The 109,774-nt window shown below is 68.5% G+C and carries 105 protein-coding genes, 4 tRNA genes and 1 pseudogene; 54 read left to right on the top strand and 56 right to left on the bottom strand.

The window, feature by feature from the left end:
* Nucleotides 1-231: 231 nt before the first annotated feature.
* Nucleotides 232-924, bottom strand: coding sequence for a Coq4 family protein (locus KBZ12_RS09085; protein WP_254957604.1), 693 nt, complete (start codon nt 922-924; stop codon nt 232-234).
* A 59-nt stretch (nt 925-983) separates the two neighbouring features.
* Between KBZ12_RS09085 and KBZ12_RS09080 the strand changes: the two genes are divergently transcribed.
* The 6 genes from KBZ12_RS09080 to KBZ12_RS18660 all read left to right on the top strand — a co-directional run bounded on the left by KBZ12_RS09080 (nt 984) and on the right by KBZ12_RS18660 (nt 5,560).
* Nucleotides 984-1,559, top strand: a complete 576-nt coding sequence (locus tag KBZ12_RS09080; protein WP_254957602.1) for a hypothetical protein — start codon at nt 984-986, stop codon at nt 1,557-1,559.
* A gap of 168 nt (nt 1,560-1,727) precedes the next feature.
* A complete protein-coding gene (locus KBZ12_RS09075) occupies nt 1,728-1,934 on the top strand; it encodes a hypothetical protein (RefSeq protein ID WP_254957601.1) in 207 nt (68 codons plus the stop codon).
* On the top strand, nt 1,935-2,864 hold the full coding sequence (locus tag KBZ12_RS09070; protein ID WP_254957600.1) for a glycerol dehydrogenase: 930 nt from the start codon (nt 1,935-1,937) through the stop codon (nt 2,862-2,864).
* A 150-nt stretch (nt 2,865-3,014) separates the two neighbouring features.
* Complete coding sequence (locus tag KBZ12_RS09065) at nt 3,015-4,676, top strand: thiamine pyrophosphate-binding protein (protein WP_254957598.1); 1,662 nt, start codon at nt 3,015-3,017, stop codon at nt 4,674-4,676.
* A gap of 232 nt (nt 4,677-4,908) precedes the next feature.
* Nucleotides 4,909-5,217, top strand: coding sequence for a nucleotidyltransferase family protein (locus tag KBZ12_RS09060; protein ID WP_254957597.1), 309 nt, complete (start codon nt 4,909-4,911; stop codon nt 5,215-5,217).
* A complete protein-coding gene (locus KBZ12_RS18660; RefSeq protein ID WP_254992626.1) occupies nt 5,207-5,560 on the top strand; it encodes a DUF86 domain-containing protein in 354 nt (117 codons plus the stop codon). The genes KBZ12_RS09060 and KBZ12_RS18660 overlap by 11 nt, the downstream gene beginning before the upstream one ends.
* 283 nt (nt 5,561-5,843) lie before the next feature.
* Here the strand turns inward: KBZ12_RS18660 and KBZ12_RS09055 are convergent, their stop codons facing one another.
* Nucleotides 5,844-7,787 (bottom strand): alpha-amylase family glycosyl hydrolase, encoded by a 1,944-nt coding sequence (locus KBZ12_RS09055; RefSeq protein ID WP_254957596.1) that lies wholly within the window; start codon nt 7,785-7,787, stop codon nt 5,844-5,846.
* Between the two features lie 534 nt (nt 7,788-8,321).
* Here KBZ12_RS09055 and KBZ12_RS09050 point away from each other — a divergent pair.
* Nucleotides 8,322-8,762: a PPC domain-containing DNA-binding protein gene (locus tag KBZ12_RS09050; RefSeq protein ID WP_254957595.1), complete on the top strand. Its 441-nt coding sequence runs from the start codon at nt 8,322-8,324 to the stop codon at nt 8,760-8,762.
* Here the strand turns inward: KBZ12_RS09050 and KBZ12_RS09045 are convergent.
* The 9 genes from KBZ12_RS09045 to KBZ12_RS09005 all read right to left on the bottom strand — a co-directional run bounded on the left by KBZ12_RS09045 (nt 8,713) and on the right by KBZ12_RS09005 (nt 15,880).
* Complete coding sequence (locus KBZ12_RS09045; RefSeq protein ID WP_254957594.1) at nt 8,713-9,663, bottom strand: F0F1 ATP synthase subunit gamma; 951 nt, start codon at nt 9,661-9,663, stop codon at nt 8,713-8,715. The two genes, KBZ12_RS09050 and KBZ12_RS09045, sit on opposite strands and share 50 nt — an antisense overlap.
* A gap of 13 nt (nt 9,664-9,676) precedes the next feature.
* Nucleotides 9,677-11,194: a F0F1 ATP synthase subunit alpha gene (gene atpA / locus KBZ12_RS09040; protein ID WP_254957593.1), complete on the bottom strand. Its 1,518-nt coding sequence runs from the start codon at nt 11,192-11,194 to the stop codon at nt 9,677-9,679.
* 62 nt (nt 11,195-11,256) lie between these two features.
* Nucleotides 11,257-11,805 carry an ATP synthase F1 subunit delta gene (gene atpH, locus KBZ12_RS09035; RefSeq protein ID WP_254957591.1) on the bottom strand — a complete coding sequence of 183 codons (549 nt, stop codon included), beginning with the start codon at nt 11,803-11,805 and terminating at the stop codon, nt 11,257-11,259.
* On the bottom strand, nt 11,805-12,332 hold the full coding sequence (locus KBZ12_RS09030) for a F0F1 ATP synthase subunit B (protein ID WP_254957590.1): 528 nt from the start codon (nt 12,330-12,332) through the stop codon (nt 11,805-11,807). Before KBZ12_RS09030 ends, atpH begins: the two co-directional genes overlap by 1 nt.
* Nucleotides 12,329-12,811, bottom strand: coding sequence for a F0F1 ATP synthase subunit B' (locus tag KBZ12_RS09025; RefSeq protein WP_216906025.1), 483 nt, complete (start codon nt 12,809-12,811; stop codon nt 12,329-12,331). Before KBZ12_RS09025 ends, KBZ12_RS09030 begins: the two co-directional genes overlap by 4 nt.
* 100 nt (nt 12,812-12,911) lie before the next feature.
* Complete coding sequence (atpE, locus tag KBZ12_RS09020) at nt 12,912-13,157, bottom strand: ATP synthase F0 subunit C (protein WP_015110594.1); 246 nt, start codon at nt 13,155-13,157, stop codon at nt 12,912-12,914.
* 154 nt (nt 13,158-13,311) lie between these two features.
* Nucleotides 13,312-14,040 (bottom strand): F0F1 ATP synthase subunit A, encoded by a 729-nt coding sequence (gene atpB / locus KBZ12_RS09015; RefSeq protein WP_094585565.1) that lies wholly within the window; start codon nt 14,038-14,040, stop codon nt 13,312-13,314.
* A 96-nt stretch (nt 14,041-14,136) separates the two neighbouring features.
* Nucleotides 14,137-14,610 (bottom strand): ATP synthase subunit I, encoded by a 474-nt coding sequence (locus KBZ12_RS09010; RefSeq protein ID WP_254957589.1) that lies wholly within the window; start codon nt 14,608-14,610, stop codon nt 14,137-14,139.
* Between the two features lie 46 nt (nt 14,611-14,656).
* The gene (locus KBZ12_RS09005) at nt 14,657-15,880 is read right to left on the bottom strand and encodes a bifunctional 2-polyprenyl-6-hydroxyphenol methylase/3-demethylubiquinol 3-O-methyltransferase UbiG (RefSeq protein WP_254957588.1); all 1,224 of its coding nucleotides are present in this window, start codon (nt 15,878-15,880) and stop codon (nt 14,657-14,659) included.
* 149 nt (nt 15,881-16,029) lie between these two features.
* On the opposite strand from KBZ12_RS09005, the gene KBZ12_RS09000 reads away from it, so the two are divergent.
* The 7 genes from KBZ12_RS09000 (at nt 16,030) to KBZ12_RS08970 (ending at nt 24,131) form a co-directional block, all read left to right on the top strand.
* Complete coding sequence (locus KBZ12_RS09000; protein WP_254957587.1) at nt 16,030-19,056, top strand: phycobilisome rod-core linker polypeptide; 3,027 nt, start codon at nt 16,030-16,032, stop codon at nt 19,054-19,056.
* A gap of 383 nt (nt 19,057-19,439) precedes the next feature.
* Nucleotides 19,440-19,925 carry an allophycocyanin subunit alpha apoprotein gene (locus tag KBZ12_RS08995; protein WP_015110589.1) on the top strand — a complete coding sequence of 162 codons (486 nt, stop codon included), beginning with the start codon at nt 19,440-19,442 and terminating at the stop codon, nt 19,923-19,925.
* A gap of 43 nt (nt 19,926-19,968) precedes the next feature.
* A complete protein-coding gene (gene apcB, locus KBZ12_RS08990; RefSeq protein WP_216906017.1) occupies nt 19,969-20,457 on the top strand; it encodes an allophycocyanin subunit beta in 489 nt (162 codons plus the stop codon).
* A gap of 46 nt (nt 20,458-20,503) precedes the next feature.
* Entirely contained in the window at nt 20,504-20,704 is a 201-nt protein-coding gene (locus KBZ12_RS08985) for a phycobilisome linker polypeptide (protein WP_216906015.1), read from the top strand.
* A gap of 130 nt (nt 20,705-20,834) precedes the next feature.
* Nucleotides 20,835-22,061 (top strand): FtsW/RodA/SpoVE family cell cycle protein, encoded by a 1,227-nt coding sequence (locus KBZ12_RS08980; RefSeq protein WP_396100924.1) that lies wholly within the window; start codon nt 20,835-20,837, stop codon nt 22,059-22,061.
* A gap of 25 nt (nt 22,062-22,086) precedes the next feature.
* On the top strand, nt 22,087-22,815 hold the full coding sequence (locus tag KBZ12_RS08975) for a cytochrome c biogenesis CcdA family protein (RefSeq protein ID WP_254957586.1): 729 nt from the start codon (nt 22,087-22,089) through the stop codon (nt 22,813-22,815).
* Nucleotides 22,812-24,131: a cytochrome c biogenesis protein ResB gene (locus KBZ12_RS08970; RefSeq protein WP_254957585.1), complete on the top strand. Its 1,320-nt coding sequence runs from the start codon at nt 22,812-22,814 to the stop codon at nt 24,129-24,131. The genes KBZ12_RS08975 and KBZ12_RS08970 overlap by 4 nt, the downstream gene beginning before the upstream one ends.
* Nucleotide 24,132: 1 nt before the next feature.
* On the opposite strand, the gene queF is transcribed toward KBZ12_RS08970, so the two are convergent.
* The gene (gene queF / locus KBZ12_RS08965; protein ID WP_254957584.1) at nt 24,133-24,552 is read right to left on the bottom strand and encodes a preQ(1) synthase; all 420 of its coding nucleotides are present in this window, start codon (nt 24,550-24,552) and stop codon (nt 24,133-24,135) included.
* Between the two features lie 196 nt (nt 24,553-24,748).
* Here queF and KBZ12_RS08960 point away from each other — a divergent pair, with 196 nt between their 5' ends.
* Nucleotides 24,749-25,087 carry a P-II family nitrogen regulator gene (locus KBZ12_RS08960; RefSeq protein ID WP_216906005.1) on the top strand — a complete coding sequence of 113 codons (339 nt, stop codon included), beginning with the start codon at nt 24,749-24,751 and terminating at the stop codon, nt 25,085-25,087.
* A gap of 45 nt (nt 25,088-25,132) precedes the next feature.
* Here the strand turns inward: KBZ12_RS08960 and KBZ12_RS08955 are convergent, their stop codons facing one another.
* On the bottom strand, nt 25,133-25,993 hold the full coding sequence (locus tag KBZ12_RS08955) for a TlyA family RNA methyltransferase (protein WP_254957583.1): 861 nt from the start codon (nt 25,991-25,993) through the stop codon (nt 25,133-25,135).
* 141 nt (nt 25,994-26,134) lie between these two features.
* Here KBZ12_RS08955 and KBZ12_RS08950 point away from each other — a divergent pair, with 141 nt between their 5' ends.
* Together KBZ12_RS08950 and purB are read left to right on the top strand one after the other, a co-directional pair.
* Nucleotides 26,135-26,347, top strand: coding sequence for a hypothetical protein (locus KBZ12_RS08950; RefSeq protein ID WP_254957582.1), 213 nt, complete (start codon nt 26,135-26,137; stop codon nt 26,345-26,347).
* A 52-nt stretch (nt 26,348-26,399) separates the two neighbouring features.
* Nucleotides 26,400-27,695: an adenylosuccinate lyase gene (gene purB / locus KBZ12_RS08945; protein ID WP_254957581.1), complete on the top strand. Its 1,296-nt coding sequence runs from the start codon at nt 26,400-26,402 to the stop codon at nt 27,693-27,695.
* A gap of 16 nt (nt 27,696-27,711) precedes the next feature.
* Here the strand turns inward: purB and KBZ12_RS08940 are convergent, their stop codons facing one another.
* Nucleotides 27,712-30,471 (bottom strand): RNA helicase, encoded by a 2,760-nt coding sequence (locus KBZ12_RS08940; protein WP_254957610.1) that lies wholly within the window; start codon nt 30,469-30,471, stop codon nt 27,712-27,714.
* A gap of 782 nt (nt 30,472-31,253) precedes the next feature.
* Between KBZ12_RS08940 and KBZ12_RS08935 the strand changes: the two genes are divergently transcribed.
* Together KBZ12_RS08935 and KBZ12_RS08930 are read left to right on the top strand one after the other, a co-directional pair.
* On the top strand, nt 31,254-34,772 hold the full coding sequence (locus KBZ12_RS08935) for a hypothetical protein (protein ID WP_254957580.1): 3,519 nt from the start codon (nt 31,254-31,256) through the stop codon (nt 34,770-34,772).
* A complete protein-coding gene (locus tag KBZ12_RS08930) occupies nt 34,772-39,094 on the top strand; it encodes a hypothetical protein (RefSeq protein ID WP_254957577.1) in 4,323 nt (1,440 codons plus the stop codon). The genes KBZ12_RS08935 and KBZ12_RS08930 overlap by 1 nt, the downstream gene beginning before the upstream one ends.
* A gap of 174 nt (nt 39,095-39,268) precedes the next feature.
* Here KBZ12_RS08930 and KBZ12_RS08925 read toward each other — a convergent pair whose 3' ends face one another.
* Both KBZ12_RS08925 and KBZ12_RS08920 read right to left on the bottom strand, forming a co-directional pair.
* The gene (locus tag KBZ12_RS08925) at nt 39,269-39,841 is read right to left on the bottom strand and encodes a hypothetical protein (RefSeq protein WP_254957576.1); all 573 of its coding nucleotides are present in this window, start codon (nt 39,839-39,841) and stop codon (nt 39,269-39,271) included.
* A gap of 53 nt (nt 39,842-39,894) precedes the next feature.
* Nucleotides 39,895-41,349: an AAA family ATPase gene (locus KBZ12_RS08920; RefSeq protein ID WP_254957575.1), complete on the bottom strand. Its 1,455-nt coding sequence runs from the start codon at nt 41,347-41,349 to the stop codon at nt 39,895-39,897.
* A 537-nt stretch (nt 41,350-41,886) separates the two neighbouring features.
* On the opposite strand from KBZ12_RS08920, the gene KBZ12_RS08915 reads away from it, so the two are divergent.
* Genes KBZ12_RS08915 through bioA form a run of 6 tightly spaced genes read left to right on the top strand, consistent with a single transcriptional unit; the run spans nt 41,887 to nt 46,578 of the window.
* Nucleotides 41,887-43,035, top strand: a complete 1,149-nt coding sequence (locus KBZ12_RS08915; RefSeq protein ID WP_254957574.1) for a pyridoxal phosphate-dependent aminotransferase family protein — start codon at nt 41,887-41,889, stop codon at nt 43,033-43,035.
* Nucleotides 43,019-43,765, top strand: a complete 747-nt coding sequence (locus KBZ12_RS08910) for an alpha/beta fold hydrolase (RefSeq protein ID WP_254957573.1) — start codon at nt 43,019-43,021, stop codon at nt 43,763-43,765. Before KBZ12_RS08915 ends, KBZ12_RS08910 begins: the two co-directional genes overlap by 17 nt.
* The gene (locus KBZ12_RS08905; RefSeq protein WP_254957572.1) at nt 43,762-44,535 is read left to right on the top strand and encodes a methyltransferase domain-containing protein; all 774 of its coding nucleotides are present in this window, start codon (nt 43,762-43,764) and stop codon (nt 44,533-44,535) included. Before KBZ12_RS08910 ends, KBZ12_RS08905 begins: the two co-directional genes overlap by 4 nt.
* Nucleotides 44,532-45,155 carry a dethiobiotin synthase gene (bioD, locus tag KBZ12_RS08900; protein WP_254957571.1) on the top strand — a complete coding sequence of 208 codons (624 nt, stop codon included), beginning with the start codon at nt 44,532-44,534 and terminating at the stop codon, nt 45,153-45,155. Before KBZ12_RS08905 ends, bioD begins: the two co-directional genes overlap by 4 nt.
* Nucleotides 45,152-45,307: a hypothetical protein gene (locus tag KBZ12_RS08895; RefSeq protein ID WP_254957570.1), complete on the top strand. Its 156-nt coding sequence runs from the start codon at nt 45,152-45,154 to the stop codon at nt 45,305-45,307. The genes bioD and KBZ12_RS08895 overlap by 4 nt, the downstream gene beginning before the upstream one ends.
* A complete protein-coding gene (gene bioA, locus KBZ12_RS08890) occupies nt 45,298-46,578 on the top strand; it encodes an adenosylmethionine--8-amino-7-oxononanoate transaminase (RefSeq protein ID WP_254957569.1) in 1,281 nt (426 codons plus the stop codon). Before KBZ12_RS08895 ends, bioA begins: the two co-directional genes overlap by 10 nt.
* A gap of 21 nt (nt 46,579-46,599) precedes the next feature.
* Here the strand turns inward: bioA and KBZ12_RS08885 are convergent, their stop codons facing one another.
* Both KBZ12_RS08885 and KBZ12_RS08880 read right to left on the bottom strand, forming a co-directional pair.
* Nucleotides 46,600-46,863 carry a DUF3143 domain-containing protein gene (locus KBZ12_RS08885; protein ID WP_254957568.1) on the bottom strand — a complete coding sequence of 88 codons (264 nt, stop codon included), beginning with the start codon at nt 46,861-46,863 and terminating at the stop codon, nt 46,600-46,602.
* Nucleotides 46,860-47,357: a J domain-containing protein gene (locus KBZ12_RS08880; RefSeq protein WP_254957567.1), complete on the bottom strand. Its 498-nt coding sequence runs from the start codon at nt 47,355-47,357 to the stop codon at nt 46,860-46,862. Before KBZ12_RS08880 ends, KBZ12_RS08885 begins: the two co-directional genes overlap by 4 nt.
* 71 nt (nt 47,358-47,428) lie before the next feature.
* Here KBZ12_RS08880 and KBZ12_RS08875 point away from each other — a divergent pair, with 71 nt between their 5' ends.
* Complete coding sequence (locus tag KBZ12_RS08875) at nt 47,429-48,208, top strand: 16S rRNA (guanine(527)-N(7))-methyltransferase RsmG (RefSeq protein ID WP_254957566.1); 780 nt, start codon at nt 47,429-47,431, stop codon at nt 48,206-48,208.
* Here KBZ12_RS08875 and KBZ12_RS08870 read toward each other — a convergent pair.
* The 6 genes from KBZ12_RS08870 to KBZ12_RS08845 form a co-directional block, all read right to left on the bottom strand.
* The gene (locus tag KBZ12_RS08870; RefSeq protein ID WP_254957565.1) at nt 48,205-49,416 is read right to left on the bottom strand and encodes an aldo/keto reductase; all 1,212 of its coding nucleotides are present in this window, start codon (nt 49,414-49,416) and stop codon (nt 48,205-48,207) included. The genes KBZ12_RS08875 and KBZ12_RS08870 overlap by 4 nt on opposite strands.
* The gene (locus tag KBZ12_RS08865) at nt 49,413-49,835 is read right to left on the bottom strand and encodes a ferredoxin (protein WP_254957564.1); all 423 of its coding nucleotides are present in this window, start codon (nt 49,833-49,835) and stop codon (nt 49,413-49,415) included. Before KBZ12_RS08865 ends, KBZ12_RS08870 begins: the two co-directional genes overlap by 4 nt.
* Before the next feature lie 4 nt (nt 49,836-49,839).
* Nucleotides 49,840-50,232: a DUF1257 domain-containing protein gene (locus tag KBZ12_RS08860; protein ID WP_254957563.1), complete on the bottom strand. Its 393-nt coding sequence runs from the start codon at nt 50,230-50,232 to the stop codon at nt 49,840-49,842.
* Nucleotides 50,233-50,260: 28 nt separating this feature from the next.
* Nucleotides 50,261-50,476 carry a DUF2997 domain-containing protein gene (locus tag KBZ12_RS08855; protein ID WP_254957562.1) on the bottom strand — a complete coding sequence of 72 codons (216 nt, stop codon included), beginning with the start codon at nt 50,474-50,476 and terminating at the stop codon, nt 50,261-50,263.
* 88 nt (nt 50,477-50,564) lie between these two features.
* Entirely contained in the window at nt 50,565-51,365 is an 801-nt protein-coding gene (locus tag KBZ12_RS08850) for a HEAT repeat domain-containing protein (RefSeq protein WP_254957561.1), read from the bottom strand.
* A gap of 45 nt (nt 51,366-51,410) precedes the next feature.
* A complete protein-coding gene (locus KBZ12_RS08845; protein WP_254944288.1) occupies nt 51,411-51,536 on the bottom strand; it encodes a hypothetical protein in 126 nt (41 codons plus the stop codon).
* Nucleotides 51,537-51,638: 102 nt separating this feature from the next.
* Here KBZ12_RS08845 and KBZ12_RS08840 point away from each other — a divergent pair, with 102 nt between their 5' ends.
* Nucleotides 51,639-52,946, top strand: coding sequence for an AmpG family muropeptide MFS transporter (locus KBZ12_RS08840; RefSeq protein WP_261359936.1), 1,308 nt, complete (start codon nt 51,639-51,641; stop codon nt 52,944-52,946).
* Here the strand turns inward: KBZ12_RS08840 and KBZ12_RS08835 are convergent.
* The 8 genes from KBZ12_RS08835 to rpsT all read right to left on the bottom strand — a co-directional run bounded on the left by KBZ12_RS08835 (nt 52,898) and on the right by rpsT (nt 65,754).
* Nucleotides 52,898-53,710 carry an alpha/beta fold hydrolase gene (locus tag KBZ12_RS08835; protein ID WP_254957559.1) on the bottom strand — a complete coding sequence of 271 codons (813 nt, stop codon included), beginning with the start codon at nt 53,708-53,710 and terminating at the stop codon, nt 52,898-52,900. The genes KBZ12_RS08840 and KBZ12_RS08835 overlap by 49 nt on opposite strands.
* Nucleotides 53,707-54,765: a 23S rRNA (adenine(2503)-C(2))-methyltransferase RlmN gene (rlmN, locus tag KBZ12_RS08830; RefSeq protein WP_254957558.1), complete on the bottom strand. Its 1,059-nt coding sequence runs from the start codon at nt 54,763-54,765 to the stop codon at nt 53,707-53,709. Before rlmN ends, KBZ12_RS08835 begins: the two co-directional genes overlap by 4 nt.
* Nucleotides 54,765-54,929: a chlorophyll a/b-binding protein gene (locus KBZ12_RS08825; protein ID WP_254957557.1), complete on the bottom strand. Its 165-nt coding sequence runs from the start codon at nt 54,927-54,929 to the stop codon at nt 54,765-54,767. Before KBZ12_RS08825 ends, rlmN begins: the two co-directional genes overlap by 1 nt.
* The gene (locus KBZ12_RS08820; RefSeq protein ID WP_254957556.1) at nt 54,922-59,031 is read right to left on the bottom strand and encodes a DNA-directed RNA polymerase subunit beta'; all 4,110 of its coding nucleotides are present in this window, start codon (nt 59,029-59,031) and stop codon (nt 54,922-54,924) included. The genes KBZ12_RS08825 and KBZ12_RS08820 overlap by 8 nt, the downstream gene beginning before the upstream one ends.
* A 73-nt stretch (nt 59,032-59,104) precedes the next feature.
* A complete protein-coding gene (locus KBZ12_RS08815) occupies nt 59,105-61,009 on the bottom strand; it encodes a DNA-directed RNA polymerase subunit gamma (RefSeq protein WP_254957555.1) in 1,905 nt (634 codons plus the stop codon).
* Between the two features lie 58 nt (nt 61,010-61,067).
* A complete protein-coding gene (rpoB, locus tag KBZ12_RS08810) occupies nt 61,068-64,358 on the bottom strand; it encodes a DNA-directed RNA polymerase subunit beta (protein WP_254957554.1) in 3,291 nt (1,096 codons plus the stop codon).
* A 258-nt stretch (nt 64,359-64,616) separates the two neighbouring features.
* Nucleotides 64,617-65,429: a TatD family hydrolase gene (locus tag KBZ12_RS08805; RefSeq protein WP_254957553.1), complete on the bottom strand. Its 813-nt coding sequence runs from the start codon at nt 65,427-65,429 to the stop codon at nt 64,617-64,619.
* Between the two features lie 10 nt (nt 65,430-65,439).
* Nucleotides 65,440-65,754 carry a 30S ribosomal protein S20 gene (rpsT, locus tag KBZ12_RS08800; RefSeq protein WP_254957552.1) on the bottom strand — a complete coding sequence of 105 codons (315 nt, stop codon included), beginning with the start codon at nt 65,752-65,754 and terminating at the stop codon, nt 65,440-65,442.
* 103 nt (nt 65,755-65,857) lie between these two features.
* Here rpsT and hisD point away from each other — a divergent pair, with 103 nt between their 5' ends.
* Nucleotides 65,858-67,225 carry a histidinol dehydrogenase gene (gene hisD, locus KBZ12_RS08795; RefSeq protein WP_396100911.1) on the top strand — a complete coding sequence of 456 codons (1,368 nt, stop codon included), beginning with the start codon at nt 65,858-65,860 and terminating at the stop codon, nt 67,223-67,225.
* A 28-nt stretch (nt 67,226-67,253) separates the two neighbouring features.
* Here the strand turns inward: hisD and rpiA are convergent, their stop codons facing one another.
* The 3 genes from rpiA to KBZ12_RS08780 all read right to left on the bottom strand — a co-directional run bounded on the left by rpiA (nt 67,254) and on the right by KBZ12_RS08780 (nt 69,977).
* Complete coding sequence (gene rpiA / locus KBZ12_RS08790; protein ID WP_254957551.1) at nt 67,254-67,967, bottom strand: ribose-5-phosphate isomerase RpiA; 714 nt, start codon at nt 67,965-67,967, stop codon at nt 67,254-67,256.
* 64 nt (nt 67,968-68,031) lie between these two features.
* On the bottom strand, nt 68,032-69,180 hold the full coding sequence (locus KBZ12_RS08785) for a trypsin-like peptidase domain-containing protein (protein WP_254957550.1): 1,149 nt from the start codon (nt 69,178-69,180) through the stop codon (nt 68,032-68,034).
* A complete protein-coding gene (locus KBZ12_RS08780; RefSeq protein WP_254957549.1) occupies nt 69,150-69,977 on the bottom strand; it encodes a metallophosphoesterase in 828 nt (275 codons plus the stop codon). The genes KBZ12_RS08785 and KBZ12_RS08780 overlap by 31 nt, the downstream gene beginning before the upstream one ends.
* An 80-nt stretch (nt 69,978-70,057) precedes the next feature.
* On the opposite strand from KBZ12_RS08780, the gene KBZ12_RS08775 reads away from it, so the two are divergent.
* From KBZ12_RS08775 to KBZ12_RS08750, 6 genes and pseudogenes are all read left to right on the top strand, one after another.
* Nucleotides 70,058-70,342: a hypothetical protein gene (locus tag KBZ12_RS08775; RefSeq protein WP_254957548.1), complete on the top strand. Its 285-nt coding sequence runs from the start codon at nt 70,058-70,060 to the stop codon at nt 70,340-70,342.
* Between the two features lie 140 nt (nt 70,343-70,482).
* Nucleotides 70,483-70,956, top strand: a complete 474-nt coding sequence (locus KBZ12_RS08770; protein ID WP_254957547.1) for a ribosome assembly cofactor RimP — start codon at nt 70,483-70,485, stop codon at nt 70,954-70,956.
* A gap of 51 nt (nt 70,957-71,007) precedes the next feature.
* Nucleotides 71,008-72,438, top strand: coding sequence for a transcription termination factor NusA (nusA, locus tag KBZ12_RS08765; RefSeq protein WP_254957546.1), 1,431 nt, complete (start codon nt 71,008-71,010; stop codon nt 72,436-72,438).
* Nucleotides 72,435-72,686, top strand: a pseudogene (locus tag KBZ12_RS08760) (YlxR family protein); the annotation flags it as partial. The gene nusA and the pseudogene KBZ12_RS08760, both read left to right, overlap by 4 nt.
* A 101-nt stretch (nt 72,687-72,787) precedes the next feature.
* Complete coding sequence (gene infB / locus KBZ12_RS08755; protein ID WP_254957544.1) at nt 72,788-76,150, top strand: translation initiation factor IF-2; 3,363 nt, start codon at nt 72,788-72,790, stop codon at nt 76,148-76,150.
* A 4-nt stretch (nt 76,151-76,154) separates the two neighbouring features.
* Nucleotides 76,155-76,832 (top strand): low-complexity tail membrane protein, encoded by a 678-nt coding sequence (locus KBZ12_RS08750; protein WP_254957543.1) that lies wholly within the window; start codon nt 76,155-76,157, stop codon nt 76,830-76,832.
* Here KBZ12_RS08750 and KBZ12_RS08745 read toward each other — a convergent pair.
* Nucleotides 76,749-77,006, bottom strand: a complete 258-nt coding sequence (locus KBZ12_RS08745; protein ID WP_254957542.1) for a DUF3493 domain-containing protein — start codon at nt 77,004-77,006, stop codon at nt 76,749-76,751. The genes KBZ12_RS08750 and KBZ12_RS08745 overlap by 84 nt on opposite strands.
* A 52-nt stretch (nt 77,007-77,058) precedes the next feature.
* On the opposite strand from KBZ12_RS08745, the gene KBZ12_RS08740 reads away from it, so the two are divergent.
* Nucleotides 77,059-77,130: transfer RNA gene (locus KBZ12_RS08740), tRNA-Thr, on the top strand.
* Nucleotides 77,131-77,215: 85 nt separating this feature from the next.
* Nucleotides 77,216-77,704, top strand: coding sequence for a hypothetical protein (locus KBZ12_RS08735; RefSeq protein ID WP_254957541.1), 489 nt, complete (start codon nt 77,216-77,218; stop codon nt 77,702-77,704).
* 50 nt (nt 77,705-77,754) lie between these two features.
* On the opposite strand, the gene KBZ12_RS08730 is transcribed toward KBZ12_RS08735, so the two are convergent.
* The 6 genes from KBZ12_RS08730 to KBZ12_RS08705 form a co-directional block, all read right to left on the bottom strand.
* Nucleotides 77,755-78,123 (bottom strand): AbrB family transcriptional regulator, encoded by a 369-nt coding sequence (locus KBZ12_RS08730; protein WP_254957540.1) that lies wholly within the window; start codon nt 78,121-78,123, stop codon nt 77,755-77,757.
* 145 nt (nt 78,124-78,268) lie between these two features.
* On the bottom strand, nt 78,269-78,523 hold the full coding sequence (locus tag KBZ12_RS08725) for a hypothetical protein (RefSeq protein ID WP_254957538.1): 255 nt from the start codon (nt 78,521-78,523) through the stop codon (nt 78,269-78,271).
* Between the two features lie 96 nt (nt 78,524-78,619).
* Nucleotides 78,620-78,835, bottom strand: coding sequence for a hypothetical protein (locus KBZ12_RS08720; protein ID WP_254957536.1), 216 nt, complete (start codon nt 78,833-78,835; stop codon nt 78,620-78,622).
* A gap of 508 nt (nt 78,836-79,343) precedes the next feature.
* A complete protein-coding gene (gene gluQRS / locus KBZ12_RS08715; RefSeq protein WP_396100932.1) occupies nt 79,344-80,315 on the bottom strand; it encodes a tRNA glutamyl-Q(34) synthetase GluQRS in 972 nt (323 codons plus the stop codon).
* 56 nt (nt 80,316-80,371) lie between these two features.
* The gene (locus KBZ12_RS08710; protein WP_015110525.1) at nt 80,372-80,647 is read right to left on the bottom strand and encodes an HU family DNA-binding protein; all 276 of its coding nucleotides are present in this window, start codon (nt 80,645-80,647) and stop codon (nt 80,372-80,374) included.
* 148 nt (nt 80,648-80,795) lie between these two features.
* Nucleotides 80,796-81,554 (bottom strand): MBL fold metallo-hydrolase, encoded by a 759-nt coding sequence (locus KBZ12_RS08705; RefSeq protein ID WP_254957534.1) that lies wholly within the window; start codon nt 81,552-81,554, stop codon nt 80,796-80,798.
* A 71-nt stretch (nt 81,555-81,625) separates the two neighbouring features.
* Here KBZ12_RS08705 and KBZ12_RS08700 point away from each other — a divergent pair, with 71 nt between their 5' ends.
* Nucleotides 81,626-83,785 (top strand): glycogen-debranching protein, encoded by a 2,160-nt coding sequence (locus KBZ12_RS08700; protein WP_254957607.1) that lies wholly within the window; start codon nt 81,626-81,628, stop codon nt 83,783-83,785.
* Here KBZ12_RS08700 and KBZ12_RS08695 read toward each other — a convergent pair.
* Nucleotides 83,740-83,810, bottom strand: a tRNA-Gly gene (locus tag KBZ12_RS08695). The genes KBZ12_RS08700 and KBZ12_RS08695 overlap by 46 nt on opposite strands.
* 118 nt (nt 83,811-83,928) lie before the next feature.
* On the opposite strand from KBZ12_RS08695, the gene KBZ12_RS08690 reads away from it, so the two are divergent.
* The 5 genes from KBZ12_RS08690 to plsY are packed head-to-tail and all read left to right on the top strand — an operon-like array spanning nt 83,929 to nt 88,189.
* A complete protein-coding gene (locus tag KBZ12_RS08690; protein WP_254957533.1) occupies nt 83,929-85,368 on the top strand; it encodes an MFS transporter in 1,440 nt (479 codons plus the stop codon).
* The gene (locus KBZ12_RS08685) at nt 85,365-86,114 is read left to right on the top strand and encodes an ABC transporter permease (RefSeq protein WP_254957532.1); all 750 of its coding nucleotides are present in this window, start codon (nt 85,365-85,367) and stop codon (nt 86,112-86,114) included. Before KBZ12_RS08690 ends, KBZ12_RS08685 begins: the two co-directional genes overlap by 4 nt.
* Nucleotides 86,111-86,563 carry a DUF3119 family protein gene (locus tag KBZ12_RS08680; protein ID WP_254957531.1) on the top strand — a complete coding sequence of 151 codons (453 nt, stop codon included), beginning with the start codon at nt 86,111-86,113 and terminating at the stop codon, nt 86,561-86,563. Before KBZ12_RS08685 ends, KBZ12_RS08680 begins: the two co-directional genes overlap by 4 nt.
* A gap of 30 nt (nt 86,564-86,593) precedes the next feature.
* On the top strand, nt 86,594-87,532 hold the full coding sequence (locus KBZ12_RS08675) for a DUF3086 domain-containing protein (protein ID WP_254957530.1): 939 nt from the start codon (nt 86,594-86,596) through the stop codon (nt 87,530-87,532).
* A gap of 18 nt (nt 87,533-87,550) precedes the next feature.
* Nucleotides 87,551-88,189 (top strand): glycerol-3-phosphate 1-O-acyltransferase PlsY, encoded by a 639-nt coding sequence (gene plsY / locus KBZ12_RS08670; RefSeq protein WP_254957529.1) that lies wholly within the window; start codon nt 87,551-87,553, stop codon nt 88,187-88,189.
* A gap of 33 nt (nt 88,190-88,222) precedes the next feature.
* On the opposite strand, the gene proC is transcribed toward plsY, so the two are convergent.
* The 7 genes from proC to KBZ12_RS08635 all read right to left on the bottom strand — a co-directional run bounded on the left by proC (nt 88,223) and on the right by KBZ12_RS08635 (nt 93,597).
* Nucleotides 88,223-89,062, bottom strand: coding sequence for a pyrroline-5-carboxylate reductase (proC, locus tag KBZ12_RS08665; RefSeq protein ID WP_254957528.1), 840 nt, complete (start codon nt 89,060-89,062; stop codon nt 88,223-88,225).
* Nucleotides 89,049-89,621, bottom strand: coding sequence for a cell division protein SepF (locus tag KBZ12_RS08660; protein WP_254957527.1), 573 nt, complete (start codon nt 89,619-89,621; stop codon nt 89,049-89,051). The genes proC and KBZ12_RS08660 overlap by 14 nt, the downstream gene beginning before the upstream one ends.
* A 74-nt stretch (nt 89,622-89,695) precedes the next feature.
* Nucleotides 89,696-90,382 (bottom strand): YggS family pyridoxal phosphate-dependent enzyme, encoded by a 687-nt coding sequence (locus tag KBZ12_RS08655; RefSeq protein ID WP_254957526.1) that lies wholly within the window; start codon nt 90,380-90,382, stop codon nt 89,696-89,698.
* Nucleotides 90,382-90,648: a PipX family protein gene (locus KBZ12_RS08650; RefSeq protein ID WP_254957606.1), complete on the bottom strand. Its 267-nt coding sequence runs from the start codon at nt 90,646-90,648 to the stop codon at nt 90,382-90,384. Before KBZ12_RS08650 ends, KBZ12_RS08655 begins: the two co-directional genes overlap by 1 nt.
* A 22-nt stretch (nt 90,649-90,670) precedes the next feature.
* Complete coding sequence (locus KBZ12_RS08645; RefSeq protein WP_254957525.1) at nt 90,671-91,621, bottom strand: CbiQ family ECF transporter T component; 951 nt, start codon at nt 91,619-91,621, stop codon at nt 90,671-90,673.
* Between the two features lie 26 nt (nt 91,622-91,647).
* The gene (gene der, locus KBZ12_RS08640; protein WP_254957524.1) at nt 91,648-93,012 is read right to left on the bottom strand and encodes a ribosome biogenesis GTPase Der; all 1,365 of its coding nucleotides are present in this window, start codon (nt 93,010-93,012) and stop codon (nt 91,648-91,650) included.
* Between the two features lie 57 nt (nt 93,013-93,069).
* Complete coding sequence (locus KBZ12_RS08635) at nt 93,070-93,597, bottom strand: DUF1823 family protein (protein ID WP_396100902.1); 528 nt, start codon at nt 93,595-93,597, stop codon at nt 93,070-93,072.
* Between KBZ12_RS08635 and dusB the strand changes: the two genes are divergently transcribed.
* Nucleotides 93,596-94,651, top strand: a complete 1,056-nt coding sequence (dusB, locus tag KBZ12_RS08630; protein WP_254957522.1) for a tRNA dihydrouridine synthase DusB — start codon at nt 93,596-93,598, stop codon at nt 94,649-94,651. The genes KBZ12_RS08635 and dusB overlap by 2 nt on opposite strands.
* Here dusB and KBZ12_RS08625 read toward each other — a convergent pair.
* Nucleotides 94,608-95,249, bottom strand: a complete 642-nt coding sequence (locus tag KBZ12_RS08625) for a DUF4079 domain-containing protein (RefSeq protein WP_254957521.1) — start codon at nt 95,247-95,249, stop codon at nt 94,608-94,610. The two genes, dusB and KBZ12_RS08625, sit on opposite strands and share 44 nt — an antisense overlap.
* Nucleotides 95,250-95,292: 43 nt before the next feature.
* Complete coding sequence (cobI, locus tag KBZ12_RS08620; protein WP_254957520.1) at nt 95,293-96,003, bottom strand: precorrin-2 C(20)-methyltransferase; 711 nt, start codon at nt 96,001-96,003, stop codon at nt 95,293-95,295.
* Nucleotides 96,004-96,103: 100 nt separating this feature from the next.
* Between cobI and KBZ12_RS08615 the strand changes: the two genes are divergently transcribed.
* Nucleotides 96,104-96,673: an acireductone dioxygenase gene (locus tag KBZ12_RS08615; protein ID WP_254957519.1), complete on the top strand. Its 570-nt coding sequence runs from the start codon at nt 96,104-96,106 to the stop codon at nt 96,671-96,673.
* A 9-nt stretch (nt 96,674-96,682) separates the two neighbouring features.
* Here KBZ12_RS08615 and KBZ12_RS08610 read toward each other — a convergent pair whose 3' ends face one another.
* Both KBZ12_RS08610 and aroQ read right to left on the bottom strand, forming a co-directional pair.
* Nucleotides 96,683-97,294, bottom strand: a complete 612-nt coding sequence (locus KBZ12_RS08610; protein ID WP_254957518.1) for a tRNA-(ms[2]io[6]A)-hydroxylase — start codon at nt 97,292-97,294, stop codon at nt 96,683-96,685.
* On the bottom strand, nt 97,291-97,746 hold the full coding sequence (gene aroQ / locus KBZ12_RS08605; protein WP_254957517.1) for a type II 3-dehydroquinate dehydratase: 456 nt from the start codon (nt 97,744-97,746) through the stop codon (nt 97,291-97,293). The genes KBZ12_RS08610 and aroQ overlap by 4 nt, the downstream gene beginning before the upstream one ends.
* A gap of 42 nt (nt 97,747-97,788) precedes the next feature.
* Here aroQ and KBZ12_RS08600 point away from each other — a divergent pair.
* The 7 genes from KBZ12_RS08600 (at nt 97,789) to KBZ12_RS08570 (ending at nt 104,380) form a co-directional block, all read left to right on the top strand.
* Nucleotides 97,789-97,870: transfer RNA gene (locus tag KBZ12_RS08600), tRNA-Tyr, on the top strand.
* Nucleotides 97,871-97,881: 11 nt separating this feature from the next.
* Nucleotides 97,882-97,953: transfer RNA gene (locus KBZ12_RS08595), tRNA-Thr, on the top strand.
* Between the two features lie 143 nt (nt 97,954-98,096).
* Entirely contained in the window at nt 98,097-100,301 is a 2,205-nt protein-coding gene (locus KBZ12_RS08590; RefSeq protein WP_254957516.1) for a SulP family inorganic anion transporter, read from the top strand.
* Nucleotides 100,302-100,404: 103 nt separating this feature from the next.
* Complete coding sequence (locus KBZ12_RS08585; protein WP_254957515.1) at nt 100,405-101,130, top strand: GAP family protein; 726 nt, start codon at nt 100,405-100,407, stop codon at nt 101,128-101,130.
* Nucleotides 101,131-101,179: 49 nt separating this feature from the next.
* Nucleotides 101,180-101,755, top strand: coding sequence for a hypothetical protein (locus KBZ12_RS08580; RefSeq protein WP_254957514.1), 576 nt, complete (start codon nt 101,180-101,182; stop codon nt 101,753-101,755).
* Nucleotides 101,756-101,812: 57 nt separating this feature from the next.
* Entirely contained in the window at nt 101,813-103,249 is a 1,437-nt protein-coding gene (locus KBZ12_RS08575; protein ID WP_254957513.1) for an aldehyde dehydrogenase family protein, read from the top strand.
* Nucleotides 103,250-103,366: 117 nt separating this feature from the next.
* Nucleotides 103,367-104,380: a LysM peptidoglycan-binding domain-containing protein gene (locus tag KBZ12_RS08570; protein WP_315859290.1), complete on the top strand. Its 1,014-nt coding sequence runs from the start codon at nt 103,367-103,369 to the stop codon at nt 104,378-104,380.
* Between the two features lie 24 nt (nt 104,381-104,404).
* Here the strand turns inward: KBZ12_RS08570 and KBZ12_RS08565 are convergent, their stop codons facing one another.
* The gene (locus tag KBZ12_RS08565) at nt 104,405-105,901 is read right to left on the bottom strand and encodes an ATP-dependent DNA helicase RecQ (protein WP_254957511.1); all 1,497 of its coding nucleotides are present in this window, start codon (nt 105,899-105,901) and stop codon (nt 104,405-104,407) included.
* A 75-nt stretch (nt 105,902-105,976) separates the two neighbouring features.
* Nucleotides 105,977-107,008, bottom strand: a complete 1,032-nt coding sequence (locus KBZ12_RS08560; RefSeq protein ID WP_254957510.1) for a hypothetical protein — start codon at nt 107,006-107,008, stop codon at nt 105,977-105,979.
* Nucleotides 107,009-107,148: 140 nt separating this feature from the next.
* On the opposite strand from KBZ12_RS08560, the gene KBZ12_RS08555 reads away from it, so the two are divergent.
* Genes KBZ12_RS08555 through mtnC form a run of 3 tightly spaced genes read left to right on the top strand, consistent with a single transcriptional unit; the run spans nt 107,149 to nt 109,605 of the window.
* Nucleotides 107,149-107,358 (top strand): photosystem I reaction center subunit IV, encoded by a 210-nt coding sequence (locus KBZ12_RS08555; RefSeq protein WP_094587464.1) that lies wholly within the window; start codon nt 107,149-107,151, stop codon nt 107,356-107,358.
* A gap of 26 nt (nt 107,359-107,384) precedes the next feature.
* On the top strand, nt 107,385-108,233 hold the full coding sequence (locus KBZ12_RS08550; RefSeq protein WP_254957509.1) for a DNA-formamidopyrimidine glycosylase: 849 nt from the start codon (nt 107,385-107,387) through the stop codon (nt 108,231-108,233).
* 19 nt (nt 108,234-108,252) lie between these two features.
* The gene (mtnC, locus tag KBZ12_RS18655; RefSeq protein WP_396100895.1) at nt 108,253-109,605 is read left to right on the top strand and encodes an acireductone synthase; all 1,353 of its coding nucleotides are present in this window, start codon (nt 108,253-108,255) and stop codon (nt 109,603-109,605) included.
* Nucleotides 109,606-109,774: the final 169 nt, after the last annotated feature.

The raw sequence follows: 109,774 nt of genomic DNA, 5'->3' as shown, positions 1-109,774 counted from the left end.
TGGCGCCAGAGTTTCTGAGAAGCCTAGTACTGCATAAGCAGCCCGTATAACATCCAGATGCAGAAGACGGGAGCCAGAATTCTGCATCGTACGCGCAAGCTATTGCCCGCTTCTGATCTGGAGCGTTAGGCATTCGTAAGCCTGTCTGGCCTTGCTCCAGCAACTTTTATTCCTGTCTGCACGCGTTCACGGGTAAACGTGAGTCTTTTACGGTTGCACTAACCTATGGTTTTATAGACCCTCCTTGGCCGCAAACGGACTGCGCTCCACCAGCACAGCGATCCCCAACTGCTCTCGCCACTCCGCCAGCGGCCTTCGCCAACCCTCCTCCCACCGCTGGGCCAGCAGTGGTGAGCAAACGGATCCGAGCTCCAGCCCGAAGGCCGTCGTCAGGCCCACGTCGGGTTCGTCCCCCGCTGGCCCCGCCAGGCAGCGGTGCAGTAGATCGGCCCCCAGGAGCATGGCGCTGCCGGGCCAGCGCAGCTGCATCACGTTGATGGCGCTCAGGGCCGCCTCGCCGGCCGGGCTCGGTGGGCAGCCGCTCACCACATGCCACACGTCATGGGTGCGGCGCACCCGCTGCTGTAGCCAGGTGTCGTCGCCGTCGGTGCCCGGCGCCAGCACTGGATCGGGCAGGGGCTGGCCGCCGGCGTTCGCAAACCAGGTGGCGTAGCGATGGCCCAGGCTCTCCGCCGGCAGGGCCAGCAGCTCCGCCTGCGAGGGCCACACCCTCCAGTAACGCTCCGCCACCAGCGGGGCGATGGCCGGGTCCGCCCGCAGGGCGGCGCGGGCGGCGTCGGCGGCGGGCGTGGTGTAGCTGCGGGTGAGCAGATCAAAACCGTGGGGCAGATCGCTGGGGTTCTCCACCAGCTCTGCCAGGTCGGTGGCTAGGTGCAGCAGCTGACGGCGGAGCGAGGCGGGCATGGCGGAGCGACGACTGGCGCCACTCTGCAAGGGTGAGTGCCAGTTGCCTCCTTCCACTAATGCCGATTTCGCCCGAACCGGTGGCGTTGCCGTCGATCCTGATCGTGGCGGCCCTGCCTGAGGAACTCGACCATCCCGGCGTGCTGCACACGGGCGTCGGCAAGCTCAACGCCGCCTATGCCCTCACCCGGGAGCTGCAGCGGCGGCGACCCAAATTGGTGGTGAATTACGGCACGGCGGGCGGTCTCCACCCCTCCCTGGCGGGCCTGGTGGAGATCCGCCGCGTGCTGCAGGTGGACATGGAGGCCGAACCGCTGGCCCCCCGCGGCCAGACCCCCTTCTTCCCGGGCCCCTTCCAGCTCGACTCCGGCGCCGAAGGCGTGGTGTGCGGGAGCGGGGATCGCTTTGTGACGGCGGTGGATCCCTGGCTACTCCAGCACGGCGTGGAGGTGGTGGACATGGAGCTGTTCGCCATTGCCTCCGTCTGCCAGCGTGAGGGCATCCCCTGGCGCTCGTTCAAATACATCTCTGACCATGCCGACCGTGATTCCGGCTCCAGTTGGCAGGATCATCTGCAGGGCGGGAAGGACTTATTTCTGCAGCGGCTGGCGGAGTTGGCGATGGCGCCCGAGTGAAGACGTCATTCGCAGGGACGAGTCGATCAATGGGCATTCTTCCCTGCCCTGGGCCGTGGGTTCTCTGATTGGCGCAGGACCAACACTTGGCAGCGACTTTGGGCCTGAACGAGGCCAAGGTCCACCGAACTTGCTAGGCGTGGAGCTCCCTCTGCCGCCCTCGCTGCCATGGCCCACACCAGCTCGGTGATCTGTTTCCACCAGCGCCCCCTCACGGTGTTCGCCAGTCCGGGGCGCTACGTGCAGGGGCCAGGCGCCACCCATGAGCTGGGGAGGGAGCTGCAGCGGCTGGGGCTGAGCGGCCGGGTGCTGTTCGTGGCCGGCCGTACGGCCCAACGGGATCTGCAGCCGATCTGGCAGCAAGTGCTGCCGTAGGTGGGCCTGGATCCGGTGGTGATCGCCTTCGGCGGCGAGTGCAGCGAGGTGGAAATCAACCGGCTGGTGGCCGAGGCTCGCAGTAGCCAAGCCGTGGCTTTGGTGGGGGCCGGCGGCGGCAAGGCTTCTGATACAGCGCGGGCCGTGGCGGATGAGCTGAATGTGCCGGCGATCCTCACCCCGACCCTCGCCAGCACCGACTCCCCTTGCAGCGCCCTGTCGGTGATCTACTCCGAGGGAGGCAGCGTGGAGGGGTTCCGCTTCTACAACCGCCATCCGCTGCTGGTGCTGGTGGATACGCAGGTGGTGGCCCGCGCCCCGAAGCGCCAGCTGGTGGGGGGGCTGGGCGATGCCCTGTCCACCTGGTTTGAGGCCCGCAGCGTGCGCCAGAGCTGCAGCCACAACATGGTGGGAGGTCTGCCCAGCAGCACCAGCAGCGCCTTGGCCAAGCTTTGTTGTGAAATTCTGCTGGCCGATGGCCCGGCGGCCTGCGCAGCGGTGGAGGCCGGCGCCCCCACCCCGGCGTTGGAGCGGGTGGTGGAGGCCAACAACCTGCTGTCTGGCCTGGGCTTCGAGAGCGGTGGCCTGGCGGTGGCCCATGCTGTTCACAACGGCATCACCGAGATTCCAGGCAGTCACGATTACATCCATGGCGAGAAGGTGGCTTTCGGGCTGCTCACCCAGCTGGTGCTGGAAGGCCAACCGCAAACCGAAATCAATGAGATCCTGCACTACCAAAAGGCGGTCGGGCTGCCGATCACCCTGGCCCAGGTGGGGGTCGACGCCAACAATGCCGACCAGCTGCAACGCATCGCCGCTCGCAGCGTCATCCCTGGCGAATCCAGTCACAACGAACCCTTCCCCGTGACCACCGAAGCGTTGGTGGCGGCGCTGAAGGCGGCCGATCAGCTGGGGCGGAAGTTGGGGTGAAGAACCCATCACAGCGGCTGGCCACCCATGCGGTCCACCAGTCGCCCTGCTTCCATCCCGCTGCAGACTGAAAAGAGAGTTTGATTCCCGTACAAGGCAGTGGCAGCTCCCAACGCCACTCCATGATCGGGAGACCTCCGCCAGCCAGTCATGCAGATCGTCGCCGCACTGATCGAAGCCCTGCGGCTACGCGACGTGCGGCGCGTCTACGGAGTGCCGGGTGATTATGTGCTCGGCCTGTTTGCCGCCCTGCAGGCCTCGCCGATCGATCTGATTTGCACCGCAGGGGAAGAGGGGGCCGGTTTCGCTGCCGATGCCCACGGGCGTTTGCAGGGGCTGGGCGTGGCGGTGGTCACCTACGGCGTCGGTGCTCTGAAGCTGCTCAATCCGGTAGCCGGCGCCTACGCCGAGCGCTCACCCCTGTTGATCATCTCCGGCGCCCCGGGCGTGCGGGAGAGCGAGGAGCACCCCCTGCTGCACCACCGCATCCGTGCGGATCAAACCCAGCTGCGTCTGTTCCGGGAGATCACGGTGGCGAGCGCAGTGCTCGATTCCGGCCGCACCGCCGCCCAGGAGCTGGTGCGGGTGCTGGAGGCGATGCGACGCGAATCCCGCCCCGGCTACCTGGAGCTTCCGGCCGATTGCCTCAACCGGGAGATTCCGTGGCCGATCGATCTGGCCCCGCCCGCCCCCGCGCCCCTAGCCATCCCGGAGGGACTGCGGCGCGAGGGGGAGCGCTGGTTGGCCTGGATGCGCGGCCGCCAGCGCCCCCTGGTTCTGGGAGGCGTGGAGCTGGCCCGCTTCCGCCTGCAGCCGCTGCTGCGGCAGATCCTGGAGCGGGAGGGCTGGCAGTTGGCCACCAGCCTCTCAGGCAAGACTCTCCTGAGCGAGAGCCATCCCCAGGTTTTAGGCATCTACGAGGGGGCGATGGGGCAGCCGCAACTACGCCAGCGTGTGGAGAGCAGCGACGGCCTGCTGGTGCTAGGCCAGCCCCTCAATGACCTCGACACCGGCGTCTTCACCATGGCGTTGGACCCCGCCCACGTGCTGCAGGTGGATCTGGAGGGGGGGCTGCGCACAGCCGACGATCGCAACGAGAACCTCGATCCCCTCACCCTGCTGCGCATCTGGGCGGAAGCGCCTGCGCGGGAGTCCGCCATCCCGCCGCTGGCGGCCCCTGGCCCCGCGCCGGCTGCCACCTTCGAGCCGGCGCCCGACCAGCCGGTGGGGGTGGAGCGGTTGATGGCGGCGATTGAAGCCGTCCTGCCCGCCGATGCCACCGTGCTGGCGGATCCCGGCGATTCCCTCTTCGCCGCCGCCGATCTGCACCTCGGGGAAGATAGCCATTTCCTCGCCAGCAGCTTCTGGGCTTCGCTGGGCTTCGCCCTGCCCGCCGCCGTGGGGGCCTGGGGAGCCTGCCCGGAGCACACGCCCGTGGTGCTCCTCGGCGACGGCGCCCTGCTGATGTGCGCCAACGAGCTGGCCACCCTGGCCCGCTATGCCATTCCCGCCCTGGTGGTCGTGCTCGACAACGGCGGCTATGGCACCGAGCGACCGATCCTCGATGGACCGTTCAACGATCTGCAGCCGGTGGCCCATCGGGAGCTGGCCCTGGCGATGGGCTTCAGCGCCGCGGAGCGGGTGGAGAACGAGGAGGAGCTCTGGAGCTGCCTGGGCCGCTGGCGATCAGAGGGGGTGACGGGCCCCACGTTGATCAGCGTGGACATCCCCACCGGGGAGATGTCAGCGGCGCTGAGGCGGCTCTCCACGGCTCTGGCACAGAAGCTGGCGAGCTCACCACCACAGGGCTAAGAGCGCCCCGCCAGCATCGGCTCCCGCTCCGCCTTGCTCTAAACCAAGGTTCTTTCGGAGCTGGGGGCCTACAACATCATTCACCCGACCCGATTTCCAGGTACGGCATGGCTACAAATAGTTCTTCGGGCGGGTGATGATGAGCGTTAGTTTGACGTTGCAAAGCCCTCGATGCAGGGTCTTTTGGTGGACTCCCTGGGTTTCCGGGTACAATGGAGCTAGGAGGTGAGTCATGTCAGTCGTCATTGACGAGAAGCTAGAAGAGATCGCAGCAGCTTGCCAGCGATACGGAATTGAGCGTTTGTTTGTTTTTGGCTCAGCCTTGAGAGATGACTTCAGACCTGGAGAAAGCGATATTGACCTTCTTGTTGAGTTTGGCCCATTGGAAATCACCAAACGCTTCCATGTCTTTCTAGACGCTCGCGAGGCGTTTAGGAGTATCTTCCAAGCCGACGTTGACTTGGTGATGCAGGGAGCGGTGAAGAACAAAGTTATTGCTGGCGAGATTGATCGAACAAAGAAGCTGATCTATGGCACGTGATTTATCTGCATATTTGCAGGATGTCCTTGATTCATGCAACTCAATTGAAGACGTAGTGAGCGGCATCTCGTTAGATGAATACCGGAACAAGCGTGCTGTGAGATCTGCTGTCGAGCGAGAGTTCATCATTATTGGTGAGGCACTTAGAAGGGTCAGCGCCCTCGACGAAAGGCTGTTTAGTTCCATATCCAATTCTCGTGCGATCGTTGATTTCCGAAATCTGCTCGCTCATGATTATGGAGCAGTCGATGACGATGCGGTATTCGGGCTAGTCTACTCGGACTTGATCGTTCTAAAGGCAGAGGTTGGCGAGCTTTTGGGTGACTGCCATGACGCAAACTAACAATGCCATTCACCTGGGCCGCTTCCTGGATGTTTCTGGTTCCTGCCTGAGCTCATTGCGGCCAGGTGATGGCAAGCGTTCGAAGGTTCGAGCCAGTTCATCGCGACTGAGGGAAACCGCCATGAAGTCAGGGTCAAGATGTAACGGCAAGGTGTAGGCATCACCGAGGGCGACTGGCCAGCGGCGGTACTCAATCCCGGCGCGTTTGTTGGTCAAACAAGTTCCAAAATCCTTTAGAGGTCGCAGAAGTGTTGGTCACGTAGGCAAGGTACGCCAACGAACTTTAGATGAAGATCACAAATCCAGCCGGCGGTACTGTGACATGAACGGCCCTGCCGTTTCTCGCCTCCACTAGTGTTATGGTGTTGATTTGGGCTGAATTTGTGGAATAGAGACAGGTCATCCGACCAGCAGGACTATTGAGATCGGAATGGAGGGAATTGTCAATCGTAACCCAGGCGCTGCGCGGATTGTCGGCATCGGTGTTGATGGCTAGAAGTATTTCCTGGTTGGCGAACAGCCGCGACCAGGGAACCACTGAGCGGATTTGCCCACCGATCATTCGTGGTGTGCCAAAGGTGCCAGGCGCTCCCGAGTCGGAGATCTCACGCAAGTATTGCCGACCACGCCTCAAAGGTAAATACTTCGAACGCAACTCCAGCACATCAACCAGGAAGCGATAGATCTCATGTTGCTCGTTGAAGAAGTGCCGATCCGTACTTTGCAGAGAGCCAAAATCTCCGCCAAACATGCACTCTCGGAGGAATCGATCGCTCTCTCCAGCTCCATCGAAGCCCTGTTCCGTGCCGTAATAAATGCAGGGAATGCCCATGGAGGTGAGATTGAGCCCCAACACTGCCTTCAGGTAGGTGAAGCCGCGATTGATTTTGTCTCCGCAAAAGCGTGCTTTTGACTTCCCCTTTCGCACTTGATCGTGATCGTCAAACAGGGTCACAACGTGTTTGCCAAACCAAACATGTGAAGCTCTTCGTTCCTGAACGGAGTTACGGAAGAGTCCAAAGTAATCGGAAGGTTCACGCCAACCCTTAGCGAGATAATCCAACTTATCTGGGATTTCATCAATACCAAGGGCGGCGTCCAACCCTGTCAAATCGAGGGTTTCGAAGGCCCGACTCCGCCCTCCCGTAATCTCACCAACCAAGAAAAAGTGTTCCTTTCCCAACGACTGGGCAAACTCCTTGATAACGGAGGCAAAAAAACGTGTGGCACCAAGTTCCATATGTTTCACAGTATCAATACGAAAGCCATCTACATCTGTGAGGGCAATCCAGAACTTATAGACATCACAAAGGATATTGAGTGCTGGTGAAGGTGTAAAATCATCAATTACACGCTGTCCGCTGCTATCGCGGGTGTGCTCGCCATGGTGAATGTCCTTCAAGGAGACAAAATCACCCTCCATAAACTCGGGATCATAATCCCAATTATCAATTCGTCCCTTGCTGGTGTATGTGTCGCTTGGCTGAAGCTCAGAGGGCCAAACTGCTCCGTCAGGCCAGGCGGGTCCATGGGTGGACATATCAAGAGCCTGGAACGGCAGAATGGCTGCTCCAGAGGCGTCTCGATAACCCTCCACCGGATAAACTTTGCCATCCCAGCGTGGATCTATGTATGTATGACCCTTATCGTCCTTTGCGGGATAACGATTAGGATCTAGCTTGTAGACAAAGATATTGCCTGCATGATTTAGAATGATGTCAAGAATAATCCGAATACCATGTGCGTGTGCTACGTTCACCAACTCAATAAGATCTTCACGGGTCCCAAAATTCTTGTCTACATCTAGAAAATTCTGGATACCATAGCCATGATAGGAGTGCTGGTCAGAAGCAACTTGCTTGAAGACAGGGCTGATCCATATCGCAGTTACACCCATACGCTGTAAATAGCCGATTTTACTTTGCAATCCCTTAAGTGTTCCACCCAGCCACTCATCTCCCGCATCAGCCCAGCTGGTCCGATCCGCCTTGTAGGCGTCTGTGGAAAAGGAAAACAAAGGCGTTTTTCCGTGGCTCGTTGGTTTACCATCGTTGTCAATATAACCTTGTTCTCTATCATTAGAAAACCGATCCAACATCAAAAAGTAAAGCACCTGATCTTCCCAGGCCGCAGGCGACTCATAATACTTAGGCTTTCGGATGGCATTCCAGTCGATCTCTTTGATTGAGCGCTCTAAAGCGTTATGTGTACTATTGTCGATTGTCATGATTGTAACTTTTCCTATGATTACATTAGACCCTCCCTGCCGGTATGTTCCGTGATTTTGGCCCGATTGTGATGGAATCAAGATCCCGGGAATGGCTTGGGTTCAAATCGCAACTGTTCTTAGTGCTGTAGTGCCAGTCGATTTACAGACGCCCAATCACTAAGGCAAAAATGCAAGCCATATGGATCCCTTCAACGCATTCAGTGATCTTTATTGAGGTTCTGCCCAATCCTTAACAGTTTGATTTGCAGCGCCAACTTGTCAAATGAGTTTCTTGGAGCCTTTTCCAGCCACCCTGATGTTGAGACATGTTGATCGCCATCATGTGGGTGGTACCCGATACTCAATGAGTGATAATGCACATCTCTGCGGTCATTTCCTGTGGGGAAGTAACACTTCGAACAAGCCCTTCGAGTGGCCAGGCCACCATCATCTTCCAGCTTCGCCTTCCCAAACTCCCTGCCTGCCACTCAAGGGCAGCGTTCAACGAGAAGCTGTCTATCTGTGGCTGTTGACCCCTGAACAGGTTCCCTGATGACGGTCGCCAACCACCATCCACTTCGTCTGCCACCGGGGGTGGATCTACGCGGGACACTCGAAGCCATGGCCCAGGACGATCCGCAGCTCTGCGGCTTCATCGTCTGCGGCATCGGCAGCCTCGAAAGTCCCGTGCTTCGCTTCGGTGATCGGGACAGAGGCGTTGTGCTCACCGGACCGCAGGAAGTGATCACGCTGACAGGGAGCCTCACCGGGGATGGCGCCCACCTGCACCTGGTGGTGTCCGACCGGGAGGGACGCACACGGGGCGGTCACCTCTGCCACGGGAGCAGGGTGCGAACAACGATGGAGCTCCTGCTGCTCTGCCCGGAGGGCTGGCTGTTGGGCCGGGAGCGGGATGCCGCCACCGGCCACCTGGAACTGACGATCAGCCCATGGCCGCCGAGCCACCCACCACTTCCAGGATCTCCTGGGTGATGGCCGCCTGGCGGGCCTTGTTGTAGTCGAGGGTGAGGGTCTTTGCGAGCGCCTTGGCGTTGTCGCTGGCGTTGTTCATGGCCGTCATCCGGCTGGCCAGTTCGCTGGCGGCCGCTTCCTGGAGGGAGCGCAGCAGCTGGTTGGCCAGATAGAGGGGCAGAAGAGCATTGAGCAATTGATCGGGGCTCTGCTCGAACACGAAGTCCGGCTGAAGGGCCGGCTCGACATTCTCCACCTTGCCGACCTCGACGCCGAGGCGGCCGTCGCGGGTGATGAGACGGAAGATCTCGTCATCCGAGCTGGCGATGCCCTGGGGATCGAGGGGCAGCAGGGTCTGGACCACCGGCCGGGAACTCACCAGGTTGATGAAGCGGGTGAAGACGATCTCCACCCGATCGGTGCTGGCCGAAAGGAACTCGGCGAGCACTTCGTTGGCGATCTCGCCAGCTTCCTGGGAGGTGGGCACCTGCTCCAGGCCGGTGAAGGTGGCCCGGATCGGGTAGTTGCGGTTGGTGAAATAGGTGATGGCCTTACGGCCCATCAGCACCATGTCCACCGCGAAGCCCTGGGCTTTGAGTTCGGCGAAGCGCTGCTCGCCCCGACGGATCACGTTGGCGTTGTAGCCACCGCAGAGGCCCCGGTCGCCTGTGACAACCAGCAGGGTGATGGTGCCCACCGGACGACGCTCGGCCAGCAGGGGGGAATCGGCCCCCTCGAAGCCCATGCGGGATTCGAGGTTCTGCAGGACCCGGGCGAGGCGATCGGCGAAGGGGCGGGTGCGCAGCACCTGCTCCTGGGCCCGACGCACCTTGGCGGCGGCCACCAGGCGCATGGCTTCGGTGATCTTGCGTGTGTTCTTGACCGAACTGATCCGGTCACGGATTGCCTTGAGATTGGCCATGGGTGGAGAGTCCTCAGGCGGCAGCCAGCATCGAGGAGGTGACCTCGCGGATGGCCTCCTTGAGCATGGCTTCGGATTCGTCGCTCAGCACCTTGTCGGTCTGAACCTTGTTGATGAACTCGGGCTTGCTGCTCTTGAGGTACTCGCGCAGCTCGCGGGCGAACTGGGGCACCAATTCGACGGGCACCTCATCAATCAGACCCTTGACGCCTGCGTAGACCACGGCCACCTGCTCCGCCAGGATCAGGGGGCTGAACTGGGGCTGCTTGAGCAGTTCACGCAGGCGCTTGCCCCGGCCCAGCTGGGCCTGGGTGGCGGCATCCAGGTCGGAGGCGAACTGGGAGAAAGCGGCCAGCTCGTCGAACTGGGCCAGCTCCAGCTTCAGGGTGCCGGCGATCTTCTTGATGGCCTTGGTCTGGGCGGCGCCGCCCACCCGGCTCACGGAGATGCCCACGTTGATGGCGGGCCGCAGGCCGGAGTTGAACAGGTCGGAGCTGAGGAACACCTGGCCGTCGGTGATCGAGATCACGTTGGTGGGGATGTAGGCCGAAACATCACCGGCCTGGGTCTCGATGATCGGCAGGGCGGTCATGCTGCCCTTGCCCATGGCGTCGGAGAGCTTGGCGGCCCGCTCCAGCAGGCGGCTGTGGCAATAGAAGACGTCGCCGGGGTAGGCCTCACGACCGGGGGGACGGCGCAGCAGCAGGGACATCTGGCGGTAGGCCTGGGCCTGCTTAGTGAGGTCGTCGTACACCACCAGGGTGGCCTTGCCCTTGTACATGAAGGACTCGGCGATGGCCGCGCCGGTGTAGGGGGCCAGGTACTGGAGGGCGGCCGCTTCCGAGGCGCTGGCCGCCACCACCACGGTGTAGTCGAGGGCGCCGCGCTCACGCAGCACTTCGACCACGTTGGCCACCGAAGCGTTCTTCTGGCCGATGGCCACGTAGACGCAGACGACGTCCTCACCCTTCTGGTTGAGGATGGTGTCGATGCAGATGGCGGTCTTGCCTGTCTGGCGGTCGCCGATGATCAGCTCCCGCTGGCCGCGGCCGATGGGGATCATGGCGTCGATCGCCGTGATGCCGGTCTGCATGGGTTCATGCACCGACTTGCGCTGAATGATGCCGGGCGCCATCGACTCGATCAGGCGCGTCTCGGTGGTGGGGATCTCACCCTTGCCGTCGATCGGCTGGCCCAGGGCGTTCACCACCCGACCCAGCATGGCGTCGCCCACGGGCACCGCCGCGATGCGGCCGGTGGCCTTGACGGTGCTGCCTTCCTGGATGCCCAGGCCCTCGCCCATCAGCACGACGCCGACGTTGTCGTCTTCGAGGTTCAATGCCAGGCCCTCGGTACCGTCCTCGAACAGGACCAGCTCACCGGCCATGACCTGCTCCAGGCCGTAGACCCGGGCGATGCCATCACCGATCTGCAGGACGGTGCCGACGTTGCTGACAGACACCGACTTGTCGTAGTCAGCGATCTGCTTCTTGAGGATGGCGCTGATCTCGTCGGGGCGGATGGAAACCATGGGTGGGAGTCCCCGGAGGGGAGGCGATGAAGTGAGAAGGAGAGGGGAAAGGGAGCGAGGCGCTAGCTCACGTTGGCGAGCGTCAGGCCGAGGCGCCGCACCTGACCGGCGAGGCTGGCGTCGATCACCCGGGAGCCGACACTGAGGACGAACCCACCGATCAGGGCAGGATCCACCGCGAGGCTGATCTCCACCTTGTCGGTGCCGGCCACGACCTTGGCCTTCTCGGCGAGCAGGGCCTGCTGCTCGTCGCTCAGGGGGCTGGCGGAGGTCACCGTGGCCAGGGCGATCTGGTTCTGCTCGCGGTAGAGCTCCAGGAGCCTCTCCAGGACGGCATCGAGGTAGCCGATGCGCTGGCGGTCGGCCAGCAGCTTGAGCAGGTTGAGGAAGGAGGGGGAGATGTCCTTGCCGAAGAGCTTCTCAAGGGCCGCCTTCTTGCCTTCGACCTCCAGAACCGGGGAGGCCATCGCCTCGCGCAGGTCGCTGGAGTCATGCCACAGGGACAGGATCGCCCGGGCCTGGTCGATCACCGCATCGGTGTCCCCATTGGCGTCGCAGACCTGGAGGAAGGCGTCGGCGTAGGGGGTGGTGATGGTGTTGAGCAGAGGCATCAGGCGTTCCCCATCGATTGAATGGACTGATCGATCAGCTGGGCCTGGGTGCTGGCATCGAGGCGGCCCGGGAGGCTGGCGAGGGCCTTGGCGATCGCCATCTCGGCGGCTTCGCGCTGCAGCAGTTTGCTGACGCGCGAGACCTCCGAATCCATATCGGACTGGGAGTCCTGCTTGAGCCGCGCCATCTCCTCGACGGTGCGCTTCTCGCTCTCGAGGCGAATGGCCTCGGCGCGGACCTTGCCATCGGCGCGGATCTTCTCGGCACGGGCGCGGGCCTCACCCAGGCTGTTCTGGGCCACGGCGAGGGACGCGGTGGCGACGCTCAGGCGCTCCTCGGCGTCCTTGAGCTCGCCGAGGATGCGCTCGCGGCGACGCTCAAGGATGCCGCCGAGGAAGCCCCGCAGAAACCACGTCAGGCCAGCGATCACGATCGCCAGGTTGATGATGTTGGTCTCGAAGATGTCGAGATTGAGGCCGAAGGTGCCGTGGCTGGCGAACAGCGACGGGAGAGTGGAGGTCATCATGAGGCGGGCAGAAGACGGTCGACGATGAGGTCGGCGAGCCTGTCGGCATCGGCCTCAAGAAGGCTCAGGGCATCGGCCCGCTGGCCATCGATCTTGCTACGGGCGCTTTCGCGGCTGGCGATGGCTTCGGCCTGGGCCACCGCCATGGCCTCGCGGTAAAGGCGGTCGGAATCCTGCTCGGCCTCGAGGATCACCTTCTGGGCTTCGAGCCTGGCCCCTTTCAGTTGCTCCTTGAGGTCGGCCTCGAGGCGCACGGTCTGGGCGATCTTCTCCTTGGCCTGGGTACGGCTGGTGGTGATGTAACCCTCACGGTCCTCCACGGCCTTGCCGACCGGTCGGAAGAACAGGCTGTTGAGGATGAAGGTGAGGAGCACCACCTGCAGCGCCATGAGCGGCAGGGTGGCATCGAGGTCGAACAGACCTCCCTCGGGCGACCCGGCGGTCGCACCTGCCTCGGCAAGCAGAAGCCAGCTGGTCATGGGGCAATAAGGCGGGCGGTGGGAGAGGCGTGGACGGAGCCGGGGGTGGAGAAGGGCCGCAACGAACGTGCGGCCCGCTCATCCCCGCGACGGCCTCCGATCAGGAGAAGGGGTTGGCGAACAGCAGCACCAGGGCGACCACCAGGCCGTAGATGGTGAGCGATTCCATGAAGGCCAGGGAGAGCAGCAGGGTGCCGCGGATCTTGCCTTCGGCTTCGGGCTGACGGGCAATGCCTTCGACGGCGCCGCCGGAAGCGGTGCCCTGGCCGATGCCAGGACCGATGGAGCCGAGACCGACGGCAAGACCAGCAGCCACGACAGACGCAGCGGAAGTAAGGGAATCCATGGTGGGGTTAGAAATGTGGGGCGCCGGGGAAGCGCGGAAGGAACCTTGTCGAGAACCCTGCGCCGGGGACACCTGGGAAGGCGGGCCCGGATCGTGCCGGACCTGCGCGCAGAGAGTTTGCCAGACCGGGGGACCGGCCCAGCGGGGGCAGGAGCTAGTGGTGCTCCTCGTGGACCGCCTCGCCGATGTAGTAAGCGGCAAGGGTGGCGAAGATCAGCGCCTGGATCGCACTGGTGAACAGGCCGAGGAACATCACCGGCAGGGGCACCACCAGGGGTACCAGGAAGGCCAGCACCGCCACCACCAGTTCGTCGGCCAGGATATTGCCGAACAGACGGAAGGAGAGCGAGAGGGGCTTGGTGAAGTCCTCGACGATCTTGAAGGGGAGCATGATCGGTGTGGGCTCCACGTAGTACTCGAAGTACCGGAAACCCTTGCGGCTCAGGCCCGCATAGAAGTAGGCCAGCGACACCAGCAAGGCCAGGGCGATGGTGGTGTTGATGTCGGCGGTGGGTGCACCCAGTTCACCGCTGGGCAGGTGGACGAGTTTCCAGGGGATCAGGGCCCCGCCCCAGTTGCTCACGAAGATGAACAGGAACAGGGTGCCAATGAAGGGAAGCCAGTCGCGGTAGGCCTTCTCGCCGATGTATTCGCGGGCGATGTCGCGCAGGTAATCCCAGAGGAACTCCAGCAGGTTCTGCACACCCCTGGGATCACGCTCCAGGCGGCGGGTACCGACCACCACAACGGCCAGCAGGGCGCCGATCACGACCCAGGAGCTCAGGAAGACCTGACCGTGGATCTTGTAATTGCCGAGCTGCCAGTAGAGGTGCTGGCCGACCTCAAGGGCGGCGAAGGGAAGGGCGAGGGGCAACGGAGCCATCGGGGATAGGACCTGGCGGAACGTCGGGTGCCGCAAGGCGGCTGGAGGGGCCGCCGAAGCGGCTGAAGAGGGCCGCCGGAGCGGCGGAAACTTGGATCAGGTGTCGAGGACGGCCTGAACGATCAAAGCGGGCTTGTAGAGGAGAAAACCCACCAGGGCTGGCAGGATCTCGAGGACGGGCAGCCTGGCGGCCGCGAGTACCAGCACCACCGGAACCAGAAGCTGGGCCTTGCCCACCCCCTTGGTTTCGACGCCGAAGCGGGTGACGCTGCGGGCCAGGAGCCGGAGGTACAGGAGCCCCGCCAGGGCTCCTACCAGCAGGCTGAAAGCGGTGGGAAGGTCGAACCACAGGGCCGTGATGGGCACCGCCAGGGCGGTGGCACAGACCGTGGAAACAAGCATCCGGCGCTGCAACCGCAGGTAACCGTCCATGCCGTTGTTCACCGGCGACGAAGCGTCGGCGACTTCAGGCAGGGTTGAAGCGTCGCTGGTCGGATGTCCTTCGACCGCTTCGGCCGACGTCTCCGCAGGGGGAACGGCATCCGGAGAGGGGGTCAGGGCAGCCTGCAACCGTCGAGGCTCTGTCTTGGCGTGCGGACTTTATCACTCGGCCCGTTCAGGCTCTAAGCAACAGAAGCACCTGCTCCGCCAGCAGTCGCCGCGCCGCCGCCAGCCGCTCTTCGGGGCCCAGGGCCACCGGAAGCGCCCCGATCGGGGTGCCGGCGGGGGCTGCCTCGAGGGCCTCCATCAGGGCGAGCTCCGGCTCGGAGATGGTCAGGGGCCGCAGCTCCGGCCCCAGGAGCGCGGTGGACGGCCAGCCCCACAGACAACGGTTGCGCTCGCCGCCGGCCGCCAGCAGGGCCTCATCGCTCCAAGACTCCGACGCCGGGCCCGCTGCCCCGTCGCCGTCCTGGCGCCGCAGGAAGAACTCGAAATGGCTGATGTCGGGATCGAGGCTCTCCACCAGGGCCCACTGCTGCGCCGGCGGCAGGGCCCGGGCCCGCTCCAGCAGCTCCCCCTGCAGCAACCGGGCCGGATCCCAGACCTCCGGATTGGAGAAACCGGCAAAGCGGACCCCGGGCTGATCGACGAAACGAAACAGGCGCTCCAGGTCGTAACTGGTCTCCTGGGGGTGGAGGTACATATCGGCGAAGTTGGCATCGGCGGCGGTGTCGAGGGCCCAGCGCTGCTCGTGGTGCCGCCGCAGGCGGTTGGTCTCGGGAAGGGTATGGAACAGCTCCCGCCCCAGCCGCAGGCCGGCCGGCCCGGTGCCCACCCCCATCAGGGCCAGGGCCCGCTGGGTGCGGTGGATCTCCCAGCGCCCTCCATCGGCATAGAGAAAGAGATGCAGCAGGCCCCCCGGCCGCAGCAGGGGGACCAGGGCGCGCAGACCCAACGCGGGTTGGTCGAGGTGATGCAGCACCCCCACCGAGTTGATGTAGTCGAAGGGGCCCTCCCCGGCCAGGTCGAGCAGGCTGCGCTGCTCAATGCGCAGCTCCGCCACCTGGGCAGCGGCTCCGGAGCGGGCGGTGCGCTCCCGGGCCACCGCCAGGGCACCGGCACTGATGTCCACCGCCAGCACGGCGGCCCCCGGGTTGAGATGGCAGAGGTAGTCGGTGCTCACCCCCGTACCGCAGCCGGCGTCGAGGATCCGCCAGGGGCGCGGCCCAGGCGGCAGGGCCCCGTCCACGGCCGCCACGACGCTGTCCACGCACCAGCGCCAGTTGTATCCCGGTGGCGGGCCGTCCTGGAGAGGGTCCCCCGGGTAGGGGAAACGGTCGTAGAAGGCGCTCACCACCGGCGTGGCGGCATCCAGCGGGGCCTCCGGGGGGTGATCCATCAATGCCTTGGTGCAGGGTCCGGCAGCATTCCACGGCGTCGGCCGCTGTTCAGCCTGAGCCCCGGGGAAGGCTGCAAACATTTGTTCATCCCCCGCCGGGGGGCCAGGGGCGCAGCCGTAACGTGACCCAGCCCGGCTCGCTCTCGTTCATGACCGTGACCGCCAGCAGCGGCAGCACCAGGGTTGCCCCCCAGCGCTACGACACCCTGCCGCTCTCCAGCGTCCGGAAGGCGGAGCAGCAGGACCGTTTCCCCGACGGCGGCGAACTGGACGCCCTGACCACCTTCTTCCGCAGCGGCCAGATCCGTGTCGAAGCGGCCCGACGGATCTCCGCCAACGCCGACGCGATCGTGGCCAGGGCCGCCAACCGCATCTTCACGGGCGGCACCCCCCTCTCCTATCTCGACGCCCCCCTGAGCACCCCCAGCGCTGGGGCGGCCGATGCTGTCGCCCTCGCCGCCGACCAGGCCGCGTTTCAGCGCTCGGTGCGCACCTTCGCCCAGGGCTCCGGGGGCAGTGGCCTGCTCGGCCGGATCCTGGAGGGCGTCCAGGCCGACGCCGATGTGCGGGTCGTGCTGCCTAGCGGCTTCAACCCCATTTCGGTGGCGATCTACGGCAACGCCCGCATGCGCAAGTCGCTGCGGGACATGGCCTGGTTCCTGCGCTACGTGGGCTACGCGGTGATCGCGGGCGATCCCAGCATCCTGGCCGTGAACACCCGTGGCCTCCGCGATGTGCTCGAAAAGGCCTGCTCCCTGACGGCCACCAACGTGGCCCTGCAGGAGATGCGCGCCGCCGCCGCCAGCCTGTTCAAGGGGGAACCGGAATCCCGCCAGCTCGTGATCGACTGCTTCAACGTGCTCCTCAAGGAGCTTGAGGTGGCCACCCCCTCCACCCGGGCCCGCCTCGGCAGCCCCGTCAACCAGGGTCTGCAGCTCCCCGCCACCTATGCCCTCGCCGCCGAAGGCGCCCAGCGCTTCGTGATGCGGCCACGCCTGTCCGGCGCTGAGAAGGCCGAAATCATCCGGGCCGCCTACCGCCAGGTGTTCGAGCGGGACATCGTCAAGGGCTACTCCCAGGTGGTGTGCCCGGTGGAGGCCACCCAGGTGCGCCAGGGCCAGCTCTCGATGCGAGAGTTCATCCGCGCCCTCGGTCGCAGCAAGGTCTACCAGCGGCAGTTCTATGGCCGCTTCTCCAACAGCCGGGTGGTGGAACTGGCCTTCCGCCACTTCCTCGGCCGCGGTGTGAGCTCGATCGAGGAGTTCCGCCAGTACTTCGCCATCGTCAGCACCAAGGGCCTGGGCGGCCTCGTTGACGCCCTGGTCAACGGCATGGAGTACGCCCGGGTCTTCGGTGAGGAAACGGTTCCCTACCTGCGCGACATCGGCGAGGAGGCCCAGGAGAGCGCCGGCTGGGGGTCCAACCGCAATCTCTTCCGCTTCAGCGCCCCGTTCGAAGGTGCGCCCCAGTACATCACCCTCTACGCCTCCTACCGCCAGCCCCTCGCCGACCAGCACCCGTACGGCGGAGGCAACGACCCCCTGGCCCTCACCTACGGGGCGATCTTCCCCTCCAGCACGGCTTCGGTGGCCACCCGCCCGGCGCCCTTCAGCTACGACACCCGTCGGATCCTGATCGGCAACGGCATGGCCCAGCCCGGGCCCATGGACAGCGCCCAGTTCCGCAAGGCCACCCCACGCCGGGTGGGTCCGAAGGTGGTGCGCCTGCGCCAGATCGCCACCGGCGGCAGCTCCACCCCCCGCCGGGGCGGCCAGCCCAGCATCCGCGGCACCGAATCCAGCACCCAGGCCGTCATCAATGCGGTCTACGTGCAGGTGCTGGGCACCGCCGGCTACGCCGGTGAACGCAACAAGGTCGAGGAGATCAAACTCGAGAACGGCGACATCAGCCTGCGGGAGTTCGTGCGCCAGGTGGCCCGCTCCAACGCCTTCCGTCGTCGCTACTGGAGCGGCCTGTACATCACCAAGGCCATCGAGGTGATGCACCGCCGCCTCCTCGGCCGGCCCAGCTTCGGCCGCTGGGAGATCAACGCCTACTTCGACACGGCGGCCCGCAAGGGCTTCTACGGCGTCGTCGACGCCATGCTCGAAGGCCGTGAGTACAACGAGTGCTTCGGCGAGGACACCGTCCCCTACGAACGCTTCATCACCCCGGCCGATCGCAACGCCCGCCGGATACCCGGCCTGGTGCGGACCCTCGAGACGGTCGCCGACATCACCCCCCTCCAGCGCCCCATCGTTCCGGTCGCCCAGGTGCTGCGCACCGTGGGCGACCTGGTGCCCCGCAACCTGACGGCCCGACCGAACGTGCGTGGCCAGTGGAAAGCCGATGTGGCCGGTGGCCAGAGCGCCTCGGTCTCTTCCGGCGTCCCCAGCGGTCCCCAGACGGTCAAGCAGGCACCGGCCCCCACCCGCAGCTGGAGCCAGACCCGCTGGCAGCCTGGCGGCGGGTCTGCCCCGCTCTGGCGCAGTGGTGTCTCCAGCGCGGGAGGCGGCAATGGCTACGGGGCCCCCGCCAGCATCGGCATCGCCGGCAGCTGGAAGGCCATGGTGGGCACCAACCTGCTGAGCGGCGCCGCCGTGGCTCCCGACGGGGCGATGGCCAAGGCCCTGCGACCCGGCTCCCCCCAGGGCTTCAGCCGTCGTCAGAGCCTGGCCCGTCCCGTGCAACTGCTCCGGGATCCCAGCGAAACCCAGGTCCAGGCGGTGGTGCAGGCGGTCTACCGCCAACTGCTCAACCGCGTGCCTTTCGCGGCCGAGCGCCAGATGGATCCGGAATCCCAGCTGCGGGACGGCCAGCTCTCGGTGGCCGAATTCGTCTCCCAGATCGCCGGCAGTGATCTCTTCCAGCAGAGGCTCCAGCGGATGGCCCCCCTGCGGGCGGCCTCGGCTGCCTACCTGGCCCTGCTCGGCCGTGCCGCCATGCCGACGGAAGTGAGCCGGTTCCTCGCCACCCGTGCCACGGCCGGCCAGCAGGCGGCCGTGGCCGAACTGCTCAACGCCCGGGAGTACGCCTCGGCCTTCGGCCAGGACACGGTGCCCTACCTTCGAGGCCTGGCCACCGAAGATGGCGTCCCGCTCACCACAGTCAACCGCACCGCCTCCCTCTACGGCGGCAATGGGGGTCTGACCCCCTCGGTGCGGGGGGCGATCTGACCCTCTCCCCGCCGATCGAGCCTCTCCCCTGAACGAGCGCTTCCGGTGCTTTAGCGAACCCCCGGGTCAGCCTCGGGGGGTTTCTTTTGGCCTGTCTCAACAACGAGACGGGGAGATTGGGCTGTGAATGCGCTTGCGGTACACCAGAGGACGGCAACAAGAGATGAACAATTGCTGCGCTTGAATGGTGTTAAGAACTCCCGCGAAAGCCCTTGCAAGCCAAGGGATCTCGCCAACACATCCGCCGTGAAGAACTGTTACCGGCCCCCATGGGAGCGCGGGGCCTTGCCACAGAATGATGCGACGGTCGGCCAAGCCGATCACCCTTACCCACCGGATACCGGTCTCCTTCACGGTGACCGCTTGTTTCGAGGCAGAACTGCATGAGCATCGTCTCCAACTCGATCATCAACGCGGACGCCGAAGCCCGCTACCTCAGCCCTGGCGAACTTGACCAGATCAAGTCGTTTGTGGCAGGAGGTCAGCGTCGTCTGCGCGTCGCCCAGGTCCTGGCTGAAAGCCGGGAGCGCATCGTGAAGCAGGCCGGAGGCCAGCTTTTCCAGAAGCGCCCCGATCTCGTATCCCCCGGCGGCAACGCCTACGGGGAAGAGATGACGGCTTCCTGCCTGCGCGACATGGACTACTACCTGCGCCTGGTCACCTACGGCGTGGTCGCCGGGGATGTGACCCCGATCGAAGAGATCGGCGTCATCGGGGCCCGCGAGATGTATCGCGCCCTCGGCACCCCCCTCGAAGCCATGGCGGAAGCCGTGCGCGAGATGAAGACCGCAGCCACAGGGCTCCTCACCGGCTCCGATGCCGAAGAGGCCGGCTTCTACTTCGACTACGTGGTCGGCGCCCTCTCCTGAGGTTTCACCTCCCTCCCGTCCATCGCCATCAAACCCAGGATCCATGCAAGACGCCATCACCAACGTCATCAACCAGGCCGACGTCCAGGGGCTCTATCTCGACGGCGGCTCCATGGGGCGCCTCGAGCAGTACTTCGCCAGCGGTGAGCTGCGGGTGCGGGCCGCCGCCACCATCAGCGCCAACGCCTCGGCCATCATCAAGGAAGCTGTCGCCAAGGCCCTGCTGTACTCGGACATCACCCGTCCGGGCGGCAACATGTACACCACCCGTCGGTATGCGGCCTGCATCCGCGACCTCGACTACTACCTGCGCTACGCCACCTACGCCATGCTGGCCGGTGACACGTCGATCCTCGACGAGCGTGTGCTGAACGGCCTCAAGGAGACCTACAACTCCCTGGGTGTGCCCATCGGCGCCACGGTGCAGTCGATCCAGGCCATGAAGGAAACCACCGCCTCCCTCGTCGGTCCCGATGCCGGTCGTGAGATGGGCGTCTACTTCGATTACATCAGCTCCGGCCTGGGCAACTGATCCCCAGCAACGCCCCCACCACGGCACGTTTTCCGAGGATCACCCCATGCGCCTGTTCAAGATCACGGCCTGCATCCCCTGCCCCGACAAGGCGCGCAGCCAGAGGGAACTGCAGAACACCTACTTCACCAAGTGGGTGCCCTATCACAGCTGGTTCGCCGAACAGCAGCGGATCATGAAGCAGGGCGGCAGGATCCTGAAGGTGGAACTGGCCACCGGCCGTCGTCAGCAGAACTGCGGCAACTGAGTGCCCCCGGCACCACCGCTCCAGCGCCCGGCCCATGGCCGGGCTTTTTTGTGCCTCGACCGACACGCCCACCGGCGGAGACGGAGAAATGTTCAGGGCGACTCGACAAACCCGCCTTCGTGACGGCTGAATGGGCCATTCCCGGATCCCTGCCCCGCCCTTGTCCACTACTTCGCCACGCCAGCTCCGCAGCCGTCCAGGCGCCGGCTGGATGCCGCTGCCCTGGCAGCAGTGGCCGGCAGAAGCCCGCCTGTTGCTGGGCCTGGTGGCCCTCTGGAGCCTGGTGGGCCTGCTGGTGCTCACCTCCGCCAGCTGGTGGGTGGCCGAACGGGAGATGGGGGACGGGGCCTACTACGTCAAGCGCCAGGCCATCTGGCTGGTGGCCAGCTGGGGGCTGCTCTGGCTCGCCATGCGCACAACGTTGCGACGCTGGCTGCACCTGGCGGCACCGGCCCTGCTGGTGGGCGCCCTGCTGGTGGCCGCCACCCTCGTCGTGGGCACCACCGTCAACGGGGCCAGCCGCTGGCTGGTGCTCGGTCCCATTCAGTTGCAGCCCTCGGAGCTGATCAAGCCCTTCATCGTGCTGCAGGGCGCGGTGATCTTCTCCCACTGGCGCCGCATCGCCCTCGACCAGAAACTCCTCTGGATCGGCATCTTCGGGGTGGTGATCCTGCTGATCCTCAAGCAGCCCAACCTGAGCACCGCCGCCCTGCTCGGCCTGCTGCTCTGGCTGATGGCGCTGGCCGGCGGGCTGCCCCTGGCGATGCTGCTGGGGGCGGCCGGCGGCGGCGTGGTGCTGGGCAGTCTCAGCATCATGATCAACCCTTACCAGCTCGCCCGGGTCAGCTCCTTCCTGGACCCCTGGCGCGTCGCCCAAGGCGACGGCTACCAGCTGGTGCAGAGCCTGCTGGCCATCGGCTCGGGGGGGGTGCTCGGCACGGGATTCGGGCTCTCCACCCAGAAGCTCCAGTACCTGCCGATCCAGACCACCGACTTCATCTTCGCCGTGTTCGCCGAGGAGTTCGGCTACATCGGCTCGGTGATGCTGCTGCTGTTCCTGGTCATCTTCGGTTTCGTCGGTCTGCGGGTGGCCCTGGCCTGCCGCAGCAACCAGCACCGGCTGGTGGCCATTGGCTGCACCACCCTGCTGGTGGGCCAGTCGATCCTCAACATCGCCGTGGCCAGCGGCTCCATGCCCACCACCGGTCTGCCCCTGCCGATGATCAGCTACGGCGGCAACTCTCTGCTGAGCAGCCTGTTCCTGGCCGGGTTGCTGCTGCGCTGCTCCCTGGAGTCCTCCGGACTTGAGTCGGTCCGGCCGCGGCGCCGGGCCCAGCGGCCTGCCCCGATAGGCTGAGCCTTGCTGCCACACCTGACCGGTCATGCTCAGTTCCGGGCTGCCGTTCGCCGACTGGGCCCGCAGCAGTGAACTGCTGCTGCAGGGCTCCCTGGCCCACCCCGGCCCCCTGACCCTGGCGGTCGTGTTCAGCGGCGGCCTGCTCACCAGCCTCGGCCCCTGCTCCCTCTCGCTGCTGCCCGTGACCCTGGCCTACCTGGCCGGCTTCGGCACAGAGGCTCAGGGCCGTGCCCCCTGGCAGCGCAGCGTCAGCTTCGCCGCCGGCATCGTGGCGGCCCTTGTTCTGCTCGGCCTGGCCAGTGGCCTGATGGGTCGTCTTTACGGCCGCATCCCCGGCCAGCTGCCCCTGCTGGTCGCCGTCGTGGCCGTCGTGATGGGCCTCAACCTGCTGGGCCTGCTGCGCCTGCCCCTGCCGGCGGGGCCCGATCCCGAGCGCTGGCGGCGGCGGGTGCCCGCCCCGCTGGCCCCCCTGGCGGCGGGGCTGGCCTTCGGCCTGGCCGCCACCCCCTGCACCACCCCGGTGCTGGCGGTGCTGCTGGCCTGGATGGCCCAGAGCGGCCAGCCCTTGGTCGGCATGCTGCTGCTCTGCAGCTTCGGCGCTGGCCAGGTGCTGCCCCTGCTGCTGGCCGGCACCGTGGCCGCCTCCCTGCCCGCTCTGCTGCAGCTACGCCAGCTGGGCCAGTGGGTGCCACCGATCAGTGGCGTGGTGCTGCTCGCCAGCGGCGGCCTCACCCTCCTGTCGGTGCTGCCATGACCGGCAGCGCCCCTTCCCCCTGGCGCCCCCTGCAGCGGCTGGCCGGCTGGATCTCCGACCTGCGCCTGGCCATCGGCCTGCTGCTGATCATCGCCCTGGCCAGCGGCATCGGCACCGCCATCCCCCAGAAGGAGGAAGCGGCCTTCTACCACCAGCTCTACGACCCCAAACCCTGGCTGGGCCTGCTGGGCGGGGACGGGGTGCTGCGGCTGCAGCTGGATCACGTCTATTCCAGTGGCTGGTTCCTGGGCCTGCTGGCCTGGCTGGGCCTGTCCCTGATCCTGTGCAGCTGGCGTCGCCAGTGGCCCGCCCTGCAGGCCTCCCTGCGCTGGATCGACTACCGCAGCCCCCGCCAGCTGAGCAAGCTGAGCGTGGCCGAAACCCTCGTGACCAGCGAGCCCGTAGCGGGCCTGGAGCGGCTGGAAGCCGATCTGCGCGGCTCGGGCTGGCAGATCCGCCGCCAGGACGATCGCCTGGCGGCCCGCCGCGGTGTGCTGGGCCGGGTGGGCCCGTTGCTGGTCCATGCCGGCATGGTGGTGCTGATGGTGGGGGCGGCCTGGGGCGCCCTGGGCGGCCAGCGCCTGGAGCGCTTCCTCGCCCCGGGCCGGGAGCTGGAACTGCTCGACAGCCGCGGCAGCACCCAGGTGACCCTGGCCCTCGACGACTTCCGCATCCAGCGGGATCCGGCCGGCCGCCCTGAGCAGTTCTCCTCCAACCTGCGGCTGATCTCCCCCGGCGACAGCGCCCCCACCACCGCAGCCGCCATCAGCGTCAACCATCCCCTGCGCTACCGCGGCATGACCCTGTACCAGGCGGACTGGTCCCTGGCGACGATCAGCCTGCAGCTGGGGCGCAGCCCGGTGCTGGAGCTGCCCCTGCAGAGCTTCCCCCAGCTCGGCGATCAACTCTGGGGGCTGGTGCTGCCCACCCGCCCCGATGGCTCCGAGCCGGTGCTGCTGAGCCTCACCAGCGAACAGGGGCCGGTGCAGGTGTTCGGCCCCGACGGCGAAGCCCTGGCCCAGCTGGTGCCCGGCGGAGAGGCCCAGGAGGTGAAGGGTCTGCCGATCCGGGTAGCAAGCGTGCTGCCGGCCAGCGGCATCCTGCTCAAGCGCGATCCCGGCGTGCCCCTCGTCTACTCCGGCTTCGCCATCGCCCTGCTGGGCGGCGGCCTCAGCCTGGTGGCCACCCGCCAGCTCTGGGCGATCGCCGATGGGGCCGGCGGCAGGCTGCATGTGGCGGGCCTCTGCAACCGCAACCTCACCGCCTTCGCCTCCGAGCTGCCGGCCCTGCTGCAGCGACTTGAACCCCAGCCCTGACTCAGCAGGGCTGGCGCACGCCATGGCTGACCCGCACCACGGTGTGGACATTGCCGCGGGGGTTGAAATCGGCCTCCAGCTGCATCCAGGCCGGATCGCAGGCGCTCACCAGGTCGTCCAGGATCCGGTTGGCTGCCTCCTCGTGGGAGATCGAGCGGTTGCGGTAGCTGTTGATGTACAGCTTGAGGGCCTTGAGTTCCAGCACCCGGGGCCCCGGCTGATAGAGGAGCCGCAGAACGGCGAAATCGGGATAACCGGAAAAGGGACAGGTGCAGGTGAACTCGGGCAGTTCGATCGCCACTTCGTAAGGCCGGGCCACGCGCGGATTGGGGAAACAGATCAGCTCCGCCTCGGCGATGGCCCGCTCGCCATAGCGGGGGGTCACGGTCTCAGACGGGGCCGCCGGCGTTGGCGTGGCCATGGTCGGTGGGGGAAAGGGATCGGATTTCGACCGTACAGGACGCCTCCGGCGACCGGCGACGCCGGTCAGCGGCCCGGAGTTCACGTAGCAACCGTTACGACGACCCCTGCAAGGCTCGGCGGTAATGGTGCCGTCCCCTGCCCAGGGGGGGACTCTGAGAGACTCCAACCGTCGCCTTCCTGACCGCAGCACAGCCATGAAGAAAATCGAGGCCATCATCCGCCCCTTCAAACTCGAGGACGTGAAGATCGCCCTTGTGAATGCGGGCATCGTTGGCATGACCGTCAGCGAAGTTCGCGGATTCGGTCGGCAGAAGGGGCAGGTGGAGCGCTATCGCGGTTCCGAATTCACGGTCGAATTCCTGCAGAAACTCAAGCTCGAAATCGTCGTCGACGATGAACGGGTGGCCACGGTGGTCCAGGCGGTGCAGGACGCGGCCCGCACCGGTGAGATCGGCGACGGCAAGATCTTCATCAGCACCGTCGATTCCGTGATTCGGATCCGCACCGGCGACCTCGACAGCGGCGCCATCTGAGCCCCCGCTCCCGCCGCCCTGACCCTGACCCTGGCCCTGGGCCCCTCAGTCCTCGGCCAGGCTGTCCTTCGATGGCCTGTCTTTGGCCAGGGTGTCCTTCACAAGAGCCGCGATCCTGCCGGACCAGTCCGTGCCCTCGGAGGGAAGCTCGGCGCCGGCGCCGGGCGGCACGAGCCAGAGCAGGTACTCGTGGTTGCCGGCTGGCCCGGTGAGGGGCGAGGCCACCAGTCCCGCCGGATGCCAGGCCAGCTCCCGGGCCGCAGCGATCACGCTGGCGATGGCATCGGCGTGGGCGGCCGGATCCCGCACCACCCCCCCCTTGCCCACCCGCTGGCGGCCCACCTCGAACTGGGGTTTGACCAGCAGCAGCGCTTCGCCCGTCTCCAGCAGCAGGGCGCGCAGGGCCGGCAGCACCCGGGTGAGGGAAATGAACGAGACATCGGCGACGGCCAGGTCGGGCCAGGGGTCCCCTTCGCCATAGAGGGCCTCCGGGGTGAGGTGGCGCAGGTTGGTGCGCTCCCGCAACACCACCCGGTCATCGGTGCGCAGGCTCCAGGCCGTCTGGCCGTAGCCGACATCGATCCCGTACACCCTCACGGCACCGTGCTGCAGCAGGCAATCGGTGAATCCGCCGGTGGAGATGCCGCCGTCAAGGCACACCCGGCCTTGCACTTGGAGCGGCAGGGCCGTCAGGGCCCCCTCCAGCTTCTCCCCCCCGCGGGAGACGAACCGGGGCGGCTGCTCCACCTCCAGCAGCAGGGTCTCGGGCACCTCGGTGCCGGGCTTGTCGAGCACCTCTCCGCCACCACGCACCCGGCCGGCCCGGATCAGCTGCTGGGCCTGCTGGCGGCTGGCCACCAGACCCAGATCCACCAGGCGGCGATCGAGCCGCTCCTTACGGGCCATCGTGCGTTTCGGCCATGGGTGCTACCGCTCCACCGGCATGTTGTCATCGAACAGCGATCCAAACCGAACAAAAACCGATGACCGGAGGGTTCGGCTCAGAACGGTCGCAGGATGGCGCCACAGTCTCCCTCGCTTCCTCCCATGGCTGCCCCCGGATCCACGGCTGCCCCCGGATCCAATGTGGTGGAGTTGCTTCACCCCGGAAGCTTCGTGAGACTGCGCGACCATCCCGAGGATCTGCCCCCCTTCCAGCTGATCCACCGCCGCGGCACCCGCTGCTGGGTGCGCCAGCAGGCCTGGGGGTCGATGGTGCACCTGGAGCTGCCCTACCGCCGCCTCACCGCCGCCGCCTGAGCCGGTGGGGGCGGCTCGATAGGTTGGGGGATCCTTCGCTACCGCCCGGCCCTTGATCGAGCGTTACACCCTCCCGGAGATGGGCGACCTCTGGAGCGAGGAAGCCAAGTTCCGCAGCTGGCTCGAGGTGGAGATCGCCGCCTGCCAGGCCAACGCCGAGCTGGGTCGGGTGCCGGCCGAAGCGATGGCCGCCATCCGCGAGAAGGCGGCCTTCGAGGTGCCCCGCATCCTGGAGATCGAAGCGGAGGTGCGCCACGACGTGATCGCCTTCCTCACCAACGTCAATGAGCACGTGGGCGATGCGGGCCGCTACATCCACGTGGGCATGACCAGCTCCGACGTGCTGGACACCGGCCTGGCCCTGCAGCTGAAGGCGTCGGTGGCGGTGCTGCGCACCGAGCTCGATGGCCTCGCCGAGGCCCTGCGCCAGCTGGCCCGGGCCCACAAGGACACGGTCATGATCGGCCGCTCCCACGCCATCCACGGCGAGCCGATCACCTTCGGCTTCAAGGTGGCCGGCTGGCTGGCCGAAACCGAGCGCAACCGTGAGCGGCTGGAGCGGCTGGAGCGGGTGGTGGCCGTGGGCCAGATCAGCGGCGCCATGGGCACCTATGCCAACACCGACCCGCAGGTGGAGGCGATCACCTGCCGGCTGCTGGGCCTGGAGCCCGACACCGCCAGCACCCAGGTGATCGGCCGCGACCGCCATGCGGAATACGTCCAGACCCTGGCCCTGGTGGGCACCTCCCTGGAGCGCTTTTCCACCGAGATCCGCAACCTGCAGCGCTCCGACGTGCTGGAGGTGGAGGAGAACTTCGCCAAGGGCCAGAAGGGCAGCTCGGCCATGCCCCACAAGCGCAACCCGATCCGCAGCGAACGCATCAGCGGCCTGGCCCGGGTGCTGCGCAGCTACACCGTGGCGGCCCTGGAGAACGTGGCCCTCTGGCACGAGCGCGACATCAGCCACAGCTCGGTGGAGCGCATGATGCTGCCCGACTGCTCCGTGACCCTGCATTTCATGCTGCGGGAGATGACCGCCGTTGTGGAGGGGCTGGGGGTGTACCCGGAGAACATGGCCCGCAACATGAACGTCTACGGCGGCGTCGTGTTCAGCCAGCGGGTGCTGCTGGCGCTGGTGGAGGCGGGTCTGAGCCGGGAGGAGGCCTACCGGATCGTGCAGCGCCATGCCCACGCCGCGTGGAACAGCGATGGGGGCGACTTCCGCGCCAACCTGGCGGGCGATCCGGTGGTCACCACTCACCTGAACGCCGAGCAGCTGGCGGCGTGCTTCGCCACCGACCTGCACCGCGCCAACCTGGACGTGATCTGGGAGCGACTGGGAATCTGAAGGGGGCGGCCGCCCTCTACCCGGCCGGCGGCCGCTCCGTCGCCGGATCCAGCTTGCCGTTGCCGCTGGCCAGCAGATCCTCGATCTCGCAGACGGGGAAGCGGTTGATGCTCTTGAGCGCCAGACGTGAGTTGCGGCGCAGCTGCTCGCTGATCGCCTCGCCGTAGGGAATCTGGGCGAGGAGGTCGACGGTGCGGCGCAGGATCCGCACCACATCCCCCTCATCGAGGGAGGTGTTGGCGATGACGTCGTTCCAGCTGGCACCCCGGGCCCAGGCATGGACCAGGCCGGTGAGTTCCGGCTCCCACCACACCGGCACCACCACCGAGGCCCGTTCCTGCTGGCGCTGCAGCTCGCGCCGCAGGCCGCGCAGATCGTGGAGCGCCTCCTCGGAGGCCGGTGGCGGCGGGTAGCCGCACCAGAGATCGGGCCGGTTCACTTCGGTGGAGATGGCCTCCAGCACCGCCGCCAGTTCGGCCGGATCGAGGCCATCGAGGTGGCCGCTCATCAGGGCGAGCCCCAGCCAGAGTTCGTTGTCGCCCCGCAGGGCCGCCACGGTGCGGCCCACCTCGGTGGGCTCCAGCCCCTCCTCGCCATCGAGGGCGCCGAAGAAGCGCAGGATGTCGATCAGGGACAGGAAGGTGTCCCAGTGGCGGTTGGCCCGGTGGTGCAGCAGCCGCTGCCGTTCGCCGATCTCCTCCTCCAGTTCCTCCATGCGGCGGCGGTGCTTCTTGAGGTGCTTGCGGTCGCCCCAGCGGTGGGCCGGGTGGGCCTCCAGCTCCTGCTCCAGCTGCTGCACCCGCTGGCCCTGCTGCTGCACCTCTCCGGCCAGGTCGTAGCGGGGGGTGTGCATGTCGTGGCGGCGGGCCATCGAGGACACCGCCAGGGCCAGGCCGCCGCTGGCGTTGTCGCCGTGGCGCAGCTCGTTGGCGTGGTGCAGCTCCGGCGGCTCCAGCTGGTTCACCTGCAGGCAGCTGAGCTCGGCGTGCAGGGTCACCACCGCGTGGCAGGGCAGCAGGATCCAGACGTTCTCGTCGGTGAGGCAAAGCAGCAGCGGGAACTGGCCGGAGCCGGGCACCTTGGCCACGATCACCGCCGGGGTGACCCGGCTGCGCAGGGCCGGCGCCTTGACGCTCACCAGGGTGCCCTCGCTGGCGAACTGCAGGGCCAGGGTGAGCTCGTGGGCCAGGGTTTCCTCGGCCTGCTGCTGCAGGATCCGGTGCAGGCGGCGCTCCTCCCTCAGCCGGCCGCGCACCTTCTCGTAGTCCTCGAAGTCGTCCCAGGGCACCTCGCCGCCACTCGATTCCAGGCTGGCCAGCTGGGCCATCAGCTCGGCGATGCGGGCCTCGTCCTCGGCCAGATCCAGTCCCGCCAGGTAGCGGCCGAAGCTGCGCTCCACCAGCTCCCGGGCCTTGGCCAGGTCGTAGCGCTGCAGCAGGTTGAGCACCATGCCGTAGCTGGGGGTGAACTGGCTCACCAGGGGATCGGCCGGACTGGTGGCCAGCGCCCCGGCCTCCCTGACCCCCTCGAACCGGCTCTGCACCGTCACCACGTAGCCCTGCGTATCCAGGCCGCGGCGGCCAGCGCGCCCCGCCATCTGCAGGAATTCGCTGCCCATCAGGGGCCTGTGGCCCCGCTCGGTGCGCTTGGAAAGGGCCGAGATCACCGTGGTGCGCGCCGGCATGTTGATGCCCGCGGCCAGGGTCTCGGTGGCGAACACCACCTTGATCAGCCCCTGCTGGAACAGCTCCTCGATCAGTTCCTTCCAGGCCGGCAGCACGCCGGCGTGGTGGGCGGCGATGCCCCGCAGCAGGGCATCGGCATGGCCGCCCTCCCGCACCGCCTCGGGGGTCACCGCCATGAAGGCGTCCAGCCGCTGGCGGATCCGCGCCTGCTCTTCGGCGTTGACGAGGCACACCTTGGCCAGGTCGCGCACGGAGCGGTCGCAGTTGCGGCGGCTGAAGATGAAATAAATGGCCGGCAGCATCTCCCGCTCCGCCATCTGGGCCACCACGAAGCCGATCGGCGGCGCCTCCGGCTGGGGCGGCCGCGGTTCCTTCGGTCCCTTGCGACGGGTGGATTTCGGAGGGCGCCAGACCTTGCAATTCGGATGCAGTCCGGTGCCCTCGTCATTGAGCAGCGGGTGCAGGCCCTTGGCGCTGCAGAAGCTGAAGGCCAAAGGGACGGGGCGGAAGTCGCTGTGGATCAGCCGGGTGGGGCCATGCACCCGCTCGATCCAGTCCGTCAGTTGCCCGGCATTCGCCACCGTGGCCGAGAGCGCCACCAGTTGCACCCGCGTGGGGCAATGGATGATCGATTCCTCCCAGACGGTGCCCCGCTGGGTGTCGTTCATGTAATGGCACTCATCGAGCACCACGGCCTCCACATCGGCGAGGGGATCGTCGTCGGCGTGGTCGATCTCCGCATAGAGCATGTTGCGGAAGATCTCGGTGGTCATCACGACCACCTGGGCCTCCCGGTTCAGGCTCAGATCGCCGGTGAGCAGGCCCACCTTCTCGTGGCCGAACTGGTGGCGGAAATCGCGCAGTTTCTGGTTGGAGAGGGCCTTGAGGGGCGTGGTGTAAAAAACTTTCTGGCCATGGGCCAGGGCCCGGTGGATGGCGTATTCGCCTACCAGGGTCTTGCCGGAGCCGGTGGGGGCGCTCACCACCACCGAGTGGCCCTGGTTGAGGGAATCGATCGCCTCCAGCTGGAAGCCGTCCAGGGGGAAGGGGAACAGCTCCTCCACCGGGGGGACGGCCTTGTTCAGGGCCATGCCGCCGATCACGCCGTCGCTGGGCCCGTCGACGCGGGTGGAGCTGCCAACGTCGGGGCTCTTGGGCATGGTGGAATCCTATGGGCTGGCCGCCCCGGGGGAGCGTGGCTCAGGCCGATGCCGAATCCCGACCACACGGCGCCAGGACCAGCCAATGGTTCACGCACGTCCCTGGCCGAACCTGCACCGAACGGGATCCCAGGTGGCGCTCTGGGAATGGAACTCCCAGGGGAGATGGGGCACCGCAGCGAACAGCCTGGGGCTCACTACGCCGATGGGCTGATCGCGGATCAAAGCCACCAGCGCCGCTGCATGGCCTCCACAGAATGGAAACCCACGGGTCATCCTGTCATGCAGGCGTATAGCTGATTCCAGAACGATTTCAGCCAGCGCCTCCGATTCCTTCCACAGGAAAACGGACCAGTGGGCCGATGTCTCCAGCACACACTGCTGCCCAGGAAACGGGCCAGGAGTCCTGCAATCGCTGGCCACCTCGTGAAGTGCCCGGAGCCTCTTCTGGGCTCCGACCGACACACCATCGGATCGATCCCACTCCAGAAGATCAAGGGCCCGATGGAGCCGATCGAATGCCTGGGCCGTAGAGCTGGCTTCAAAAAGAAAAAAGAACTTCCGACGCCTCACGCGCCACGGATCGACAAGGCGCATAGGTTTGACACGACCGGACAATCCCTCGATCCAGCATGGGACATCGCTTCGACCAGCTGGTGCAACGGGTGTTTGCGGATCGGGTTCCTCCACGCTCCGCACCTGTGTCTGATTCGGTGAACAATCCGTTCCTGGTCGGCCCCCTGATCGAGCGGCTGGTGCCCCGGGAGCGCGAGCCGCTCAGGGTGCCGGTGCGGCGGCCCGACGACCATCTGGTGTTCGACCTGATGGTCGAGAACCTGCGCATCAGCCCTGAAGGCGAAGGTCCGGCGCGGCTCGTCCGCGACACCCCGGGCCAGCGCTCGCTCCTGATCATCGAGTTTCCGCCCCAGAGCTTCGGCGAGGAGGCCTTCCTCACGGCGCCGCAACCCAATGTGGACGCCAAAGTTCCCGGCAACGAACTGCCGCCGTCCAGGAACGGCCAGCCGGTGGTCCCCGGCGATACTGCAAAAAAGCAGGTCATTAACAATATCCAGGCAGAGCCCGAAGCGCTGGCCGGACGGCTGCCGGCGCGGGTGCGCATGGCCGGGCCGAGCCGCATCGCGCTGCGGATGCCGGACGCCCTGGATGGCGTGCCCTTCACCCTGGCCGCCGTTCTGGCCGCCCTGCGCGACTGGCCGATGAACCTCGCCATCGGCGCCCGGCCTGACGCGGTGGATCTCGATCCGCTCTGGTGGCGCGTCGATGTGGCCGAACGTCTGTCCACGGCGATTGTGTCGAACCTTTCGGACGGCGAGGCCGCCGATGCAAGGCGCCGGCTGAAGGAAGGCGCCCGGCGGATCGCCGATCTCGCGGCCGGTGGGCTGAACGGCGGCCAACCTGGCTCGGTGGCCTTCGAAGCGCTGCGGCGCGAAGCCGACCGCATGTTCGAACGCCACCCGCTCCTGCGCCGGGGTGATCTCCACACCGCCACGCTGGCGGCCCTGGCGGCCGGATCTGCCGGGCGGCTGGCCGCCACCGCCGCTGCAGCGGGGATCAGTGATCGGGCCGCGGGGATCGAGGCGATGCCCTACCTGCCACTGCTGGCCGACACACCGCACCGGCCAGAGAGCTCGGTCACCGCTCTGGAGCTGCCCTATCGGCTGCACATGACGCCGATCGGGACCCCTGCCGGGACGCCGCAATGGCAGCATCGCGACGTTCCTGTCACCGCCCGCGGCAGGACCGAGCTCTGGCATACCAGGTTGTCGGGCGCGGGCGGTGCTCCGTCGCGGCTGCGCTTCCTGTGGTCCCCCGATCTGGATGCCACGGGCGATGTGGCGGGTCCGTTCCGGATGAGCCTCGACCGGCAGGACCGGGATTTCCTCGTGAAGCTCACCGCCGACTGGCGTCAGAAGCGGGCCGGTTCGGGCCGGACGTACCTGCCGGCATCGGCCGAGGCGAAGCGGCTGCACCTGTCCGCGCTCGGCGCCTTGCTGGAGGCCGGCGGCGACTGGGAGCCCCGGCCGGAAGGGGTCGACCTGGAGCAATGGCGTCACCTCGCCACGCTGGGGCGGGACCACGTCGTGCGCGTGGTTTATGCCGGCTTCCTGATGCCCTTCGGCCATGCCGCCTCGCTGGTGAAGGTGACCGAACGCCGGTTCGAATCCTCCGACCCGGCCCGCCCGGGCGACAGGCTGGCGGTGCTGCGCCAGCGCTTCTTCCTGATCGTGCGGGAGAGGATTCGCCGGTATGACGGCAGCACCCATGAACACGGTGGGCGCAACCTGCCCTTCACCGAGGTCGAGATCCTGACCGGGACCACCCCGGACCTGAGCGACCCCGCCGCCCCGCTGTCGCAGATCGACGGGCCCGCCGGCGCCGCCGTTTATGTGAATGTTCAGCTTGGCAACAAGACCATCAAAATCTCGCCCCGGATGGCGTTCTGGCCACGGCTGCAGGGCAGCGGGGATCTGCGCTTTGAGGTCGCCGGCACCGATCGCAACGGCGAGCGGCGGGTGTTCACGCTGCCGATGCTGTTCGTCAGCGAGGTCGCCAACCGGGCGCGCGGCGCCGAGATCCGCGCCGGGTATGACGCCGCCGATCCGCCGCGTCGCGAGGCCAACCTGGGCGGCGGCAGCGTGCGCTTCGATGCCGGCGGTGGTGTGTCGAGCCTGCCGACGGAGTGGATGCGCTTCACCGTGGGCGGTGTGGTGGGGGCCGACGACCTTGCGCCGCGGTTCCATCCCGAGATGGAGCAGGCGAGGGTGCGGGTGCCGGCGATCCAGACCCTGCTCGGCCGGGCGGACGGGATCGACATGCGCTACCCCGGTGTGGTGGTTCGCAACGAGCCGAACCCCGGCGAGATTTTCCTGGAGGTTGCGGGGCAGGCCCATCCCCTGACGTTCGGCGGCGGCGGCCAGGCCCAGACCGACGCCCTGGGCGGGATCGGCGCGCCGCAGATGGCGATCTATGGCCTGTCAAAGCGCTCCGGCCCGGTGTCCGCCAAGCCCGGCCAGAGCACGCAGGCGGCGCTGGCGAACGGCATCGCCAACCGCTTCAGCGTGGCCGACTTCTTCCCGCTGGACGCCACCTTGATCGGCGGCATCGCGCTGGGGGAGATCATCAACCCTGTGGTGGCCGCGCTGGATGCCGCCGATGCGCCGCGTCTGCTGGAGACGCCCTTTCCGGACCGGATCGAGGCCACGTTCGAGTGGGCCACTGTCGTCACCCGCCCCGGTGCCCTGAAGCTGATGGTGCCGGAGGCGGACGGCGTGAACCCGACGCCCCTGCGCCTGTCAGGCCGCACGGTGGTGCCGTTCGACCCGGCCCGGCCCCCCACGCGCGAGGCCCATGCCGCGCTGGAGAACTTCAAGCTCAACCTCTTCGGCTGCATCATCCTGTGGTTCCGGCGGCTGAGCTTCGATGCCCTGCCGGGACAGAAGCCCTCGGTCGCGGTCGCCCTGGCCGAGGGGGACGACGCCGTGCGCTTCGGCGGGCCGCTGGAATTCGTCAACGACCTGCGCTCGTTCATCCCCAGCGGCGGGTTCGGCGACGGCGCCGGGCTCAGCGTCACCCCCAGCGGCATCGCGGCCGGCTATTCCCTGGGCCTGCCGGCCATCGAAGTGGGCATCTTCTCGCTCTCGAACGTCAGCCTCGGCGCCGGCTTCAGCCTGCCGTTCGACAACCGCCCCGTGACGGTGCGGTTCAACTTCGCCGAACGCCAGAGCCCGTTCAGCCTGACCGTGTCGCTGCTGGGCGGCGGCGGCTTCTTTGCCATCGGCGTGGGAGCCAAGGGCGTGCAGGAGATCGAGGCGGCGCTGGAATTCGGTGCGGCCATCGCGCTGAACCTCGTTGTCGCCTCGGGCACGGTCGAGATCAAGGCGGGGGTCTATTTCCACTGGCAGAGCGAAGGCCGCGTGAAGCTGGCGGGCTATGTGCGGATCCATGGCGAGCTGACCGTGGTGGCGATCTTCTCGGCCTCCCTCACCTTCAACCTGCAACTGGCCTATGAGAAGGACGGCGGCGGATCGGTGGTCTATGGCGAAGCCGAGCTGATCGTTGAGGTGGAGGTGCTGCTGCTCAGCTTCGATGTCACGGTGCGCTGCCGGCGCGAATTCGGCGGCGGCAAGGCCGATCCGCGCTTCCTCGATCTGATGCCCGACCAGACGGTCTGGGACGACTACTGCTCCGCCTTCGCGCTGGAGGCAGCCTGATGACCCGGCAGCGTTTCGTCTGGACCTGTCTTCCCAATGGCCTCAGCACCGAGGATGGCCAACTGCGCCTCTCGGTGCTGCTCTCACCCCGGCTCGACCCCGAGGCCGAGGCGCCGGTGCTGGCCAGTTTTCCCGAGTGGCTCGACTGGCCGGCAGCCCTGGCGACGGCCGACGTCACGATCCTGGCCAATGGCCAGCCGGTCGCCAGTCGATCGGTGGGGGGGAAGGGCCATGACACGACGCTGGGCGCCCCCGACAGCGCCGTCTGGACGGCCTTGTTCGGGCCGGCACTGCCGGTCACGCCCTACCGGCTGAAGGCGGAGATCCTCGACAGCCAGCTCAATTCCTACAGCAGCACCGATGTCCATGATTTGGTGCGCGACCTTTACGTCGATCTGGCGCAGCGGTCGGCCAGGGTGCTGCCGCGCATCGGCGCCGACCTGCTGGAGGATCCACTCTGGAGTGGACTTGTGGAGGCGGTGGCCGAGGTCGACCGCTGGGGCACGCCGGAGGGCGCCCGCAACCTGCCGCGGGCCGGAGGTGCCAGCCAGGCCGAACGGCGCTTCGCCACCCTGCGCAGGCTGGCCGACCTGGCCCCGGTCGGCTCAGGCCGACGCGGACCGGCAGCCGCCGCGGCGCACCTGGCCCGGTTCGAGCTGTTCCACACGCCGCCGCTGCGGCCGAAGGAGGTTCAGCGTGTGGCGCGCGTCGACGATCCACGGATCAGCGTCGACACCGAAGGGTTCGAACGCCCGCCCGCCCCGGCCAGCGAGGCGGAACTGGCGGCGAGCTTCGATTTCCACCGCGCCGTTGCGGCCCTGAACGCCTATCCGACGCTGCTGCGCCGGTTGGGGCTAGTGCTGGATTTTCAGCTGGATCCGGGCCTGTTCCAGGCCGGCGATGTGGATCTGAGCGTCGTGGTGCGCTTCCCCGACCTGCCGACGCGCCAGGACGTGGCTGATCTGGCACCGGTCACGAAGGCCAGGATCGGCGACCGCAGCTTCAGCGCCCGCTCACGGGTGGCGCCGGGCCCCGGGATCGAGATGCGGGTGGAGGCTGGCCTGCTCGACCTCTACAGCCAGCCCGACAGCTTCGATGTGCTGCAGGCGGATGTGGACGGTGCCGTGTTCAAGCTGATGAACTTCGCCCGTTCGCTGCGGCAGGCGGATTCCATCGCCGCCAGCGACCCGGCGCACCTGTTCGACGACGTGACGCGCAAGGACAAGCGGGCCGGTGCCCCGGCCCTGCGCACCGCCGGGCTGATGCTGGTGCGCAAGGACCGCGCCGGGGCGCTTGAAGCGCGGTTGTCGCAGACCAAGGCCCAGCTGGCGGGTGCGGCGGCGGCGGTGCCGGCGGTGGCGTTGTGGGCCGAGGACCTGGTGCGCGGCTATCGCATCGACGTCTGGGACAGCCGCACGGGTGTGTGGCGATCCCTGTGCCGACGGCTGGCGACCTACACCCTGGGGCAGGGCGCGGGCGCGGTGGTGGTGAGTCCGGCCGCCGGCGAGGAGGAGGCGACCGTGCAGCTGGCGGCGACCCGCTCGCCCGACCCCACCTACAACGCCGACATCCTGAACCTGCACGAGGCGATGGTGGCCTGGACGGGGTGGAGCCTCGCGGCGCCACCGCCGGGACGGGGTGTGGGCGACGACATCAACAAGGGTCCCGACGGCAAGCCGCGCTTCAGCGACGGCGCCGGGGCGGTGGCGGGGCTGGACTTCGCCTCGCGCTTCGGCGCCGTGCCGGGGTCGCTGCCGCGGCTGCGCTACGGACGCTCCTATGCCCTGCGCGCCCGGGCGGTGGACCTGGCCGGCAACTCGCTGCCCCCGGCGGAAGCCGATTTCGGCCCCGAGGCTCCCGCCGCTGCCCCGCGGCCCTTCCTGCGCTTCGAACCGGTGGCGGCGCCGGTGATCGCCCTCGTGCGGTCCGCCGGCGGAGCCAGCCCAGTGCTGGCCGAAGGCGAGGCCATGGCGCGCATGGTGATCCGCAGCTTCAACGAGGTCTTCGACGACCCGGCCGCCAGCCCTGAAGTGGCGATCCGCGCCGTGCTGCCGCCGCAGGTGACGGTGCGCGACGCGGAGCTGCACGGGGCGCTGGATCAGGCCGGCCAGCTGAACCCGGCCAGCTTCGCCCTGCTCGCGCTCGACAAGGACCGCCCGGCGAGCGATCCCCTGGCGGCGCTCGTCGAGGAAGCGGTGCCCGTCGGGGCCCAGCCGCTGGCCGAGGCCGCGCGCTATGGGGTGTGGCCCGAGGGCCGGGCGCTCACGTGGCTGCCCGACCCGATGGCGAAGCGCGTGGCCGCCCGCTTCCTCGGCCATCCGGCCATGGCCGAGGCCGAGACGATCGCGATCGATCTCTACCCCGAGGGGGCGGTCTGGCCCGAGGCGCAGCCCTTCACCATCGCCCTTTCGGAGGCCACGACCCCGGACGAAAAGCCGGCGTTCGACGCGGCGACCAGGGTGCTGCGGGTGCCGCTGGCCAAGGGCGAGCGGGCGACCCTGCGTCTGTCGATGCAGATCCGCAAGCGCGACCTGTTCGAACGCATGGGGCTGTGGGAGTGGCTGGACCAGCCGACCAGGGACGCCCTGGCCGAGCCGACCCTGGACGGCCGGACCTGGCTGTTCACCCCATGGCAGGACGTCGAACTGGTCCATGCCGTCCAGCGCCCGCTGATCCGGCCCCGCATCGAGGATCTGGAGCTGCGGCGAGACACCGGCAACACCGCGGTTTTCCCGGTGTTTCCGGCCCGGGTCAGCCTGAAGAGCACCGATCGGATCGATCTGCTGGCGCGCTGGCACGAGCCGCTCGAGCCTCTGGGCAGCGCGGGTCCCGGAGACCAGCCGCGGGCGGACCTGGCCTTCCACATCAAGGTCACCGACAGCGGGGACTACCAGAGCGGCCCCGGTGCCCATGCCGACCACACCCTGCCCGCCGATGAAGGCCGTGGCCCCGACGTGATCGGCGTGAACAGCCCACGCCGCGACCGCCTGGCGATCCGCCCCCATGAATTCAACGACACCCGCTATCGCCGGATTGCCTATCGCCTGCTGGCCACCACCCGCTACCGCGAGCACCTGCCCGCGGACTTGATGGAGGCGATCACGCTGGAGGGCCCCGAGACGGTGGGCTGGGTGCCCAGCTCGGCTCCGCCGCCGGCGCCGCAGATCCTCTATGTGGTCCCCACGTTCGGCTGGGTGCGCAGCCGCGACGCCGATGGCAACCAGCGCAGCTGGCGCCAGGGCGGCGGACTGCGGGTCTGGCTGGAGCGGCCCTGGAATGGGAGCGGCTATGGGGAGATGCTGGCGGTGGTGCTCCCGCCCGCGGGATTGGCAGGCGACCCCGACAGCGCCTCGGGCGGCGTCTATCGCCGGACGGTGACCCAGTGGGGCAACGACCCGATCTGGCAGTCGCCGTTCGTGCCGGGCGTCGCACCAGGCCCTGGCGCGTTTCCGCTGGCGCGCTGGCAGGCCGACCCCACCGGGGCCTGGCTGCCGCCGGAGGCTCCCGCGAGCGAGGCCGACCAGCCACCCGGGCCCTTCTTCGTGACCCCACGCCTGCCTGGCAGCAACGCCCCGGTGGTGGTCGCGCCCCATGACGTGACCTATGACCCCGAGCGCGGGCTCTGGTTCTGCGACATCGAGGTCAACAGCGGTGCGGCCTACTGGCCGTTCGTGCGGTTGGCGCTGGCGCGCTATCAGCCCTGTTCCACCGAAGGCGCGCACCTGTCCGAGGTGGTGCTGGCCGACGTGATGCAACTGGCCGCCGACCGCTCGCTGGTCGTGCGCGCCCCCGGCGAGGGACGCTCGCGCCGCGTGACGCTGTTCGGCAGCGGTTACGAGGCTTCCGGCGGCTCGCGGGAGGTGCGGCCGCGCTCCGAAATCGACGTGCTGAGCGGGCAGGTGAATCAGGTCACGCCGGTGTCGCCGACACCGGTGGTGAAGGTGTGGCTCGAACGGCTGGAACCCACGCTCGGCTCCGATTTCGGCTGGGTCCGGATCGGCGACGGCGTTGCCGCCGACGGGGTCCCGGCCATCGGACCGTTCGCGCCGGCACCGGAACGTCTGGCTCTGGGCCGCGAACTGATCGCCGAACGCCGTTTCGCCGAAGCCCTGGCCCTTGGGGTCGGGGCGGAACAGCTCTGGCTGCGCCCGCCGCTCTGGGACGGGCGGATCGACCTGCCCGAGCCGGACGGCGCAGAGCTACGGCTGGTGATCGCCGAGTATGAGGAGTACGCCATCGATGGTCCAGCCCCGCGCCACAGCATGACCAGCACCAAGACCGGCCGCCGGCTTGTGTTTGTGGAGCATGTACGTATGACCTGAAGGCACACCTGACCTGTATTGATCAGGTGGGGGTCTGCTGAAGATACTGGGCTTGTTGACAAGCTGACGCTGCCATCACTTGGCCGCACGCCCCTGTTGGGAAGACAGATGAGATCCTCGGTGGCGGCTCAAGTGCATGGCGATGTTGTACTGCTCCGCTGAGATCATCATCAATCAATAGGAGCGAGAAATCCACTCGCGGACATCAGATTCTAATGCCTGAAAACTGGACAGGATCCGGAGCGGGAAAAAATCATCAATCACATCAGGGATGCGATGAACGAACCTCTGTGGTTTGAACTCTCTAAGCCGTCTTCCAGTTTTTTGGCTAGCAGTTCGCAGCAATCCGTACAGACACTCCTTGGGATCACTCAATGACTCTAGGCGAGATAGGTTAGGCAATGCCAATGGCACAGTTCCATTCTGATTCTCTGCAGCATATCTGATGGCATACTCTGAAATCAACAGCCAAGCCTCAGTCATGCGAATAGGGATAATTGGGATATAATCGCATTCAAAGGCCATTGTTGCACGACGAATGGCAACACTTATTTCGCTTAATCTGTCCTCTCTTCCTTGGGCTTCCGCATCTCTGTGTATGAAAAGCAAGTCGCAATCATAAAGATCTACCGCACGTGCAAGACGATCTTCAAGCGATTTCGCACTGTATCCTGATAGATCAGCCCACTCACCCTGGATTGCTACAGGAACGCCTGAGTAGACAAGAAGCCAGTTGATGATCGGCATAAGCACCTTGTCGGAGGTGCCATCAGCCAGAAGCGTATACCGGAGCATTAAGCCTATACCTCTACCTCGAGTGCCAATTGCCTGATTTCAGGGCGATCAATTACTCTTCGTTTCACGTTATCGCTTTTTCCAGCTTGAGGCTTCTCACTCGGCGCTGCAGTTACTAGATAGCTAAGAAGTTTTCCCTTTGCCACAGGCCTCGCACTTGGCTCAATTGACTGCCTCCATGTATTGGATAACCACTTAAATGCCGTAGCATCGAAGCGCTGTCCGCCGACAAGGTGTTGCTCAGTGGAGGCAATCAAGAGGCAGTCTTCATTTATCTGCTTGACAACGGACGGAGAGTGCGTATTGATTATCACCTGGCGGAGTGGATTATCCTCTCCAGGAGGCTCTTGGGGATCACAAGCTATTGCCTCAAGAAGATTGAGTATTGCCGGGATCCGGGATGGCTGAATACCATTTTCTGGCTCCTCCATGCAAATCACGCCTAAGGCCGCTGGGTCCTCCGCCATCGTTGCTAGGGCTAGAAATCGAAGAGTACCGTCCGAAAGTGATCTCGCTTCATGAAGGGTTCCATCACGATTTAGGAGTTGAAGAACCAACAGCTGGCGCCTATCGTCTTTATCAATCGTTATTGAAATGACGTCATTGATAAGACTCGATAGTCTTCCGGCGACATGTTCGTAAATATTGCGATCTGCGCCATACTGATGTGAAAGGGCAAATAAGGTTGCCGGTAAATGTGCGCCATTGGCGTCCAACCCTGGTGGTGTTAAAAAGTTGTCCGGATGTCTCAGGGCAGAGGGTTCAAGCTGAAGCAATCTCCAAGACTCCATTTCTCGTTTTACCAACAGGGATGTTGGGCTTTCCATTGCATTCACGGTTGACAGCACAGTCCGTGGCAGGCTTTCAGACTTAAAGCGCCTTGGCTGTCCTCCACGTTCTTGGTGTAGTTCGATCTCACCATTTTGCAAATCTGTTGAGATGAACGGCACCCGCCGACCCTTTCCAACCACAACGCAGTTTCGCCATTTAGTAGCATTATGCGGAAACCGTAATAGCTTCGCAGCATTCCCTTTGGGAATAGGCTCCAGGATCTCCGAAATCAGCCTAATCATTCCTAGCCCTGAGGTTCCACTTGATTCCGAGAATTCAAGCTCGAGTTCGTATCTGACGAAAGTAATTGAGGCCGTCGCTGTCTGACCAAGTCCGTCCTTCCCTTCGCACGGAATGATCATTTCAGCTGACATAAAGATGCGCTTCTCATACTGATCTTTCCATCTATGGAACAGATCTCTGGCATTTCCTGTTAAATCTGATTGGGCGCGAACTGACAAGGCTGCGTTTAGAAAAGTATCACTAGCAAGATGAGAAAGAAACTGAATCGCATCAAAAAGATTTGATTTTCCTACAGCGTTAGGCCCTGCAATACAGGTAAATGGCCCAAAGTGGACATCAACATCCCACAAGCTTTTAAATCCCTTGATGCGCAAGCGGGTAAGCATTGTTCGAAGTCTTTTAGCGGAGTCTAGGCAGTTGTAGGCTCATATCAAATCTTACCAGGAAAGTCAGGATTTTTTGGTAGCCTGTAAAAGTGTCTGGCTTTCTCCTCTGGCGTGTTCGAAGAGTATCCGCATAGTCTGTACAACTCGTCATTAGACGGTTCCGAGAACCACGCCCCAGTCGCCTGTCCTTTCCGTGAACCACAGGTGCACCCCGAACATCAGCACGGCCAGAACACAATCAGCCCATAAGGTATCTATCCCACTCACGCAGTGCTCGCCCCCGGTTCTCGGACCCGGGAACCACCGATATCCCGGGCTACACCTGTGCGGTGCACGTCTTCAGTAACGCGGCCCCCGCATTCACTCCATCGACGGCCGAATCGAGCCCTCACCCACCCCCCATCCCAGACTGCCCCCTGTCATTGGTGTCGGGCCGCCCTGATCCCTCCTCCCCCCACCACGAAGAGCGGCGACCCCACCGCCCCCCAGCCCCCCTGGCGCGGGCAGCTGCGCGACGCCCTCGCGGCCCTGCCCACCGTGCGCAGCCGCGCCCTGCGCACCCTTGAGCCCGCCGCCACCGCCGCCAGCCTCCAGCCCTCACCCCCCGGCGACGTGCTCCCCCTGCTGGATCTGGCCAGCAACGACTACCTCGGCCTCAGCCGCCATCCCGCCGTGCTCGCGGCCGCCGCGGCCGAACTGGCGGCCAGTGGCCTGGGTGCCGGCGCCTCCCGCCTGGTCACCGGCACCCGGCCCATCCACCAGCAGCTGGAGGCCGCCCTGGCCGCCTGGCTCGGCCGCGAGCGGGTGCTGCTCTTTCCCAGCGGCTTCCAGGCCAACCTCGCCGCCGTGGCGGCCCTGGCGGATCGCCACACCCTGGTGCTGGCCGATCGGCTCATCCACCACTCCCTGCTGGTGGGCGTGCGCGCCAGCGGAGCCCGCCTGCAGCGCTTCGCCCACAACGACCCGGCGGATATGGAACGCCGCCTGCTCGCCGCCCGGCGCGAACGGCCCGGTGGCCGGTTGCTGGTGCTCTGCGAAAGCCTCTACAGCATGGAAGGCACCAGCGCGCCCGTCGCCGCCCTGGCGGGCCTCTGCCTCCGACACGACGCGCCCCTGCTGGTGGATGAGGCCCATGCCCTCGGCGTGCTCGGCCCCGGCGGCCGCGGCCTCGCCCATGGCCTCGGCTCCGTGGCGATCGTGAGCGGCACCTTCGGCAAGGCCTTCGGCAGCGGCGGCGCCTTTCTTGCCTGCGATGGCCTGGTGGGCGACTGGCTGCTGCAGAGCAGCGGCGCCTTCCGCTACACCACCGCCCTCGCCCCGCCGTTGGCGGCCGGCGCCCTGGCGGCCCTGCGCCACCTGGAGGCCGCACCGTCCACGGGGCTGGCCCTGGCGGAGCGGGCGGCCCGCTGGCGCGACGCCATCGAAGCCGCGGGCTGGCCCCGGCCCCCCGGCGACGGGCCGATCCTGGCGCTGCTCCTCGGCGCCGACGCCGAGGCCCTGGCGGCCCAGCGTCGGCTGGAGGCGGCCGGGCTGCTCACCGTGGCGATCCGGCCGCCCACCGTGCCGGAAGGCACCGCCAGGCTGCGGCTGGTGCTGCGCCAGGATCTCCCCACCGGCTCCCTGGATCGGCTGCTGGCCGCGCTCGGGCCCGGCCCCCTCGCCCCCCGCCATGCCCTCGCCCCCTGAGGCCGCCCCGGCTTCGTCCCTGCAGGTGATCGCCATGCACGGCTGGGCCGGCGACGGACTGGGCTGGGACCTGCTGCGCCAGGCCCTCGCCGCGCCGGACTGGCACTGGCAGTGCGGCGAACGGGGCTACGGCGGCCGCACCCCCGAACATCCCCAGTGGGCCCCCGGCGGCCGGCGGCTGCTGATCGGCCATTCGATGGGCCCCCACCTGCTGCCCCCCTCGCTGCTGGCCCAGGCCGAGGCCGTGGTGCTGCTGGCCAGCTTCGCCCGCTTCCTGCCCCCGGGCCGCGAGGGCCGCCGGCTGCAGACCGCCCTCGCCGGCATGGCGGCCCAGCTCGCCGAAGGGCCTAACGAGTCCGACACGGCCCGCCGCGCCCAGCGCATGCTGCAGGCCTTCCTGGAGAAGGCGGCCTCCCCTGAGCCGCCCGAGCTCCTGCCCCGCGGCCCCGCCAGCCAGCCGGTTGGGCCCGAGGGGCGGCAGCGGCTGCGCGACGACCTGGAGCGTCTGGCGGCCTGTGCAGACCTGCCGCCCGGCTTTCCCGAGGACGTGCCGGTGCTGATCGTGGAGGCCGGCGCCGATCGGATCGTGGGGCCCGAGGCGCGGTCCCTGCTGCGCGAACGCCTGCCGCATGCCGAGGTGCTCCGCTTCGAGGGGGCGGGCCACTGCCTGCTGCAGGCGCCCCTGCCGACGGAGCTGCGCCGCTGGATCACCGGCACCCTCGGCCCATGACCGCCTTCCCCCTGCAGGTGTGCGGGGCCTTCGGCCGCCACGCCGCCGACTACGAGGGCCAGGCCGGCCTGCAGCGGGGCATCGCCTGGCGGCTCGCCCGCCTCTGCCGCGACCTGCCGGCCCCACCGCCCGAGGCCCCCCGGGCCGATCTGGGCGCCGGCAGCGGCCTGCTCAGCCGCGCCCTCCTGCACCACTGCCCCGGCCTCGCCAGCCGCCCCCTGCTGCAGCTCGATCTCTGCCCCGAGCTGCTCGCCCGCAATCCCCTCGCCACCGCCGGCCCGCCGCCGCTGGTGTGGGACCTCAACGGCGGCCTGCCCGCCGCCCTGGAGCCGGCGGGGCTGCTGGTGTCGAGCTTCGCGCTGCAGTGGCTGGAGGCGCCGGCCCGGGAACTGGAGCGCTGGGGGCGCGCCCTGGCCCCGGGCGGCTGGCTGGCGCTGGCGGTGCCCGTGCGCGGCAGCTTTCCCCAGTGGCGCCAGGCCGCCGCCGCCGCCGGGGTGCCCTGCACCGCCCTGGAGCTGCCCGACGCCGACGACCTGATCGGCGCCCTGGCCAGCGCCGGCCTGGCCACCACCCTCCGGCAACGCCTGCGCTTCAGCCGCCCGGCCGGCAACGGCCTGGCCACCCTGCGGCGCCTGCGCGATCTGGGCGCCGGCAGCAGCCGCACCGAGCCGCTGAGCCCCGCCCAGCTGCGCCGCCTGCTGCGCCAGTGGCCCTCCGATGCGGCAATCTCGTGGGACGTGCTGCTGCTGGTGGGCCGGAGGATCGCATGAGGCTGGTGGTCTGCGGCACCGACACCGACGTCGGCAAGACGGTGGTGAGCGCCCTGCTGGTGCAGGGGCTGGGGGCGCACTACTGGAAACCGGTGCAGAGCGGCCTGGAGGGCGGCGGCGACAGCGGCCGGGTGCAGCGGCTGCTCAACCTGCCTGCCGAGCGGTTGTGGCCGGAGGCCTACCGCCTCACGGCCCCCGTGTCCCCCCACTGGGCGGCCGAGCGGGACGGCCTCAGCATCGATCCGGCCCGGCTGGCCCTGCCGGCCTGGGACGGGCCCTTGGTGGTGGAGACGGCGGGCGGTCTGCTGGTGCCCCTTCGGCGCAACTGGCTGCAGATCGAGCAGATCGCCGTCTGGGGTCTGCCGGTGCTGCTGGTGGCCCGCAGCGGCCTGGGCACCCTCAACCACACCCTGCTCTCCCTCGAGGCCCTCAAGCGGCGTTCGATTCCCGTGCTCGGCCTGGTGCTCAACGGCGATCCCCACCCCGACAATCCCCGCACCCTGGCCGCCCTCGGCGGGGTGCCGGTGCTGGCGGAGCTGCCGCCCCTGGATCCCCTCGACCGGGAAGGCCTGGAGCGCCAATGGCACCGCAGTGGCCTGGCCCGTAACCTGCAGCCATGAGCCGAAAGCATTTCCTGGTGACAGGCGCCATTGCCGCACTCTGTGCGGGCATCCTGGTGCTGTTCACCGACATCGAAACCAGCATCACCCGCTGGGTCAACTGCGGGCCGCTGGCCACCGGAGGCGAACGCGATTCGGAGGTATGCCGCTGAGGGGTCCCGGCTGGCATCCCCACCTCTGGCACCCCTTCACCCAGGTGGCCACGGCCCACCCGCCCCTGCGGGTGGTGCGCGGCGAGGGGGCCCTGCTGGAGCTGGATGACGGCCGCCAGCTGATCGACGCCATCAGCAGCTGGTGGGTCACCCTGCACGGCCACGCCCAGCCCAGCATCGCCGACGCCGTCGCCCGGCAGGCCCGCAGCCTCGAGCAGGTGGGTTTCTCCGATTTCCGCCATCCGGCCGCCGAGCAGCTGGCCGAGCGCCTGGCCGCCTGCAGCGGGCTGGAGCGGCTGTTCTTCTCCGACAACGGGTCCACCGCCGTGGAGGTGGCCCTGAAGATCGCCTGGCAGTGGTGGCGCAACCGGGGCGAGCCCCGCCAGCAGCTGATCGCCTTCGAGGGGGCCTATCACGGCGACACCTTCGGCGCCATGGCGGTGGGGGAGCGCTCTCTGTTCTCGGAGGCGTTCGAGCCGCTGCTGTTCGCCGTGGCCCGGGCCCCCTCGCCCGCCACCTGGTGGGGCGACGACGGGGTGGAGGCGCGGGAGGCCGCCGCCCTGGCGCGGCTGGAGCAGCTGCTGGATACGCCCACCGCGGCGGTGATCCTTGAACCCCTGCTGCAGGGAGCCGGCGGCATGGCCCTGGTGCGGGAAGGGTTCCTGCGACGGGTGGAGGCGCTGGTGCGCGCCAGCGGGGCCCTGCTGATCGCTGATGAGGTGATGACAGGCTTCGGCCGCAGCGGCCACCTGTTCGCCTGCCAGCGGGCCGGCATCCACCCCGACCTGATGGCCCTCTCCAAGGGGCTCACCGGCGGCTTCCTGCCCATGGGGGTCACCCTGGCCCGGGAGGCCATCTACGCGGGCTTCATCGGCACCGCACCGGGCCTGACCCTCTTCCACGGCCACAGCTTCACCGCCAACCCCCTGGGTTGCGCCGCCGCCCTGGCCAGCCTCGATCTGCTGCAGGAGCGGCCAGAACGCTATCGGCAGTTCGAGGCCCGGCACCGCCCCCATCTGGAGGCCCTGGCACGCCATCCCCTGGTGCGGCGGCCGCGGCTGCTGGGCAGCGTCGCCGCCTTCGAGGTGGCCACCGACACCCCCGGTTACCTCAATCCGGTGGGGCCGCGGCTGCAACGGCTGGCCCTTGAGCAGGGCGTGTTCCTGAGGCCCCTGGGGCAAGTGGTCTACCTGCTGCCGCCGCTGTGCCTCGACGACGACCAGCTGGCCCACTGCTACGCCGTCATCGGGGCGGCCCTCTCCAGCCTCTGAACGGGGAGGGCTGCCCGGCGCTCAGGGACCCGCGAGGATCGCCGCCTCCACATCGGCCCGCGAGAGCCCGTAGGGGAACTGGCGCGCCGTGGTGCGGCCCTCCTGGTGCCAGCTCACCCGCAGTTCCTCCTCCTCCAACGCAATGCGAGCGCTCCATTCGGGGCGGTGGAGGTCCCAGTGGGCGACGTTGGCGCGAGACTGGCTGGCGCCCAGCAGACGCAACCAGGCCTCCAGGGCGGGCAGGGGGTGGTTGTAGAGGGGGGTGGCCGCGGAGGGCAGGGTCACGGTCGGATCGGCGCAGGCTGGCTGGGGGAGGGGGGTGGCGCCGGGGCCGAAGCCGTCTCGAGGTCGGCCCACCAGCTGGGCCAGGCCATCAGTTCGGCGCCCCGCGCCCAGGCCACACCCAGCCCCAGCACCAGGCTGAGCACCAGGGCCAGGGCCAGCAGCAGCAGGGCGAACCACTCGCCGCCGGAGAGGGCCCGGCGCACCGACACGGGCCGGACAACGGCCACGGACGGGGGGCTCTGGAGCGGGGTCGGCAGGGTGCTTTGAAGCAAGGCAGCGTCATAGAGCCGCCGGGCGGCCGGATCACTCAGCACGGCATAGGCCTGGCGCAGCTGCCGGAAGGCCACTTCAGCCTCGCTCGCGGGCAGGGCGGTGGTGTCGGGGTGGTAGCGCTTGCTCAGGCCCCGAAACGCCTGCCGCAACTCCTGATCGGTGGCGGTGGGCTGCAGCTGCAGGACCTGGTAGTGGGTGGGGGGCTTGGCTGTGGAGGACATGGTCCCTGAGGCGGCGGTGGCAGCCTGCCCGGCGTGCGGGATCCTAGGGAGAAGCACCACTGCCGTAGCGGATGGACGCCAGCCCCGACCCCAGCGCCCCCCCCGATGCCAGCCTCTGGCAGGCGTTGGGGTGGACCCCCGACGACGGCCAGCTCGCGGCCCTGGTGGCGCTGCAGGAGCAGCTGAGGCTCTGGAACGGCCGGGTCAACCTCACCCGCCTGGTGGAGGGCGACGATTTCTGGATCGCCCAGGTGTTCGACAGCCTCTGGCCCTGGGTGCCCCTGCTGAGCGCCCCCGGCGGCGTTCCCGACGGCCTGGAGCTGATCGATGTGGGCACCGGCGGCGGCTTCCCCGGCCTGGCCCTGGCGATCGCCCTGCCCACGGCACGGATCACCCTGGTGGATTCGGTGGGCCGCAAGCTGGAGGCGGTGCGGGCCATGGCCAGCAGCCTGGGGCTGGAGGAGGGGAGGCTGCGCCTGCGATGTGAACGGGTCGAGCGCACCGGCCGCTCCCCGGACTGCCGCGGCCGCTTCGACCGGGCCATGGCCCGCGCCGTGGCCAGCGCGCCGGTGGTGGCCGAATACCTGGTGCCGCTGCTGAAGCCCGACGGCCTCGCCCTGCTCTACCGGGGCCAGTGGGGGGCCGACGACCAGCGCGACCTGGAGGCGGCCGTGGGGGTGCTGCGGGCGACGGTGGATCCGGCGTTGCGCCGCGACCTGCCGGCGGGGCGGGGGGTGCGCCATGGCTTGTGGCTGCGGCCGTCCGGCCGCTGTCCGGCCGCCTACCCCCGGGCCGTGGGGGTGCCCCAGAAGACGCCGATCGCGCCGGGGGCCATCACTCCAGGGGGCTAGGCCACCTGCAGGCGCTTCACTGCCTCACCCCCAAGCCGCTGGCGCAACCGCCGCAGCCGGTCGGGGATCTCGGCGGCCCAGGGACTGGCCCCCAACACCGCCTGCAGCTCCAGCTCGCTCACCGTGCCATCAAGGGCATCGGCGTTCTCCCCCGGAAACCAGTGCCCCCCGTGGCCCAGCAGGCTGTAGCGGGCCCGGCCGTAGGCCTCCAGGTCCCAGGCCTCTAGCAGGTTGTGCAACCAGAGCAGCACCGGCAGGTTGATGCGCCCGGGGGTGTCCTCCCAGGCCGGCAGACCCCGGTCCCAGCTGGCCAGCCAGTCGTCCCCGAGGGCCTGCCGGCGCGCCTGCTCGAGCCGGGCCAGGATCGGCGGCAGAAGCTCCCCGGCCCGGGGCAGCAGCGCCACCGCCTCCAGGTGCAGCTCCAGATCCTGCGGGCCGGCGGCGCCGACGCTGATCGTGTGGAGGCCCGGAGCCGAGAGGCAGAACAGGTCGTTGAACACGATCGGATGCAGCGGCGCGCAGAGCTCGCAGAGGCGCTGGGAGGGGCTGTGCAGGTGCCCCCCCTTGTCGGTGGGGCTGATCACGAACACCCCCATGTCGTGGGCGGTGGCGGCCTCGATCGCGGGCCGGTTCTGCTGGCGGATGAAGTACCAGTGCAGGTTGATGTAGTCGAACTGGTCGCTGGCGATCGCCTCCAGGATCAGGGGCAGCGGCGCATGGGTGGAGAAGCCCACATGGCCGATGCGGCCCGCCTCCTGCCAGCGGCGGGCCACCTCCCGGCAGCCGCCGGGGCGCAGGGTCTGATCAAGCAGCTCCCGCGTGTTGACGCCATGGATAGCCAGCAGGTCGACCCGGCCCCCTTCACCGTCCAGGCCCAGCCGCTCGAAGCTGGTGCGCAGGTCGGCCTCGAAGGCGGCCGGGTCGGCGGCGGGGGGGACTTTGGTCTGCAGGAGGCGCCGGGGATCCGGCAGCCGGGGCAGCAGCCAGCCCAGCTGCCGCTCCGAGGTGCCGTAGTGGCGGGCGGTTTCGATGTGGTGCAGGCCCGCTGCGATCGCGGCCTGGAGGGTGGCCTCCAGCTTGGCCTGGCTGCCGGCCTCCACCGCCTCGGGCGGCAGGTCGCTCCAGCTCTGCTGAAAGCGCATGCCCCCCAGCGAAAGCACCGGCATGGCCAGTCCCGTTCGACCGAAACGCCGGCTGGGGATGGTCATGGCGCTGGCGGGGTGGAGCGGGGCAGGGTGCGGCGGCGGCGGCCATGGGACGGCAGCCCCAGGGGCTGAATCTCCTGCTCGTCGAGCTGGGCCCTGAGGGCTGGCAGCTGTTCGTAGGCCACCCAGTGGATGCAATCCACGGGGCAGGTGTCGATCGCTTCCTGGATCCTCTCGGTGCTGTCCCCGTCCTGGCGCAGGGCCCGGGAACGGCCCCAGTCGGGCTCCACCACGAAGGTGTTGCCAGCCACGTGGGCGCAGTAGCGGCAGCCGATGCAGGCAGCCTCATCCACCCAGACGGCCTGCTGACGCAGGACTCCCCCCAGCACAGGCTCCAGGCCCGTCGCCTCCGACTCCGGGGCCACCGCGGTGCGAAAGGCCAGGGCGGGATCGAGGCCGGCGGCGGGGCCCGTTGTGCTCACGGGATCAGGCGTCCCAGCGAGTCACCACCAGTTCGATGCTGCCATCGAGGTGGCTGGTCTGCTCGCTCACCTGGAAGCCCTCCTCGGCGGTGCTGGCCAGAATGGTGCGCAGGGCGTAGCGCTGGGTGAGCTTGGCCAGGAAACGCTCCACCGGGATGGGCTGCTTCCAGAGCTCGAGGTCGGTGACCAGCTCGTAGCTGCCGCTGTCCGGGTTGAGGCGGAAGCCGATGTCGACGCCACCATCCTGGGGGATGGCCAGGTCGGCGGTCACGGTCTGGCCGCGGTAGCCACGGACTTCGACGGAGCCTTCGGCGGGGGGGTGGCCCAGGTCGCGGAGGGCATCCACCAGGGCCTGGCGATCGCGCAGCTCGGTTTTGACGGTGCTGAAGTGCGACATGGGACGACGGGGGAGGAGGGGCGGTGGCTCAGGGGGCGTGGTGCTGGACGACCACCTGGGGGTCCTGGAGATCGAGGGGTTGGGCCTGGAACGCTTCCGACGTGCTCAGGCGTTGCTGGACGCTGCCCAGCCTGGCCTCGATCCGCTCCGTGAGCCGGGAACAACCCTCGCCCTGCACACCCTCCACGAGTTCCTCCACCCGTCCGTCAGGACGAATGCGGAAGCGGATGGTGCGTTGGGCCATCCCGGCTGGGCTGCACAGGTGAGACTGGGATCTTAACCGTGATTTCGGGTGGCTGCGGTGGGTGGGGACGCCGCGGCGGCAGGGCCGCTCAGCTGATCAGACCCTCGTCCACCAGGGTCTGGAGCCGTTCGAGCACCTCGGGCTGCTCCAGCTGCTCCAGGGCCATCCGGGCTTCGTCCCGGACGGTGGAATCACCGTCGTGCAGCATCGTGTGCAGCAGGGCTTCCACCACGTCCCGCTGGCGTGGCTCCACCAGATCGGTGTAGAGGCGCCCCAGCGACCAGGCGCTGTTGCTGCGCACGGCCGGCTCGCTGTCGATGCGCAGGCTGAGCAGCAGCTGGGCGGCGGCGGGGTCGGCCTTGGCCACGCCGGTGGCGCCGGCATCGGCCAGGGAACTGGCGGCCCACAGCCGAACCGCCGAGATGTCCATCTCCAGGGCCCGGATCAGCGGGTTGAGCACGGGGGCCTCGGGGTAGTTCCCCAGGCTCCAGGCCACAGCCTTGCGCACGTAACCGTTGTCGTCAGCCCCGAGCAGGCCCAGCAGGGGCTCCACCGCCAGGGGGTGGGGGTTGCGACCGAGGGCGTAGACGGCGCTCATGCGCACGATCGGGCAACCAGCCTTCAGCAAGGGCAGCAGCAGAGGAATGGCCCGGGGGTCCCGGTGCTCGCAGAAGATGCGCAGCCCCTGCAGCCGCTCCTCACGCCCCCCCTTCAGCAGTTCGATGCCGAGGTCGCACTCGGCGGCCACATCGGAGCTGGAGGGAGCAACGCTGTCGATCTCATCGAGCGGATCGCCCAGGAGCTCCTGCGCCAGCTCCCGTGCCAGCACCTCCGGATCAAGGGCCAGCTCGTGGGTGGTTTCGGGAAAGGGCAGGCCGTCGTCCGGCATGGAGCCATCCAGGTGACGGCATCGTAAAAGCCGAGGGGCGCCAGATCAGCCCAGCGGGGCGGGGGCGGCCATGTCGCCGGGCAGCCAGATGCGGGCGCTGACGGCGAACAGGGCCAGGCCGAACAGCAGCACGATGGCGACGGGCAGCAGCGTGGAGCGCAGGAAGGACATGGGGATCGCCAATTTGTGGAATTCATTGTGGCTCGATCCTGGGGCCGAGGGCAGCGGCTGGCACCCCAACTAAGGTGCGCAGCACGCACAACCGCGACTTCCATGGAAGAGCCGGCCCATCCGCGATCAGAGCCGGGCGGGTGGAGGCGTCTGGGGGCGGTGAGTGCCCTCGGCTTTTCCAGCGGCGCTCCCAACAGCGGCCTCGGCGAGATTCTGCCTATCTGGCTGGCCACCCAAGGGGTGCCGGTGGAACTGATCGGTTTGCTACCGCTGGCCGGGCTGCCCTACGTGATCAAGTTCCTGTGGGCCCCGCTGCTGGAGCGTTGGCCGATCCCCTGGCCAGACCGTCGCCGCGGCTGGATCGCCCTGCTGCAGGTGGTTCTGGCGCTGACGATTGCGGCCATGGGCCTGCTGCGTCCCAGCACGGACTCACAAACGCTGCTGATGATCGGGGGGGTAGCCTTGGTTATCGCAGTTCTGAGCGCCAGCCAGGACATCGTCATCGACGCCTACCGCACCGACTTGCTCCCGGATCAGGAGCGCGGTGCAGGGGCAGCCGCCAGCTCGTTGGGCTTCCGCGGCGGCACCCTGGTACTCGGCAGCGGTGCCCTACTGATCGCCGGCAGCGCCAACTACCCGCTGGCTTTTCTGGCGGCCGGGGGCCTGATGCTTCTGCTGGTCCCCGGCACTCTGGCCGCACCGAAACTGCCCCCTCTGCGCGAACCGGTGCACAACCTTCGTCAGGCGGTGATCGGCCCGGTGCGCGAGTTCCTCGGCCGCACGGGGGGGCGTAGGGCCATGCAGCTGCTGGCCTTGGTGCTGCTCTACCGCCTACCCGATGGCCTGCTGGCGCCGATGAGCGGCCCCTTCCTGGTGGCAGAGGGGCTCAAGGAGGGACAGATCGGCCTGATCAAGTCGGCCCTGGGCATCCTTGCGACGATGGTGGGGGTGATCGTGGGCGGGGTGCTGTTCAGTCGGCTGGGCATGAACCGCAGTCTCTGGGTGTTCGGTCTCGCCGGAGCGGCCGGCAACCTCGCCTATTGGCTGGTGGCCCGCGGCACCATGTCACTGGAGGGCGTTGCCGCCGCGGTGCTGATGGAGAACTTCTCGAGCGGCCTGGTGGGCACCGCGTTCGTGGCCCTGCTGATGAGCCTGTGCAACCCGCGCTACTCCGCGACCCAGTACGCGGTGTTTTCCGGGGTCTACGCGATCAGCAGCAAGGTCTTTGCCGCATCGTCTGGACTGCTTGTGAAGCTGGCGGGGTGGGAGCACTTCTTCCTTCTCACCGCCGCCGCAGCTGTTCCGGCCTTCCTGCTGATGGTGCGGCTCACCCCATGGAACGGCCAGGGCGCCCGCGGGGCCTACTCCACTGAGCGTGACGCAGAAAACTCCCGCAGCAGCGGGATGTAGTGCGGGGAGCCCTCCACGGCGTTGTGGCCATCGACGGGCAGCACCACCAGGGAGGCCACCCCGGGGCGGAAGCTCGACAGCAGGGCATCGGTATGGGCGCGCGGGATCACCTCGTCCCGTGCGGCGGCAATCAGCAGGGTGGGAGCCTCCACGCGGGGGGCGACCGCCCAGGAGCGGTACTTGTCCCGCAGCAGCAGGGCCACCGGCACCAGCGGGAACTGGCGGGAGGCCACCGCCTCAATGCTGTCGAACGGGGTGACCAGCACCAGCCGGGCCACCGGACGCCGGGCCGCCAGGTGCACCGCCACACCGCTGCCCAGGCTGCGGCCCAGCACCGCGATGTGGTCGTGGTCGGCCCGCACCCGGTCGAACAGAGCCAGGGCATCGGCGAACAGGGCCTGCTCCGAGGGCTGGCCGCTGCTGCCGCCATAGCCCCGGTAGTGCATCAGGTAGAGGGCGTGCTCCGGAAAGGCGGCCTCCAGCAGCGGCAACTGGCCCGCCACGGCCTCGGCATTGCCGCCGAAATAGAGCAGCGCCTTCGGGCCGGGGCGTCGGCGGACGGTCACCAACACCCGGGCCCCCGGCGGACCGCCTGTGATCGGCAGGGTCAGCAGCTCGCCGGGAGCATCGGCGGAACGGGGCTGGGGGAAGTAGAGCAGGGAGCGCTGCCGCAGAAATAGCAGGCCGCACAGGGCCCCATAGGCCAGTGCACCGGCCAGGACGACCGCCAGGGCAGGGACAACGCGTGGCGAAACCGGGATCACCCCGCCGGGGCGGTGAGCAGGCGGCGGCGCAGCTGGCCGCAGGCCGCATCCTGATCCAGGCCGCGGCTGGCCCGCACGCTCACAGCGATGTGGCGCCGCTCCAGCTGGGCGCGGAAGGCCTCCACCGCCTCAGGTGCGGGGCGCCGGAAGTCCTCCTCGGCGATCGGGTTGTAGGCGATCAGGTTGACGTGGCTCTGGAAACCCCGCAGCAGGCGGGCCAGGGCGTCGGCCTGGCGGGGATGGTCGTTGAGGCCGCCCAGCAGGATGTACTCGAAGCTCACGCGCCGGCCGGTGAGGGCCACATAGTGGCGGCAGTCGTCGAGCAGCGCCTCCATGGGATAGGCGTGGGCGGTGGGGATCAGCTCCTCCCGCAGGCGCTGGTCGGGGGCGTGGAGACTCACGGCCAGGGTGAACTGGGCCCGGCCCAGCCGCTCCAGGGCGCGCTCGGCCAGGGTGGGCAGACTGCGGGGCACCCCCACGGTGCTGACGGTGATCTGCCGCTGTGCCATGCCCAGATCGGTGCAGAGGCAGGCGATGGCTTCCAGCACCGCGTCGGTGTTCAGCAGGGGTTCGCCCATGCCCATGAACACCACATGGCTGGGGCGGCGGCCCATCGCTTCCCGCACACTCAGCACCTGGTCGACGATCTCGTGCACCGCCAGGGAGCGCTGCAGCCCCCCCTTGCCGGTGGCGCAGAAGCGGCAGCCCATGGGGCAGCCCACCTGGCTGCTGACGCAGACCGTGAGCCGGTCGCCGCTGGGGATGCCCACGGTCTCGATGCTGAGGCCGTCGGCGGTGCCCAGCAGCAGCTTGGTGGTGCCGTCGCGGGCGTCGCTGCGGTGCAGCAGGGGCGAACGGCCGAGGCCGGGGCCGGCGGCCGCCAGCTGCTCCCGCCAGGCCTTGGGCAGCACCGTGATCTCCTCGAGGCTGCGGGCTCCCCTGGCGTAGATCCAGTCGTGCAGTTGCTTGCCGCGAAAGGGGGGCTGGCCCTGCAGACCCGCCCACTCCTGGAGGGCCGCCTGGCCCATCCCCAGCAGGGGAACGGGCTCCGCCATCAGGGCCAGATCAGCAGGCCGTGACCCAGCTTCCACTCCACCACCACCAGGGCGATGAAGCCGAGCATGGCCAGCCGGCCATTGAAGCGCTCGGTGTGGGTGTGGAAGCCGAAGCGCGGCACCCGGCGCACCGGCACCGGGGTGGCGATGGAGGGATCAGTCATCGCTGAGCAATCCCTCCTCCTGCAGGCCCTCGAGGGCGGCCGGGTCGGCGATCAGCTCCTCTTCGAGGCCCTCCTCGGCGGTGGGACGGGCGAAGGCGGCGAAGCCGCTGGCGGCCGCTTCGATGCCGTGACGGCTGCGGGTGGCCTCCAGATCCTCCTCGGAGGGGTCATCCAGCACGGCGGCGGTGACCGCCGGGGCGGGCATCTCGACGGTGTAGTCGGGACGCAGGTTCTGGTTGCGGCGGTAGCCGGCGGCCTCCTCCTCGAGGATGTCGGGGTGGGGTCCGGCCTCGGCGCGCAGCTCCTCTTCGAAGCCACCGAAGCCGGTGCCGGCGGGGATCAGGCGGCCGATGATCACGTTCTCCTTGAGGCCCCGCAGCCAGTCGCTCTTGCCCTCGATCGCCGCTTCGGTGAGCACCCGGGTGGTCTCCTGGAAGGAGGCCGCCGAAATGAACGAATCGGTGTTGAGGGAGGCCTTGGTGATGCCCAGCAGCACGGGGGTGAACTCGGCGGGAGCACCACCGGTGATGCCCATGGCGGAATTCACCTGCTCCACCTGACGCAGCTCGATCAACTCACCGGGCAGCAGCGTGGTGTCACCGGCATCCTCGATGCGGACCTTGCTGGTCATCTGGCGCACGATCACTTCAATGTGCTTGTCGCTGATCGAAACCCCCTGCGACTTGTAGACGTTCTGCACTTCCGTGACCATGCGGAACTGCAGCTTGGAGATCGCCTCCTGGGCGGCCTCCATGGTGGGCTTGCGGCTGCGCAGATCCTCGAAGAAGCACTCGAGCAGCTCGTGGGGATTGATCGGACCGTCGGTAAGCATCTCACCGGCGCTCACCTGCTGGCCATCGTTGACCATCACGTTGCGGCCGAGAAGAATCGGGTACTCGGTGATGACGTCATCGGTCTCGATCACCGACACGGTGATCGAATCGTCGTCCTCCCCCTGCTTGATCTGCACGGTGCCGCTCTTGCGGCAGAGCACGGCCGATTCCCGCGGCCGGCGGGCCTCCAGCAGTTCTTCGATACGGGGCAGACCCTGGACGATGTCGCCGGTCTTCTGGCGCTCGAACACCAGCAGGGCGAGGGCATCCCCGCGCTGCACCAGCTCACCGTCACGGACGTGCAGCACCGAATCGGGCGACACCATGTAGGGCCGACCCAGACGGATGGTGAGGGTCTTGCCGTTGATGGCCTCCACCTGGCCGCAGCAGGGGGAGAGCACCCCGTCGGCCAGCACGTCGCCGTCGACGATGCGATCGCCCACTGCCACCTTCGGGGCGGCCCCGCCCAGATCCAGGCTGCGGGTGTCGTCGGCCCGCTCGACGATCAGGCGCCGGATCGGTTCACCGACGACGGGTTCGGGCAGCTGGACCACGCCGTTCTCCTTGCACAGGATCTGGGTGGTGGCCACCACATCGCCGCGCTTGACGGCGATGCCGTCCTCCACCTGCAGTTCGGTGTGGGTGGAGCCGTGGCTGGCATCGGAGAGGGTGTCGCGGCGCACCAGCAGGGTTTCCAGGATCACCAGCTGCAGGCGCTCGATGGTCTTGGCCCGCTTGTCGGCGACCACCTCCACATCCACCGTCATCTGGGGGGTGGTGTCGAAGGATTCCAGGATCAGCTGGGTGCGCAGCAGCTCCACCCCTTCCACCGACTTGATCAGCTCGCCGTCCTTGAAGGTGAGGCGCTGGGTGGCCTTCAGCCCCAGGGAGGGGCCGCCGGTCTGCTTGACCGTGGAGAGTTCGGGCAGGTGGGCGGCATCGGGGATGGCGTATTCCTCGACGGGCCGCAGCAGCAGGGCGCCGCCCTCGGGGGTGTCGACCTTCTCGACGAACTTCATCGCCTCGGCCTTGAGGCCAGGGGCGATCTCCTCACCTGGGTTGACCATCTTGCCGTCCTCGCCGTAGCGACCGAGCACCTTGGCGTCGGAGACCAGGTGCAGCTCACCGGAGCGAACGATGATCTCCCGCAGGATGTCGTTCTTCTGGGTGACGGTGACGATGCCCGCGGTCTGGCTGAAGATGTCCTTGACGACTTCGGTGCCGGCCTCGATCCACTGGCCGTCCTCAATCATCAGCAAGGAGATGTCCTTGTTGATCTCGTGGGTTTCCTGGGGAATCCACAGCAGGGTGCCGCCCTTGCTCACCTCAAAGCCGTGCTTGGCGGAGCGGGCCTTCTTGATCGAGAGGCCGGGGGCGAACTTCACCATGCCACCGGTCTGGGTGCGGAAGCGATCGTCGGTGAGTTCGGCGATCACCTCACCGGCGCCGATCTTGGTGCCGGGCTGGGTCTTGACCAGATAACGGGTGTTGTCCTTGCCCTCCAGGTGCCAGCTTTCGCCGGTGTGGCTGGATTCACCCACTAGCTTGCAGTCCTTGAGGGTGAGGCTGGCGGTGACGATCTGCACTTCTCGTGAATCGCCGGTGGACTCCCGCAGCCGCACGGCTCCGCCGTATTCGCTCTGCAGACGGCTTTCGGCCAGGACATCGCCAGGGGTGACCAGCTTGTCGGTCTCCACCACAGGGAGGGCATTCGGGGGCAGGTTGTAGACGTCGCCACTGAACACCCACATCCGACCCAGACGCTGGGCCTTGTGGGTGATATTGCCCTGGCGATCGGTGACCTCCCTGGGCTGGATCACGTCTTCGAAACGCACCTGGCCGGCCAGGTCGCAGATGACATCCTTGGTGGCCTTCTCCACGCTCTTCTTCACCGCCGAGCCCGAGGAGATCTGGGCCAGGATGATGTCGTGGGCGACGGGATCGCCATCGGCCACGAACAGGATCGAGCCGTTGGTGATGTCGATCTTCTGCACCTTGCCCTTGCCCGAGGGCTTGAGGGTGAGGGTGAAGTCGGTTTCGGCCAGCTTGGCCTCCACCCCGTGGGGGGTGCGGTGGTCACGCACCCGGGCCTTGGGGCCGAATTCCACGATCCCGTCCACCAGGGAGCGCACCACGCCGGTTTCGGCCGTGGACACACCACCGGTGTGGAAGGTGCGCATGGTGAGCTGGGTGCCCGGTTCACCGATCGACTGGGCGGCGATGATGCCGACGGCTTCGCCCAGGTCGACCAGTTCGTTGTGGGCCAGGGCCCAGCCATAGCACTTGCGGCAGACCGAACGGGAGGCCTCGCAGGTGAGCGGCGAGCGCACCATCACGGTGGCGATCGCCGCCTTCTCGATGGCGGCGGAAAGGGCCGGGTCGATCTCACCATTGCGATCGACGATGACGACGCCGTCGCTGTCGACGACGGGCTGGGCCGCCAGACGGCCCACCAGCTTGGTGCCGAAGCGGCCCCGCTCGTCGGCGTTGATGGGGATGAAGCGGTGGGTGCCGCAGTCCTCCTCGCGCACGATCACGTCCTGGGCCACGTCCACCAGACGGCGGGTGAGGTAGCCGGAGTCGGCGGTGCGCAGGGCCGTGTCCACCAGGCCCTTGCGGGCTCCGTAGGAGGAGATCACGTACTCGGTGACCGTGAGGCCCTCGCGGAAGTTGGTGCGGATCGGCAGGTCGATGATCTCCCCTTGCGGGTTGGCCATCAGGCCGCGCATGCCCACCAGCTGGCGCACCTGGGACATGTTCCCCCGGGCGCCGGAGTTGGCCATCATCCACACGGAATTGAGTGGATCGTTGTCGTTGAAGTTGCGGCGCACCGCCGCCACCAGCCGCTCGTTGGTTTCGGTCCAGGTGTCGATCACCTTGGTGTGGCGCTCCACCTCGGTGATTTCACCCAGCCGGTAGCGCTCCTCGGTGGCCGTGATCTGCTCCTCGGCCTCCTCCAGCAGAACCGCCTTGTCGCCGGGGATGCGCAGGTCGTCGACCGAGATCGACACCGCCGCCTGGGTGGCGTAGTGGAAACCCAGATCCTTCAGCTCATCGGCCATCGCGGCGGTGGCCGCGGTGCCGTGGTGCTTGTAGGCCCAGGAGACCAGGTTGCGCAGCGCCTTCTTATCGATGATCCGGTTGCGGAACGGCGGCGCCTGCTTGCTGAGGGCGGAGGCCGCGAGTTCGGCGGCAGCGGTGGCGGCGGCCAGTTCGGCGGCGGCCTTGGCGCTTTTCTTGCTGATCTTCTTGGCGGGGGTGGCGGTCATGGCAGCGCGCGTTGGAAAAGGCTGGAGGGGAACGGAAGACACGGGGCTCAGGGCTCGGCCCGGCCGGTGGAACTCAGGTGGCGGCCACGGCGTCGATGATGGTGTGGTTGATCACGACCCGACCCACGGTGGTCAGCAGGTAGCGGCTGATCAGGGCGCCGTCCTCATCGAAGCGGTCGCGGCGGAACTTCCACTGCTCGAAGCGGGTGCCGTCGGAGAGGGTGCCCTGCTGCGCGGGCTCGTTGTCCTCGTCGTCGCTCTCCACCTCACCGTTGAAGCGCACCCAGACCCAGTCGTGCAGGGTGAGGTGCTTCTCCTCGAAGGCGGCGATCACGTCCTCGAGATCGGCGAAGGTGCGCGAGCGATCGCCGAAGGCGGGCTGCACCTTCTCCCGATCGACGGCGGTGAGGTAGTAGGCGCCCAGCACCATGTCCTGGGACGGGGTGATGATCGGCTCGCCGGTGGCGGGAGACAGCACGTTGTTGCTGGCCAGCATCAGCATGCGGGCCTCGGTCTGGGCCTCGATCGCCAGGGGCACGTGCACGGCCATCTGGTCACCGTCAAAGTCGGCGTTGAAGGCGGGGCAGACCAGGGGGTGGAGCTGGATGGCCCGGCCATCGACCAGCTTGGGTTCGAAGGCCTGGATGCCCAGACGGTGCAGGGTCGGGGCCCGGTTGAGCAGAATCGGGTGCCCTTCGATCACTTCCTGCAGCACCTGCATCACCTCGTCGTCGGCCCGCTGAATCAGCTTCTTGGCCGCCTTGATGTTGTTGACGATGTTCTGGCGGATGAGGCGATGGATCACGAACGGCTGGAACAGCTCGATCGCCATCTCCTTGGGCAGACCGCACTGGTGCATCTTGAGCTTGGGGCCCACCACGATCACGGAACGGCCGGAGTAGTCGACCCGTTTGCCCAGCAGGTTCTGGCGGAAGCGGCCCTGCTTGCCCTCAATGATGTCACTGAGTGACTTCAGGGCCCGGTTGTTGGCCCCCACCACGGTGCGACCGCGGCGGCCGTTGTCGATCAGGGCATCGACGGCCTCCTGCAGCATCCGCTTCTCGTTGCGGACGATGATTTCGGGGGCGAGGATCTCCTGCAGCCGCGCCAGGCGGTTGTTGCGGTTGATCACCCGCCGGTAGAGGTCGTTGAGATCGCTGGTGGCGAAGCGGCCGCCGTCGAGCTGCACCATGGGGCGCAGATCGGGGGGGATCACCGGGATCACATCCAGCACCATCCAGTCGGGACGGGCGTTGGTGGCGATGAAGTTGTCGATCACGCGCAGGCGCTTGATCAGCTTGGCCCGCTTCTGGCCCTTGGAGTTGTTGATGTCCTCCCGCAGCTGCTCAGCTTCTTTTTCGAGGTCGATGTCCTCGAGGAGTTGCTTGAGGGCTTCGGCGCCGATGCCCACGATCGGCTCGTTCTCGATCTCGGAATCCTCGGCGAAGATCTGGTCCTCGATCTCCAGCCACTCGTCTTCGGTCAGCAGCTGCTTGTAGGTGAGGTCCTTGTGGTCCCCCTTGTCGAGCACCACGTAGCAGTTGAAGTAGACGATCTGCTCGACGTCCCGCAGGGGCATGTCGAGCAGGATCGCCACATAGCTGGGGATGCCCTTGAGGTACCAGACATGGGACACGGGGGCCGCCAGCTTGATGAAGCCCATGCGGTGGCGCCGCACCCGGCTCTCGGTGACCTCAACGCCGCAGCGCTCGCAGACGATGCCGCGGTGACGCACCCGCTTGTACTTGCCGCAGTGGCATTCCCAGTCCTTGGAGGGGCCGAAGATCTTCTCGCAGAAGAGCCCGTCCATCTCGGGCTTGAGGGTGCGGTAGTTGATCGTTTCCGGCTTGGTGACCTCACCCACCACCTGACCGTTGGGCAGCGTGCGCTGCCCCCACTGCATGATCCGCTCGGGGGAAGCGAGCGTGATCTTCACGTAGTCGAAGTGGTTTTCGGTGCGGAGGTTGCTGTTGGACATGGCGGAAACGCAGGGTGATCGAGAGAAGCGGAGAAATCAGAGCCGGTGAATCAAGCGATCAGTCATCGTCGTAATCCGCGACGCCGAGGGACTCGTAGGTGGGACGGCTGGGGGTGCTGCGGCGAGGATTGACGTCCTGCATCAGGTCGACTTCCTCACCGGCGTCGGTGTAGACGGCGATGTCGAGGCCAAGGGACTGCAGCTCCCGCATCAGCACCTTGAAGGACTCGGGCGTGCCGGGCCGGGGGATGGGCTTGCCCTTGACGATGGCGTTGAGGGCCTCGTTGCGGCCCTGCATGTCGTCGGACTTGACGGTGAGCAGTTCCTGCAGGGTGTAGGCGGCGCCGTAGGCCTCGAGGGCCCACACCTCCATTTCCCCGAGTCGCTGGCCGCCCTGCTGGGCCTTGCCGCCCAGGGGCTGCTGGGTCACCAGGGAGTAGGGGCCGGTGGAGCGGGCGTGGATCTTGTCGTCCACCAGGTGCACCAGCTTGAGGATGTGGGCGTAGCCCACGGTCACAGGCTGGTCGAAGGGTTCGCCGCTGCGGCCATCGATCAGCTGGATCTTACCGGGGTTGGTGGGGTCGTAGACCCATTCCTTGCCGGGCAGCTTGGCGGCCTCCTCGAGGTAGGTCTGCACCGTCTGCTTCGATTTCTCGGGGCCGTACATCTCATCGAACGGCACCACCTTGACGCGGCAGTCGAGGTGGGACGAGGCCCAGCCCATCAGGCATTCGAACACCTGACCGACGTTCATGCGGCTCGGCACACCCAGGGGGTTGAGCACGATGTCGATGGGGGTGCCATCGGGCAGGTAGGGCATGTCCTCCCGGGGAAGGATGCGGCTGATGATGCCCTTGTTGCCGTGGCGGCCGGCCATCTTGTCGCCCACCTGGATCTTGCGGCGCTGGGCCACGTAGACCCGCACCACCATGTTCGCTCCCGGCGGCAGTTCGTCGCCCTGCTCACGGGTGTAGATGCGCACGTCGACCACCCGGCCCCGTTCGGTGCTGGGCACCCGCAGGGAGTTGTCGCGCACGTCGCGGGCCTTCTCACCGAAGATGGCGCGCAGCAGCTTCTCTTCCGGCGGTTGATCCGACTCGCCCTTGGGGGTCACCTTGCCCACCAGGATGTCGCCGGATTCGACGTAGGCGCCGATGCGGATGATGCCCATCTCATCGAGGTGGCCCAGGCTCTCCTCGGCCACGTTGGGGATTTCCCGCGTGATCTCCTCGGGTCCGAGCTTGGTCTGGCGGGCTTCGATCTCGTACTTCTCGATGTGCACCGAGGTGTAGAGGTCGTCCTGCACCAGACGGTCGCTGACCAGGATGGCGTCCTCGTAGTTGTAGCCCTCCCAGGGCATGTAGGCGATCAGCACGTTCTGGCCGAGGGCGATTTCACCGCCTTCGCAGGCCGAGCCATTGGCCAGCACCTGGCCGGCGATCACCGGGTCGCCCTGGCGGACGATCGGCCGCTGGTTGAGACAGGTGTCCTGGTTGGAGCGCTGGTACTTCTGCAGGAAGTGGGTGTGATCCTTGCCCTGGTCGTCACGGATGACGATGGCGGTGGCATCGACAAAGGAGACGGTGCCGTTCACCTTGGTGATGGGCACCATGCCGGAGTCGCGGGCCACCTGGGTTTCCAGCCCGGTTCCCACCAGGGGCCGCTCGGGCCGCAGCAGGGGCACGGCCTGGCGCTGCATGTTCGAGCCCATCAGGGCCCGGTTGGCGTCGTCGTGCTCCAGGAAGGGGATCAGGGAGGTGGCCACCGAGATCACCTGCACTGGCGACAACTGGACGTAGTCCACCTGCTCGGGGGGAACTTTCTCGAAGTCCTGGCGGTAGCGAACGGGCACCAGATCAACGGTGATGCGGCCGGTGGCGTCGGTGGGCACGTCGCCGGGGGCCACCCGGCATTCATCCTCCAGGTCGGCGGAGAGGTAGAGGGGATCGCCCTGTTTGAGGACGATGCCGTCTTCCACACGCCAGAAGGGGGTTTCGATGAAGCCGTACTCGTTCACCCGGGCATGGGTGGCGAGCGAACCGATCAGGCCGGCGTTGGGGCCTTCCGGGGTCTCGATCGGGCAGATGCGGCCGTAGTGGGAGGGGTGGATGTCGCGCACCGCGAAGCCAGCCCGCTCCCGGGTGAGACCGCCTGGGCCGAGGGCGCTGATGCGGCGCTTGTGGGTCAGCTCGGCCAGGGGGTTGGTCTGGTCCATGAACTGGCTCAGCTGGCTGGAGCCGAAGAACTCCTTCACCGCCGCCACCAGGGGCTTGGGGTTCACCAGCTGGGCGGGGGTGAGCGATTCGGTCTCGCCGACGGTCATCCGTTCCTTGATGATCCGCTCGAGACGGTTCAGACCCACGCGCACCTGGTTCTGCAGCAGCTCCCCGACCGAACGCACACGGCGATTGCCGAGGTGGTCGATGTCATCGAGGCTGGCTCCGCCGACATCGAGCTCCAGATTGATCAGGTAGTCGATCGTGGAGAGAACGTCCTCGGCGGTGAGGGTGCGCACCGCATCGGGGATCGTGAGCCGCAGCTTCTTGTTGATCTTGTAGCGACCCACCCGGCCCAGGTCGTAGCGCTTGGGATCGAAGAAGCGGCTGTGCAGCAGCTGCTGGCCGCCGCTCACCGAAGGCGGTTCACCCGGACGCAGCTTCTTGTAGAGCTCCAGCAGGGCCTGGTCTTCCGAGGAGATGCCCTCTTCGTTGGAGGCCTCGATCGACTTCTGGTAGTACTCCGGGTGCCGCAGCTTGTCGAGCACGTCGTTGTCGGAAAGACCGATGGCCCGCATCAGCACGTGGGCGTTGATCTTGCGGGTCTTGTCGACGCGAACGTGCAGCAGGTCGTTCTTGTCGGTTTCGAACTTCAGCCAGGCCCCCCGGTTGGGGATCAGGCTGGCGTTGAAGGTCTTGCGGCCGTTCTTGTCCTGCTCGTCCTTGAAGTAGACGCCCGGGCTGCGCACGATCTGATTGACGATCACCCGCTCGGCGCCGTTGATGATGAAGGTGCCGCGCTCGGTCATCAGGGGGAGCTCCCCGATGAAGACCTCCTGCTCCTTGATCTCGCCGGTCTCCTTGTTGACCAGGCGGCAGGTGACATACATCTGCGAGGCGAAGGTCGCATCGCGACGCTTGGCCTCTTCGACGTCGTGGCGCGGGCGTTTCAGGCGATACTGGTCGCCGATGAAATGCAGTTCCAGCTTGCCGGTGTAGTCGGTGATCGGAGAGAAGCTGTCCAGCTCTTCGATCAGGCCCTTCTCCAGGAACCATTTGAAGCTCGCCCGCTGTACCTCCACGAGATCGGGAAGGTAAGTGACGGTCTTGGCGACCTGGATCGCGCTGCTCATGCGGTGAACCTGCAGGAACGGTGGTGGTAGGGCGGGCCTGGACGGGGAAGGGCGATCACGCTGGGACCTGCCTGGAGGATTGCCCGGTGACGGGCCATGCCAACAGGCGCCTAGCTGTGGCATCCGCCCATTGAAATGGGACGAATGCTCAAGCAGAGGCGCTTACAGGGCTCGCTGCGATGTTGCCGACTTAGCTGCCGACTCAATGGATGCCGTCGTGGACAAAAAGAGCGCTTCCGCTTCCAGGCCAATTAGACATCATACAACCTGGTGGGGCAGTCGGAAAAGTCGGGTGGCATTGGCCGTGGTCTCCTGCGCCACCTGCTCGAGCGTCTCGTCCCGCAGCTCGGCCACCCTGGCCGCCACCGCCGCCACATAGGCAGGTTCGTTGCGCTTGCCGCGGCGGGGCACGGGCGCCAGGAAGGGACAGTCGGTTTCGACGAGGTAGCGATCGGGCGGCACCAGCCGGGCACAGGCGTGGATGGGCTCGGCCTTGGCGAAGGTAACCGTGCCACTGAAGCTGATGTAGAGGCCAAGCTCCAGGAAACCTGCCATCTCCTCGGGGGTGCCCCCCCAGCAATGCATCACCCCGCGGGGGCAGGTGCCACGGTGCTGGCGCTGGCGCAGCTCGGCGAGCATTGGCTCGGCCGCGTCCCGGCAGTGGATGATCACCGGCAGATCCAGGGCCACCGCCAGATCCAGCTGGGGCCCTAGGGCCGTGAGCTGTTCATCAAGATTGGTGGCCCGGAACAGATCCAGGCCCAGTTCACCGATCGCCACCACCCGGTCGTCGGTGCGGGCAGCGGCTTCCAGCACCGCTGCGGTATCGCTGTGCCAGTGCTGGGTGTCGAGGGGATGGACCCCAACGGCGTAACGCAGCTCAGGGAAGCGGTCGGCCAGGGACCGGATCGCCGGAATCTCGGCCGGCTCCACGCAGGCATGGACGAGAGACTTGACCCCCGCCTCCCGCCAGCGCTGGGCCACCTCGTCGAGGTCCGCCTCAAAGTTGCGGAACACGATGTGGCAATGGCTGTCCACCAGGGATGGGGCAGCCTCGGAGCTGACGGCCATGGGGTGGCGCTCAGGCGCCGGCGCTGCCGGCGGCGGCCGGCTCAAGCACCTGCTTCACCGCCACGCTGAGGCGCGACTTCTGATTGGCACCGGTGTTGCGATGCACCACTCCCACCTTGACCGCCTTATCGATCTTGCTGAAGGCGGCGCTCATGCTGGCCTGGACGGCGGCCTTGGCCTCCTCTCCGGGCTGCTGGCCGTAGGCGCTGCAGGCCGTCAGGCAGCGCTTCATCAGGGTGCGCAGGGCGGACTTGTAGGTGCGGTTGCGCAGGCGATTGCGTTCAGCGATCTCGATGCGTTTCTTCGAAGACTTGTTATTGGCCACAGGCGTAGGGGCGCTGACTCGGCAAACGTGGATCCTACCTCCTGGGGCCTGACCGGCCCCAGGCCCTAATTTTGAGGCAGCCCTCCGCCTCCGGAACCGCCCCGTGGTTGCTTCCACCCCGACCAGCAGCAGCCCCGCCGGTGGCGCCTCCGCGGCCCTGCCGCCGCGGCAGCCCCTGCGGATCGCCTGCCTGCGGGATGGGCGACTGGCCGGTGAACGGCTCGAAGCGATCGCCGCCCGCACCGAGGGCGATCAGATGCAGCAGCAAGAGGCCAAGGTCGCGGCGATCCTGGCCGAGGTGCGCCAGCGCGGCGATGCGGCCCTGCTGGAGTTCAGCGAGCGCTTCGATGGCCAGCGGCCCGATCCCCTGCGGGTGCCGCCCGAGAGCCTGGCCCAGGCCTGGCGGGCCTGCCCCGACCCCCTGCGCCGGGCCCTCGACCTGGCCCACGACCGCATCCTCGATTTCCACCTCCGTCAGAGACCCGCGGATCTGGCCGTGGAGGGCCCCCACGGCGAGCGGCTGGGACGGCGCTGGCGCCCGGTGCAGCGGGCGGGGATCTACGTCCCCGGCGGCCGTGCCTCCTACCCCAGCACGGTGCTGATGAATGCGATTCCCGCCCGGGTGGCCGGCGTGGAACGGCTGGTGATGGTGACCCCGCCGGGCCCCGGCGGCGAGCCGAACGTCACCGTGCTGGCGGCCGCCCACCGGGCCGGGGTGGAGGAGGTGTACCGGGTGGGGGGCGCCCAGGCGATCGCAGCCCTGGCCTACGGCACCGAAACGATCCCCGCCGTTGATGTGATCAGCGGCCCCGGCAACCTCTTCGTGACCCTGGCCAAGAAAGCGGTCTACGGCAGGGTCGGCATCGATTCCCTGGCCGGCCCCAGCGAGGTGCTGGTGATTGCCGACCACACCGCCAAGCCCGCCCCGGTGGCCGCCGATCTGATGGCCCAGGCGGAGCACGATCCCCTGGCGGCCGCCATCCTGATCACCACCAGCGAGGAGCTGGCCGCCGCCCTGCCAGCCGCCATCGAAGCCCAGCTGGAGGGGCATCCCCGGGCCGCCATCACCCTGCAGGCCCTCAACGACTGGGGGCTGATCGTGGTCTGCGGCGATCTTGCCGAGGCGGCGGCCCTCAGCGACCGCTTCGCCCCGGAGCACCTCGAACTGCTGGTGGCGGATCCCGAAGCCCTGGCCGATCGGATCCGCCATGCCGGCGCCATCTTCCTCGGCCCCTGGTCGCCCGAGGCGGTGGGCGACTACCTGGCCGGGCCCAACCACACCCTGCCCACCTCGGGCACCGCCCGCTTCGCCGGCGCCCTGAGCGTCGAGACCTTCCTGCGACACACCAGCCTGATCCAGTTCAACCGGGCGGCCCTGGAGGCCACTGGCCCAGCGGTGGTCACCCTGGCCGAGAGCGAGGGACTGCACAGCCACGCCGAGTCCGTGCGTCAGCGGCTCTCGCCCGACTGACGCCAGGGCCGGTCCACTCCCTGGCTGGTCAACGCCGGGGCAGATCCCGCACCCCAGCCACGCCGTCCACGACCTCACCCACCAGCACCTGATCGGCCAGGTTCACGAACAGGCCGTTCTCCAGCACCCCGGGGATGTTGTTGATCGTCGCCTCCAGGGCGGCGGGATCGCCGATGCCGCCCTCGAAGGCCACATCCAGCACCAGGTTGCCCTGGTCGGTGACCACCGGACCGGCCTTGCGCACCGCCATCCTCAGCTCAACCGAACTCCCCATGGCGGTGAGTTCATCCCGCACCTGGCGCCAGGCGCCGGGCAGCACTTCCACCGGCAGCAGGAAGCCGAGGTTGAGGCGCTCCACCAGCTTGGTGGCATCCACCACGATCACGAAGCGATCGGCCCGGCGGGCCACCAGCTTCTCCTGCACGTGGCAGGCGCCGCCCCCCTTGATCAGCTGGAAGGACGGATCCACCTCATCGGCGCCATCGATGGCCAGATCGATGCGCTGCACGGCGTTCAGCGCCTGCAGGGGGATGCCCAGCTCGGCGGCCAGCACCTCCCCCTGGAAGGAGGTGGTGACCCCGACGATGCCGCTGAGTTCGCCCTGCTGCAGCTTGCGGCCGAGGGCCTGGATCATCAGCGCGGCCGTGGAACCGGAACCCAGCCCCACCACCATGCCGTCGAGGATCTGATCCACCGCCGCCGTGGCCACGGCCCCCTTCATGCGGTCCTGGAGATCGGACATCGGAATCTGCCGGAAATGGCGCAGACCGTAGCAAGGGGGACTGTCCTGACCGCCTCGGCGCCTCCTAGCCCGCCTGGGGCAGGGCCGCCGGCCGGATCGAGAGCTGCAGCTCCCGCTGGCCGCGCACCACCTTCAGTGGCAGGGGTTGGCCCACCTGGGACCGCTCCACCTGCTGGAGCAGGGCCGAGGGGGTATTGACCGGCTGGTCGGCGATGGCCACCACCAGATCGCCGCGGTGGAGGCCGGCCGCCTCCGCCGGACTTTCCGGCAGCACCCGCTGCACCAGGGCCCCATCCCGCTCGGGCAGCTGCAGCAGGGCATCGGGATCCTTGTTGTTGTCCCGGGCCATCCGGGCGGTGAGCGGCACCAGCTGGAGGCCCAGGTAGGGATGCACCACCGTGCCCCCCTCACCCAGCTGGTCGGCCACCCGTTTGGCCAGGTTGATGGGGATGGCGAAGCCGAGCCCGGCCCCCGGCCCGGAACGCACCAGGGTGTTGATGCCGATCACCTCACCGGCGGCATTGATCAGGGGCCCGCCGGAGTTGCCGGGGTTGATCGCCGCGTCCGTCTGGATCAGGTCGAGGCGTTTGTCGGCAAAGCCAAGGCTGTTGATGTCGCGGTGCAGGCTGCTGACGATTCCCAGGGTGACGGTGCGTTCCAGGCCATAGGGACTGCCCAGGGCGATGGCCCAGTCGCCCACTTCGAGGGCTTCGGAATCCCCCAGGGGCGCGGCGCTCAGGGGGGACCTTCCGGCGATGCGCACCACCGCCAGATCGGTGACCGGGTCGGTCCCGACCACCCCGCCATCCAACTGGCGGCCATCGGCGAGGGTCACGGTCACCGCGTCCACCTTCTCCACCACGTGGGCATTGGTGAGCACCAGGCCGCGGGGCCCATCGATCACCACCCCCGAGCCCTGGCCCCGTTCCCGCGTGCTGCTGGAGGGGTCGCCGAACAGGTCCCGCAGCAGGGGATCCAGCAGGGTGGGGTCGAAGGGGGGCCTGGCGACGTTGCGCTCGGTGTCGATCCGCACCACCGCCGGGCCCACCCGCCGGGCGGCGTCAGCCACGAAGCTGTGGGGGGTGAGGGCCGGGGGATCTGCCTCGAGGGCCGCGGCGGGCAGGGGCAGGGCGGTGAACACCAGCAGCAGGGCCAGCACCATCAGGCCCCGCAGCCGCCGGCTCAGGGAAGACAGGGGGTGGGAGCGTTGCATGAGGCGAGGCTAGGCCCGTCAAGCGGCGCCCAGCGCAGCAACCGCTGCCGCAGGACGCCGTCCTCGCCGATCTCCAGCCAGCGCCCGCCAGGGTCGTCCGGACGTTCCAGGGGGCAGCACTGCACGGGGGGAAAGCTGCGCAGGGTGGAGGGGCAGCCCAGCAGGGGCACCTCCGGCCGGCCGGGCAGGTCCCCTTGCCAGTGCTGGTGGACGTGGCCGAAGACCAGCCCCCGCAGGCCGGACAACGGCCGCAGCCCATCAATCAGGGCCGCACCATCCCGCAGCCGGATGGCATCCATGGCGGTGTCGCCGATCGGAACCGGGGGATGGTGCACGGCCACGAGCAGGGGCTGGCCCCCGGCCGGCACCTCGGCGGCGAGCTGGCGCTGCAGCCAGTCCAGCTGGAGCGGGCCCAGTTCGCCGGCGGTGTCACCGCTGCAGTGGCTGTCGAGCAGCAGCAACCAGCCATGGCCGCAGCGCACCAGGGCCGGAGCGATCACGGCGCGGCGCCCCAGGGCGGCCCGCAGCAGGGCGGGGTGGTCGTGGTTGCCCGCCAGCAACGCCACAGGCAGCGGCAGCGTCTGCAGCACTTTCCCCAGGCGGACGTAACCGCCCCAGCTCTCGTCATCGCAGAGGTCACCGCTGATCAGCAGCAGATCGGGGGCCTCCCCGAACGCCCGAAGCTGGCGGAGGGCCTCCTGGAGCCCATGGTGCAGCAGGTCCAGCGCCGGCCGGCCATGGCAGCGGCCGGCGGGATCGGCGAGCAGATGGGGATCACTCAGTTGAAGAATTCGCATCGGAGACCGCTCTGGCTGGCCCTGAGCGGGACCGCATGACCTGAATCGGCTTAACTTTGCCCCCAGTCCTCCCCGAGGCCATGGCCACAATCCCTCCCGGCACCCGGCAGCGCTGCACCCTCTGCAAGGTGGAGATCCAGGGGATGGCCGGAGGCAACGACCTGGTGCACTTCAGCCAGGGGGCTCCCGGCAGCCGCGCCAAGCTCTGGGCGCGGGTCTGCCAGTTTCTGCGCACGACTGAGCAGTGCGGCCAATGCCTCAACCAGGACCTCAGTCTGCGGGGCGAGGTCAGCGCCAACGACTACTACGCCGAGGCTCCTGTCCTGGAGCTGCCCAGCCCCCCGGGGGCCAATCCCTTAGGGTGAGTCAGTGCCCGCCGGGCATCACCCTTTTCCCGGATGGCGTTTCCCCTGACAGGGACTGCGCCGCTGGTTGGGGGCAGTGAACACTGCAGCGCACGGCGGACCATCCCGCCCGCGGGAGATCCTCCCCACGCCGCCAGTCCTTGCCCCATCCCCTCACCGACGACCTGGAGACACTGGCCCGGCCGGTGGTCCAGGAGTCGCATCTCACGGTGCAGTCGGTGGAGGTGTTGGCCCATCGCATCCCCCTCACGGTCGTGGTGCGGGTGCAGCGGACCGACGGCTCCGACGTGAATCTCGACGAGTGCGCCGCCGTGAGCGGTCCCCTCGCCGAGGCCCTTGAGGCGTCGGGACTGCTGACCATGGCCTACGTCCTGGAGGTGAGCAGCCCCGGCATCGGGGAGGAGCTCCTCACCGACCGGGACTTCGTCAGCTTCCGGGGCTTCCCGGTGGAGCTGATCCGCCAGGAGGCCGGCGGTGCGGAGGTGCGCCGCACGGGCCTGCTGCTGGGCCGGGATGACCAGGTGGTGCAGCTCAATGAGCGCGGCCGCATCCTGCGCATCCCCCGTGAGGAGGTGCGGCGGGTGCGGCTCAGCGAAACTCCGCCCGATTCCTGAGCCGCTCCGGTTCGTCCTTCCTTCCCTTCCATCCCACCTGCCCCCGAGTTCATGGCCCTGGTTCTGCTCCCCGGTCTCAACAACCTGATCGAGGACATCAGCGACGAGAAGAAGCTGGCTCCCCAGGTGGTGGAGGCGGCCCTGCGGGAGGCACTCCTGAAGGGCTACGAGCGTTACCGCCGCACCCTCTACCTGGGCATCAGCGAGGACCCCTTCGAGGAGGACTACTTCAGCAACTTCGACGTTGCGCTCGATCTCGAGGAAGAGGGCTACCGGGTGCTGGCCAGCAAGATCATTGTCGAGGAGGTGGAGAGCGACGACCACCAGATCGCCATCGAAGAGGTGCGCCAGGTGGCGGAAGACGCCCAGATCGGCGACACGGTGGTACTGGACGTGACACCGGAGAAGGATGATTTCGGCCGCATGGCCGCCGCCACCACCAAGCAGGTCCTGGCCCAGAAGCTGCGCGACCAGCAGCGCCGCATGATCCAGGAGGAATTCGCCGACCTGGAGGACCCCGTGCTCACCGCCCGGGTGATCCGTTTCGAGCGCCAGAGCGTGATCATGGCCGTGAGCAGCGGCCTGGGCCGACCGGAGGTGGAGGCGGAACTGCCCCGCCGCGACCAGCTCCCCAACGACAACTACCGCGCCAACGCCACCTTCAAGGTGTTCCTCAAGGAGGTCAGCGAGGTGCCCCGTCGCGGTCCCCAGCTGTTCGTCTCCCGGGCCAATGCGGGCCTGGTGGTCTACCTGTTCGAGAACGAGGTGCCTGAGATCCAGGAGGGCTCGGTGCGAATCGTTGCCGTGGCCCGCGAGGCCAATCCCCCCTCCCGTGCCGTCGGCCCCCGCACCAAGGTCGCGGTCGACAGTGTGGAGCGGGAAGTGGATCCGGTGGGGGCCTGCATCGGCGCCCGCGGCTCCCGCATCCAGCAGGTGGTGAACGAGCTGCGGGGCGAGAAGATCGACGTGATCCGCTGGTCGCCGGATCCGGCCCAGTACCTGGCCAACTCCCTCAGCCCGGCGCGGGTGGAGATGGTCCGCCTGGTCGACCCCGAAGGGCACCACGCCCACGTACTCGTGCCCCACGACCAGCTGAGCCTGGCCATCGGCCGGGAGGGTCAGAACGTGCGCCTGGCGGCCAGGCTCACCGGCTGGAAAATCGACATCAAGAATGCCCAGGAGTACGACCAGGTCAGCGAGGACCAGACGGTGGCGGCCCTGATCGCCCAGCGCCAGGAGGAGGAGGCCCTGCAGGCCGAAGCCGAGGCCCGTCTGGAGGCCGAGCAGGCCACCCGGGCCGAGGAGGATGCCCGCCTGCGGGAGCTCTACCCCCTGCCCGAGGACGAGGAGTCCTACGACTTCGAGGAGGGCGAACTGCCCTCCGATGGCCAGGCCGAAAGCCAGCCTGAGGTGCCGGCCGAAGCTCCAATCGAGGCCGACGCCGACGACGACGACGAGCTCCCTACTGAGGACGTCCGGTGACGTCGAATGCGAGGCGCCCGGTGCTGCGCCGCTGCGTCTCCTGCCGCCGCCTCTGCGACCGCAGCCAGCTCTGGCGGGTGGTGCGTCAGGCCGACGGGAGCGTGAGCCTGGATCGGGGCATGGGTCGCTCGGCCTATCTGTGCCCCGAACCGAGCTGCCTGGAGGAAGCCCGCCGCCGCCGCCGCCTCCAGCGCGGCCTCCGTTGCGCCGTCAGCGATGCCATCATCGCCAGCCTCGAGGCACGTCTCGAGCGATCGGCCCCGCGACCTCTGAGGCAAGATGAACCATGGTCGCCACGTGTGTGCGGCCCCGGGGTCCTTTCGGCCCCACCGTACGGAGACCTTTCTGAATGACCAGCAGCGGCAAAGTGAGAATCTACGAGCTGTCGAAGGACCTGGGCCTGGACAACAAGGACGTGCTCGATGCCGCCGAAAAGCTCTCCATTGCGGCCAAGAGTCACAGCAGCTCGATCAGTGATGACGAGGCGACCCGCATCCGTTCGCTGATCGGCGTCAATGGCGACAGCCTGACCCCATCGCGGCCCGAACCGGCGGAGCCCACCTCCCCGGCCAAGGCGATCCTGGCGGTGAAGAAGGCCGCCCCGGCACCCGTGGCGGCCCCCCGGGCCAGCGCTCCGCCGACCCCACCGGCACCCTCCGCCCCGGCCCCACCAGCGAGCCGCCCGCCCGCACCGCGTCCCGCAACGGCGGCCACCTCCCCCGCCCCCGCCCGGCCCGAACCGCCTGCGGCACGCCCCAGGCCGCCCGCTGCTCCGGCCCCGGCCCGTCCGCGACCGGTGGAAGCCGGCAAACCGGCCGTTCGTCCGCCCACCATCATTGGCAAGCCGGCGGCTGCGGCCCCCACGGCCCCAGCCCCCACGGCCACCTCACCCGGTGCCGGCGCCCCCCCCTCCCGCCCGGTGCCAGCAGCCCCCGCCCGGCCCGCCGCCGTGGCCCCTCCGGCCAAACCAATGGCGGCGCCGAAGCCCACCAGTCCGGCTCCGGTGAACCGCACCTCCCAGCCGCCGGTGCGGGTCGGTTCCCCCCAACGACCACCGGCGCCGGCCCCCGGCCGCCCCGTGCCGGCCGGTGCGGGCGCTGCCCCCACCCGGCCCCCGGCCACCCGCCCCCAGCTGGTCGGGCGTCCCCAGCCCGGCCAGGGCGGCCCCACGAGCAGCCGGCCCGCGCCGCCCTCGGCCCGTCCCCAGCGTCCAGGCACCCCCGCACCGATCCGTCCCAGCAGCGCCGGCTCCAGGGCCGGTTCGGCCCCGGGACGGCCCGGCCCCACCCCACTCGAACTGGTCGGCAAGCCGATCCGCCGCGACTCAGCCGGTCCAGGCACCTCGGCGGCAAGTCGTCCGGCGGCCCCCGGCCGCCCGGGGATCCCGGCCGGCATGCGCAAGCCGATGGCCCCCGGCGAGCTGATGCAGCTCCAGAAACCCACCGGCCGTCCCACCGCCCCGCCGCCGCGCCGTCCCGACAGGAGCGAAGGCAGCACCGAAACCGGAGGGGAGACGGAGGGTGTGACGCGCCCGACCGCCACCCCGCCGGCGGCCCCCCGTCGCCCCGGCTTCCGCCCGCCCACGCCGGCCGGCGCCCGTGCCCCCGGTGCCCGGCGGCCCGATTGGGACGACAGCGCCAAGCTCGAGGCCCTGCGCAGCCGCACCCCGCAGAAACAGCGCACCAAGGTCCACATCATCGGCGAAAACGATGATGCCCTCACCGCCGAAACCGGCGGCTACGCCGGCGAGCAGGAAGCCCTGGTGCTCCAGGCCAGCCTGGCCAGGCCGGCCAAGCCCCGCTCCGCTCCTGGCACCGCTGCCAAGCCCACCGTGGCGGTGCGCAAGCGCAAGAAAGAGACCACCCGCCAGCGCCAGCGGCGCCGGGCCATGGAGCTGCGGGCCTCCCGCGAAGCCAAGGCCCTGCGTCCCGAGATGCTGATCGTGCCCGAGGGCAACCTCACGGTGCAGGAGCTGGCCGACCGGCTCGGGGTGGAGAGCTCCGAGATCATCAAATCCCTCTTCTTCAAGGGGATCATCGCCACCGTCACCCAGACCCTCGACCTGAACACGATCGAGACGGTCTCGGAGGAGTTCGGCGTGCCCGTGCTCCAGGACGACATCGAAGCCGCGGCCAAGAAGACCGTGGAGATGATCGAGGACAGCGACCTGGCCCACCTGATCCGCCGGCCCCCGGTGGTGACCGTGATGGGTCACGTCGACCACGGCAAGACGAGCCTGCTCGATGCGATCCGCAAGACCCGGGTGGCGGCGGGCGAGGCCGGCGGCATCACCCAGCACATCGGTGCCTACCAGGTGGATGTGCCCCATGGCGACGAGACCCGCAAGATCACCTTCCTTGACACCCCGGGCCACGAGGCGTTCACCGCCATGCGGGCCCGCGGCACCAAGGTCACCGACGTGGCGGTACTGGTGGTGGCCGCCGATGACGGCGTCCGCCCCCAGACCCTGGAGGCGATCAGCCACGCCCGCGCCGCCGAGGTGCCGATCGTGGTGGCGATCAACAAGATCGACAAGGAAGGGGCCCAGCCCGACCGGGTCAAGCAGGAGCTCTCCGGCCTGGATCTGGTGGCCGAGGACTGGGGCGGCACCACCGTGATGGTCCCCGTGAGCGCCATCAAGGGGGAAAACATCGACAAGCTGCTGGAGATGATCCTGCTGGTCACCGAAGTGGAGGACCTGCAGGCCAACCCCGACCGGATGGCCCGGGGCACCGTGATCGAGGCCCACCTCGACAAGGCCAAGGGCCCGGTGGCCACGCTGCTGATCCAGAACGGCACCCTCAAGGCCGGCGACGTGCTGGCGGCGGGTCCGATTCTCGGCAAGGTGCGCGCCATGGTCGACGACACCGGCAAACGGGTCAAGCAGGCCGGCCCCTCCAGCGCCGTGGAGGCCCTCGGCTTCAGCGAAGTGCCCACCGCCGGCGACGAATTCGAGGTCTACACCGACGAGAAGAGCGCCCGGGCGGTGGTGGGCGACCGGGCCAACGAGGCCCGGGCGACCCGCCTGGCCCAGCAGATGGCCTCCAGGAGGGTCTCCCTGGCCTCGATGTCAGGCCAGGTCAGCGAAGGCGAGCTGAAAGAGCTCAACCTCATCCTCAAGGCAGATGTCCAGGGCAGCGTGGAGGCGATCCTCGGATCCCTCGAGCAGCTGCCCCAGGAGGAGGTCCAGGTGCGGGTGCTGCTGTCGGCCCCTGGCGAGATCACCGAAACGGACGTCGACCTGGCGGCGGCCTCGGGCGCCGTGATCGTGGGCTTCAACACCTCGATGGCCTCCGGAGCCAAGCGTGCCGCCGATGCCACCGGCGTCGATGTGCGCGACTACGACGTCATCTACAAGCTGCTGGAGGACATCCAGATGGCCATGGAGGGCCTGCTGGAACCGGAGCTGGTGGAGGAGAACCTGGGCGAAGCGGAGGTGCGGGCCGTGTTCACCATCGGCAAGAGCGCCGTCGCCGGCTGCTACGTCACCAACGGCAAACTGCAGCGCAATTGCCGCATCCGCGTGCACCGCGGCAAGGAGCTCGTCTACGAAGGCGATCTCGATTCTCTGCGTCGCAACAAGGACGACGTCAAGGAGGTGGCCACGGGCTTCGAGTGCGGCATCGGCTGCGACCGGTTCACCGGCTGGCAGGAGAGGGATCGGGTCGAGGCCTTCAAGCTGGTCACCCAGCGCCGGACCCTCAGCACCTGATCCCGTGACACCCCGCAGCGAGCCCCTGCTCTGGCTCCAGCTGATCGCCATCGGGGTGTTGCCTCTCGAGGCCTTGCTGTTGCTGCTGGTGCTCGCCGGCAGCGACCCTGGGCCCCTCCCGGGGCTGGAAAGGCTGCTCTGCTGGGCCATCGGCGCCCTGGCGCCGGCCCTGCTGCTGGTGCGTCGCCCCGCCGACGTCTGGTCGTTGCTGCTGCTGCAGACCCCCCTGCGGGGCCGCCGGGAGCTGCAGCGCCGGCTCAGCCGCCTCCAGGCCACCCCGGCCCTGGCGCTGGCCACGGCCGGCGGTGCCGCCCTGGGCCTGCCCCTGCTGTGGTGGATCGACCGCCAGGCGGCCGTGGCCTCCCCCGTCTCCCCCTTCGGCTCCTGTCCGCGTCTGGTGGCCCTGCTGCTGGCAGCCCTGCTGCTGGCGGTGATGCTGTGGCAGTGGCAACAGCTGGTCCAGTCCCTGTGGCTGCTCAGCCGCAAGCCAGAGACGGTGTCCGCGACCCCGCCGCTCAGCCTGGCGGAACTCGAGCAGCAACGCCTCTGCCTGGGCCTGCCGCTGCTGCTGCCGGAACCGCTGAAGCTGCAGGAGCCCTCAATCGCCCCCCCGGTTGCGGTCGAACCAGAGCAACGCACCGAAGAGGCTGAAGGCGCCCACCTGGATCAGCAGGTCCCCTGAGCCCACCTCCGAGCCGGCGGAGGCCCGTAGGGCCATGGTCGCCAGGCCCAGGCCAGCCGAGGCCACCAGGGCGAACCACAACGCCCGCCGCAGCCCCCGCCAGGGGGTCCTGGCTTCCGCCAGGAGGCGCCGGCGCAACTCCGGATCCAGGGATCTCTTCGGGTCGGATCCCATGGAATGGTGTGCCGCTGGTGGTGATCCGACGAATGCTAATTTCTTGGCCGATGCCGGTGTAGCTCAGGGGTAGAGCAACTGATTCGTAATCAGTAGGTCGTCGGTTCAAATCCGATCACCGGCTTCTCTGCTCACCCCGCCCCAGGTCCAGGTCCGACGCCAGCTGCGCTGCTTTTCCGTCTGGAAGCGTCGGTGGCGATACTCGGGCCATGGATGATCTCAGGACACGCCACGAGCAGCTGCTGGAGAGCCACCATGGCGCTCTGATGGAGGCGGCCGAGCGGCTGCTGGCGGAGGCGACCTGGTCGCTGGCCACCACGGCCCTGCTGCTGACGCCCACGGACCCGGACCGCAGCCGGTTGGTGGCCGTGGGGGACCTCGGCCGCTGGATCGACCATCTGGGACCGGACCTGGACAGCTTCGTGAGGCTGCGGCGCCAGGGGGTCGGCACGGAAGAGGCCTATGCCCGCTGCCTCAGGCTGGAGGGAGAGAGCTTCCTGCGCGCCTGGGGCGCCCTCCAGGGGAGGCATCCCCTGGTGAGCCACGACGATCTCAACGGTTTCGCCGTACTGTCGCAGCAAGGATTTTCCAGATCCCCCCGCAACCTGCTCGTGGTGGTGAACTGGGGGGACCAGGTGACGGCGTTCCTGGTGGCCTGTGATCGTCAGCAGCGGGGACTACCACGTCCCGCAGGATGACCTGAAGCCTTGGCCTTGCCATGGTTTCAGGTCATCCTGCGGGTTTCCGCTCACTCGTCGTCTTCGGTGGATCCCGCAGGAATCAGGCGGATCTGCTTGCGGCCCAGCTTGATCTCGAATTCATCTCCAGGCTGGAGATCGAGCATGGCGGTGTAGGCCTTGCCCACCAGAAGGTTGCCGTTGCCCTGGACGGTGGCCACATAGCTGAGCTTGCGGCCACCTTTGGAGCCACCCTTGCCACCGCCTTCACCAAGGCTGACGCCCTTGGCTTCCAGCAGAGCCTCGTAAAAGGCCGTGAAATTCAGACGCTCGGCTCCATCCTTCTTGGTGCTGACGTAGCCGCAACCACGCACTAGATCGGATTTCGAGACATCGCCCAACTCCTTGACCTTGGCCAGGAGATCAGATCCGGTGAGCATTGGGACCAAAAAAAACCTTACAAGACTGACTATAAAGGTTTATCGGCCTGACGTCATTAGGCGAACTGCCGATACACGCCAGGGACGAACTCGCTGCCGATGCGTCTGCTGCTGGGCAAGGACATGGCACGGCCATGGGCCGGGCTCAGCACAACGCAACGGGCCCTTCCACCTTGACCACGTCGAAACCGTCGCCACCCAGTCGGTTGAGCTCACCGGCGGCGCGCTGGGCCGCCTCATGGGTATGGAACAGATAGGCCGCCATCGGATCGCTCACATCCCCCAGACCCTGGTCGTCGGGACGGATGGAGACGTAGGAAAGGCGTTGCAGCACATAGCGCTTGGCCTGGGTGCACTCCAGGGGATGGGCCGGATCGATTTCAGGTGCCCAGACAGGCATCACAACCCCCGTGAGTGGCTGCTCCGGGCTACACCAGAGAAGCGGCCGCCCGCGAGGGGGCGCCACATGTCGTTGCAAGCTGGGCAGGCCAGCTGATCACGTCTCGTTGCCGCCGAAGTCATCGTCATAACCCTGGTAGGGCTCAAACTCGCTCCAGCCGGGACTGGCGTTCTGGAGAAGTCCGTAGCGGGCGTCGACATCATTCATCAGGGTGTTGCCGGTCGGCACCGTGTCGCAGGTGATGGAGCCATCGGCAGCGGTGACGCAATTCTCGAACTGCACGTTCGCCAGAACCTTTGCCCCTGCCCCCAACAGAGAACCCGTCAGGACACCAGCCAGTGCGAGGCGACGAAGAACGAGGGATATCCGGGAAGCCTGGTGGGGGTGCTGTTGGTTGGCCATCGCCGGGGAGCATCTGCTGGGATGATGGCACCGCTCCAACACACGCACCCATGTACACCGACTGGACCGCCGTGATCCTGCTGCTGCTCACGGCGGCGCCACTGGCGGCGGTGGTCGCCACCACCGCCTTCTTCATCTGGCGGCGGAAGCGGACCTCGCGTTGACGATCCGGAAGACCAGTCCCTTACCCCCCATGGCGCGGGAGTGCCCCTGGCCCAGACAGTCCAGGCAGGTGCGGTAACGCTGATCATCAATCCTCAGCAGTCCGCTGCCGCCGCACTGGGGACATCGGCACGGCGTGGGGGGGTGGCTCCTCGAATCGGTGGAGGGAACCTGGAGGGACATGACCGACTGGCGAGCGATTGTTCTGATCTCCTCACTGTGGCCGAGCCAGACCCCTTCAATCCCGAAACCTTCCTTAAACCTTTTTCCCCTTGGCCCCCTCCGGGTGCAAACAGGCGTCCAGGGTTTCCGGGGACAGCCCGGCCGCCAGCTCTTCGGCACTGAGACGGCTGCCCGCTGGCACCAGAGCCAGGCTGGCCGCCAGGCGGCCGATCACCGCTGGGGCGTCAAGGCCACGGCTGCGAAGGCCGGCCAACCCCTCGGCTCCCTCCCGCTTGCTCAGCCGCTCGCCCCTGGCGTCGCGCCAGAGGGGCACGTGGGCATAGGCCGGCGGAGAGGCGCCGAGGGCAGCCATCACCGCCACCTGGGCCCCGGTGGAAGGCCAGAGATCATCCCCGCGCACAACCTCAGTGATCCCCATCAGCAACTCGTCGACGGCGGTGGCCAGGTGGTAAGCCACCACGCCATCGGCCCGCCGCAGCACCACGTCCCCCACCGCGCTGGGGCCGTCCTGGTGGCCGCAGGGGCCGCCGCGCTCCTGCCAGCACAGGACGCCCGGCCCCAGGCGCAGGCGCCAGCTGGGCAGGCGACCGGCCTGGGGCCCCCACACAGGCGTCCGTTCCCGGCAGTGCCCCGGGTAGACCGCCAGGGCCCCATGGGGCGCCGAGACATCGGCCAGCAGCCTCCGGCTGCAGCGGCAGGGGTAGAGGTGGCCGGCCTGGCGCAGGGCCGAAAGGACAGTGGCGTAGAGGCCACGATGGGCGCTCTGACGCCGCACGGGACCGTCCCAGCCGAGGCCGAGCCAGTGAAGGTCATCAAGGATCGCGGCCTCGGCACCCGACCGGTTGCGGGGGGTGTCGAGGTCGTCGATGCGGAGCAGCCACTCCCCACCCCTGAGTCGGGCGTCAAGCCAGCTCAGCAGGGCGGTGCGGAGATTACCCCGGTGCAAGGGGCCGGTGGGGGAGGGGGCGAAGCGGGTCCGGTAACCCTGGCGTCGACGCTCTACTCCCCGGGCGAGCTGAGCCTGGAGATGGAGGGGAAGCCGCAGCGCCGGGGCCTTCGCCCCGGCGGCCGCTGGCATGGCGAGACGGCTCCTGGTGCGGATCAGCCCTGAACCTTGTCCTTGAACAGCTTGCCGGCGGTGAAGGCGGGCACGCGTTTGGCGGGGATCTTGATCTTCTCGCCGGTCTTTGGATTCAGACCCTGGCGGGCAGAACGCTCCCGGGGCTCAAAGGAGCCGAAACCGAGGATGGACACCTTCTTGCCTTCGACCACAGAGTCAACGATGGTTTCGATGGCGGCATCGACCACGAGGGAGACGTCGGTCTTGGTGAGCTCCGTGCGGGCAGCCACGATGTTGACGAGATCAGCTTTGTTCATGGTTGTGGATAAGCCTCCGGATGAGGTGGCGATGGCGGGGTTCGGGACGTCGAGTGATGGAGGCGAATCGGAAGTCCCCGACCGCCCGATGCGCTCAGCGCGCCAATCGTATGGGTCTTGCGCCGGGGCCGCAACCAGAAAAGTCCACTCATGACAGCGGTTTGGGGGTCATGGGTCCGCCGGGGGGCTGCAAGGCCAGGGCTTCCAGATCCAGGTCGCGCAGCACCGAGGCGCCCTGATCCACCAGCTTTGCCCCCCTCAGGGCCCCCAGTCCGGCGCCGCTGGCGATCCAGTCGGGGGACCCGGCCGGCAGCCACCGGCGCAGGCGTTCCAGGCTCTGGAGCTGGCGTCCCCAGTGAAAGGTGCCCCGCTGGCGCAGGGGAGCCACCCGGGCGGGGGCCACCGGAACCAGCAGTCGGCCGCAGAACAACCCGTCCGGGCCCACGCCGCCCAGCGGAGAGACATGCACCACACAGCTCCCGGGGGAAGGCCCCGGCGTCCAGAGCAAACGCACGTCCGGGCCGAGCCGGTGCTCGCCGGTGAAGGTGTGCAGGGGATCCACGCCGGGCAGGAGATAGGCCTCCTGCTCCTGCACCAGGACGGGCCACCCCAGGGCTTGCTGCAGGCGGCGGCAGCGGCCATGGCCGCCGCGGCCGGTGAGCAGGATCCAGGCCAGCCCCTCGCCACTCCCGCCCGGCCGATGGCGGGGGCGGCCGGCCAGGAACTGCAGGTTGGCCCGGGTGAAGGCGGGGCAGTCGATGAGCAGGTCGGCGCCGGCCGCCTCCAGCAGCCAGGCGCTGCCGCCCTGGCTCTCCCGGCTGGGCGCGAACAGCCACAACCCCGGCGCCACCGGCTGGGGCGGTCGGCCCTCCTCGGGCGGCAGCAGGGAAGCTTCAGCACTGGCCATGGCCCCATTGAACCCCCGGCGGCAGCTTCCGGAGGCCCGACGTACCCTTGGGAACAAACCAGGCCAGTGATTTGTCGGCGACCCGGATCGGACATCCCTGGCCACTGGGGGCCTCCGTCACGCGCCGTGGCGTCAATTTCTCCGTGGTGGCCCCGTTGGCCACCCGCATCGAGCTGCTGATCTTCGCCGACGGCGAGGCCCGCGAGCCCCTGGAGGTGATTGATCTCGACCCCTGCCACCGCTCAGGGGAGCACTGGCATGTGGAGGTGGAGGGCCTGGGCCTGGGCTGCTGTTACGGCTACCGCGTCTTCGGCCCGATCCAACCCGGCAGCCACGGCTTCAATCCATCCAAAGTACTGCTTGACCCCTGCGCCAGGGCAGTCACCGGCTGGGAGGGCTACCAGCGGGGCTCCGCCGTCGGTGCTGTCCCCAATGCCTCCGCCTGCCTCAAGGGGGTGGTCACCGAGCGGGACCGGTTCGACTTCGACGCCGCCCCACGGCCGCGCCATCCGTGGCAGAAGAGCATCATCTATGAGCTGCACGTGGGCGGCTTCACCCGGGGCAACGGCTGCCCGGTGCCGGAGGAACGGCAAGGAACCCTCCTGGGGCTGATCGACACCCTGCCCTACCTCCAGGAGATGGGGGTGACGGCCATCGAGCTGCTGCCGGTGATGGCCTTTGATCCCCAGGACGCCCCCAACGGGCGCTTCAACCACTGGGGCTACAGCCCCGTGAGCTGGATGGCCCCCCACCAGGCCTACCTGGTGGACAGCGACCCGTTGCAGGGACGGCAGGAGGTGCGCCAACTGGTGACCGCCTGCCATCAGGCGGGCCTGGAGGTGATTCTCGATGTGGTCTACAACCACACCAGCGAAGGCAACCAGCAGGGCCCCACCCTGAGCTGGCGGGGGTTCGGCGACGCCCTCTACTACCACCAGACCCCCAAGGGCGATTACCTCGATGTCAGCGGCTGCGGCAACACGATCGCCGCCAATCGCCCCCTGGTGCGGCGCCTGATCCTGGAGTCCCTGCGCTGCTGGAGCACGGAACTGGGCATCGACGGCTTCCGCTTCGACCTGGGCATCGCCCTGACCCGGGGCGAGGCGCTGGCTCCCCTCGATGCCCCCCCCCTGTTCGAGGAGATGGAGGCGGACCCCGACCTCAGCGATCTGAAGGTGGTGAGCGAGCCCTGGGATTGCGGCGGTCTCTACCGGCTCGCCGACTTCCCCGCCCGGCGGGTGGCCAGCTGGAACGGCCGCTTCCGCGACGATGTGCGCCGCTTCTGGAAGGGGGACGACCGCAGCACCTGGACCCTGAGCCAGCGCCTGTCCGGCAACCCGGATCTGTTCAATGGTCAGCCGTCACCGGTTGGGCGCACGATCAACTTCCTCACCGCCCACGACGGCTTCACCCTGGCCGACCTGGTCAGCTTCGACCGCAAGCACAACCTGGCCAACGGGGAGAACGACCGCGACGGGGACAACCACAACAACAGCTGGAACCACGGCGTGGAAGGGCCCTGCAGCGACCCGGAGGTGCAGACCCTGCGCGACCGGCAACTGCGCAACCTGCTGGCCTCCCTGCTGCTGGCCCCCGGGGTGCCCATGCTGCTGATGGGCGATGAGGTGCGCCGCAGCCAGGGGGGCAACAACAACACCTGGTGCCAGAACAATCCCTTGGGCTGGATGCACTGGCAGCCGGACGCGGGCGACCTGGACCTGCGCCGGTTCCTGAAGCGCCTGATCCAGCTGCGTCAGCGGCTGGCCCCCCTGCTGAATCAGGAACTCCCCCCCACCCCCGGTGGGCCGGTCAGGGGCGCTGGCAACCAGCCCTTCTGGCGGGAATGGCACGGACTCGAGCTGGGCAAGCCGGACTGGGCCAGCTGGTCCCACTGCCTGGCCTGGAGCCTCCACGACGTCAGCCTCGGCCCCCTGATCTGGTGTGGGATGAACGCCTACTACCAGCCCATGCAGTTCGCTCTGCCAGCCCAACCGGCCGGCTGGCGACGGGTCATCGACACCGCCATCCCCGGCGACCACGACCTGCCCGCGACGCCCGAACCCTGGCTGCCGTCCACGGCCCCCCTCGAAAGCCGCAGTCTGATGCTGCTGGTGGCCACGCCCCTGCTCGAGGAAGCCCTGCCGGAAACGATCCCCAGGGCCAAGGCCGCGACGGGAAAGAAGAAAGCGGGCGGCGGGAATCGAACCCGCATCATCAGCTTGGAAGGCTGAGGTTTTACCACTAAACTACGCCCGCAGCAGTACAGAGGTACTGGAGCTGGTTCGCCGGAACCGGCTGCAGCATTATGACCTGCACCGGCCTCCCAAGGCCGGATCACCGACACCGGACGACCCCCACAGGAGCGCCTCCAGGTTTGACCTCCCCCACGCCGTCCACCCCGCCGCCGACAGCGCCGGACTTACCAGCGTGCGTGGTGGACACGGCGGACCTGCCCGCCGGTCAACGCCGACGGGTGCTGCTCGCCTACGGCATGGGGGATGCCGGTACGGGGATGGCCGCCTCCCTGATCGGCTTCTATCTGTTCATCTTCTACACCTCGGCGGCGGGCCTGCCGGCCTGGATGGCCGGCCTGGTGCTGATGACGGCCCGGCTCTGGGATGCCATCAACGACCCGATCGTGGGCTGGCTGAGCGACAAGACCCGCTCGCCCTGGGGGCCCCGGCTGCCCTGGATCCTCGGCAGCGCCGTTCCCCTCGGCTTCGCCATGGCCCTGATGTGGTGGCTGCCACCGGGAGGTCTCTGGGTCCGGTTCGCCGTGTTCGTGGCCATCTCGATGGTGGCCAACACCCTTTACACCTGCGTCAACCTTCCCTACTCGGCCCTGGCCGCCGAACTCACCACCAGCGTCAACCTGCGCACCCGCCTCAACAGCGCCCGCTTCACAGGCTCGATCATCGCCGGCCTGGTGGGCATCGTGCTGGGGGGCCTGCTGCTGAAGGATCACCAGAACCCCGACAGCTACCTGCAGGTGGGGATCTTCTCGGGGGTGCTGATCACCTGCTCCACCCTGCTCTGCGGCTGGGGCATCGCCCCGGCGGCGCGGCACTGCCAGCGGCCCACCAGCCAGCGGGGCACCACCCGGCGGCTCCTGGCCCGGGTGGGCAGCAACGGGCGCTTCCAGATGGTGCTGGGGCTGTACCTGCTGCTCTGGTGCGCCCTGCAGATCATGCAGACGGCGGCACTGATCTTCCTGCCCGTGGTGATGCGGCTGCCGGAAGGTTGGAGCAACTGGATTCTGCTGCCCTTCCAGATCAGCACCCTGGTGGGGCTCCAGCTCTGGACCGCCATCGCCCGGGGCCGCGGTCGCCTGACGGCCCTGCACTGGGGCAGCGCCCTCTGGATCGCCGCCTGTGTGATGGCGATGCTGCTGGTGCCGCTCGATGCCGCCATCGGCCCCACCGCCTCGGCCGCCAACCTGGTGCGTCTCACCGCCCTGGTGGTGACGATCCTGATCGTCGGCCTCGGGGCCTCCACCGCCTACCTGATCCCCTGGGCCCTGCTGCCGGATGCCATCGATGCCGATCCGGAGAAGCCCGCCGGCCTCTACAGCGCCTGGATGGTGTTCACCCAGAAGATCTGCATCAGCCTGGCCCTGTTCTTCTTCGGCAATCTGATGAGCCTGAGCGGCTACCAGGCGGCCCGGGGCATCCTGCAACCCGACAGCGCCCTGCTGGCGATCCGGATGTGCATGGGCCTGATCCCTGCGCTGCTGGTGGTGCTGGGCCTGGTGGTGATGCGCCGCTGGCCGGAACGGGGGCCCCAGCCGGAGGCCCTGCCCGCCTCCGTGCCATGAAGGCTCCGCGCTGGCTGCAGCGACTGGGATCCAGCCTGATGATCGGCGGACAGGCCGTGAGCGCCATCGCCCGCGGCCGCATCGGCATGGTGGATCTGGTCCAGGAACTGCTGGAGGCCGGGCCAGGCAGCTTCCTGATCGTGCTGATCACGGCCCTGGCGGCCGGCACGGTGTTCAACATCCAGGTGGCGGCGGAACTCTCCAAGCAGGGGGCCAGCTCGGCCGTCGGGGGGCTGCTGGCCCTGGGCCTCTCGCGGGAGATCGCGCCGCTGCTCACCGCCACCCTGCTCACCGGCAAGGTGGCCACGGCCTATGCCGCCCAGCTGGGCACCATGAAGGTGACCGAGCAGATCGACGCCATCACGATGCTGCGCACCGACCCGGTGCAGTATCTGGTGGTGCCACGGGTGCTGGCCATGGTGGTGATGGCGCCCGTGCAGTGCCTGCTGTTCTTCTGGATGGCCATCTGGTCGGGCCAGGTGAGCAGCACACTGTTGTACAGCATTCCGCCCACCGTCTTCTGGAACTCGGTGCGGGTCTGGATGGAGCCCGACGACCTGCCCTCGATGCTGCTCAAGGCCGTGGTGTTCGGTCTGATGATCGCCGTCATCGCCTGCGGCTGGGGTCTCACCACCCGCGGTGGGCCCAAGGAGGTGGGCGCCAGCACCACCGGCGCCGTGGTCATGATTCTCGTCAGCGTCGCCCTGGTGGACGTGCTGCTCACCCAGTTGCTCTTCGGCCAATGACCACCACCCCCGCTTCGCCCCCCCCCTCGCCCGCCGACACGGCTGCGGATGAGGTGGTGGTGCTCCGCCCCCGCTTCTGGGTGCCGCTCGGCCTGCTGCTGCTGGCGGGCGCCTGCCTGGGGCTGCGCCCCCTCTGGGGTGGTGCCATCTGGCTGGCCCTGGGAACGGCCGTGATGGGGCTGTTCCTGCTGCTGCAGACGGCCCTGCTGCGGTTGCGCTTCGCGCCGGAGGCCCTGCTGGTGGCCCGCCGCGACACCGTGATCCGCCGCTTTCCCTACGACGCCTGGATCGGCTGGCGGGTCTGGTGGCCAGCCCTGCCGGTGCTGTTCTATTTCCGGGAGGAGAACAGCATCCACCTGTTACCGATGCTGTTCGATGCCACGGCGCTGCGGGAGCAGCTGGAGCACCGCCTGCCGCCCACCACCCCCGCCCCCCGCAACCCCACCTGAGTCCCCCGCTGCCTTGCTTGCCTGCCTGCCATGAGCGACCGACCCGAACCAGCCGCCCCCGAGCCCGCCGACACCACCCCCCAGGACCCCGACACCGGTGCTGTCGGGCTGCTTGACCTGGCCCTGACGGAGCTGCGGCAGCGCCGCGAGGAACTCCTGGGGGACATCGCCCAGCTGGAGGCCCGCCGGGAGCAGATCAACCGGGAGATCGCCGGCAGCTTCGCCGGCCAGTCGGATGGCATCGCCCGGCGGCTCAAGGGCTTCCAGGAGTACCTGGTGGGGGCCCTGCAGGATCTGGCCGCAGCGGCCGAGCAGATGGAGCTGGTGGTCCAGCCTCTGGTGGTGCAGCCCTCCCCCCTCGATCAGGCCACGGGCAGCCTGGAGACCGGTGTCGCCCGGGAGCCCGCCGTCGCCCCCGCCGCCGCCGGCCTGTTCAGCGACGATGCAGACCTGATCCGGGAACGGTTGGAGCAGTTCGGCGGCCAGCCCGATTTCTACGCCGATCCCTGGAAGCTGCGCCGCACCCTGGAGCCGTCAGCCGCCACCAGGTTGGAGGACTGGTTCCTCTCCCAGGGGGGGCGGGGCGCCCAGGCCAGCGGCGGCAGCCGCAGCCGCAACGCCCTGGCGGCGGCGGCGGCGATCGCGATCCTCGGGGAGCTCTACGGCGAGCGCTTCCAGACCCTGGTCCTGGCCAGCCAACCGGAGCGGCTGGGGGAATGGCGACGGGGACTGCAGGACTGCCTGGGGCTGAGCCGCGACGACTTCGGCCCCGCCAGCGGCATCGTGCTGTTCGAGCGGCCCGACGCCCTGATCGAGCGGGCCGACCGGCTCGAAGAGCGGGGCGAGCTGCCCTTCATCGTCATCGATGCGGCGGAGCAGGTGATCGAGATCCCCATCCTGCAGTTCCCCCTGTGGCTGGCCTTCGCGGCCGGTCCCGGTGAGATCGACGCCGAAGCCGATCTCTACTGACCCTCCCTTCCTTCTCCCATGGCCTTCCTTCCCGATCTGCTGCTGCTGCCGGCGGGCTACCTGCTGGGCTCGATTCCCTTCGGCTGGCTGGCGGGCCGCTGGCTCGCCGGCATCGACCTGCGCCAGGAGGGCTCTGGCTCCACCGGTGCCACCAACGTGCTGCGGGTGCTGGGCAAAGGTCCGGCACTGGCGGTGTTTCTTCTCGATGTGCTCAAGGGCACCGTGGCCGTGCTGCTGGCCAAGGCGGTGCTGCAACCCCTCGGGGAGTTCAGCACCGCCAGCGACTGGGGGGTGGTGGCGGCGGGCCTGGCGGCCCTGGCGGGCCACATCTGGCCGGTGTGGCTGGGCTGGAAAGGCGGCAAGGCGGTGGCCACCGGCCTGGGGATGCTGCTGGGCCTGACCTGGCCGGTGGGACTGGCCTGTTTCGGCATTTTCCTCACCACCTTGAGCCTCAGCCGGATCGTGTCGCTCTCCAGCGTGGTGGCGGCCCTGTCCCTGCCGTTGCTGATGCTGGGCTCCTTCGGCGACTCCGGCCTGCGGCCGGCCTACCTGAGCCTGGCCCTGCTCACCACGGCGCTGGTGCTCTGGCGGCACCGCAGCAACCTGCAGCGGCTGATGGCCGGCACCGAACCAAAGCTGGGGGCCGGCCGCAGCTGAACGGGCTGGTTTGCGGCGCCGCCCTTAGGGCGCTCAGGCCAGCTGGCGGCTGCGCTCCGCTGCGGCCAGAACAGCTTCGATCAGGGCCGAACGCAGGCCGGCCCGCTCCAGCTCCCGCAGACCGGCGGCCGTGGTGCCGGCGGGGCTGGTCACCATGTCCTTGAGCTCGCCGGGGTGCAGCTCCTGGCCCTGCAGCAGGGCCGCGGTCCCCGCCATCGTGCGGTGGGCCAGGTGGCTGGCCAGGGGCCGGGGCAGGCCCGCCGCCACGGCCCCATCGGCCATGGATTCGGCCACCAGGGCCAGGAAGGCCGGGCCGGAGGACGTGAGGGCCAGGAAGGGGTCGAGCTGGTGCTCGGGCAGCTCGTGCACCTCCCCCACCTGGGCGAACAGCTGGCGCACCTCCTCGCGCCGGCCCTCGCCGACGCCCTCTCCCCAGCTCAGGCCCGTGAGGCCGGACCTCACCAGGGCCGGGGTGTTGGGAACGGCCCGCACGCAGGCCCGCCCGGGGAAGAGGGTCTGAAGCCGCCGCAGCGGCACCCCAGCCAGCACGGAAATCAGCAGGGGCTCTTGGCCGGGTGCGGCCACCTCGCTCGTCGCCTGCACAGCCGCCAGGGCCGCCGCCGCTGCCGGGGCCACCGCTTCGATCTGCTGGGGTTTGACCGCCAGCAGCACCACCGGAGCCGACCAGGCCTGGGCCACGTCAGTGGAGACCTGGACGCCGAGTTCGCCTGCCAGCCTCAGGGCGGAGGCCTCGGTGGACACCGCTGCCCGCACATCGGAGCTGTCGACCAGACCGCTGTCCAGCAGAGGAAGGAGCAGGGCTCGGGCCATCCGGCCCAGGCCCACCACCCCGAAGGTCTCAGACCATGGCATCCGAACGGCCCCAGGCGGGGCTGGGAGCGGCGTCCTGCTGGTCGTCGACAGGGCCGGTGCGCCCGGAGACCACGGTGGGGGAGGCCGCATCCTCACCACCGGCGGTGGTGACCGTGACGCAGCTGGGGGCGAACAGGAAGATGCTTTCGCCCACCCGTTCCTGGTGACCGTCGATGGCGAAGGTGCCACCGGCCACGAAATCAACCGCGCGCTGGGCCTGATCCGGCTCCATCATCGTGAGATTGAGGATGACGGTCTTGCGCTCCCTCAGGGCCTGAATCGCCCGGGGCATTTCGTCGAAGCTGCGCGGTTCCATCAGGCACACCTCGGCCACCGCACTGGTGATCCCAGGCATGCCGATGACGTTGGTTCCGGCAAAGGGATCGTCGGTGGAGAAATCCGTGCTCAGAGCCAGGGCTCCGGGGTTTCTGATGGCCGTGGAAGCGCCGCTGGTGCTGGTGGTGGTGTCACCGGGGTCGTAGTCGAGTTCGTCGTCGAAGTCGCCATCGAGATAGTCGTCACCGGAGACGACGGCACGCAGGCGGGAGAACAACGACACGGAGTCGACCTCGGGAAGGATGCTTGGCCTTGAATAGCGTCCCACATCCGTGCCGGCAAGATCCGAACGCGCTTTCAAGGCTGGATTGGCCGACTTCCGAACAGAACACTGCCGAGGCGCACCCAGGTGCTGCCGGCCGTCACAGCCTCGCGCCAGTCGCCGCTCATCCCCATCGAGCAGTCGTGGAGCCCCAGGTCATCGGCCAGCGCGCGGCAGTCCCGGAACAGCTCCAGGCGGGCCCCAGGGGTGAGTCCGAACGGGGCGATGGTCATCAGTCCGAGACAGCGCAGGGGCTGCAGGCGCCCCAGGTCGACCCCCAGGGCGCGCACCTCGGCGGGATCGAAACCGGTCTTGGCCGGGTCGGGGCGGAACTTCACCTGCAGCAGGATCCCCGGCGCCAACCCTTCCTCGGCGGCGATCCGCTGCAGCCGCCAGGCCAGCTCCAGGCTGTCGACGGAATGGATCGTGCCGAAGCGGCGCAGCACGGCCCGGGCCTTGTTGGCCTGCAGCCGGCCGATGAAATGCCAGTCAAGATCGGGCAGGTCGGCCAGGGCCTCCTGCTTGGCGATGGCCTCCTGCAACCGGCTCTCCCCGAAGCTTCGCTGACCCAGGGCCGCCGCCTGGCGCACCTGCTCGGCCGGATGCCCCTTGGACACCGCCAGCAGCCGGGTGGAGGCAGGCAGCGCCGCCCGGAAGGCCTGCAGTCTCTGCTCCAGGCTGGAGTCAACCCATTCGGCCGCCTCCGGCGACGCCTCCGCCATCAGATGAAGGTCTGGTCGAAGAGCTGTCGCCAGCGGGCCTGGACTTCGGGACCGTCGCGGCGGCAGCGGGCCAGGTTCTGCTCGGCGAAGTGGCGGGCGTCCATCAGGGGGATCACCTCGAAATGGGCCCCCCGCTCCTGGAGGGTCACCAGGAAGAAGATGCGCTGGGCGTAGAGGGTGGCATAAAGGTCGCGGCTCTCGGCCACCGGCGCTACCCGATAGAGCATCCCGAAGGTGGGGTGATTCAGATAGCGCTCGGTGCTCACGTCTCCCTGCTGGCTGGGGCCATTAAAGGGCACCGACTTTCCAGCGCAGCGCCAGCAGCAGCACCAGGGCCAGCGCCGCCGCCAGGCTGGCACCGGTGGGTGTGGCCGCGGGCTGGTGCAGGCGGTCGGGAGGGAGCCACATCCCGCCGCGCGCCATCAGGGCCTCGGCCCCCTGCTCGGAGCGCAGCAGCACGTTGGCCAGCAGCCGCTCCCCCACCGCCAGCACCAGTCCGAGGCTGGCCTTCCAGCCCAGCCGGCGCAGATTCACCGCCCGGGTGGCGATCGAGCGCAGCAGGTTCTGCAGCTCCTCCTGCACCAGTGGCAAAAAGCGCAGGGACAACAGCAGGGTGAAGCCCAGGCGCTCCACGGGCCAGCCCAGCGCCTTGAGGGGAGCCAACCACCAGGCGATGGTCCAGACCAGCTCCTCGGGCGGGGTGGAAAGCAGCAGCAGATTGGCGCTGTGGATGACGGTGAACAGCAGGGTGGCGCCGTTGATGCCGAGTTCGGCGGAGCGGCGGGTCACCACCAGGGGGCCCAGCTCCAGGGGACCGGCCATCACCGGACCCCAGCGCACCAACTCCCAGGACAGGCCGGCCCGCGTCGGGGGCGGGGCACCGGGAGGGCCCGGGACAAGACGCAACTCGCCGGGGGGACGCTGGAGGCTGGCCGGCGCCCCACCGGCGGCCGGCAACAGGGCACTCAGCAGCCCCACCAGCAGCGCCAGAGCGATCAGCAGCGGCAGGCTCTGCCGCCAGAGGCGCCAGGGCAGGCCGCTGACGGCGGTGATCAGCAACAGCAGGCCCACCAAGGCCAGGCGCCAGAGCGGACCGGCCAGGATCGGCGTGACCAGGAACGCCACCGTCCAGACCAGCTTCACGCGCGGGTCGAGCCGCTTCAGCCAGCTGCCGCGGCCGTCGCCGCCCTCGCCGTCATCGACGTACTGACCGATCGGCAGCTGCCGCAACCAGTCCATTCAGGCCAGGCCCCCCAGCATCGACGTCAGCCGCCCCGGCTCTGCTGGCGGGCCTGCTCCTTCTCGGCGTCCCGCTGCTGCTTGCCGCGCCAGAACAGCCGCACCGGCGATCCCTCGAAGCCCAGGGCCTCGCGGATCTGGCGCTCGACATAGCGGCGGTAGGTGTCGCCGAACAGCTTGGGATCGTTGACGAACAGGGTGAAGCTGGGGGGGCGTGTCGCCACCTGGGTGCCGTAGTAAAGCCGGCCCTGGCGGCCACCGCGGGTGGTGGGCGGCGATCGCCAGCGCAGGGCCTCCTGCAGCACCTCGTTCACCACCGAGGTGCTCACCCGGCGGCGGTGCTGCTCCACCGCCACGGCGGCGATGGCGAAGATGCTCTCCACCCGCTGGCCGGTGAGGGCGGAGGTGAACAGCATCGGCGCCCAGTCAAGGAAGTAGAGCTTGGCGCGCAGCTCCTTCTCCATGGCGCTCATGGTGTGGCTGTCCTTCTCGATCAGGTCCCACTTGTTGACGACCACCGCACAGGCGCGGCCGTCCTCCTCGATGCGGCCCGCCAGGCGTTGGTCCTGCTCGGTGACGCCGTCGAGGGCATCGATCACCAGCACGCAGACATCACTGCGCTCGATCGCCTTGAAGCTGCGGGTGATGCCGAAGTACTCCGGGCCGTAGTCGACGCTGCGGCGGCGGCGGATGCCGGCGGTGTCCAGCAGCTTCCAGGTGAGCCCCTCCCGTTCCAGGGTGGTGTCGATGGTGTCGCGGGTGGTGCCGCGGATCGGGCTGACGATGGCCCGGTTCTCGCCGCAGATGGCATTGAGCAGGCTCGACTTGCCCACGTTGGGGCGGCCGATGATCGCCAGCTGGATCGGCTCGGGCCCTTCCGTCTCGGTGGTGGCCGGCAGGAAGCTGATCACCCGGTCGAGCAGGTCGCCGGTGCCGGCACCGTGGATGGCGGAAATCGGGTGGGGCTCGCCCAGGCCCAGGCCCCAGAAGTCGGCCGCCATGGCCAGGCCCTGGTCGGGGGATTCGCACTTGTTCACCCCCAGCAGCACCGGCACCGACTGGCCCCGCAGCCACTCGGCGATGGATTCGTCGGCGGCGGTGACGCCCTGCTGGCCGTCCACGATCACCACGGCCACCGAGGCCTCGGCCAGGGCCAGGTTGGCCTGCTCCCGGATCTCGGGCAGGAATTCGCTGTCGTCGTCGAACACCAGGCCGCCGGTGTCCACCACCCGGAAGGTGCGGTCACCCCAGAACCCCTCCTGGTAGGTGCGGTCCCGGGTCACACCGGGCTGGTCGTGAACGATGGCCTCACGGCTGCTGCAGAGCCTGTTGACCAGGGTGGACTTGCCCACGTTGGGGCGTCCGATCACGGCGACGACGGGGAGCGCCAATCTGACTTATTCCTTACGACGGATGCGTTACGAAGACCCTACAGAGGGACCGTCGGCTCAACCCACCGGCAGATCCCCAGGGTGGCCGGCCACCGGATCGCTGGGCGGGTCCAGGAGCGGCGGCAGGGGGCCTTCCTCGGGCATGGATTCGCCCCGCTCAGCCAGGTGGGCCAGCAACCAGTTGACCGCCGTGGCCCGCCGGGTGCGGCGGGGGTAGAGGCCACCGATGCGATAGCCGGCGAAGCCCAGCTGCTGCTTGAGCAGCTGCTTGTGCTCGGGGGGGATCGAGCGGGTGAGCCGCACGCTCGCGGGCCGCTCGGCGATCAGCTCCGGCGCCTCGGGGAAGGCCTCGGCCCAGGCCGGCGGGGTGTCGGGCCCGGCCTGCCAGCGGCCCTCGGCGGCGGGGCGATAGCCCAGCCGCTCCCAGATCAGCCGGCACACGAACCGATCGCTGGTGCGGTCCTCCAGCACCGCCTCCAGCAGGGCGCGGCTGAGCGGAAACGGCCCCTGGGCGGCATCGGGCTCCGGGGCGGCAGGGGCGGCAGCGTCCAAGCGGCGTTGAGCATCCGAGACTGACCCCAGCATGCCCAGTCCCGCCCCCCACCCCTGCCCCACCGGCCCCCTCCGCCTGGAAGGCAACGGCACCGACAGGCTGCTCACCTGCCGGGTGCTGCAGTCGCCCCTGGCGGGGGTGAGCGACGGCATCTTCCGCGCCCTGGTGCGCCGCTGGGCCCCGGAGGCTCTCCTGTTCACGGAGATGGTCAATGCCACGGCCCTGGAGCTGGGCCACGGCGGCGCCAAGATGGCCGCCCTCGACCAGGATCCCGGCCCCGTCGGAGTGCAGCTGTTCGACCACCGGCCCGACGCCATGGCCGAGGCGGCCCGCCGGGCCGAGGCCGCCGGAGCCTGGCTGATCGACATCAACATGGGCTGTCCGGTGCGCAAGATCGCCCGCAAGGGGGGCGGCAGCGGCCTTCTGCGCCAGCCCGACCTGGCCCTGCGGATCGTCGCGGCGGTGGCGGCGGCGGTGCGGGTGCCGGTGACGGTGAAGACAAGGCTGGGCTGGTGCGGGGCCAGTGCCGATCCGGTGGGCTTCGCCCTAGCCCTGCAGGACGCCGGCGCCCGCGCCCTGACCCTGCACGGCCGCACCCGGGAGCAGGGCTTCACCGGCCGGGCCGACTGGGGGGCGATCGGGCGGGTGAAGGCGGCGCTGCGGATTCCGCTGATCGCCAACGGCGACATCACGAGCCCGGAGGAGGCCTTGCGCTGCCTGACCATCACCGGCGCCGACGGGGTGATGGTCGGTCGGGGCAGCCTGGGGCACCCCTGGCTGGTGGGGCGCATCGCCGCGGCCCTCGCCGGCCGGCCCCTGCCCCCCGAGCCGGACAGCCGCGCCCGGATCGCCCTGGCCAGGGAGCACCTGGAGGCGCTGGTGGCCGCCCGCGGCGATCAGGGGCTGCTGATCGCCCGCAAGCACCTGGGCTGGACCTGCCAGGGGTTCGCCGGCGCGGCCCGGCTGCGCCGGGAGCTGATGGTCGCCCCCAGCCTGGAGAGTGCCCTGGAGCTGCTGCACCGGGCGGAGGCGGAGCTGGAGATCACTGACCCAGGGCCATGCCCAGCAGGTCCCGGCTGCCGCTGATGGCCTGCACCGCCAGCAGCAGGGCGGTGAGGAAGGCGGCGCTGACATGCAGCCGCCGCATGCGAGGGGAGCGCAGGGTCTCGGGGGCGGCCGCCATGGCGAACAGCAGCAGGCCACACAGCAGCACCCCGCTCCAGTAATGGGACCCCCACACGCCCCCGTCAAAGGGACTGCGGCCCAGATGCCAGAGAGAGGGCTGGGCTCCCAGGGTCAGCAGCCCCAGCCAGCAGATCAGGGCGAAACCGGCCCGCAGCCGGGCGCCCTTGACCCGCCACAGGGCCAGGCAGCTCACCAGGCATCCCAGGCCGGCCAGCAGCAGCGCCGCACCCGATCCCATACTGCCGGCGGCGTCACCCCTGGCGTAGGTGGCCGCCATGGCGATCAGCACGGCCACCACCACACCCAAGGTCACCCAGCGGCCATGGTCGGTGTGCTCCACCCCCACCGTCGGCGGCAGGGGGTTGATGTCGAGGCGCCGTTCCCGCGCCAGGATCCCCAGCCGGATGGTCGCTCCCACCACCGGATAGACGAAGAGGATGATCACCACCGGGTGCAGCAGGGCGAACCAGTCGGTGGCGGTCATGCCGTTGGCTGTCATCCCAAAGGTGGGCATCGGCAAGGGCAGGGCACAACGCGAACGGTCATGGAAGCACCGCCGGCCACCCCTGCCTTACCAGCAGCAGGGAGAAGTAGGGGACCGCGTTGGCGGGCACCTCGGAGGCCGGACAGAGCTGCTGGTCAGGCCAGCCCACCCGCTGGGCAAACAACGCGTCCGCCAGCAGCCCCCGCTCGGCCAGCAGGAGCCGCACCCAGGGCCAGCGGCCCCCCAGCTTGAGCAGGGCCAGCACCCAGCCCCCGGCCGCCGCCTGGGCCAGCAGCTCCTCCAGCTCCTGGGGCTGCTCCGGGGTGGGTCGGATCAGGAGGCCCTCCTGCTGCAGCGCCAGGGGCCAGGCCCCGGCGGCCGCGGCCGCGGCCACGGCGCTGATGCCCGGAATCAGGCGGACGGGGAGGCCGGGATGGCGCTGCCGCAGGGCCAGCAACACGTAGCTGCTGCTGGCGAACAGCGACACATCGCCCTCGCAGAGCAGCACCACCGCCCGCCCGCCGGCCACCTCCGCGGCCAGCCGGTCGGCGGCGGCATGCCAGGCCTGCCGGCGGGGCTCGGCCGCCGCCACCATCGGGAACACCAAAGGCAGCCGCCGCTGGCCGGACGCGATCCAGGGTTGGGCCACGCTGGCCGCCATCCCCACGGCCCCTTCGCGGGCAACCGGGTAGGCCACGGTATGGGCGGATTCGATGGCGCGCACCGCGGCAACGGTGAGCAGGTTCGGATCACCGGGACCCACCCCCACCAGGGTGAGGCCGGCGCTGGCTGCAGGGTCGGCGATGGGGCTGAGGTCCGCGTCGGGCCTTTCTAGGCTGCAGCTTCCCTGAACGCCCCGGAGCGCTCCGATGACCCACCTGGTGATCCGCTCCGCCACAGGCGGCGGCCCCGACGTTCCCCTTGTGCAGAGCAGCGACGGCGCGGTGATCGCCCGCGAACTGGCGGCCCGGGGCGTGCGCTTCGAGCGCTGGGCCACACCGGTGGCCCTGACGGCTGACGCCGACCAGGCGGCGATCCTGGCCGCCTACGCCGCTGAGATCGCCCGTGTCCAGGCCGACGGGGGGTACCGGACGGTGGATGCCATCCGCCTCGGCCCCGATCACCCGGAGCGGGAGGCCCTGCGGGCGAAGTTCCTCTCCGAGCACACCCACGCCGAGGACGAGGTGCGCTTCTTCGTCGAGGGCCACGGCCTGTTCTGTCTGCACATCGCCGGCGAGGTGGTGCAGGTGGTGTGCGAGCAGGGTGACTGGATCGGCGTGCCCGCCGGCACCCGCCACTGGTTCGACACCGGCGAGCGCCCCAGCTTCTGCGCCCTGCGCTTCTTCAACAACAGCGAGGGCTGGGTGGCCACCTTCACCGGCGACCCGATCGCGACGCGCTTCCCGCTGCTGGAGCAGGTGCTCGCCGCGGCGGCCTGAAAGTCCGGCTCAGCTGTGCATGCGCGGCTGGGGATGGAGGTTGGCGAGGATGACCGCCTCCTGCTGGGCCAGGGCCGCGAGGCGTTCGGCCACCACCGGCCGGGGCCAGCGCCGTTCGCACAGCACCCAGTAGAGGCCGAAATGGCGGGCCTCACTGGCCAGCAGGTCGGCGTAGAGCTCCCGCAGCTCCGGGTCGGGGCTGTGGGCGGCCAGCAGGGCCATGCGCTCATGGCTGCGGGCCTCGATCAGGCCCGCCACCAGGAAGCTGTCGAGCATCCGCTCCGGCTCATTGCGCCGCACCAGGGCAGCCAGGGTGGCGCCGTAGGGCGGGGCGGCCAGGGCCCGCAGGCCGAGGCCCTGGCGCTCCAGCAGGGCCTGCACCCGCTCGAAGTGTTCCAGCTCCTCCCGGGCCAGGGGGCTGAGCACCGCAGCCAGCTCCCCATCGGAGGGGTAGCGGAACATCAGCTGCAGGGCGGCGCCGGCCGCCTTGCGCTCGCAGTGGGCGTGGTCGATCAGCAGCAGCTCGGGGTGGGCCAGGGCCTGCTCCAGCCAGGCGGCGCTGCTGGGGGCGGCCAGCCATTTCACCCGGGCGGCCGCCACGGGCAGGGAGGCGCCGCTCATGCCGAAGCCCGCAGATGGGCCACCAGGCCCTCCAAGGCGAGGCGGTAGCTGGTGGGGCCGAAGCCGCAGATGACCCCCAGGGCCCGGTCGGCCAGCAGGGAGCGGTGCCGGAAGCGCTCGCGGGCGTGGGTGTTGCTCAGGTGCACCTCCACGAACGGCAAGGCCACGGCCAGCAGGGCATCGCGGATCGCCACCGAGGTGTGGGTGTAGGCGGCGGCGTTGATCAGGATCCCGTCACTGGCCGGGCTCCCGGCCTGCCCTCCCGCCTGCTGGATGCGGTCGACCAGGGCCCCCTCATGGTTGCTCTGGAAGCAGGTCAGCTCCACCCCCAGCTCGATGGCCTGCTGCTCCAGGGCCGCATCGATGGCCGCAAGGGTGCTGCTGCCATAGAGGCCGGGCTCCCGCTGGCCGAGCAGGTTGAGGTTGGGGCCGTGGAGCACGAGCAGGCGCATGGGGGGTGGAAGGTCGGCTGGTAAGTTCTGAAGGTGTGGTTCGGGTCGGTGCCCGAGTGGTTAATGGGGGCGGACTGTAAATCCGCTGGCTCTGCCTACGTTGGTTCAAATCCAACCCGGCCCACCTTTCCACATGCCCTTGTAGCTCAGTGGTAGAGCACTCCCTTGGTAAGGGAGAGGTCACGAGTTCAAATCTCGTCAAGGGCTTCCAATCCCGTCCTCCCCTCCAGCAGCGGCAGGGGAAGACTCCCTTACCCAGAGAAGACGCTGGGGCATGGGCGCCCATCGGGATCTTGGGGCCTGAGAACCGACAGGTAGCCTGTCTTCGCTTCTGGGGTCGTTGAACACGCATGTCGCCCCGAGCGCATCGGATCGCTGCGTCGCTCTCCGCTGGGTTGACCGTCGGGATCCTGACGATCCTGACCCAGGCCTCCTTCGCAACGCTGCTCTACAAGGGTCCCCTGGAGCCCTCGATGGGCCTGGGATTCCTGATGACCCTGACCGGCGCGGTCGTGATCGGGCTCGTCCTCACCTTGACCGGATCGTTTCCGGGAACCGTGGGCCGGCCCCATGAGTTGCCGATCGTCATCCTGGCGCTGCTGAGCACCCGCCTGGTCGGCCAGCTGCCGACCACCCATCCCCAGGCCGATCCCTTCGCCACCGTGCTGGTGATGATCGCCGGCACCACGTTTCTGTTCGGCCTGCTGTCGCTGCTGATGGGAATGGGCCGGGCCGGCAATCTGTTCCGCTTTCTGCCCTATCCCGTCCTGGGGGGCTTCGTGGCAGGCAGTGGCATGCTGCTCGCCAAGGGCGGCTTCAGCGTGATGCTCTCCAGCGGGGGAGGGGGCTTCGATCTGCCTCTGCTGCTGCAGGCCTCCTCCCTGCACCTGTGGCTGCCTGGAGCGACCTTCGGCCTGGCGATGTTTCTGGCCACCCGGATCTGGCGCTCCTGGCTGACGATCCCGGCCTTCCTGGTGATCGGTCTGATGGTCTTCCACGGCGCCCTGGCCCTCTCCGGCACCGAGCTCGCCCAGGCGCGGGAGGCCGGCCTCCTCCCTGCCCGGGAACTGGCCCTGTCCCCCCGGGAACTGGCGGCCGGCTGGCCCGATCTTCACCGCATCGGCTGGGGCAGCCTGGCCCGGATGATTCCCGACATGCTGTCGGTGGCCTTCATCGCCAGCCTGGGCACCCTGATGAATGCCAGTGCCATCGAAGCGACGATCGGCAAGGAACTCGACTTCAACCGCGATCTCAAGGCCGTCGGCCTGGCGAACCTGCTGGCCGCCTGCGTGGGCAGTCCGGCAGGCTTCCACTCCCTGAGCGCCACGGCCCTGCCCCATCACATGGGGGTGCGGGGCCGTTCCACCGGGTTGATCTCCTCCATGCTCTGCCTGGCGGCCCTGGTGGGCGGGCAGGGACTGGTGAATCAGATCCCCTATGCGATCACCGGGGGGCTGCTGCTGTTCCTGGGGCTTTCCCTGCTGGGCAACTGGCTGGTGGATCAGAGAGTGTTTCTCTCGGGCATGGAATATTCCATCCTGCTGGCCATCCTGCTGGTGATGCTGGCGGCTGGATGGATGGCGGCAATCATCTTCGGGCTGATTCTGGCGGTGGCCCTGTTCACCTTCGACTACAGCCGCATCTCCGCCATCCGGTTGATGCTGACGGGGCGCACCAGACGCAGCAACGTCGATCGTGACGATGCCAAAACCAAAGTGCTGGAGTGCTACGGCGATTCGATCCTGATCCTCTGTCTCCAGGGGCACCTGTTCTTCGGCACCGCCCATGGTCTGCTGCGGACCATCGGCCGCCACCTCGAATCCCGGGACCATACGAATCCCCACTGGGTCCTGATCGACATGAAGCGGGGCAGCGGCATCGATGCCTCAGCCATCAACACCTTCAGCCGCATCAAGCAACTCTGCGATTCCTACAGTGTGGAACTCATTCTGACAGCGCCCAGCCAGCAGATTCTCCACTCCCTGAAAAAGGCGAAGGTGCTCGAGGGAGGGATCGAAGGGATCGACTGGTTCCAGGATCTCGACCATGGCCTGGAGTATTGCGAGAATGAATTACTGACCTTCCATGCCCATACGCTGCCCCAGGAGCACCATGGAATCGATTCGCTTCTTGAAGCCTTCACCCCGGCCGAAGAAGCAGCCCGTGAACGGCTTATCGGTTATCTGAGTCACCAGGAATGGCCGCCGGGATCCATCATCATCGAGCAGGGATCTCCGCCCGTTGGCCTGCATTTCATCCTCTCTGGACGTGTGAGCGTGGAACGCCGGAACAGACCGGAGGATCCTCCGATCCGCCTGCGCACCATGGATCCAGGAACCTGCGTCGGCGAGATCAGTTTTTATCTCCGCCGGGAAACATCGGCCTCCGTGATCGCCCAGACCGTCGTCTGTTCCCTCTCCCTGGCTATCGCCGACCTTGCCGAACTGGAAGATCAGGATCCCAGCGCCGCGATCCTGCTGCACAAGATCGTCGCCAGGCGGCTGGGGGAAAGGCTGATCTTCACCAACGAACTGGCCTTCAACCTGTCCAATTGAAGGCAAACGCGAAGCGCGAATCGGTTCCGTTGCGACGCCCCAGCTCACGGCGGCCCGGCCGTGTCGTGGAGAATGGCCGACTCCCGAATCGCTGATCGCCTCCTTGCCCCCCCTTGCCCTCAGCGTCCCAGCGCTCCTGTCCCCCGCGCTGATCACCAAGTCGTCCCTGTTCGGCATCGGCATCGCCTTCAGCCCCCTTCACATCGCCGTGGTCACCCTGCTGCTGCTGGGCCGGTCCCCTCTGCAGCGGGCGATGGCCTACGTGGCGGGCTGGGCGGCGGCCAATGCCCTGGCCATCGTGGTGTTGATGGTGCTGGGAGAAGCCTTCTCCATCAGCCTCAGCCACGGCGAGCGGGAGCAGGTGCTGATCGACCTGCTCGGTGCCGGCGCCCTCGTGGGCCTGGGGCTGTACCAGCTCACCCCCCAGGCCAACCTCGGCGAGGAGGGCATGGCCCTGCGGCTGATGAACCAGCTGCCCGATTTCAGCACGCTCACCCTGGTGTTGATCGGCGCCACCAGTGCCCTGCTCACCCCGGAGAACCTGGTCTTCTATCTCAAAGAGGCCGGCCTGCTGCTGCTCAACGACCCCGGCCTCACCGCCGACGCCGAGGTGACGGGGCTCTTCACCCTGATGGCCAGCTCCCTGCTGCTGCTGCCTCCCCTGGCCTGGCTGGTGAGCGGCGGGGCGATCCGCGAGCCGATCACCCGTCTGGAGGACTGGCTGCAGCACAAGGCCGAGTGGCTGGTGGGGGTGCTGGCCCTGGTGCTCGGGGCCTACCTGCTCGTCGAGGGATTGCATGGTCTGAACCTGATGACGATGGCCGGCTGAGCGGCGGCGGCCATTAGCGTCAAAGACCCCGTTCTTCGGAATCCCGTTGTTGTCCGCCGTGCGCCGGACCTGCCTGGCGATCGGCCTAGCCGCTGCACTGGTCTCCTGCGCGGCCCCCCTCCGGGCCACCACGGTCTGCGTTCTCACCCCCAGGCTCGCCGCCAACGCCAAGGGGGAGGCGGTGGCGGCGGTGGCCATCGCCTCCCCCACGATCCTCAGCACCGAACCCCTGGACGAGGTCAGGATCGAACGGGAGGGCGAGGTGCTGTGGCAGCGCCGTGCCTTGCCCGGGGAACCCATTGAGGGCCCGATCCCCTGGCCCCTGGCCCCCATGCGTCCGGGTCAGCGGCTGGTGCTGATGCTGCGGCCCCAGGGCGTTCAGGCCGACGACTACGCCGTCATCGTGTTGGAGGGGGATCCGGCGAGCCGGATGGAGAGGGCCCAGAAGGAACTGGCCAGCCTGGGCAGGGATCCGATCGCCTGGTGGGCCGCGATCCAGCAGGCGCTCGACCGTGACGACATCAGCCTGGGACTGGCCCTGCTCTATGCCTTCGACGGGCCCGGCTCCCCCAGGATCGACAACCTCAGGCGGGCGGTGTTCCAGGCCGGCTGCGGCGGTGCCTGAGTAGCCCCGGGCCCGCCGGTAGCGGCCTTTGCCACCCTGGGGGGAAAGGCCCCAGCCATGACCACGCCGGCCACCCCCACCAACCCAGACACAAACCCAGAGCCCAGCCCCTCGCTCCTGCCGCTGCCTGTGGCCACCATGCGGCAGCTGGTGGAGGGGGGCGACACCCGTCCCCTGGCCTGGCGGCTGGAGCAGCTCCAGCGCCTCGATCGCCTGCTGAGCACGGCGGACCAGCGGATGGTGGAGGCCCTCGCCAGCGACCTGGGTCGGCCCGAGGTGGAGGCCAGTTTCGAGCTGGGGGCCCTGCGCCAGGAGTTGCGCCACACCCGGCGCCACCTGGCCGGCTGGATGCGTCCCCGCCGCCGCTCGCTGCCGCCATGGGCCTGGCCGGGCCAGGGAACGGTGCGGGCCGAGCCCCTGGGCTGCGTTCTGATCATCGGCGCCTGGAACTACCCCTTCGACCTCTGCCTCCACCCCCTGCTCCATGCCCTGGCCGCCGGCAACACGGCCGTGCTCAAACCCTCCGAACAAAGCCCGGCCTCGGCGGCCCTGCTGGCCGAGCTGCTGGCCAGCCACTTCCCGCCCGAGGTGGTCCAGGTGGTCTGCGGCGACGGGGCGGTGGCCAGCCGGTTGCTGAAGCAGGAATGCTTCGACCACATCTTCTATACCGGCGGCGAGCGGGTGGGGCGGCTGGTGCTGGCAGCGGCCGTCCCCCATCTCACCCCCGTCACCCTGGAGCTGGGGGGCCGGAATCCGGCGATCGTGCTGGAGGACGCGAATCCGGCCACCACGGCCCGACGGCTGCTGTGGGGACGCTGTCTCAACGCCGGCCAGACCTGCCTGGCCCCCAACCACGTGCTGGTGCTGCCAGGGGTGCGGGACGCCCTGGTGGCGGCGTTCGCCGAGCAGGCACGCGCGCTCTATGGCCCCGATCCCCTGGCCAGCCCTGACCTGGGTCAGCTCGTCGGCGCCGGGCGCTTCGGGCGCCTCGAAGGGCTCCTGGCCCAGGCCCGGGAACGGGGTCAGGTGCTGCTGGGTGGACGTTGCGATCCCGCACAGCGGAGGATCGAACCCACCCTGGTGGCGGTGAACGAGCCCCTCTCCGACCCACTGATGCAGGAGGAGCTGTTCGCCCCGATCCTGCCGCTGCTGTCGGTGGGCAACCTGGAGGAGGCCCTGGCCCTGGTGCGCCGGAGCCCCAAGCCCCTGGCGCTCTACCTCTTCGGCGGCGGCGAGTTGGCGAGGGAACGGGTACTGGCGGGCACCAGTTCCGGCAGCGTCGTGGTCAACGACGTGGTGGTCCAGGGGGGCATGGCCAGCCTGCCCTTCGGCGGCATCGGCGCCAGCGGAATGGGGGCTTATCACGGAGAAGCCGGCTTCCTCACCTTCTCCCATCAGCGCGCCCTGCTCAGCCGGCCGTTGTGGCCCGATCCCCCGGTCCGCTTCCCCCCCTATGCCGGCAAGCTCGGCCTGATCCGGCGCCTGATGGGCTGAGGGCCGGCACCCAGGAATCGGCGGGGGGGGGCTGGGCGGGCCGGGAGTTGGACCTTAACGTGCGCGGAGCTATCCCTAGTGCCCATGCGCCGCCCCCTCTTCGCCTTGGCTCTAGCCATGGTGTTGCCGCTCCCGGCTCTGGCTGCCCAGGTCACCGTCAAGCCCGGCGAAACCCTCTCCGACATCGCCGCCCGCCACAGGGTGAGCATGTCCACCCTGATGAAAGTGAACAGGATCAGTGATCCCAATCTGGTCGAAGCGGGCCGCACCCTGACCCTGCCCGGCGACGCCATTCGTCCCCGGGCGGCCGGCGGCAGCCTCACGGTGGCCCCGGGCGAAACCCTCTCCGAAATCGCCGACCGCCACGGCATCACCGTCAGCCGCCTGATGCAGCTGAACGGGCTCAGCAAGGCCGACCACATCGAAGCCGGCCAGAAGCTGGTGGTGCCATCCGCCTCCCGCAGCGCCAGTCCGGCCTCCGGTTTCAACCGCAAGGCCTCCGAGCATGTGGTCCGCAGCGGCGAAAGCCTGTCCCAGATCGCCGAGGGCTACGGCGTTCCCATGACGCAGCTGATCGCCATCAACCGCATCAGCGATCCCAACCTGGTGGAGTCCGGCACCCGCCTGCGGCTGAAGCCCACCTCCACGCCCACCTCCACGCCCACCGCCTCGCCCAGCGTGAAACCGGCCGCCAAGCCCGCCGCTGCCGCCAGACCGGCGGCCACCACCACCCCCAGGCCCGCCGCCAAGCCTGCACAGGCGGCCCGGCCCGCTCCGTCCAGCCAGCCAGCCCCCGCCGTCGGCCGGGCCACCCCCGCCCCGGCCGCCAGACCCAAGCCAGCCGTGGTGGCGGCTGCGCCCCGTCCGGCCACCACGGCCAGCCCCGGCAAGCCCGACTGGCGCAACTACGGCCCCCTGCAGGTGGACTGGGCCAACTGGCAGCCCATGGGCGGCAGCATGGTCGCGCCCACCCTCAATTCCCAGGGGGAGTCGCTCTATCTGGCGGTCAACTGCAGTGCCCGCAAGCTCAATGCCACCAGCCAGGCGGGCCAGTGGAAGAGCTGGGATGATCCCCAGGCGGATTTCGAGCAGCAGCTCGTCACCGACCTCTGCAAGTCCAGGGGCGCCTGAACGGGGAGGGGCTGGAGCCTTGCCTCAGGCCGACCAGCGCAGGGGCCAGGGGTCCCTCAGGTAGCTGCGCCCCACCGGCCGCAGGAACAGGCGCTGGGCGCCATCGTCGCTCTCGCTGATCAGCTCTTCCTGCACCAGGCGGCGGGCCAGCCAGGCCCAGCACGGTTCCTCACTGCCGTGGGCGCCGGCCAGGTCCTCGGCCAGGCTGCGCAGATCGCGGCCGCTGCGATCCTCCAGGGCCGAGAGCAGCACCGCCGCCTGGTGGGCCCAGTCGTTCGCGGAGGGAGCGGAAAGACAGTTGTCGCAACGGCCGCAGGGGGGAGAGATCTCCCCCACCGCCAGCAGCAGGGCCTGCTCCCGGCACCCCGCGCCTTCGGCCACCGCTTCGATGCGCCGCAGCTGCTGCTGGGCCAGCTCGAGCCGGTGGCGTTCCAGCAGCCGCTGGTCCGGCGGCAGTTGCTGGCCAGCGGAGCGCATCGCCCAGCCGAGGCTGGTGCGGTCGGCGGGATCGAAGAGCACCAGGCAACGGGCGGGCTGGCCATCGCGGCCGGCCCGCCCCGATTCCTGCAGATAGCCCTCGGCACTGGCGGGCAGGTCGAGGTGGAGCACCAGCCCCACGTCGGGCCGGTCGACCCCCATGCCGAAGGCGACGGTGGCCACCAGCACCGGCGAAGGATGCTCCTGGAAATGGCGCAGGGCCAGCTGGCGGCTCTCGGGGTCCATGCCGGCGTGGTACGCGATCGCTTCCACCCCGGCCGCCGTCAGGCGCGCCGCCCACTGCTCCACCGAGCGACGGGTGCGGGCATAGATGAGCACGGCCCCACGGGCCTGGTCGATCGCCTCCACCACCTCGGCCAGGGGGTCCACCGGCCGCCGACGCATGGTGTAGGCGAGGTTGGCGCGGCGGGCCGATCGCACCTGCACCAGGGGCCGCCGCAGCTGCAGCAGGCGGATGATGTCGGCCCGCACCTGGGGCGCGGCGGTGGCACTCAGGGCCACCAGCGGCACGCCTGGACACAGCGCCCGCAGCTGGCCAAGGCGCCGGTAATCGGGGCGGAAATCATGGCCCCAGGCACTGATGCAGTGGGCCTCATCCACCGCCAGGGCCACCAGCCGGCCGGTTTCGAGGGCCTCCTCGAGCACCTGGCGGGTGGCCTCGGCCTGGGCTCGCTCGGGCGCCAGATAGAGCAGCCGCAGCCGGTTGGACGCCAGGCGCTGCTGCAGCTGGCGCCGCTCCCCCTGCTCCAGACCCCGGTGCAGGCAGGCCGCCGGGATGCCCCGGGCCTGGAGCTGGCTCACCTGGTCCTGCATCAAGGCCACCAGGGGCGAGATCACCACCACCAGGCCGTCCCGCACCAGGGCGGGGAGCTGGAAGCAGAGCGACTTGCCCGCCCCGGTGGGCAGCACCGCCAGGCAGTCGCGGCCAGAGAGCAACGCCTCCACCACCGGCCGCTGCCCGGGCCGGAAACTCTCCCAGCCGAAATGGCGCCGCAGGCTCTCGCCGAGGGGATCGGACCCCAAGCTCACTCCAGCGCTGGTACCGCCAGACCCTAGCTCCCACCAGATGTGGTGGCTGCCGCCCCACGTCCGCAGCCGTCAGTGCAGAGGTGGCGGGTCCAGCTGGTCGGGGGATTCCTCCACCAGCTGCAGACGCACCCGCTTACCCCCGGCCAGTTCCCCCAGGGACACCCGCATCGTGGTTCCACTCAGGCTCTGCAGCACGGTGAGCAGTTCCCTCAGATGGGGCGTGCTGCTGCCGCTCTCCACCCAGAGACGCTCCTGCAGACCCCCCAGCCGGCGCCAGCTGGTGTGCAGCTTGAGCACGGCGCTCTCGAGCGCCTGGGCCTGGCCCACCGCATCGGCCAGGAGGCCCAGGGCATCGAGGCGCTGGGCCTCCTGCAGGGCCTTCTCCAGATCGAGATTGCCCTGCTGGAAGGCCCGAACCGCCAGCCCGGCCTCGGCCGCCTTGCTGAGCCAGCGGGCGGTGAGGGTCACATCCTTGACCCGCTCCAGCTCCGGTTCCTCCCGCAAAACACGGCGCAGGTCGTTCTGCTGCTCCTCGGGCAGCTTGGCCAGTTCCCGCACCAGGGGTGCCACGGCCCGGGGGGGCAGGAGGTTATCGGCGGTGCGCTGGCGGATCTCCTCCGGCAGCAGGGGGCTGGTGGCAGCGGTGAACTCGTCGGTGAGGCGACGCACCTGCTTGCGGGTGATCTGCTGGCCCTCGTTGGCCGCCTCGCTGATCATCTGCTGAACCTCCGGATCGGCCTGGGCCGTTTCCAGGAAGGCCCGCTTGGAGAAGTTGTTGACGCTGCCCTCCTCCAGCAGACCCTCGCCCACCAGGCCATCGGCCGACTCCGCCAGCTGGATCAGGGTGTAGGCACGGGTCTTGCTGATCTCCCGCTCCCGCAGCCACTGGAGGAAGCCCGTGCCGCGTCCCTCGCCGCCGCGCCGTTCCCGGTCGCGCACCGAGCGCAGGATGCGGCCCCGCCAGATTTCGGTCTGCAGATCGAAGCGATCGCAGACGGCCCAGGCCTCTTCGAGCCTGGCCAGGAACTCCATCGTGCTGAGGCTGTCGCTCTCCGGATCGGGCAGATCCAGGCTCAGCAGGGGGGCCTCGGGGAGGGCCATGGTCGGGACCATTGGCGGGGCCGGCGGTGGGTTCGGGGATGCTGCCACGGGGCCGGCAACGAACCGTGACATCGCCTCGGCGCAGGGCCCGGATCGCCGGTAGTGTCGCTGCGCAGACCAACCGATCTTCCAGCCCAGCGATGGCCATCTCCCGCGGCGACAAAGTACGGATCAAGCGTCCCGAGTCCTACTGGTACAACGAAGTGGGCACCGTGGCGTCGGTTGACACCTCCGGCATCCGCTATCCCGTTGTCGTTCGCTTCGAGAAGGTGAACTACAACGGCTACAGCGGCTCCGACGGCGGCATCAACACCAACAACTTCGCCGAGAGCGAGCTCGTCAAGGCCTGAGTTCCTGCCAGCCCTACGATCCGGGCATGCCCGAGCTGCCCGAGGTTGAAACCGTTCGTCGGGGCCTTGAGCAACAGACCTGCGGTCTGACCATCGACCGCGTCGAGGTGCTCAGGGCCCGTGCCATCGCCAGCCCTGAAGACCCTGCCGACTTCTGCAGGGCCCTTCGGGGTCTTCGTGTGGGCCACTGGCACCGGCGCGGCAAGTACCTCCTGGCCGATCTCGAGGCCCCTGGCGGCAGCCCGGCGGGACGCTGGGGCGTGCACCTGCGCATGACCGGCCAGTTCCTCTGGCTGGCCGAGGAGCGCCCCCCCTGCCCCCACACCCGCGTTCGGGTCTGGAACGGGGCCGGAGAGGAGCTGCGCTTCGTGGACACCCGCAGCTTCGGCCAGATGTGGTGGGTTCCCGTGGGGATCGCCGACGAAGCCGTGATCACCGGCCTGCGGCGGCTGGGACCGGAACCCTTCGGAGCGGATTTCACCGGTGCCTACCTGCGGCAGCGACTGAAGGGCTCACGGCGGCCGATCAAGAACGCCCTGCTCGACCAATCGCTGGTGGCGGGGGTGGGCAACATCTACGCCGATGAGTCCCTGTTCGCTGCCGGGATCCGGCCCCAGACCCCCAGCGGACGCCTCGGACGCAGCGACCTGGAACGGCTGCGTTCGTCTCTGGTGGGCGTCCTGGAAACCAGCATCGGCGCCGGGGGCACCACCTTCAGCGACTTCCGCGACCTGCAGGGCACCAACGGCAATTACGGCGGCCAGGCCTGGGTGTACCGACGCAGCGGATCACCCTGCCGCCGTTGCGGCACGGAGATCCTGCGCGAGAAGCTGGGGGGGCGCAGCAGCCACTGGTGTCCCCGCTGCCAGAACTGACCTTTGTTTGCCAACCCGCGTGACCAGCGCCTTCGCCGACCAGCTCAGCCGCACCATGGCGGCAATCCACGCCCGCGGCTGGTGTGATGGCACCGGCGGCAACTTCAGCTGCGTGCTGTCACGCCACCCCCTGACCCTGCTGATGGCCCCCAGCGGTGTCGACAAGGGCTCCGTCGCCCCCGAAGACCTGATCGAGGTGAACGCCGAAGGCACGGTGGTGGCAGGGGAAGGCCGGGCCAGCGCCGAAACCCTGCTGCACCTGGAGATCGTGGACCGGACAGGGGCCGGGGCGGTGCTGCACACCCATTCCCAGGCCGCCACCGTGCTCTCCGACTGGTGCTTGGGAGACGATCAGACGTCGGGGAGCCTACGGCTGCAGGGCCTGGAAATGCTCAAAGGACTGGAGGGCATCGGCAGCCACAGCAACCAGGTGAAGGTGCCGGTACTGGCCAACGACCAGGACCTGGCCAGTCTCAGCGCCGCCGCCGGCCCCCTGCTCGCGGCCGCCCCCCAGGGACTGCTGATTGCCGGGCATGGCCTCTACGCCTGGGGGAGCGATCTGTCCCAGGCGCGGCGGCATCTGGAGATCCTGGAGTGGCTGCTGGAGCAACGGTGGCGGCGCCTGCTGCTGGAGAGCCTGGGCCAGCTGAAGCCCCGCAGCGAGGGGATCAGGGCCGTCCTGCTCGATATCGAAGGAACCACCTGCCCGGTGCCCTTCGTGAGCCAGGTGCTGTTCCCCTATGCCCGCGAACGGCTGGATGGGTTTCTGCGAACCGAAGGCAATGCAGCCCTGGCGCCACTGATCGAGACGATTGATAGGGCCATGGAGGCGAGCGGCGGGGCTGCCCATGAAGGGCCACGAAGGACGCCAAGCCATGACGAACGGGTGCACTTTCTTCAGACGCTGATCGATCAGGACCACAAGCTTCCCGTGCTGAAGGAACTACAAGGGCTGATCTGGGACCAGGGCTATGCCAGCGGCGCCCTGAAGTGTCCGTTGTTTGACGATGTGGCCCCGGCGTTACGGGCCTGGCGAATGGAAGGGCTGCAGTTGGCCGTCTATTCCTCAGGATCGGTGAAGGCACAACAACTGCTCTACGGCCACAGCACCGATGGCGATCTCAGAGGGCTGTTCAGCCACTGGTTCGACACCAGCACAGGCCCCAAGGGTGAAGCCGCCAGCTACAGCGCCATTGCCAGGGACCTAGAGTTGGCGCCGGCAGCGATCCTGTTTGTGAGCGATTCCAGCAGCGAGCTGGAAGCCGCCCAGTCCGCCGGCATGGCCACGCGCTTCAGTGTGCGACCGGAGAATCCCGCCGTGGATCCCGGCCCCTTTGAGGTCATCACCAGCCTGGCCCAGATTGAACTCTGAGGCCGATGGCCACCAGAAAACGACCAACAGAAAAGCCACCCCTTTCGGGTGGCTTTTCCTTCAGCTCCTTTTGGAGCTTGTTGACTCACACAACGCCGACAGGCGATCGTGGAGCAGAAGTTTTACCTGGCATCGAGCTATTTTCGCAGGGGGCTACCCCCCAACTATC

Origin of the sequence: Cyanobium sp. Cruz CV13-4-11, from assembly GCF_024346055.1 — a bacterium.
GTDB lineage: Bacteria > Cyanobacteriota > Cyanobacteriia > PCC-6307 > Cyanobiaceae > Cyanobium.
This window is presented reverse-complemented; position numbering and strand designations above follow the sequence as displayed.

Bases quoted from the DNA above. Each gene is read 5' to 3' on its own strand.
- KBZ12_RS09085 (WP_254957604.1), bottom strand. From the start codon at position 924: ATGCCCGCCTCGCTCCGCCGTCAGCTGCTGCACCTAGCCACCGACCTG.
- KBZ12_RS09080 (WP_254957602.1), top strand. From the start codon at position 984: ATGCCGATTTCGCCCGAACCGGTGGCGTTGCCGTCGATCCTGATCGTG.
- KBZ12_RS09075 (WP_254957601.1), top strand. From the start codon at position 1,728: ATGGCCCACACCAGCTCGGTGATCTGTTTCCACCAGCGCCCCCTCACG.
- KBZ12_RS09065 (WP_254957598.1), top strand. From the start codon at position 3,015: ATGCAGATCGTCGCCGCACTGATCGAAGCCCTGCGGCTACGCGACGTG.
- KBZ12_RS09060 (WP_254957597.1), top strand. From the start codon at position 4,909: ATGTCAGTCGTCATTGACGAGAAGCTAGAAGAGATCGCAGCAGCTTGC.
- KBZ12_RS18660 (WP_254992626.1), top strand. From the start codon at position 5,207: ATGGCACGTGATTTATCTGCATATTTGCAGGATGTCCTTGATTCATGC.
- KBZ12_RS09055 (WP_254957596.1), bottom strand. From the start codon at position 7,787: ATGACAATCGACAATAGTACACATAACGCTTTAGAGCGCTCAATCAAA.
- KBZ12_RS09050 (WP_254957595.1), top strand. From the start codon at position 8,322: ATGACGGTCGCCAACCACCATCCACTTCGTCTGCCACCGGGGGTGGAT.
- KBZ12_RS09045 (WP_254957594.1), bottom strand. From the start codon at position 9,663: ATGGCCAATCTCAAGGCAATCCGTGACCGGATCAGTTCGGTCAAGAAC.
- atpA (WP_254957593.1), bottom strand. From the start codon at position 11,194: ATGGTTTCCATCCGCCCCGACGAGATCAGCGCCATCCTCAAGAAGCAG.
- atpH (WP_254957591.1), bottom strand. From the start codon at position 11,805: ATGCCTCTGCTCAACACCATCACCACCCCCTACGCCGACGCCTTCCTC.
- KBZ12_RS09030 (WP_254957590.1), bottom strand. From the start codon at position 12,332: ATGATGACCTCCACTCTCCCGTCGCTGTTCGCCAGCCACGGCACCTTC.
- KBZ12_RS09025 (WP_216906025.1), bottom strand. From the start codon at position 12,811: ATGACCAGCTGGCTTCTGCTTGCCGAGGCAGGTGCGACCGCCGGGTCG.
- atpE (WP_015110594.1), bottom strand. From the start codon at position 13,157: ATGGATTCCCTTACTTCCGCTGCGTCTGTCGTGGCTGCTGGTCTTGCC.
- atpB (WP_094585565.1), bottom strand. From the start codon at position 14,040: ATGGCTCCGTTGCCCCTCGCCCTTCCCTTCGCCGCCCTTGAGGTCGGC.
- KBZ12_RS09005 (WP_254957588.1), bottom strand. From the start codon at position 15,880: ATGGATCACCCCCCGGAGGCCCCGCTGGATGCCGCCACGCCGGTGGTG.
- KBZ12_RS09000 (WP_254957587.1), top strand. From the start codon at position 16,030: ATGACCGTGACCGCCAGCAGCGGCAGCACCAGGGTTGCCCCCCAGCGC.
- KBZ12_RS08995 (WP_015110589.1), top strand. From the start codon at position 19,440: ATGAGCATCGTCTCCAACTCGATCATCAACGCGGACGCCGAAGCCCGC.
- apcB (WP_216906017.1), top strand. From the start codon at position 19,969: ATGCAAGACGCCATCACCAACGTCATCAACCAGGCCGACGTCCAGGGG.
- KBZ12_RS08985 (WP_216906015.1), top strand. From the start codon at position 20,504: ATGCGCCTGTTCAAGATCACGGCCTGCATCCCCTGCCCCGACAAGGCG.
- KBZ12_RS08980 (WP_396100924.1), top strand. From the start codon at position 20,835: ATGGGCCATTCCCGGATCCCTGCCCCGCCCTTGTCCACTACTTCGCCA.
- KBZ12_RS08975 (WP_254957586.1), top strand. From the start codon at position 22,087: ATGCTCAGTTCCGGGCTGCCGTTCGCCGACTGGGCCCGCAGCAGTGAA.
- KBZ12_RS08970 (WP_254957585.1), top strand. From the start codon at position 22,812: ATGACCGGCAGCGCCCCTTCCCCCTGGCGCCCCCTGCAGCGGCTGGCC.
- queF (WP_254957584.1), bottom strand. From the start codon at position 24,552: ATGGCCACGCCAACGCCGGCGGCCCCGTCTGAGACCGTGACCCCCCGC.
- KBZ12_RS08960 (WP_216906005.1), top strand. From the start codon at position 24,749: ATGAAGAAAATCGAGGCCATCATCCGCCCCTTCAAACTCGAGGACGTG.
- KBZ12_RS08955 (WP_254957583.1), bottom strand. From the start codon at position 25,993: ATGGCCCGTAAGGAGCGGCTCGATCGCCGCCTGGTGGATCTGGGTCTG.
- KBZ12_RS08950 (WP_254957582.1), top strand. From the start codon at position 26,135: ATGGCTGCCCCCGGATCCACGGCTGCCCCCGGATCCAATGTGGTGGAG.
- KBZ12_RS08940 (WP_254957610.1), bottom strand. From the start codon at position 30,471: ATGGCCCTGAACAAGGCCGTCCCCCCGGTGGAGGAGCTGTTCCCCTTC.
- KBZ12_RS08930 (WP_254957577.1), top strand. From the start codon at position 34,772: ATGACCCGGCAGCGTTTCGTCTGGACCTGTCTTCCCAATGGCCTCAGC.
- KBZ12_RS08925 (WP_254957576.1), bottom strand. From the start codon at position 39,841: ATGCCGATCATCAACTGGCTTCTTGTCTACTCAGGCGTTCCTGTAGCA.
- KBZ12_RS08920 (WP_254957575.1), bottom strand. From the start codon at position 41,349: ATGCTTACCCGCTTGCGCATCAAGGGATTTAAAAGCTTGTGGGATGTT.
- KBZ12_RS08910 (WP_254957573.1), top strand. From the start codon at position 43,019: ATGCCCTCGCCCCCTGAGGCCGCCCCGGCTTCGTCCCTGCAGGTGATC.
- KBZ12_RS08905 (WP_254957572.1), top strand. From the start codon at position 43,762: ATGACCGCCTTCCCCCTGCAGGTGTGCGGGGCCTTCGGCCGCCACGCC.
- bioD (WP_254957571.1), top strand. From the start codon at position 44,532: ATGAGGCTGGTGGTCTGCGGCACCGACACCGACGTCGGCAAGACGGTG.
- KBZ12_RS08895 (WP_254957570.1), top strand. From the start codon at position 45,152: ATGAGCCGAAAGCATTTCCTGGTGACAGGCGCCATTGCCGCACTCTGT.
- bioA (WP_254957569.1), top strand. From the start codon at position 45,298: ATGCCGCTGAGGGGTCCCGGCTGGCATCCCCACCTCTGGCACCCCTTC.
- KBZ12_RS08880 (WP_254957567.1), bottom strand. From the start codon at position 47,357: ATGTCCTCCACAGCCAAGCCCCCCACCCACTACCAGGTCCTGCAGCTG.
- KBZ12_RS08875 (WP_254957566.1), top strand. From the start codon at position 47,429: ATGGACGCCAGCCCCGACCCCAGCGCCCCCCCCGATGCCAGCCTCTGG.
- KBZ12_RS08870 (WP_254957565.1), bottom strand. From the start codon at position 49,416: ATGACCATCCCCAGCCGGCGTTTCGGTCGAACGGGACTGGCCATGCCG.
- KBZ12_RS08860 (WP_254957563.1), bottom strand. From the start codon at position 50,232: ATGTCGCACTTCAGCACCGTCAAAACCGAGCTGCGCGATCGCCAGGCC.
- KBZ12_RS08855 (WP_254957562.1), bottom strand. From the start codon at position 50,476: ATGGCCCAACGCACCATCCGCTTCCGCATTCGTCCTGACGGACGGGTG.
- KBZ12_RS08850 (WP_254957561.1), bottom strand. From the start codon at position 51,365: ATGCCGGACGACGGCCTGCCCTTTCCCGAAACCACCCACGAGCTGGCC.
- KBZ12_RS08845 (WP_254944288.1), bottom strand. From the start codon at position 51,536: ATGTCCTTCCTGCGCTCCACGCTGCTGCCCGTCGCCATCGTGCTGCTG.
- KBZ12_RS08840 (WP_261359936.1), top strand. From the start codon at position 51,639: ATGGAAGAGCCGGCCCATCCGCGATCAGAGCCGGGCGGGTGGAGGCGT.
- rlmN (WP_254957558.1), bottom strand. From the start codon at position 54,765: ATGGCGGAGCCCGTTCCCCTGCTGGGGATGGGCCAGGCGGCCCTCCAG.
- KBZ12_RS08825 (WP_254957557.1), bottom strand. From the start codon at position 54,929: ATGACTGATCCCTCCATCGCCACCCCGGTGCCGGTGCGCCGGGTGCCG.
- KBZ12_RS08820 (WP_254957556.1), bottom strand. From the start codon at position 59,031: ATGACCGCCACCCCCGCCAAGAAGATCAGCAAGAAAAGCGCCAAGGCC.
- KBZ12_RS08815 (WP_254957555.1), bottom strand. From the start codon at position 61,009: ATGTCCAACAGCAACCTCCGCACCGAAAACCACTTCGACTACGTGAAG.
- rpoB (WP_254957554.1), bottom strand. From the start codon at position 64,358: ATGAGCAGCGCGATCCAGGTCGCCAAGACCGTCACTTACCTTCCCGAT.
- KBZ12_RS08805 (WP_254957553.1), bottom strand. From the start codon at position 65,429: ATGGCCGTCAGCTCCGAGGCTGCCCCATCCCTGGTGGACAGCCATTGC.
- rpiA (WP_254957551.1), bottom strand. From the start codon at position 67,967: ATGTCCGATCTCCAGGACCGCATGAAGGGGGCCGTGGCCACGGCGGCG.
- KBZ12_RS08785 (WP_254957550.1), bottom strand. From the start codon at position 69,180: ATGCAACGCTCCCACCCCCTGTCTTCCCTGAGCCGGCGGCTGCGGGGC.
- KBZ12_RS08780 (WP_254957549.1), bottom strand. From the start codon at position 69,977: ATGCGAATTCTTCAACTGAGTGATCCCCATCTGCTCGCCGATCCCGCC.
- KBZ12_RS08775 (WP_254957548.1), top strand. From the start codon at position 70,058: ATGGCCACAATCCCTCCCGGCACCCGGCAGCGCTGCACCCTCTGCAAG.
- nusA (WP_254957546.1), top strand. From the start codon at position 71,008: ATGGCCCTGGTTCTGCTCCCCGGTCTCAACAACCTGATCGAGGACATC.
- infB (WP_254957544.1), top strand. From the start codon at position 72,788: ATGACCAGCAGCGGCAAAGTGAGAATCTACGAGCTGTCGAAGGACCTG.
- KBZ12_RS08745 (WP_254957542.1), bottom strand. From the start codon at position 77,006: ATGGGATCCGACCCGAAGAGATCCCTGGATCCGGAGTTGCGCCGGCGC.
- KBZ12_RS08735 (WP_254957541.1), top strand. From the start codon at position 77,216: ATGGATGATCTCAGGACACGCCACGAGCAGCTGCTGGAGAGCCACCAT.
- KBZ12_RS08730 (WP_254957540.1), bottom strand. From the start codon at position 78,123: ATGCTCACCGGATCTGATCTCCTGGCCAAGGTCAAGGAGTTGGGCGAT.
- KBZ12_RS08725 (WP_254957538.1), bottom strand. From the start codon at position 78,523: ATGCCTGTCTGGGCACCTGAAATCGATCCGGCCCATCCCCTGGAGTGC.
- KBZ12_RS08710 (WP_015110525.1), bottom strand. From the start codon at position 80,647: ATGAACAAAGCTGATCTCGTCAACATCGTGGCTGCCCGCACGGAGCTC.
- KBZ12_RS08705 (WP_254957534.1), bottom strand. From the start codon at position 81,554: ATGGCCAGTGCTGAAGCTTCCCTGCTGCCGCCCGAGGAGGGCCGACCG.
- KBZ12_RS08685 (WP_254957532.1), top strand. From the start codon at position 85,365: ATGAAGGCTCCGCGCTGGCTGCAGCGACTGGGATCCAGCCTGATGATC.
- KBZ12_RS08680 (WP_254957531.1), top strand. From the start codon at position 86,111: ATGACCACCACCCCCGCTTCGCCCCCCCCCTCGCCCGCCGACACGGCT.
- KBZ12_RS08675 (WP_254957530.1), top strand. From the start codon at position 86,594: ATGAGCGACCGACCCGAACCAGCCGCCCCCGAGCCCGCCGACACCACC.
- plsY (WP_254957529.1), top strand. From the start codon at position 87,551: ATGGCCTTCCTTCCCGATCTGCTGCTGCTGCCGGCGGGCTACCTGCTG.
- proC (WP_254957528.1), bottom strand. From the start codon at position 89,062: ATGCCATGGTCTGAGACCTTCGGGGTGGTGGGCCTGGGCCGGATGGCC.
- KBZ12_RS08655 (WP_254957526.1), bottom strand. From the start codon at position 90,382: ATGGCGGAGGCGTCGCCGGAGGCGGCCGAATGGGTTGACTCCAGCCTG.
- KBZ12_RS08645 (WP_254957525.1), bottom strand. From the start codon at position 91,621: ATGGACTGGTTGCGGCAGCTGCCGATCGGTCAGTACGTCGATGACGGC.
- dusB (WP_254957522.1), top strand. From the start codon at position 93,596: ATGCCCAGTCCCGCCCCCCACCCCTGCCCCACCGGCCCCCTCCGCCTG.
- KBZ12_RS08635 (WP_396100902.1), bottom strand. From the start codon at position 93,597: ATGCTGGGGTCAGTCTCGGATGCTCAACGCCGCTTGGACGCTGCCGCC.
- KBZ12_RS08625 (WP_254957521.1), bottom strand. From the start codon at position 95,249: ATGACAGCCAACGGCATGACCGCCACCGACTGGTTCGCCCTGCTGCAC.
- KBZ12_RS08615 (WP_254957519.1), top strand. From the start codon at position 96,104: ATGACCCACCTGGTGATCCGCTCCGCCACAGGCGGCGGCCCCGACGTT.
- KBZ12_RS08610 (WP_254957518.1), bottom strand. From the start codon at position 97,294: ATGAGCGGCGCCTCCCTGCCCGTGGCGGCCGCCCGGGTGAAATGGCTG.
- aroQ (WP_254957517.1), bottom strand. From the start codon at position 97,746: ATGCGCCTGCTCGTGCTCCACGGCCCCAACCTCAACCTGCTCGGCCAG.
- KBZ12_RS08590 (WP_254957516.1), top strand. From the start codon at position 98,097: ATGTCGCCCCGAGCGCATCGGATCGCTGCGTCGCTCTCCGCTGGGTTG.
- KBZ12_RS08575 (WP_254957513.1), top strand. From the start codon at position 101,813: ATGACCACGCCGGCCACCCCCACCAACCCAGACACAAACCCAGAGCCC.
- KBZ12_RS08570 (WP_315859290.1), top strand. From the start codon at position 103,367: ATGGTGTTGCCGCTCCCGGCTCTGGCTGCCCAGGTCACCGTCAAGCCC.
- KBZ12_RS08560 (WP_254957510.1), bottom strand. From the start codon at position 107,008: ATGGCCCTCCCCGAGGCCCCCCTGCTGAGCCTGGATCTGCCCGATCCG.
- KBZ12_RS08555 (WP_094587464.1), top strand. From the start codon at position 107,149: ATGGCCATCTCCCGCGGCGACAAAGTACGGATCAAGCGTCCCGAGTCC.
- KBZ12_RS08550 (WP_254957509.1), top strand. From the start codon at position 107,385: ATGCCCGAGCTGCCCGAGGTTGAAACCGTTCGTCGGGGCCTTGAGCAA.